The 115,343-nt window shown below is 67.6% G+C and carries 84 protein-coding genes, 1 tRNA gene, 2 pseudogenes and 2 riboswitches (2 of these 89 cut by a window edge); of the genes and pseudogenes, 50 read left to right on the top strand and 37 right to left on the bottom strand.

Going from position 1 to position 115,343, the window contains the following annotated elements; all coding sequences use genetic code 11:
* The 10 genes from N2652_05775 to pstB all read left to right on the top strand — a co-directional run.
* A protein-coding gene (locus N2652_05775; protein ID MCX7818702.1) for a DNA translocase FtsK crosses the window boundary here: on the top strand, positions 1 to 823 show its 3' end. It extends 1,616 nt beyond the left edge of the window; the window shows 823 of its 2,439 coding nt (coding positions 1,617-2,439); its start codon lies beyond the left edge, outside the window; its stop codon occupies positions 821 to 823.
* A complete protein-coding gene (locus N2652_05770; GenBank protein MCX7818701.1) occupies positions 820 to 1,464 on the top strand; it encodes a helix-turn-helix domain-containing protein in 645 nt (214 codons plus the stop codon). Before N2652_05775 ends, N2652_05770 begins: the two co-directional genes overlap by 4 nt.
* A complete protein-coding gene (gene pgsA / locus N2652_05765) occupies positions 1,461 to 2,063 on the top strand; it encodes a CDP-diacylglycerol--glycerol-3-phosphate 3-phosphatidyltransferase (GenBank protein MCX7818700.1) in 603 nt (200 codons plus the stop codon). Before N2652_05770 ends, pgsA begins: the two co-directional genes overlap by 4 nt.
* 178 nt (positions 2,064 to 2,241) lie before the next feature.
* The gene (locus N2652_05760; GenBank protein ID MCX7818699.1) at positions 2,242 to 3,246 is read left to right on the top strand and encodes a hypothetical protein; all 1,005 of its coding nucleotides are present in this window, start codon (positions 2,242 to 2,244) and stop codon (positions 3,244 to 3,246) included.
* 14 nt (positions 3,247 to 3,260) lie between these two features.
* Entirely contained in the window at positions 3,261 to 9,953 is a 6,693-nt protein-coding gene (locus tag N2652_05755) for a hypothetical protein (protein MCX7818698.1), read from the top strand.
* A gap of 61 nt (positions 9,954 to 10,014) precedes the next feature.
* A complete protein-coding gene (locus N2652_05750) occupies positions 10,015 to 10,872 on the top strand; it encodes a hypothetical protein (GenBank protein ID MCX7818697.1) in 858 nt (285 codons plus the stop codon).
* 207 nt (positions 10,873 to 11,079) lie between these two features.
* The gene (locus tag N2652_05745) at positions 11,080 to 12,066 is read left to right on the top strand and encodes a PstS family phosphate ABC transporter substrate-binding protein (GenBank protein MCX7818696.1); all 987 of its coding nucleotides are present in this window, start codon (positions 11,080 to 11,082) and stop codon (positions 12,064 to 12,066) included.
* Between the two features lie 74 nt (positions 12,067 to 12,140).
* On the top strand, positions 12,141 to 14,714 hold the full coding sequence (locus N2652_05740) for an ABC transporter permease subunit (protein MCX7818695.1): 2,574 nt from the start codon (positions 12,141 to 12,143) through the stop codon (positions 14,712 to 14,714).
* An 80-nt stretch (positions 14,715 to 14,794) separates the two neighbouring features.
* Positions 14,795 to 16,384: a phosphate ABC transporter permease PstA gene (gene pstA / locus N2652_05735; protein MCX7818694.1), complete on the top strand. Its 1,590-nt coding sequence runs from the start codon at positions 14,795 to 14,797 to the stop codon at positions 16,382 to 16,384.
* A 12-nt stretch (positions 16,385 to 16,396) separates the two neighbouring features.
* On the top strand, positions 16,397 to 17,281 hold the full coding sequence (pstB, locus tag N2652_05730) for a phosphate ABC transporter ATP-binding protein PstB (GenBank protein MCX7818693.1): 885 nt from the start codon (positions 16,397 to 16,399) through the stop codon (positions 17,279 to 17,281).
* Between the two features lie 8 nt (positions 17,282 to 17,289).
* Here the strand turns inward: pstB and N2652_05725 are convergent, their stop codons facing one another.
* The 4 genes from N2652_05725 to N2652_05710 all read right to left on the bottom strand — a co-directional run bounded on the left by N2652_05725 (position 17,290) and on the right by N2652_05710 (position 21,787).
* A complete protein-coding gene (locus N2652_05725; GenBank protein MCX7818692.1) occupies positions 17,290 to 18,021 on the bottom strand; it encodes a hypothetical protein in 732 nt (243 codons plus the stop codon).
* Positions 18,018 to 18,866, bottom strand: coding sequence for a TatD family hydrolase (locus N2652_05720; GenBank protein ID MCX7818691.1), 849 nt, complete (start codon positions 18,864 to 18,866; stop codon positions 18,018 to 18,020). The genes N2652_05725 and N2652_05720 overlap by 4 nt, the downstream gene beginning before the upstream one ends.
* A gap of 62 nt (positions 18,867 to 18,928) precedes the next feature.
* Positions 18,929 to 21,433 (bottom strand): DNA mismatch repair protein MutS, encoded by a 2,505-nt coding sequence (gene mutS / locus N2652_05715; protein MCX7818690.1) that lies wholly within the window; start codon positions 21,431 to 21,433, stop codon positions 18,929 to 18,931.
* A 45-nt stretch (positions 21,434 to 21,478) separates the two neighbouring features.
* On the bottom strand, positions 21,479 to 21,787 hold the full coding sequence (locus N2652_05710; GenBank protein MCX7818689.1) for a hypothetical protein: 309 nt from the start codon (positions 21,785 to 21,787) through the stop codon (positions 21,479 to 21,481).
* A gap of 972 nt (positions 21,788 to 22,759) precedes the next feature.
* Between N2652_05710 and N2652_05705 the strand changes: the two genes are divergently transcribed.
* The 3 genes from N2652_05705 to N2652_05695 are packed head-to-tail and all read left to right on the top strand — an operon-like array spanning position 22,760 to position 24,993.
* Positions 22,760 to 23,344 carry a hypothetical protein gene (locus tag N2652_05705; GenBank protein ID MCX7818688.1) on the top strand — a complete coding sequence of 195 codons (585 nt, stop codon included), beginning with the start codon at positions 22,760 to 22,762 and terminating at the stop codon, positions 23,342 to 23,344.
* Complete coding sequence (locus N2652_05700; protein ID MCX7818687.1) at positions 23,307 to 24,665, top strand: tetratricopeptide repeat protein; 1,359 nt, start codon at positions 23,307 to 23,309, stop codon at positions 24,663 to 24,665. Before N2652_05705 ends, N2652_05700 begins: the two co-directional genes overlap by 38 nt.
* Positions 24,655 to 24,993: a hypothetical protein gene (locus N2652_05695; protein ID MCX7818686.1), complete on the top strand. Its 339-nt coding sequence runs from the start codon at positions 24,655 to 24,657 to the stop codon at positions 24,991 to 24,993. Before N2652_05700 ends, N2652_05695 begins: the two co-directional genes overlap by 11 nt.
* A gap of 349 nt (positions 24,994 to 25,342) precedes the next feature.
* Here N2652_05695 and N2652_05690 read toward each other — a convergent pair whose 3' ends face one another.
* The 3 genes from N2652_05690 to N2652_05680 all read right to left on the bottom strand — a co-directional run bounded on the left by N2652_05690 (position 25,343) and on the right by N2652_05680 (position 28,022).
* A complete protein-coding gene (locus tag N2652_05690) occupies positions 25,343 to 26,548 on the bottom strand; it encodes a right-handed parallel beta-helix repeat-containing protein (protein ID MCX7818685.1) in 1,206 nt (401 codons plus the stop codon).
* Positions 26,549 to 26,733: 185 nt separating this feature from the next.
* Complete coding sequence (locus tag N2652_05685; GenBank protein MCX7818684.1) at positions 26,734 to 26,919, bottom strand: hypothetical protein; 186 nt, start codon at positions 26,917 to 26,919, stop codon at positions 26,734 to 26,736.
* 80 nt (positions 26,920 to 26,999) lie between these two features.
* Complete coding sequence (locus N2652_05680) at positions 27,000 to 28,022, bottom strand: AraC family transcriptional regulator (GenBank protein MCX7818683.1); 1,023 nt, start codon at positions 28,020 to 28,022, stop codon at positions 27,000 to 27,002.
* A gap of 123 nt (positions 28,023 to 28,145) precedes the next feature.
* Between N2652_05680 and N2652_05675 the strand changes: the two genes are divergently transcribed.
* The 7 genes from N2652_05675 (at position 28,146) to N2652_05645 (ending at position 37,146) form a co-directional block, all read left to right on the top strand.
* Positions 28,146 to 28,976 (top strand): sugar phosphate isomerase/epimerase, encoded by an 831-nt coding sequence (locus tag N2652_05675; GenBank protein ID MCX7818682.1) that lies wholly within the window; start codon positions 28,146 to 28,148, stop codon positions 28,974 to 28,976.
* Complete coding sequence (locus N2652_05670; GenBank protein MCX7818681.1) at positions 28,973 to 29,890, top strand: PmoA family protein; 918 nt, start codon at positions 28,973 to 28,975, stop codon at positions 29,888 to 29,890. Before N2652_05675 ends, N2652_05670 begins: the two co-directional genes overlap by 4 nt.
* Entirely contained in the window at positions 29,887 to 31,242 is a 1,356-nt protein-coding gene (locus tag N2652_05665; protein MCX7818680.1) for a Gfo/Idh/MocA family oxidoreductase, read from the top strand. Before N2652_05670 ends, N2652_05665 begins: the two co-directional genes overlap by 4 nt.
* A gap of 43 nt (positions 31,243 to 31,285) precedes the next feature.
* Positions 31,286 to 32,578, top strand: coding sequence for a Gfo/Idh/MocA family oxidoreductase (locus tag N2652_05660; GenBank protein ID MCX7818679.1), 1,293 nt, complete (start codon positions 31,286 to 31,288; stop codon positions 32,576 to 32,578).
* Between the two features lie 116 nt (positions 32,579 to 32,694).
* Positions 32,695 to 34,260: a sulfatase gene (locus N2652_05655; GenBank protein MCX7818678.1), complete on the top strand. Its 1,566-nt coding sequence runs from the start codon at positions 32,695 to 32,697 to the stop codon at positions 34,258 to 34,260.
* Complete coding sequence (locus N2652_05650) at positions 34,257 to 35,771, top strand: sulfatase (GenBank protein MCX7818677.1); 1,515 nt, start codon at positions 34,257 to 34,259, stop codon at positions 35,769 to 35,771. Before N2652_05655 ends, N2652_05650 begins: the two co-directional genes overlap by 4 nt.
* A 22-nt stretch (positions 35,772 to 35,793) precedes the next feature.
* A complete protein-coding gene (locus N2652_05645) occupies positions 35,794 to 37,146 on the top strand; it encodes a sulfatase-like hydrolase/transferase (GenBank protein MCX7818676.1) in 1,353 nt (450 codons plus the stop codon).
* 57 nt (positions 37,147 to 37,203) lie between these two features.
* On the opposite strand, the gene N2652_05640 is transcribed toward N2652_05645, so the two are convergent.
* Complete coding sequence (locus tag N2652_05640) at positions 37,204 to 39,453, bottom strand: hypothetical protein (protein ID MCX7818675.1); 2,250 nt, start codon at positions 39,451 to 39,453, stop codon at positions 37,204 to 37,206.
* Complete coding sequence (locus N2652_05635) at positions 39,437 to 41,131, bottom strand: alpha-L-fucosidase (protein ID MCX7818674.1); 1,695 nt, start codon at positions 41,129 to 41,131, stop codon at positions 39,437 to 39,439. Before N2652_05635 ends, N2652_05640 begins: the two co-directional genes overlap by 17 nt.
* 167 nt (positions 41,132 to 41,298) lie before the next feature.
* On the opposite strand from N2652_05635, the gene N2652_05630 reads away from it, so the two are divergent.
* Positions 41,299 to 42,438 (top strand): PEP-CTERM sorting domain-containing protein, encoded by a 1,140-nt coding sequence (locus N2652_05630; GenBank protein MCX7818673.1) that lies wholly within the window; start codon positions 41,299 to 41,301, stop codon positions 42,436 to 42,438.
* Between the two features lie 547 nt (positions 42,439 to 42,985).
* A tRNA-Asp gene (locus N2652_05625) sits at positions 42,986 to 43,062 on the top strand.
* Between the two features lie 23 nt (positions 43,063 to 43,085).
* On the opposite strand, the gene N2652_05620 is transcribed toward N2652_05625, so the two are convergent.
* The 6 genes from N2652_05620 to N2652_05595 form a co-directional block, all read right to left on the bottom strand.
* Entirely contained in the window at positions 43,086 to 44,294 is a 1,209-nt protein-coding gene (locus tag N2652_05620) for a glycosyltransferase family 4 protein (GenBank protein ID MCX7818672.1), read from the bottom strand.
* 9 nt (positions 44,295 to 44,303) lie between these two features.
* Positions 44,304 to 44,945, bottom strand: coding sequence for a hypothetical protein (locus N2652_05615; GenBank protein ID MCX7818671.1), 642 nt, complete (start codon positions 44,943 to 44,945; stop codon positions 44,304 to 44,306).
* A gap of 85 nt (positions 44,946 to 45,030) precedes the next feature.
* Positions 45,031 to 45,327, bottom strand: coding sequence for an acylphosphatase (locus N2652_05610; GenBank protein MCX7818670.1), 297 nt, complete (start codon positions 45,325 to 45,327; stop codon positions 45,031 to 45,033).
* Complete coding sequence (locus N2652_05605; protein MCX7818669.1) at positions 45,324 to 46,625, bottom strand: MiaB/RimO family radical SAM methylthiotransferase; 1,302 nt, start codon at positions 46,623 to 46,625, stop codon at positions 45,324 to 45,326. Before N2652_05605 ends, N2652_05610 begins: the two co-directional genes overlap by 4 nt.
* The gene (locus N2652_05600; protein MCX7818668.1) at positions 46,622 to 47,203 is read right to left on the bottom strand and encodes a hypothetical protein; all 582 of its coding nucleotides are present in this window, start codon (positions 47,201 to 47,203) and stop codon (positions 46,622 to 46,624) included. Before N2652_05600 ends, N2652_05605 begins: the two co-directional genes overlap by 4 nt.
* On the bottom strand, positions 47,203 to 48,000 hold the full coding sequence (locus tag N2652_05595; GenBank protein MCX7818667.1) for a sel1 repeat family protein: 798 nt from the start codon (positions 47,998 to 48,000) through the stop codon (positions 47,203 to 47,205). The genes N2652_05600 and N2652_05595 overlap by 1 nt, the downstream gene beginning before the upstream one ends.
* A 201-nt stretch (positions 48,001 to 48,201) precedes the next feature.
* On the opposite strand from N2652_05595, the gene N2652_05590 reads away from it, so the two are divergent.
* From N2652_05590 to N2652_05560, 7 genes are all read left to right on the top strand, one after another.
* Complete coding sequence (locus N2652_05590; GenBank protein ID MCX7818666.1) at positions 48,202 to 48,837, top strand: TetR/AcrR family transcriptional regulator; 636 nt, start codon at positions 48,202 to 48,204, stop codon at positions 48,835 to 48,837.
* Positions 48,834 to 50,147, top strand: coding sequence for a Gfo/Idh/MocA family oxidoreductase (locus N2652_05585; GenBank protein MCX7818665.1), 1,314 nt, complete (start codon positions 48,834 to 48,836; stop codon positions 50,145 to 50,147). The genes N2652_05590 and N2652_05585 overlap by 4 nt, the downstream gene beginning before the upstream one ends.
* A 28-nt stretch (positions 50,148 to 50,175) precedes the next feature.
* On the top strand, positions 50,176 to 53,577 hold the full coding sequence (locus N2652_05580; protein MCX7818664.1) for a ThuA domain-containing protein: 3,402 nt from the start codon (positions 50,176 to 50,178) through the stop codon (positions 53,575 to 53,577).
* Between the two features lie 348 nt (positions 53,578 to 53,925).
* Entirely contained in the window at positions 53,926 to 54,795 is an 870-nt protein-coding gene (locus N2652_05575) for a sugar phosphate isomerase/epimerase (protein MCX7818663.1), read from the top strand.
* A gap of 22 nt (positions 54,796 to 54,817) precedes the next feature.
* Entirely contained in the window at positions 54,818 to 55,666 is an 849-nt protein-coding gene (locus N2652_05570) for a sugar phosphate isomerase/epimerase (GenBank protein ID MCX7818662.1), read from the top strand.
* Positions 55,667 to 55,983: 317 nt separating this feature from the next.
* Positions 55,984 to 56,250, top strand: coding sequence for a hypothetical protein (locus tag N2652_05565; protein ID MCX7818661.1), 267 nt, complete (start codon positions 55,984 to 55,986; stop codon positions 56,248 to 56,250).
* Between the two features lie 32 nt (positions 56,251 to 56,282).
* Positions 56,283 to 56,465, top strand: coding sequence for a hypothetical protein (locus N2652_05560; GenBank protein MCX7818660.1), 183 nt, complete (start codon positions 56,283 to 56,285; stop codon positions 56,463 to 56,465).
* A gap of 327 nt (positions 56,466 to 56,792) precedes the next feature.
* On the opposite strand, the gene N2652_05555 is transcribed toward N2652_05560, so the two are convergent.
* From N2652_05555 to N2652_05535, 5 genes are all read right to left on the bottom strand, one after another.
* Positions 56,793 to 58,202: a glycoside hydrolase gene (locus N2652_05555; protein MCX7818659.1), complete on the bottom strand. Its 1,410-nt coding sequence runs from the start codon at positions 58,200 to 58,202 to the stop codon at positions 56,793 to 56,795.
* Positions 58,199 to 59,179 carry a glycosyltransferase family 2 protein gene (locus N2652_05550; protein MCX7818658.1) on the bottom strand — a complete coding sequence of 327 codons (981 nt, stop codon included), beginning with the start codon at positions 59,177 to 59,179 and terminating at the stop codon, positions 58,199 to 58,201. Before N2652_05550 ends, N2652_05555 begins: the two co-directional genes overlap by 4 nt.
* Positions 59,172 to 60,686: a polysaccharide biosynthesis C-terminal domain-containing protein gene (locus N2652_05545; GenBank protein ID MCX7818657.1), complete on the bottom strand. Its 1,515-nt coding sequence runs from the start codon at positions 60,684 to 60,686 to the stop codon at positions 59,172 to 59,174. Before N2652_05545 ends, N2652_05550 begins: the two co-directional genes overlap by 8 nt.
* 55 nt (positions 60,687 to 60,741) lie before the next feature.
* Positions 60,742 to 61,065: a hypothetical protein gene (locus tag N2652_05540; protein ID MCX7818656.1), complete on the bottom strand. Its 324-nt coding sequence runs from the start codon at positions 61,063 to 61,065 to the stop codon at positions 60,742 to 60,744.
* 228 nt (positions 61,066 to 61,293) lie between these two features.
* The gene (locus tag N2652_05535) at positions 61,294 to 63,927 is read right to left on the bottom strand and encodes a right-handed parallel beta-helix repeat-containing protein (protein ID MCX7818655.1); all 2,634 of its coding nucleotides are present in this window, start codon (positions 63,925 to 63,927) and stop codon (positions 61,294 to 61,296) included.
* 77 nt (positions 63,928 to 64,004) lie between these two features.
* On the opposite strand from N2652_05535, the pseudogene N2652_05530 reads away from it, so the two are divergent.
* The 6 genes and pseudogenes from N2652_05530 (at position 64,005) to N2652_05505 (ending at position 69,374) form a co-directional block, all read left to right on the top strand.
* A pseudogene (locus N2652_05530) lies at positions 64,005 to 64,283 on the top strand (Lrp/AsnC ligand binding domain-containing protein).
* Positions 64,280 to 65,578, top strand: coding sequence for a dihydroorotase (locus N2652_05525; GenBank protein ID MCX7818654.1), 1,299 nt, complete (start codon positions 64,280 to 64,282; stop codon positions 65,576 to 65,578). Before N2652_05530 ends, N2652_05525 begins: the two are co-directional and overlap by 4 nt.
* Positions 65,579 to 65,628: 50 nt before the next feature.
* The gene (locus tag N2652_05520) at positions 65,629 to 67,776 is read left to right on the top strand and encodes a right-handed parallel beta-helix repeat-containing protein (GenBank protein ID MCX7818653.1); all 2,148 of its coding nucleotides are present in this window, start codon (positions 65,629 to 65,631) and stop codon (positions 67,774 to 67,776) included.
* Positions 67,777 to 67,828: 52 nt separating this feature from the next.
* Complete coding sequence (gene def / locus N2652_05515) at positions 67,829 to 68,398, top strand: peptide deformylase (GenBank protein ID MCX7818652.1); 570 nt, start codon at positions 67,829 to 67,831, stop codon at positions 68,396 to 68,398.
* Between the two features lie 64 nt (positions 68,399 to 68,462).
* On the top strand, positions 68,463 to 68,972 hold the full coding sequence (locus N2652_05510) for a zinc ribbon domain-containing protein (protein ID MCX7818651.1): 510 nt from the start codon (positions 68,463 to 68,465) through the stop codon (positions 68,970 to 68,972).
* 39 nt (positions 68,973 to 69,011) lie between these two features.
* Entirely contained in the window at positions 69,012 to 69,374 is a 363-nt protein-coding gene (locus N2652_05505; GenBank protein MCX7818650.1) for a hypothetical protein, read from the top strand.
* Here the strand turns inward: N2652_05505 and lipB are convergent.
* The 5 genes from lipB to tkt all read right to left on the bottom strand — a co-directional run bounded on the left by lipB (position 69,332) and on the right by tkt (position 73,901).
* Positions 69,332 to 70,093 (bottom strand): lipoyl(octanoyl) transferase LipB, encoded by a 762-nt coding sequence (gene lipB, locus N2652_05500; GenBank protein ID MCX7818649.1) that lies wholly within the window; start codon positions 70,091 to 70,093, stop codon positions 69,332 to 69,334. The genes N2652_05505 and lipB overlap by 43 nt on opposite strands.
* Positions 70,090 to 70,482: a glycine cleavage system protein GcvH gene (gcvH, locus tag N2652_05495; protein MCX7818648.1), complete on the bottom strand. Its 393-nt coding sequence runs from the start codon at positions 70,480 to 70,482 to the stop codon at positions 70,090 to 70,092. Before gcvH ends, lipB begins: the two co-directional genes overlap by 4 nt.
* A 113-nt stretch (positions 70,483 to 70,595) precedes the next feature.
* Positions 70,596 to 71,195 (bottom strand): CvpA family protein, encoded by a 600-nt coding sequence (locus N2652_05490; protein ID MCX7818647.1) that lies wholly within the window; start codon positions 71,193 to 71,195, stop codon positions 70,596 to 70,598.
* Complete coding sequence (locus N2652_05485; GenBank protein ID MCX7818646.1) at positions 71,192 to 71,878, bottom strand: VTT domain-containing protein; 687 nt, start codon at positions 71,876 to 71,878, stop codon at positions 71,192 to 71,194. Before N2652_05485 ends, N2652_05490 begins: the two co-directional genes overlap by 4 nt.
* 28 nt (positions 71,879 to 71,906) lie before the next feature.
* A complete protein-coding gene (tkt, locus tag N2652_05480) occupies positions 71,907 to 73,901 on the bottom strand; it encodes a transketolase (protein MCX7818645.1) in 1,995 nt (664 codons plus the stop codon).
* 206 nt (positions 73,902 to 74,107) lie between these two features.
* Between tkt and N2652_05475 the strand changes: the two genes are divergently transcribed.
* The 10 genes from N2652_05475 to N2652_05430 all read left to right on the top strand — a co-directional run bounded on the left by N2652_05475 (position 74,108) and on the right by N2652_05430 (position 85,640).
* Entirely contained in the window at positions 74,108 to 74,884 is a 777-nt protein-coding gene (locus N2652_05475) for a tetratricopeptide repeat protein (protein ID MCX7818644.1), read from the top strand.
* A 62-nt stretch (positions 74,885 to 74,946) separates the two neighbouring features.
* Positions 74,947 to 75,681 (top strand): YggS family pyridoxal phosphate-dependent enzyme, encoded by a 735-nt coding sequence (locus N2652_05470; protein ID MCX7818643.1) that lies wholly within the window; start codon positions 74,947 to 74,949, stop codon positions 75,679 to 75,681.
* A gap of 25 nt (positions 75,682 to 75,706) precedes the next feature.
* On the top strand, positions 75,707 to 76,522 hold the full coding sequence (proC, locus tag N2652_05465) for a pyrroline-5-carboxylate reductase (protein ID MCX7818642.1): 816 nt from the start codon (positions 75,707 to 75,709) through the stop codon (positions 76,520 to 76,522).
* A 4-nt stretch (positions 76,523 to 76,526) separates the two neighbouring features.
* Positions 76,527 to 77,276: a hypothetical protein gene (locus N2652_05460; protein MCX7818641.1), complete on the top strand. Its 750-nt coding sequence runs from the start codon at positions 76,527 to 76,529 to the stop codon at positions 77,274 to 77,276.
* Complete coding sequence (gene bioF / locus N2652_05455; GenBank protein ID MCX7818640.1) at positions 77,273 to 78,418, top strand: 8-amino-7-oxononanoate synthase; 1,146 nt, start codon at positions 77,273 to 77,275, stop codon at positions 78,416 to 78,418. Before N2652_05460 ends, bioF begins: the two co-directional genes overlap by 4 nt.
* Complete coding sequence (locus N2652_05450; GenBank protein ID MCX7818639.1) at positions 78,415 to 79,122, top strand: alpha/beta hydrolase; 708 nt, start codon at positions 78,415 to 78,417, stop codon at positions 79,120 to 79,122. Before bioF ends, N2652_05450 begins: the two co-directional genes overlap by 4 nt.
* Complete coding sequence (locus N2652_05445) at positions 79,119 to 79,919, top strand: methyltransferase domain-containing protein (protein MCX7818638.1); 801 nt, start codon at positions 79,119 to 79,121, stop codon at positions 79,917 to 79,919. Before N2652_05450 ends, N2652_05445 begins: the two co-directional genes overlap by 4 nt.
* Before the next feature lie 95 nt (positions 79,920 to 80,014).
* Positions 80,015 to 80,094, top strand: a riboswitch (Fluoride riboswitch).
* A gap of 136 nt (positions 80,095 to 80,230) precedes the next feature.
* Positions 80,231 to 81,472 carry a TolC family protein gene (locus tag N2652_05440; protein ID MCX7818637.1) on the top strand — a complete coding sequence of 414 codons (1,242 nt, stop codon included), beginning with the start codon at positions 80,231 to 80,233 and terminating at the stop codon, positions 81,470 to 81,472.
* The gene (locus tag N2652_05435; protein ID MCX7818636.1) at positions 81,472 to 82,524 is read left to right on the top strand and encodes an efflux RND transporter periplasmic adaptor subunit; all 1,053 of its coding nucleotides are present in this window, start codon (positions 81,472 to 81,474) and stop codon (positions 82,522 to 82,524) included. The genes N2652_05440 and N2652_05435 overlap by 1 nt, the downstream gene beginning before the upstream one ends.
* A gap of 17 nt (positions 82,525 to 82,541) precedes the next feature.
* Positions 82,542 to 85,640 carry an efflux RND transporter permease subunit gene (locus tag N2652_05430; protein MCX7818635.1) on the top strand — a complete coding sequence of 1,033 codons (3,099 nt, stop codon included), beginning with the start codon at positions 82,542 to 82,544 and terminating at the stop codon, positions 85,638 to 85,640.
* A gap of 146 nt (positions 85,641 to 85,786) precedes the next feature.
* Here the strand turns inward: N2652_05430 and N2652_05425 are convergent, their stop codons facing one another.
* Positions 85,787 to 86,380, bottom strand: coding sequence for a LamG domain-containing protein (locus tag N2652_05425; GenBank protein MCX7818634.1), 594 nt, complete (start codon positions 86,378 to 86,380; stop codon positions 85,787 to 85,789).
* Positions 86,381 to 86,603: 223 nt separating this feature from the next.
* Complete coding sequence (locus tag N2652_05420) at positions 86,604 to 87,959, bottom strand: GntP family permease (protein ID MCX7818633.1); 1,356 nt, start codon at positions 87,957 to 87,959, stop codon at positions 86,604 to 86,606.
* Between the two features lie 105 nt (positions 87,960 to 88,064).
* Between N2652_05420 and N2652_05415 the strand changes: the two genes are divergently transcribed.
* Positions 88,065 to 89,231: a hypothetical protein gene (locus tag N2652_05415; GenBank protein ID MCX7818632.1), complete on the top strand. Its 1,167-nt coding sequence runs from the start codon at positions 88,065 to 88,067 to the stop codon at positions 89,229 to 89,231.
* 633 nt (positions 89,232 to 89,864) lie between these two features.
* On the opposite strand, the gene N2652_05410 is transcribed toward N2652_05415, so the two are convergent.
* Positions 89,865 to 90,785 carry a DMT family transporter gene (locus tag N2652_05410; protein MCX7818631.1) on the bottom strand — a complete coding sequence of 307 codons (921 nt, stop codon included), beginning with the start codon at positions 90,783 to 90,785 and terminating at the stop codon, positions 89,865 to 89,867.
* 255 nt (positions 90,786 to 91,040) lie between these two features.
* Positions 91,041 to 91,151, top strand: a riboswitch (TPP riboswitch).
* A 52-nt stretch (positions 91,152 to 91,203) separates the two neighbouring features.
* Here N2652_05410 and N2652_05405 point away from each other — a divergent pair.
* Positions 91,204 to 92,013, top strand: a complete 810-nt coding sequence (locus tag N2652_05405) for a sulfide-dependent adenosine diphosphate thiazole synthase (GenBank protein MCX7818630.1) — start codon at positions 91,204 to 91,206, stop codon at positions 92,011 to 92,013.
* 1,062 nt (positions 92,014 to 93,075) lie between these two features.
* Here N2652_05405 and N2652_05400 read toward each other — a convergent pair.
* A complete protein-coding gene (locus tag N2652_05400; GenBank protein ID MCX7818629.1) occupies positions 93,076 to 94,791 on the bottom strand; it encodes an iron ABC transporter permease in 1,716 nt (571 codons plus the stop codon).
* Positions 94,792 to 94,879: 88 nt separating this feature from the next.
* Here N2652_05400 and N2652_05395 point away from each other — a divergent pair, with 88 nt between their 5' ends.
* Positions 94,880 to 96,472, top strand: coding sequence for a sulfatase-like hydrolase/transferase (locus tag N2652_05395; GenBank protein MCX7818628.1), 1,593 nt, complete (start codon positions 94,880 to 94,882; stop codon positions 96,470 to 96,472).
* Entirely contained in the window at positions 96,469 to 96,972 is a 504-nt protein-coding gene (locus N2652_05390) for a PaaI family thioesterase (protein MCX7818627.1), read from the top strand. Before N2652_05395 ends, N2652_05390 begins: the two co-directional genes overlap by 4 nt.
* A gap of 28 nt (positions 96,973 to 97,000) precedes the next feature.
* Here N2652_05390 and N2652_05385 read toward each other — a convergent pair whose 3' ends face one another.
* Positions 97,001 to 97,273: a KTSC domain-containing protein gene (locus N2652_05385; GenBank protein MCX7818626.1), complete on the bottom strand. Its 273-nt coding sequence runs from the start codon at positions 97,271 to 97,273 to the stop codon at positions 97,001 to 97,003.
* 318 nt (positions 97,274 to 97,591) lie between these two features.
* Here N2652_05385 and N2652_05380 point away from each other — a divergent pair, with 318 nt between their 5' ends.
* Positions 97,592 to 104,908: an autotransporter-associated beta strand repeat-containing protein gene (locus N2652_05380; protein ID MCX7818625.1), complete on the top strand. Its 7,317-nt coding sequence runs from the start codon at positions 97,592 to 97,594 to the stop codon at positions 104,906 to 104,908.
* Positions 104,909 to 105,504: 596 nt separating this feature from the next.
* On the opposite strand, the pseudogene N2652_05375 reads toward N2652_05380, so the two are convergent.
* From N2652_05375 to N2652_05345, 7 genes and pseudogenes are all read right to left on the bottom strand, one after another.
* Positions 105,505 to 106,980: pseudogene (locus N2652_05375) on the bottom strand (glycogen synthase).
* A 2-nt stretch (positions 106,981 to 106,982) separates the two neighbouring features.
* Positions 106,983 to 108,473 carry a DUF1957 domain-containing protein gene (locus N2652_05370; protein MCX7818624.1) on the bottom strand — a complete coding sequence of 497 codons (1,491 nt, stop codon included), beginning with the start codon at positions 108,471 to 108,473 and terminating at the stop codon, positions 106,983 to 106,985.
* Complete coding sequence (locus tag N2652_05365) at positions 108,473 to 109,186, bottom strand: hypothetical protein (protein ID MCX7818623.1); 714 nt, start codon at positions 109,184 to 109,186, stop codon at positions 108,473 to 108,475. The genes N2652_05370 and N2652_05365 overlap by 1 nt, the downstream gene beginning before the upstream one ends.
* Before the next feature lie 110 nt (positions 109,187 to 109,296).
* A complete protein-coding gene (locus tag N2652_05360; GenBank protein ID MCX7818622.1) occupies positions 109,297 to 109,503 on the bottom strand; it encodes a hypothetical protein in 207 nt (68 codons plus the stop codon).
* A gap of 248 nt (positions 109,504 to 109,751) precedes the next feature.
* Positions 109,752 to 111,833 carry an elongation factor G gene (fusA, locus tag N2652_05355; protein ID MCX7818621.1) on the bottom strand — a complete coding sequence of 694 codons (2,082 nt, stop codon included), beginning with the start codon at positions 111,831 to 111,833 and terminating at the stop codon, positions 109,752 to 109,754.
* 114 nt (positions 111,834 to 111,947) lie between these two features.
* A complete protein-coding gene (queA, locus tag N2652_05350; protein ID MCX7818620.1) occupies positions 111,948 to 113,009 on the bottom strand; it encodes a tRNA preQ1(34) S-adenosylmethionine ribosyltransferase-isomerase QueA in 1,062 nt (353 codons plus the stop codon).
* Positions 113,010 to 113,110: 101 nt separating this feature from the next.
* Positions 113,111 to 115,343, bottom strand: the 3' portion of a protein-coding gene (locus N2652_05345; GenBank protein ID MCX7818619.1) for a glycosyl hydrolase. It continues 755 nt past the right edge of the window; 2,233 of the gene's 2,988 nt are visible here — the last part of the coding sequence; the start codon falls outside the window, past its right edge — the gene reads right to left on this strand; its stop codon occupies positions 113,111 to 113,113.

Below are 115,343 nucleotides of genomic sequence, written 5' to 3'. Positions count from 1 at the left end.
GCTGTTCGCGCGCGCCGGTGTTCGCAACATCCGGGCGTTCAACTCCCGCGCAATCGCGCGGCAGCCGGATCTATTCGGCGGGGTGGAACGCGCGACGGCGGGCGACCTGCCGGAGCGACTGCCCTACATCGTGATCGTGGTGGACGAGCTGGCCGACCTGATGCTCGTCGCGCAGGCGGAAATCGAGAACCAGATCGCCCGGCTGGCGCAGCTCTCGCGCGCGGTCGGCATTCACATGATTCTTGCAACGCAGCGCCCCTCCGTGGACGTGATCACCGGCACAATCAAGGCGAACTTTCCCGCGCGGATCGCGTTCCAGGTGGCGCAGAAGAACGACAGTCGAACGATCCTCGATGCGAACGGGGCCGACAAACTGCTCGGCCGGGGCGACATGCTGTTTCTGCCGCCCGGCATGGGACGGCTCGTTCGCGCTCAGGGGTGCTTGGTCACCGATCGCGACGTGTTGGCGGTCGCCGAGCATTGGAAGCGGCAAGGGCCGCCGGCGTATGAGACGGGTGTGGTGGAAAAAATCGAGAAAAAGAATGCGGAGATTCCCGACCTCGAGGAAGATGAGGAGCTGATCGAGCAAGCGATCGAGGTGATCCGGCAGACGCGCCGCGCCTCGACCTCGTCACTGCAACGGCGCTTGCGGATCGGTTACACGCGCGCGGCGCGGCTGATGGATCTGCTCGAGGAGCGGGGGATCGTCGGCCCGGCGCAGGGGTCCGACCCGCGGGAAATCTTGATTGATCTGGATGGCGAGATTCCGACGAACCCTGCCGGCACATCCGGCGGACCGTCGAAAGACGAGACGAGCCAATGAGCACTTCTCAGGACGGCGCAGAACTTTCCCTCGGTGCCCGTTTGCGCGAGGCGCGGCTGCGGCGGCGCGTCACGCTTTCCGAGGCGGCGGAAGCGACGCGGATCAAGGCGACCCAGCTCGAGCTGATGGAGAACGACCAGTTCGACCGCGTCGGCGCGCCGGTGTATGTGAAGGGGTTTCTGCGGTTGTACGGGGAGTATCTCGGACTGGATCGGGAGGAGTTGGTGCGTGAGTACCTGCGACGGTGGGGGGCCACCCGTCCGGTGCTGACGCCGGAAGTCACCTCCCGCGTGGTGCCGCGCCGCCTGCCGCCCTCGCCCGAGCTGGCGCCACCAACCGATCTGGTCGGCGAGGGTGGGGCCTCCGGATCGGCGGCGCCGGCCTCGGGGTGGACCGACCGCGCGCGGTCGCTATACGAATCGCCGGCGCTTCGCCGATTCGTGCGGACGGTGTTGATGGCGGTGTTCTCGATTGGCGCCGGCTGGATCGCGATCCGCGGCTTTTCGCTGTGGGCTCGCCAGTGGGCGCGGGAAGCCGCGCGACCACCCGTGGTGGGCACCGATGTGATCGAACTGCCGCCCGATCCGTATCTCGACCCTGCCGGCGTACGCGCGGGCACGCCGCCGGCCACCCGACCATGAATCTGCCGAACGCGCTGACGATCGGTCGGCTGCTGCTGGCGGGCGTGCTGCTGCTGGTGATGAGTGTGGGCCGCGCCGGGGTGGCTTCGGTGGCGGTGGTGATCGTTCTGGCCGCGGCGGCGACCGACTGGCTCGACGGCCATCTCGCGCGCGCGGGGCACGGCGTCACGCTCCTGGGGCAGCTTCTCGATCCGCTGGCGGACAAGGTGCTGGTCTGCGCGGCGCTGGTGAGTCTGGTCGAGACGCGATTGCCCGGCGCTCCGCGCGGACTGGTGCCGGCGTGGGTCGTCGTAGTGATCCTCGCGCGGGAGTTTCTGGTGACGGGTCTGCGAATCCTGGCCGGTCGTTCCGGGCGGGACATTTCGGCCGAATCCTGGGGCAAGCACAAGACCATCGGTCAGATTGTTGTGATCCTTGTGATTTTCGCCGGTCTGGCGCTGTACCAGGATGTGCTTCCCGCGGTGCGACCCGCGGCGGTGGCCGACTTCGGACGGGTGCTGCAGCGAGGGGCGTATCTGCTGTCCCTTGCGGCTGCAGCGATGACCGTCGCTTCCGGACTGCTCTACCTGCGCCGCCATCGCGACCTGCTGAGGGGATAGGCTGCGCCGCCCGCACGCGCCAGGTGGCGCGGCTGCGTTGGAGCGAAGCTGGCGCGACGGGGGCGCGAACGTTGTCGCCGGCGGAGGGCGGTGCGCGGAAAAGAAGCTGACGGGATGTGGTTTTTTCATCGGTGCGGGTTGCTGTCGACCGGCGGCTGTGGTTTACTTCTTCAGAGCAATGAAGCAGCGCGCACAGGCCCGGGCTGCTGCGCTGGCAAGGGTGGCGGTGCTGGTGGCGGCGGCAGCGGTGGTGGTTGTCGTGTGGCGATGGCGCCCCGGCGCAACAAAACAGCCAGCCGATATTCTGGAACCGCGTCCGCACGACGAGGTCCGTCCGCTGGTTGCACCGGCGTCTCCGGCGGTCTCCTCCGAGCAGTCCACCGAGCGCGACATGGTGCCGACGAAAGTGGTGGACCGGCGCTTCACGCCGGAGCAGCAAGCGCGTTTGGAGGAGATCGGGCGCGAGTTCGGTGAGCTGGAGTCCCGCCGCATTGAGGCGGAGCGCCAGTGGACGCTGGCGAGGGCGGAGGCGGCGGGCACGCCAGCGGTGGCACCTCTGGTGGCGGAGCTGCGCGCCGCACGCGAGGCGCTGGAACAGCGTTTGCGCGAGTTGCCGGGGCGGATGGAAGCGGAGCAGCAGAGTCGGGCGGCTCAGACGCGCGCGGCGGAAGCCGCTGCGCGGTTGGCCGGGCTGAAACAGCATGTGGAGGAGCACTTGGCACGGGCGGATGCCGGCCCTCAGGAGGGGTGCGAGTGGTGCGCGCGCGACCGCGCACGGATGGCGGTGGCCGAGGCCCGAACAGATCTGGCGAGGGAGATGATGAAAGAGCTGGCCGAGACGGGCCGCGCCGCCCGTGAGGCGGAAATGGCCAGCCGCACCGCCCGGCAACGGCTGGCGCAGTTGATGCGTTCGGCCCGAACCAACGAGCAGTTGCGGACGTATTACGAGCGGTTGCGCGCCGCGGCGCAGGCTCTGGAGGCGGCAATGGCGGCGGTGCCGGGTGTCGCGCGATGGCGCGAAGATGCCCAGGCGGCCCTCGCTCGGCAGCGCGAGCTGATGGATGAGTGGCGCGAGATTCACCGCAGCGCGCCGCTCGTGGATCCGGCGACGGGCGAGACGGTTCAGACACGGCAGATGGCGGCCGCCGCGGACGCGCCGGAGCGTGTGCGGACGACCCCCTGAAGGAGACTCGGACCATGCAGCGCCGATGGTTGAGAATCGCAGCGATGGTGACCATGCTCGGTGGTGCGGCGCGCTGGGCGCCCGTGCGGGCGGTCGAGCCCATTCCGGACTGGGTGACGCCGGTGTTTCCGGCTCTGGTGCCGAAATCCGGCCACACAAACGGGATCCCGGCAAATCTTGCGCGCAACTTCATCGAGTATGCGTACCAGACGCGGTACGAAAATTTCTGGAAGGAAATCTCGTACTTTGACTACAACCCCTCGACCGGGGTGAAGCTGCGCGGGGCGTACGGGGACACCAAGACCTTCGGATTCGTGACGATGCCGTGGCCGCTGCGCTCCCGGCCGTCCCGCGGGCCGTTCGTGCGGGGCACCGGGCTCCCCGACGCGTTCAATTTCGAGACCGACGAGGGACGCAATCCCGACGGCGCAGTGAACCTCCCCTCCGGCGAGATTGGCTCGCCGAACCGGCGGTATTCGCAGAACGCCTTCAATTCGCTGTTCTACGCATTTTCGTACGACGCTGCCGACACAGACGAGGTCTGGACGCCCGGCGAGGCGTTCGTCGACGCGAACAACAACGGCCAGTGGGATCCGCCGCAACCGGGCGAAGATTTCTGGGACAGCGACCATCTCGTCGCGTTTGCCGGTGAGCCGACCGCCTGGAATCCCCGCAACACGGATGGGGCCTGGAGCCAGTATGGTGGCGAACTCTTCGCCGACTACAACGACAATGGCAGCTACAACCGGATCCTGACGATCTACGTTGCGGTTGGCGGTGTGCAGGTCGCGATTGGGGGGCACAACGAACTGGATCTGTCGCCCGACCCGGGCACGCCGGGCAGCAACGAGGGCGACTTCACCCACGTGATCGTCACCAACACGGCGATCCCGATGCCGTATCCGATCAATCCCTATCCAATCCCGGGCTCGCTGCCCGACGGCACAACCATTCCGCCCAACGGCTACCTGGACGCCACCAGCGACGGGGCCGGCACATTGCAGATCGTGGATACCGGCCTTTACATCGAGTATCAGGCGTACTGCTACTCCAACGCGCAGGCGGCAAGCCGTGGTTACTTCCTGTGGGCCGACGTGGTGAAGTCGCCTGGCCCCCCGCCGGCGAATGCGTATCCAACTCCGCAGACGGTGCGCGCGCGCTTGTTTGCGGCGCGTGAGCTCTATGGTACCTACAAGCTGGCCACCGCAACGCCCGCGTCGGGCATCCGGCTGTATGGCGATTTGCGCTCTCCGGTCGTGTCTCAGCGGCCGGCGTATCCGATCCGCCGCATCACCAACTCGGAGGACGGCCAGCCCACGGATCCGGTCCCCGGCGAGCGGTTTGAAGACTTCCTTTCCATTTACGATCCCGCCCGCGGCGCGCATGCGTTCGTGCAGTGTCCGCCCGCGCTGCTGCCGAACTGCTCGGAGGAGCGGGGGAACCGTCTGGCCAACGGGAGCATCAACACTCGGAACCGGCCAATCTCGTTCACGTACACCTTTTACACGAACTACTTGGCGTGGAACTATCCGGGCGCATGGACCGCGCTGGTCGCTCGGGCGTTCAATGGGCGGTATGACGGACCGGACGACTGGACCGACCAGGGAGTGTCCGGCAAGTGGGTGTGGGATGCGCGTGCGACGCCGGTGACCGCCACTGCGCCGCCAACGCCCGGCACGGTGGACGCGAGCGGGCGATTGCTATGGACTTCAGCGGCACCGGGCGGGGGATGGGATCCACGGTCCGGCTATGCGACCTGGGACGACTGGTACGAGCAGGTTTTTGGTCAGGGCGTCACGCCGGCACCGGCCTTTCCGGGCGGCATTTACCAGATTCAGCGCTATACGCCGAACAGCGGCCGGGATACGAACACGTTCTGGATCCCGGCGACGTCCTGGGGCTATGACAGCCCCGCCGAGTACTGCGACATGCCCTCCTCCATCTACCACCTGTTCGGCGATTACACGGTCGGCGACACGATCAACTGGCGGGTGACCAGCTCGGCCGACGTCTTTGAGTTCGCCGCGACCAACGCGGTCGCGATGGTGATGGGCGACGGGCGACTCGGTGAGGTGACCTCCCCCTGGAACGAGGCCATCTGGGGGCATGACATCGAAGGAACCGCCAATTTCTATGGGCCGGGAGATGGCTTCACGCCGAGTGCCGGACCGTACGCGTTCCTCACCATTGCCGGCAACGGCTATGACGGCGCCAACCAGATGACCATTGAGTTTCTGACTCATCGCCGGGACGGCGTTCCCGGTGTGGACGTTCACCCCCGCCAGTTCCGCGACACGAACTGCGACGGCTATCTCGACGGCGGCCGCGAGCTGCAGGGCGAGGCCAACTATCTTGCCGACACACCCGATCCAGGCGTGCACTCGTGGTACCGCTTCATGGAGCATTTGATCGAGCTCTGGGACCAGAGCGAAGACTTTGCGCAGCTGATGGGCCGCACTTCGCTCGGCATCCTCTATGCGTATGGCATCTACCCCGTCTCGCCGGGCCACGAAGGTTGGGCTGCGCTCGGCGGCCCCTCCGGCCAGATGATTCCATTCATCAGCCGCGACACCAACGCGGTGCTCACAATGTTCTTCCAGGTCCGGCCGCTGAACGGAGCGGGCGAGAATCCGCAGATCCGGCCGGACGGTGTGTTCGATCCCACCTGGGATCCAAACCAGGCTCCGGCGGCGCAGGACTTCGGCATGGGCCTGTTGTCGCACGAGCAGGGACATGACCTGATGGGTTGGCCGGACCTCTACGATTACGACACTTGGTCGGGTGGAAACCCTATTGTGAACTGGCCGATCGGTAGCTATGACCTGATGTCGAGCGGCGCGATGGTGCATGGGATTCCGGACCTGAAGATGATGGCGGGCATCGGCGGGCCGTGGATCAGTCCGCAAAACCTGGCGAGTTTGCTGCCGCTGGACGGCGGGCCGGTCACACTGGACTTCTTCCCGGTGGAGCGGTACGGCGATCAGTATTACTTCTTCGGCAACCCCGCGAAGCCGGCGGAAGGGTTGTGGATGTGGTACACGGACAACAACACCGCCTACCCGGTCGTCGGTGGTCGCGGCATTTACATCGAGCACTTCGACTACAGCGATTTTGAAAACGCGGTGCCGATCCAGCAAAAGGTGAACAACCACTTCACCTGGGAGATTCTGCAGGCTGACGGCCGCACCGACCTGCAGGACGGACTGAACCTTGGCGACAGCGGTGATCCCTTCCCGGGCAGCCGGAACATGCGAGTGTTCAGTGAGGACACGCAGCCGGCGTCGCGCTGGTGGGACCAGACGCCGACGGGCATCCGAATTACGAACATCGAACTGCCCCCACCGGGCAGCACGCTGCCGGCGCGCGTCACCTTCGAGTACTTCTCGCTCGGCACCACGTGGGGCACCGGGCGTGGTGGCGCCGACACTGATGGCGACGGGATCCCCGATGCCTGGGAGTTTCGCTACTTCCAGAACCTGACAGCTGTGAACGGGACCTCCGACTATGATCTCGACGGATTGCCGGATTACGGCGAGTATCTGGGCGGCACGAATCCGACCATCATGGATACCGATGGTGACGGCGTGCCGGATGGTTCGGATGATACCGACGGCGACGGAATTTCGAACCGTGATGAAGTCGTCGTGTACCGTACCGACCCTGGCAATGTGGACACGGACGATGACAGTCTGACGGACCTGTACGAGATCACGCAGGTCGTCTTCGATCCACGCGACTCGACTAGTCCCTCGTTCCAGCGTGCACTGCGTTTCTTTGGCACGGCGGGCTCGTACCTGGAGCTGCAGCGCGAAGATCCGGAACGACGGTGGCAGACGGGGAGCCTGACCGTGGGGGCATGGATCAGTCCGCTGGCTTCGATGTTGGGCGTCGGCGGAACGATCTACCAGCGAACATGGTCGCACGGCGTCGCCCAATCGCTGACGCTGGGGCTGACGCCCACCGCGCGGCCGTACGTGCTATGGAACACGGGGCTGGGAACCATCGCGGTGACCAGCGCGGTGCCGGTGCCGTTGGAGCCAGTGGCGCCCAATCCGCTGTTTGTCACCAACTGGACCCACGTGGCCGCTTCGTACGATGAGACCACGCGCCTGCTGGGACTGTGGGTGAACGGCTCGCTGGCAGGGACGGTATTCAATTCCACGGCGTCGGGCCTCACCAACGCAGCGAACCTCGTCCAGCGCGTCGGGCAGGGATTCATTGGCCTCATTGACGAGCTGGCGGTGTGGAACAGTGCACGGCCGCCGGCGCTGACGGGGCTGAGCGGCAGTGAGAGCACGCTCGCCGGCTACTACAAGTTCGACGACTTCACGTTCGCCACCCGCGGTGCGGATGCGCTGTGGGGCACCGCCGACGACACCGCGCCTCGACGCGGGCAGGTGGAAGACTTCCGGTACCGCAACGAGTGGACCAACCACTGGCGGCATGCGGCGTCGCTGATCGGCAATGTGGCGTTCTTCACGAACCGGTTCCTGCACATCCAGGTGCTCGGCGACGACAGCGAGGGGGACGGCATGCCGGATCTCTGGGAAAACCGGTATTCGGGTGTGCTAGACCCGCTGATCAGCGATTCTCATCTGGATTCAGACCAAGACGGCTGGATCAATGAGGACGAGTTCCTGGCGTCCGTTCTCACGGACGGCACCTATTCGAACGCGCCGAGCCCGGTTTCCGCCCTCTCGTGGCCGGTGCCGTTGATTCGCAGCACCGCGAAGTCCGCCACGCTAACCAACGCGGCCGGCCAGTTTGTGGTGGCGCTGTACACCACGAATTCGATGGAGGGAGTGCCGGACGGGGTGGTGGTGATCCCCGCTGGCAGCGTGCCGCTCACGAACCCGTTCACAGTGCAGTCGCAGGGCTATTCGGCTGGCCGGATGAAGGGCGGTCCGAACTGGGCGTACGCGTTCCGGGATTTCAACAACAATGAGACGTGGGATCCCGGCGAACCCTTCGGGCTGGCGGAAGGATTGCCGGTGGGCGGAACGTGGGCGTTTGATGAGTTCACGTTCGGGCTGTCTGTGGGCCGCCAGGGCTTCCACCGATTCTCCTGGCCCGCGCAGGGAACAACGAGCGACTACCGCGTGATCGTTCGGGCGGCGAACGGCGCACAGGTTCTGGATCGGTTCATCCGGGGGCGGACATTCTTCCACGAGGGGGATTTCATCGCGGCAGGTTACTCGAACGGGCTGAGCTCGGTCTCCACCTGGCAGTACTTCGTGTACCGCGCCACGGACGATCCGTTCAAAGTGCCCGCCATCACCTCCGGCGCGTTCAATGTGACATTCGGCACCGCGAACAAGCTGCCCGCGGCGCCGACGCCGGTGACCGCGAATGGCACGGTGCGCCGCGCAGCGGTGGATTGGCTCGCGTTTGTCACCGACACCAACGCGGTGCGCTACGAGCTGGTCGTCTACAGTGCGGGTGGCACGCCGGTGTTCAGCCGGCTGGATTTGACACCGGTCGCGGACAATGACGGTGTGCAGCGAGTGCGGGTGCCGATCTATGAGGATGGTGTCTATACCTGGCAGGTGCGGGGCTGGAACGCTCACGGCGCGGGCGCATGGTCGGCGGCCCGCACCCTGCACGTGAACCTGGCCGCCGGCCCGGGCGGCCCGTACGACATCGCTGGCGAGGTGTTCTATCAGGGCAAGGTGTTGAACCCGCGGATCATCGTCGAGGCGTTCGGCTCCCGTGACTTCCACGGTCTGCCGTGGGCGCGCACGGTTGTGCAGAAAGTCAGTGTGACCAACGAGGGCGTCGCCGGCCGTGTGGAGTTCCGGCTGCGTGGTCTGAACGCGGGCACCTACTACGTGCGCGCGTACATGGACCAGAACGCGAACGGTCGGCTGGACGCGTGGGAGTCGCGCGGATGGATCGCGCTCAGCACCACCCCATATCGTGCGGCGGACCTCGCACTGCCGCCGAGCCTCGGCGGCCGGGTGCTGGTGCTGCGCGATCGTGACACCGACAACGACTGGCTGCCGGACGCGTGGGAGTGGTATCTCAACGGCAGCCTCGCGACAATGGGGCGCGGTGCGCTGCGCGGCTGGACTGACACGGATGCCGACGGTCTGAACGATCTCGAGGAATATCTGGAATCGGCGGTGGACAGCAACCCGCTGCTGGCGGACACCGATGGCGACGGCATTCCGGACGGTGTCGAGGTGATGCTCCACGGCACCAATCCGCGCCTGGTCGACACCGATAGCGATGGTGTCGCCGATGGAGTGGAGCTTTCGATTGGCAGTTCGCCGCTGCTGCGTGACTCCGACGGCGACGGCGTGCCGGACGGCCTTGAGCTGGCGCGGGGGGCGAGCCCGCTGCTGGCGGACACGGATCGGGACGGATACCCCGACATCCTCGAGATTGCCGCGGGTACCAACCCGAACGACCGCACTTCGGTTCCCGGCTCAGATCAGCTGATCGAGATCTCCTCGCTGCGCCGGACAGGCGGTTCGCTTGAAGCCCGCGCCCGGCTCGCGCGCGGCATTTCGCGGTTGACGGAGCCGATTGAGATCTGGATGGAGGCGGCGCCGTCGCTCGCAGGGCCGTGGAGTCCGCTGTCGGGCAGCCCGGCGCAGAAAGCGGCGACGGTGAACCCGGCCGATCCGACGACGGTTTCCGCCGCAGGCGATGACACCGGCGCGAAGGTCCGCTATTATCGCCTGCGCTGGCGCCTGAGGAACTGACGGGGGTCGGTGGCGCTTGAGGAAGGCAGGTGTGGACGGCGGGTCCCGTGAGGAGAACGCGATGAAACTACGGTGGTGGGTTTGCGCGACGGCCGGAGCGACCGCGGTGCTGGTGGGTTGTGACTGGGAGGCCGGCAGTGGCGCGCAGACGGTGTCGAACCGTTACAACTGGGTGAACTTCAGCGGCGTGTACCGGGCGGTGAGCGGCGCGTTCCTGGTCAACGAGCCCGGCAGTGGCGGCAGCGCCACCACCAACACGGTCTCTGGCGAACGCGTGGCGACTGCGGTGGCGGGGCAGAGCACCTACGCGGGGGTGCTTTCCCGCCGGCGCGTGCTGCCCGGCACGTTCCAGATCGTGGCCGGGGTGTATGTGCTCACGGACAATGGTGCCGGAGTGCTGTCAGGCAGCGGCAAGACTGGCTCGATCGTCTATCAGACCGGCGCTTGGAGCATTGACCTGCTCGGCGCCTGGCCACCGGCCGGCACGCCGATCCTCGCGACGTATCAGTATCTGGACGATGCGGACCCAGGCAGCTCGGGTGGCGGGTTGTACACCTTCTCGATCACACAGTCCGGCAACGCGATCACCATCGTGGACAGCAGCGGCGGTACCTATTCGGGCCGGATCTCCAGCATCCGTAGCACCGGCGGGGTGTCGAGCGATGAGGCCTCTGTGACGCCGCTGCAGCCGGTGGTTGGCGACACGCTGGTGGCCTCATTCGAGGCGGAGGGGCGGTCGCGTGCGGGCGTAGCAGTAAAAATTGTGGGCACTCTCTCCGGTACCGTTGCGGGTACCGCCGGCGGGGGCGGCGGTGGTGGCGGCGGGGCGGTGCAAATCTATCTCAACAACCGGCGACTGCAGGGAACCTGGATCGAGGCAAACGGCCGTACCGGCGATATCGTCGGTGTGGCGCAGTAAGGCCGATCCGACCCGAACGCGAACGGCGCTCGTGCGAGCGCCGTTTCGCTTTTGTAGCTTCCACTGCCGTCGGATGAGGCGGAGATTTTTCTTTCACGGAAACCTAACCATTTTGCAACAATCGGGGGACAACCGCCCGCGACACTGATATCGCCGGCCGGTTTGCGTTCGTCGCGGATGAGCCGCCGGCGGCGGGGAGAGATGCGGATGAACAGCTCATTGGTTCGCGTGGCGGTGTTCGCAGGGCTGGCGGGCGCCGGGGTGCTGGCGGCTGCGCAGGTGCGGGTGGATGAGGCGCTACCGGCGTATCGACCGGTACAGGGCATTGCGGGTTCCATCAAGAGCGTGGGTTCAGACACGCTGAACAATCTCATGACCCTCTGGGCGGAGGGGTTCAAGCGCTATTATCCGAACGTTCAGATCGAAATTGAGGGCAAGGGGTCTTCTACTGCGCCTCCCGCGCTGATCGCCGGCACGGCCACCTTCGGTCCAATGAGCCGGGAAATGAAACAGGCCGAGATTGACGAGTTCGAGGCGAAATTTGGGTACAAGCCTACCGCGCTGCCCGTTGCGGTAGACATGCTGGCGGTCTACGTGCACCGCGACAACCCGATCCAGGGTCTGTCGTTGACCCAGGTCGATGCGATCTTCTCCAAGACGCGCAAACGCGGGGCGCCGGCGGACATCGTCAACTGGGGCCAGCTTGGCCTCGGCGGAGAATGGGCAACGCTGCCGATCAGCCTGTATGGGCGGAACGCCGCGTCGGGCACCTACGGTTATTTCAAGGAGCACGCGCTGGCGAAGGGTGACTACAAGGACTCTGTGAAAGAGCAGCCCGGTTCTTCTGCCGTGGTGCAGGGGGTGGCCAGTGACCGTGGGGGGATCGGCTACAGCGGCATCGGCTACAAGACCGCCGACGTGCGTGCAGTCCCCTTGAGCGAGCGCGACGGCGAGGCGTTTGTGCCGGCCGACCCCTCGCACGCGTACACCGGCGACTATCCGCTGGCGAGGATGCTCTACATCTACGTAAACGCAAGACCCGGCGAACCGCTCGATCCACTGCGGCGCGAATTCATTCGCTATGTGTTCAGCCGTGATGGGCAGGAGCAGGTGATCAAGGACGGCTACTTCCCCGTGACCGCTGAGATCGCCCGGCAGGCGCTGAAGTCGGTTGGCCTGGAACCGGGATTCTAGGCCCGGCGGGGAAGCGGCTCGCTGCGGCGCAGCGGAGCGGGATCGGCTCGGCTCCTCGACGGCGAACGCGTAGCATGCGAGCCGTGCGCACACCGCGGACTACCACTGCGCGGGTCCGGGTCGTCGACGCGATCTCCCGCTGGGTGATCACGATCGGCGGCCTGGCCACCGTTGTTTCGGTGCTGGGAGTGTTCGTGTTTCTGCTCGTGGTGGTACTGCCGCTGCTGCGCCCGGCCGACTGGGGCGCATGGGAAGCGCTACCTCCTGGCACCCTTCCGCCGGGGGCCGTCGCGATCGCAATGGACGAATCGCGTATGCTGGCCGTCGGGATGGGCGGCGATGCCGCTTGGTCCGTCGCGCCGGTACGGCAGCCCGTCACAACACCGCTTCGATTCATGCCGCTGGAGGGGCGCGCCGTAACCGCGGTGTGTTGGGATCCGATCCAGGGTACCGCGCTGGCCGGTCTGCGGGACGGCGCGATCGCGACGATTCGGATCAGCGGCCGGACCGAATGGCAGGGGATCGGCGCCGCACCGGAGGGGCTGGCGGGTTTGGCCGTTGGCGGGGAGCTGTGGGACGGCACCGGGGTATGGCGACGCGTCGAGACGGACCGCGCGGTGCGCTGGTGGTTTGCCATGGAGCTTGCCGAGCTCGCACCGCCGGCGGTCACCTCGGCGGTGCGGCAGATTGATTTCGTCTCCGGACCCGACGGGTTCGTGCAGGTCGCGCTGCACGAGGACGGCACGCTGGAGGCCGTTCGTCTCCGTCAGCGGCGCAACATGCTGACCGGCCGCGTGTCGCTCACGCGCGCGGTGGTGCCGATCGCCTGGACGCCGCCGCCGGGGCGTGGGGCGCCCACGTTTGTGGGACTGTCCGGTCTCGGCGATGCGCTGCTGATGCTGTGGCCCGATGGTTGGCTGCAACGTTACGACGTGCGGGACGCCGAACGGGCGCATCTTGCGGAAGAGCTGGACGTGCTGCCGGAGCCGGAACGGCGGGTGACGGCGGCTCGCTTTCTGTTGGGCCGCTCGACGCTACTGGTGGGCGATTCCGGCGGCCGGATCGCGTTGTGGTTCGCTGCGCCGGTCGAGGGCGATGCGACCGGCGCGCGGCGAATGGTGAGCCCCCGCCACTTCCAAATGGCCGGGCGGACGGCGGTGACCACGCTGGCGGTGTCCTCGCGGTCGCGCATGTTCGCGGCGGGCTCGGCGGATGGGCGGATCGCCATCTGGCATGCGACCAGCGGCAAACGACTCGGCGATCTGCAGGTGCCGGGGGGAGGGCCGTTGGAGGCGATTGCGTTCAGTCCCAAAGAGGACGCGCTGATCGCGGGGGGAGGGGGGCGCGCCTGCATGGTGGCGATGCGTCCCGGGCATCCGGAGGTCTCGCTCCGGGCATTGTTTGGTCGTGTGTGGTACGAGGGAGCGTCGCGTCCCGCGCACGTATGGCAATCGTCCTCCGGCACGGACGACTTCGAGCCAAAGTTTGGACTGATGCCGTTGGTGTTCGGGACCGTGAAAGCGACGGTGGTCGCGATGGTGCTGGCCGCACCGCTTGCGCTGCTCGCCGCGCTGTACAGCAGCGAGTTCATGCGGGCGCGCTGGCGGGCGGTGGTGAAGCCGACGATCGAGCTGATGGCGGCGCTACCCAGCGTGGTGCTCGGGTTTCTGGCCGCGCTGGTGATCGCGCCCTGGGTGGCTGCGAACCTTCCGGCGGTGATCGCCTCGTTCGGGACGGTACCGCTGGCGCTCGTCGCTGGTGGCCACTTGTGGGCGCTGCTGCCGCGAGGTGTGCAGCTGGCCGGGGCGCGTGTTCGGCCGCTGGCGATGGCCACCATGGCGATGCTCGGCTTTGCGGTGGCCGGTCCCGCCGGAAGAGCGTGTGAACGGTGGCTGTTCGCAGGCGACGTCATGCGTTGGCTCGACGGGCAGATCGGAGGCCCCTGGGGGGGCTGGGCGGTGATTCTGCTGCCGCTTGCACTGGCGGGCTCGGTGTTTGTGGTCGGGCCGCGTTGGGACAGCGCGGTGGCGCGGCTTCGCGTCAGCTCGGAGACCGCGGTCGCCGTACTCGAGCTGTTCAAGTTTTTGGGCATGCTGGTGATCGCGGCCGCACTGTCCGCGGGTGCCGCGGCGCTGCTGACACTGGCGGGCGCAGATCCGCGCGGCGGACTGGTGGGTACCTACGTGCAGCGAAACGCGCTAGTCGTCGGCGTGGTGATGGGCTTTGCGATTATTCCGATCATTTACACGATCGCGGACGATGCGCTGATTTCGGTGCCGGAGCACCTGCGCTCCGCGTCGCTTGCGGCGGGCGCGACGCCGTGGCAGACCGCGGTCCGGATCGTCGCACCAGCCGCGGCGGGCGGAATCTTTTCGGCGGTGATGGTGGGACTGGGCCGCGCGGTGGGGGAGACGATGATCGTGTTGATGGCCGCCGGGAACACGCCCATCATGAGCTGGAACGTGTTCAACGGTTTCCGGACGCTGTCCGCCAACATCGCGGTGGAGCTGCCGGAGGCGGTACGCAACAGCACCCACTACCGCACACTCTTTCTGGCCTCGCTGGTGCTGTTCCTGATGACGTTCGTGGTGAACACCGTGGCGGAGGCGGTCCGGCTGCGGGTGCGGCGGAGGCTGCGCGAGCTGTGACGGCCGACCGGACCACGACCGAGCGACGGCGGCCCCGGCGCTCGCCGGTCGAAGCGCTCCGTGCTCGAGGCGAACCGGCGCTGTGGCTGACCGGCGGCGCGCTGCTGCTGGCGCTGGGGATGATCCTCGGCCTGATCACGCTGCTGCTGGTCGGTGGTCTCTCCACGCTTTGGCCGAAGCCGGTCGTGCGCATCCAATGCCGCGACGGGCGCGTGCGGATGGGTGAAATCGCCCGACGCGAAACCGCGCGCGGCCCGGACGGCCGGCCGGTGCGGCGCCGGCTGATTCGCATCGGTAACTTCGAGCTGACTCACGAACACTTCATATGGATCGCCGACGAGGAAGTCGTTTCAGAGGACCGTCCGCCCGATGCGATGGTGTTCGAACGCGTCGCCTGGGGCCGTTTCTACGGTCTGCCCCGCGCGCTGGTTGCGGAGGGGCGCGTCATCGCGACGAACGCGGCGGAGATTCGATCCGCGTGGGCGACGATTCATCCGGACGTCGTCGCGCGCCGCCGCCGCCGCGAACGGCTGGAGACCGTGGACATCGGCGAGGTGAACCGGCGGCAGGAGGCCGCACGGCTGCGTGCGCGCGCCGTGGAACTGGAGGAGGGGCGCGACTCCGCTCGGTTTGCCGCTGCGCAGCGCGAGGCGGAACGGGTAGAGCGGGCCGCCGCGGAGGAGTACGCGCGGCTGCGCGCCGAAATTGACGCGCTGAACGCGCACAACGCGCGGTTTCATCTGGACGTGGTCACCGCGGACGGACGCGAGGTGCGGCTGATGCTCGCGGACATTGTGCGGATGGTGCCCGCGAATGCGCTCTCGCTCGCCGAACGATGGGCAGTGTATGCGTCGCGGTGGTGGGAGTTCGTGTCGGACGTGCCGCGCGAGGCGAACAGCGAGGGGGGGGTGTTTCCGGCGATCTTTGGCACCGTGGTGATGACGCTGCTGATGTCGCTGGCGGTCGTGCCGGTGGGGGTGATGGCCGCGCTGTACCTGCGCGAGTACGCGAAACCGGGACCCTGGGTGAGCGTGATCCGCATCTCGATCAACAATCTTGCGGGTGTGCCGAGCATCGTGTTCGGGGTGTTCGGGCTCGGTTTCTTCTGCTACCTGATCGGCGCAACGCTCGACGAGCTGCTCTTCGCGGCACGGCTGCCCAACCCGACGTTCGGCAAGGGCGGCATTCTGTGGGCCTCACTCACGCTCGCGGTGATGACGTTGCCGGTGGTGATCGTCGCCACCGAGGAGGCGCTCGCCGCGGTGCCGAACTCGATGCGGGAGGGGTCCTTCGCGTGCGGCGCCAGCAAGTGGCAAACGCTCCGCCGGATTGTGCTGCCGCGCGCGCTGCCCGGCATTCTCACCGGAATGATCCTCGCGATGGCGCGCGGCGCCGGCGAGGTCGCGCCGCTGATGCTGGTGGGCGCGGTCAAGCTGGCGCCGGAACTGCCGGTAGACCGCGTGCCGCCGTTCATCCATCCCGAACGCAGTTTCATGCATCTGGGGTTTCACATCTACGACCTCGGATTCCAGAGCCAAAACAGCGAGGCTGCCAAACCGATGGTGTTCACCACCGCGCTGCTGTTGGTCACGATCATTGTGCTCTTGAACCTGCTGGCGATCAGCATCCGTAACTATCTGCGCCGGAAACATCGTTCGGACGTGTTTTAGGAGGTCTCCGTGATGGCTGCGCTGCCGGAACTGCCCAAGCTCGACGCCGCGCTGGATATCGCCGCCCCGGCCGCCGGCCGTCTCGCCGCGATCGCGGCGGGCGAGCCGGTTCGCACCGAGCTCCACGAGGAGCTGCGAGCGGAGACGCCGCTGGTGGATGTGCGCGGTTTCAACCTCTGGTACGGACCCAAACAGGCGCTCTTCGATGTGCACATGCCCATCCCGAAAGGGCGCATCACCGCGCTGGTGGGGCCATCGGGCTGCGGCAAATCCACGCTGCTGCGCTCGGTCAACCGAATCAACGATCTCGTCGGCACGGTCCGCACCACTGGCGACATCCTGTTGAACGGGGAGTCGATCTTCGCGCCCGGTGTGGACGTCATCGAGCTGCGCAAGCGGATGGGGATGGTGTTCCAGAAGCCGAACCCGTTTCCGATGTCGGTGTACGAGAACGTGGTCTATCCCCTTCGGATTGACGGCGTTCGCGATCGGGCGGTGCTCGACGAGGCCTGCGAACGCAGTCTTCGCGGCGCCGCGCTGTGGGACGAGGTGAAGGACCGCCTGCACGAGAGCGCGATGGGACTCTCCGGCGGTCAGCAGCAGCGTCTGTGTATCGCCCGTGCGATCGCCGCGGAGCCCGAGGTATTGCTGATGGACGAGCCCTGTTCTGCCCTTGACCCGATCGCGACGAACAAAATCGAGGAGCTGATGGAAGGGCTGCGTGGCGAGTACACGATCGTGATCGTCACGCACAACATGCAACAGGCCGCCCGCACCAGCGACTACACCGCGTTCATGTATCTCGGCCGGCTGATCGAGTTCGGTCCCACCGCAACAATCTTCCAGCAGCCCCACTTGCCCGAAACGCTCGCCTACGTGACCGGCCGCTTCGGCTGAAACCTGGCTCAGCTCGGCGGCCAGCGCCGGCGCAGGCGATGCGCACACCAGGAGAGGCCGGCGAGCGCGCCGGCCGCCAGGAATGAGCCAGGCCGGTTGGCGAGCACAACCGCCGCCGCCTGCACCAGCGGCCATCCGCAGAGCAGGCGGCCGATCAACTCCGGACGGCCGGGGTGCGAAAGTTCGTTTCGCGCCGCGGTCGCAAGTCCGCCGATGAGCAGGCACCACACCACCGCCGCAAGCGCGACCCGTGTTCCCCCGGCCGCCGGTATGACCGCGAGCGCGCCCATCAGCAGACTCACCGCGCGGCAGAGACCGAGCACTGCGGGTCCCAGCCAGTGGCGCCAGCGGCCGAGGCGGTGGTAGGCGAGAATCAACACGGTCAATGCCGCCGCCGCCGAACACGCGGCGCGACCCGCCACTGCGGCGGCGCCGAGCCCTGCCGCAAACAGCGCCAGGCGCGCACCGGCGGCCGCGCCGGTGGGGAGCTCGCCAGTCGCCAGCGGTCGAGGCCGGCCGGTGCGGCGATCCTCGTCCAGGCCGGTGAGGTCATTGTCGAGAATTCCGGCCGCATACAACGCCAGCGCCGCCCCCATCGCCGCCCACGGCGGGGCCGCCGATCCGCCCGTATCGGCCGCTGCCAGCATGGCGCCGACCAGAGGATCTCCTGGCGCGGTGAGCAGGTTTGCCGGGCGCAAGAGGCGCAGCCACGCCTCGGCGCGTTGGCGGCGGTGGTTCACCGCTGGTACTGCGCGGGGTCCTGAAAGGGAAGCTGAAGATTCGGCCGAAACCGTTCGCACTGACCGTAGAAGCTCATCGGATTGTGAAACAAGAGTTGCTCGATCTGGTCGGTGCGGAAGCCGTTTTCGCGCATGTGCCGGGCGACCTTTGGCAGCGAACAGGGGTCCGAAACACCCCAGTCCGCCGAGCTGTTCACCAGCGAACGTTCGATGCCCCAGCGCCGGAGCAGATGAATCACGCGTTCCGGGTTCAGTTTTGAGTACGGATACACCGTCATCCCCGCCCACACGCCGGTCCGCCGCGTGAGGTCCATCGTGTCTTCGGTGTTGTGGTCCACGATGATGCGGTTCTCGTCGTAGTTCAGCTCGCGCAGGATTGCGAGCGTCCGCTCCACACCGTCGCGCTTGCGGACCTCCGCGGTGTCGTGCGGCGTGTGAATCAGGATCAGCATGCGGCGTGTCTTCGCCAGCTCGAGCTGGCGCTGGAAGATTTCTTCCTCGTGGCGGGTGATGCGGTTGAAGCCGATCTCGCCGATCGCCACGCAGCGCGGGTGATCGAGGTAGGGCGCAATACCATCGAGCACTTCGTGCGCCAGGCGGAGGTTGTCCGCCTCCTTCGGGTTCACTGCGACGCACGCGTAGTGGTCAATGCCGAACCGTGCCGCGCGCACGGCCTCGAATTCGAGGCTGTGCTGGAAGTAGTCCCAGAAGGTGCCGGCATAGCGGCGAGCGGATCCGAGCCAGAACGACGGCTCGACGACGCAACGGATTCCTTCTCGGTACATCGCGGTGTAGTCGTCGGTGGTGCGGGTGTACATGTGGATGTGGGGCTCGATGATCGTCATCGGTTCGTTCTCCGTCGGTGCTGTCGTCTCATCTTCCGCGCCGCGGGACCGACTGGACGTGTTCAGAGGCCACCGGCGCGAAAGAGCGGCAGCTCGGGTGCGCCGTCGGCGGCGGGCCGGCGGGATCGCCGGCGCGCGAGCCGGGGCTGGCCCGCCTCCGCGAACTCGCCCTCCTCCAGGTTCACTAGAATCTCCTGCGCGCGCTCGATCACCGCGGGCGGCAGACCGGCGAGCCGGGCGACATGGATGCCGTAGCTCTTGTCGGCGGCGCCGGGTTCGATTCGGCGCAGGAACACGATCCGGTCACCGGCCTCCCGAATGCGTACGTTGTAATTCTTCACCCCCGGCAGCGTGAGCGCGAGGTCGGTCAGCTCGTGGTAGTGGGTGGCAAAGAGCGTCTTCGCTTTCACCGTGGGCGTGTTGTGCAGGTATTCCGCGACCGCCCACGCGAGGCTGATGCCATCGAAGGTGCTGGTACCGCGGCCGATCTCGTCGAGCACGATCAGGCTGCGGGGCGTCGCGTGGTTCAGGATGTTGGCGGTTTCCTGCATCTCGACCATGAACGTGCTGCGCCCGCGCGCGAGGTCGTCGCCGGCGCCGACGCGGGTGAAGACGCGATCGGTGAGCGGGATGTCCGCCTCGTCGGCGGGCACGAACGCGCCCGCGTGGGCGAGGATGGTGATCAGCGCGACCTGCCGGATGTAGGTGGATTTGCCGGCCATGTTGGGGCCGGTGATGATCGCGATCTGGTGGTCGGCGGTGTCCAGCAGCGTGTCGTTGGGCACGAAGCGTTCCGCGTCGGGCAGCGTTTCGATCACCGGGTGCCGGCCGGCGCGGATCCACAGTCGGTCGCCCTCGTGCAGTCGCGGCCGGACGTAGCGCAGCGAGATCGCGCGGTCCGCAAACGCGGCGAGCACATCGAGCGTGGCGACCGCGGCCGCGGCGCGCAGCAGCGCGTCGCTGCGCTCGACGATCGCGGCGCGGAGCTGCTGGAAGAGTTCGTACTCCAGTTCCACTGCCCGCTGCTGCGCGCCGAGAATCCGGTTCTCGTACTCCTTCAGCTCCGGGGTGACAAACCGTTCGCCGTTCGCGAGCGTCTGCTTTCGGATGTAGTCGGGTGGCACGGAGCCGAGGTTCGCTCGCGTCACCTCGATGTAGTAGCCGAACACGCGGTTGTGCCGCACCTTGAGGGAGCGGATGCCGGTGCGCTGCTGCTCGCGCGCCTGGAACCGTGCGACCCAGTCGCGGCCCTCCGCGGCGGCTCGCCGGAGCTCGTCGAGCTCCGCGTGGAACCCGGCGCGGATCAACCCCCCTTCGCGCAGCGCTGCCGGCGGCTCGTCCACCAGCGTGCGGTCGATGCGGTCGAGCAGGTCTGGCATCGGGTCGACGTCCGCAGCCAGCTGGTCCGCCAGCGGTGTATGCAGCGAAGCCGCCGCTGCGCGCACGTCCGGCAGCCGGCGCAGCGAATCGGCCAGCGCGCGCGCGTCGCGTGCGGTGCCACCACCGCCGAGCCGCGCGACAATCCGCTCGATGTCTCGGACGCCGCTGAGCGCCTCACGCAGTCGGCGCAGCGCGTCGCGCCGCGCCACCAGCGCGGAGACCACCTCTTGCCGCGCCTCGATCGCGGCGCGGTTCGCGAGCGGTCGCAGCAGCCACTCTCTCATCCGGCGCGTGCCCATCGGTGTGCAAGTGACGTCGAGCACCCGCAGCAGGCATGGCCCCGACGGCCCGGAGCGCGAGGCGACCAGCTCCAGGTTCGCGACGGTCGCCTCGTCGAGCGCGAGGTCGTCAGTCAAACGCCGGCGCGCCATTGTGCGAATGTGTGCGGCGTTGCGGCGCAAGTCTGCGATGACGTAGTGGAGCACCGCGCCGGCGGCGGCGACCGCGGCGGGGGCGTTCTCGCAATCGAACCCGTCCAGCGAGACAACGCCGAAATGCCGCAGCAGCGTGTCCCGCGCAGTGGGGGGGTCAAACCGCCAGGCATCCAGCCGCGTCAGCACCGGCAGGCTGCCGCTCGCTGGGGCGGCCCATGGCAGTGTCTCCAGATCGTCCGGCACGACCAGCTCGGCCGGGCGGTACTTCGCCAGCAGCTCTCGGATCGGGTCGGGCGAGGGGCTTTCTTCGACCCAGAACTCGCCGGTGGACAGCTCCAGCATGGCCAGCCCCCATCCCGAGGGGCCGCGGCACAGCGCCGCCATCCAATTGTGCTGGCGTGATTCGAGCAGCTCATCTTCGATGCGCGCGCCGGGGGTCACCACCCGCGTGATGTCCCGGCGGACCAGCCCCCGGGCAGTAGCGGGGTCTTCGAGCTGGTCGCAGACCGCGACCTTCAGTCCGGCCGCGAGAAGCTTTGCAATGTAGGAATCGGCGGCGTGGTAGGGCACCCCACACATCGGCACCGCCTGCCGGCGTGTGAGCGCAATGTCGAGAATGCCGGCGGCGCGGATCGCATCGTCGCCGAACATTTCGTAGAAATCGCCCAGCCGAAAGAACAGAATCGTATCCGGCGGCAAACCGGCGCGGAGACGCCGGTACTGTGCCATCATCGGCGTCAACTGATCGCTCATCGGCGGTGCCGCCGCCGCCGATGGACAGCAGCGTGACGGTCGGCGTTACCAGCGGCGGGAGGCGTCCTCATCCTCGTCTGGCGGCATATCCTCCAGTTCCAGCTCTTCCTCCTCCGCCCTGCGGGCGACCCAGCTGTCATTGTCAAACCAAAGATCTTCACCCTCCTCGTCAAGCTCCTCGTCCAACGGCGGCTCCTCCGCTTCCGCCGCGCACTGGGGGCAGACCTCACTGCCCGGAAAACACATGGCACAGAACTCGGCCGCACACAGCGCACACACCGCCAGCCCCTGCTGACCATGAACTTCGCAGGGACCGCCCACGTCATCGTCCGGTTCGATGAATCTCCGCTTCACGGTCTCCACCTCCGGCAAAGGGCTGCGCACCGGGATCCGAAAGGGGCGGACCCCGGCTGCTGCGCACACTATCACAGTGGGCGTACGGAGTCAAAAAACCGGGTCCAGCGCTGGTTTTTGGGCGCATCAAGTCTTTGGAATAGGCGCGGGCGGCCCCCGAGGAGCGAGCGCGGTCCAGGCAGCATGGGATCATCAAAACAGCGCGAACTTTTGAGCTGCATGAAATTGCGAAGTTCGTCGCCTCCCGCTTGCAAACCCGATCTCGCAATGTAGGTTGCGTCAGAATCGGCCAAGGGCGGCAAGGCGCGGAGGTGCGCGATGAAAAAGGCGCTCGGTTGGGTCATCGTTGTTGGATACGTGCCGGTGTGTGCGGTTTGGGCTCAAAAATCCCCGGGGCCATCAGTTAGACCGGAGGCGGTAAAGCCGATCAGCAAACCCCAGAGCGAACAGCTCTCGATACCTCACGTCCAGCCCGGTCAGGCAAAACCGGGTGCAGCTCACCAGGGGTCGATCTTGCCGGGCGCCGCGCAAACGCCGGCTGTGGAGAAGCCGGTGGGCAATATGGTGCCGCGGCGGCTGCCGCCCGGTGCAGTTCCGCGCAATACTGGTGGTGGGATTGATACGTTGCGGCCGGAACGGGAGAACCTCGGTCTCGAGGGCCGTGGTGCTGACGAAACGCGCGAATCCCCGGGATTCGATCCCGCCCGATTTGGTCGGCGTGCCGGAGGCGGCGATACGGACACTGATGCTTTGTTGCATCGGCTTCGGGGCCTGACCGGTCCGAGCAACAGGGAGCGCATCCAACGAGGGGGCGGACAGGCGTCCGGCGTGCTCCTCGATCGGAACACGGACCTGCCAAAACCCAATCTTGCGGCCGACGAGCCCAATGGTGGCAGGGGCCGGCTGACGTCGCGGGAGCGCCACCCCGATGGCAGCACCTCCACGACCTACGCGCGTTCGGATGGTTCAAGCGTGACGTTTCATCGCGACCGCAACGGCGTGGAAGTGTCCTGGGAGTATCGACGGACCGACGGGGCGGGTCGCGAAGTGGTCGTCGTACGGACGTTGAACCAGGAGGTCACAGAAGTCACCGGAAACGGCCACACGGTGCGGGTGGAAACCTATTACGACTTGAACACCGACACCACGGAGGTGCGCACCATCGTGGATGGTCGCCCCGTGCACAGCGGTCGGATGGAGGGTGTGGTGTGGTCTGAGCCCGTGGCGCTCCAGCGGCACGACCAACTCTTTCGACGTGGCCGCGACGGGCGCAACGTGGATCCCGACAGTCCCTACGGCAAGGGCGGCAGTCCGGTGGATATCGACCGCAGACCCGACGACATTGTTCACGCCAGCGATGCGAAGGACGGCGTCGGCCCCGGCGCACGGCCCGACCAGGACGCAAGAGCGGGCGTTGCGCGGCGTTTGAACGTGAACGTAGATCTGGCCGGCCAGCCGAATCCCGTGGAGGGTCGCGGTGACGGAGGAGTGGGATACCACGGCCGCGGCTATCACCCCGATGACCTTGTCCGTCCGCCGCGCCCCAACGATCCGTAATGCGTCGGCCGCCGCCGCGGGATGGATCGCACTGGCGCTGTGGGCGGTGCCCGTTCTGTCGGGCGCCGCGGAGCCACTGGTTCGCTTCTCCGAGACCGAGGCGGCTCGGGCGTTCCGGGAGGGACGCTATGAGGAGGCGGTCGCCGAACTCCTGCGGCTGCTCGAAACCAATCCCGACAACGTGCTCGTGCTCCGGTATCTTGCGCTCAGCTACGACCGGCTCGGCCGGCTGAACGATGCGCTGCGGGTGTTCATCGAGGCGTTGGCGCTCGATCCGGACAATGTTGCGCTCTTGTATCACTCGGGCGAGACGCTGCACAACGCGCGCTACGTGGACGATGCGCGCCGGCACTTTTTGCGGGTGATTGAGCTGGCACCGGACAGCGAATATGCGCGGCGCGCGCGGATCTGGCTGGCCGAGCAGGCGCGGCAGGAGGCCTTTCGGCAGCCCCCCGGACCACCGCCGCCGATCGCGCTGCAATTGGCGTTCGGCTGGCGGCGCGATGAGTATCGTTTTGCGGAATCCCTCGACAGCGAACGGAGGGAAACCGTGGACCGACTCACCGAGACCCTCATGCTCGAATACTTCCCGCTGCGGACAGCCCAGTGGACGTTGGCGCTCGATGTGAGCGGCCAGGGGGCGCAGGTCATCCGCAACCGCGACGGTGGAAGCGACATCTGGCAATGGGGCGCGGGCGCTCGAGCGCAGCGCGTCGGCGAGTGGGCCGGTGTGCGGCTGACGGGGCTGGCCCGCGTGTACCATCAGCGCGTGTACCTCGACGGCGGCTCGGAGTACGGCCACACCACGGGGGCGGCGGCTCAGCTCGGCGCCGGATGGAGCCCCCATGCGCTGACGCTGGCGACCTACCATTTCGCCGCCGATGACTTTCGGGAGGAAGGTTTCGACCCGCTGTTTGCATCGCGCGATGCGCACGACCACCGGGTGAGCGCTGAACAGCACCTGTTCTTTTGGGGGAATCGTCTTCGGCTCACCTTCGGTGTGGAGTATGAGGAAAACGATGCGGAGGGGCGGAACTTCGACTTCGACGGGCCGGCGTATTTCGCCGGAGCGGGTGTCGCGTTGCCGTGGGGCGTGCGGTTGGACGCCGGTTATGAATACCGGGAGGAAAGCTACCGCAATTTCGCAGGGCCGGTCCGTCGTGAGACGGAGCGGCGGGAGTGGAGCGTGGCGCTCAGCCGCTGGTTCGCGCGCCACTGGTTGGTGGCGCTGCACTACCGCGATGCCGATGAGGAATCCAGCATTCGGGCGCTCGACTACCAACGGCGCGCCTGGGGGGCCAGTGTGATCTATGCGTACTAAGCTGCCGGGCCTGAGACGTGGGTGGCGTGCCGTGCTGGCGGCCGCCACGGCGACGATGATCGGAATCGCGCGAGCGGACGATGCTGCCCGCTCCCGCCGGGTCGAACGGGACGAAGCGCTTGATCGCGAGCTGAATGCGTTTCGGGCTCCGATTTCCAGGCTGAGCGATCTACCCGACGTGCTGAAGTGGCCGCTGTACAAGGAGGAACCGAAGATGGCCCAGCACGACTTTCGTCCCCCGCCGCCACCGCCCCCGCGCAAGAAAACGCCACGGCCCTCCCCGCCGCCGCCACAGCCCCCGCAGCAGCAGCAACTGCAACAACCCTGATGGTTCTGCTGGGTCGCGGCATGAGAGCGAGCCGGCCGGATCCGCCGGCTGCGCTCACGCGCGTCCCCTGCGAGGCGAAGTGCCAAGCCCGCCATACGCACGGCCCGACCTCGGGGTGCAACATCGCAACGGCCGTGCTCCCCACCTCGGCGGGGGTCCCAGGGTTGGAAGGTTGCGCGATGCCACCGTCCAATCCTTGGACGAATTCGACGTATCTCTGCGAGGCCGATCAAGGAACGGCGAGGGGTGAGACCGCGTCGGCAGCACCGCGGCGTTTCGGGGAATATGGCCACCCCGAAACATGAACGCCCGGCCCGCCGCAGCGCACGGCCGGACGAACGGTGAGGCATCAGCGGGCAGATTCGATGAGGTGGGGGAGGCCGCCAGGATCGGTGTTCGCCGCGGGGTGTGTATCCCCCATTTCACGTTCGCCGCCGCCGTTGTAGCCGCGGTAGCCGTGAATGCGGTTCCCGGTCAGACGCACGCGAGGGAGCAAGCCGGTTGCGACGCAGATCTGCCAGGCGACGTTGTTGCTGCAGAGATTGTACTCGATCCGGATGTCGCCGCTTTCCGGATGGCGGCTCAGCACCGAAATGCCGCCGCCCCAGCCGGTACGGCCGTTGTTCCAGAGCCGATTGTCCATGATGCGAATTCGAGCGCGGGGGGCGTCGTCGTCGTAATCGGACACCTCGATGCCGTGATACCGGTTGTCGAACGCGGTGTTCGCGAGCACCTCCACGTCGGTGAGGCGGCCGCTGCGGCGCTCGGCGGAGAGTACGACGCCGCTGGCGCAATCGTGGACCACATTGGAAGCGATACGCACGCCCGCACAGGCGCGGTCGTAGGCGTCCACATAGATGCCGAGCCGGACGAGGTGGTGAACCAGATTGTGATGCACGACGACGTTCCAGCACGCCTGCTTGCAGTCAATGCCCTCGCCGCCGTTGCCGGCCTCCTCACGGCGATCAAAGACGTGATTGAACGCGATCTCGGAGTTCGTGCAGGAGGCGAGCGTAATGCATTCCTGGGTTCCCTCGCCCGTTTGCGTGCGGCCCTGGCAGGCTCGGCGCACAGTGTTGCCGAGCATCGCGATGCGAACAGAGCGCCAGGCCTGCAGACCGGACGACCACGTGTCGAAGGTGGAGACGCCGCGGATGACGATGTCACTGCAGCAGTCCACGAAGACCCCCGCGGCGGTGGACCGAACAATTTGAAAGCCGACGATCTCGATGTGGGCGACGCCACGCATGGTCACCAGCCCCTCCCAGTTCGGCCCTGGCCGCCGCCCCTCGCCGTCAATCACCGCTTTTCCGGCGGGATCGGCGATGAGCCGGAGCCAGGCCCGGGGCGCGCCACCCCGATCGAGGCGGACCGTTTCGGTGTATCGTCCCGGCGCTACCCGGATCGTTGTGCCGGCTGCCGCACGGTGGACGGCGGCGGAGATGGTTGCGAACGGCCGGGCCGCAGAGCCGTCCCCGTGGGGCTGGCCGCGCGCGGCATCCACCCACAGGGTTTGCGCGTCCGCGGCGTCGACGCGGGACAGCGCGGCGCGCATGGTCCGAAAACCAGCGGGGTAGGCTTTGGGTGCCGGGTCGTCGGCGGTAACGAGGCTGCAGGCGAGCGACGCGACCGCAACGGCACCACGGAGCCGGCGGGAGAGCGGGGGTGTGGCGCCGCGCGGGCGCCGGCCGGGCGCCGTCGCACCGCGGGATCTCGTCCGGCGAGTCGTCTCCAGATCCCCTACCGATTGGACAGATGTTCGAGCAGCGCGCCGATGCCGAGCAGCACGGCAAGACTGCCGATTCCCCACAGCAGCCCCGTCAGGCTGATCGAGGGCTCTGGATTCAGCACTTCGTGACGCAGACACGCCCGCAGAAGCCAGATGCTGCCGAAGGAAATGGCCAGCCCTATCCAGACGTTTCGCATGATCGCCCTCCTCGGGATGCGAGCGAGTCTACCGGGCGCAGGCGGATGCGGCAACGGCATCGCAAAGGGGAGATGGCGACTCACAGCCCGCGGTGTCGGTGGCCGGGGACGGGGTGTTCGCGCTCCTGGCGGGGGGCGCGGCCGACGAATCGCCGGAACACCGTGGCAAAGTATTGGCTGCTGGAGAATCCGCACTCGAGGGCGATGTCGGTGATCGAGAGGTCTGGCCGCTCGCGGAGCAGGCGGCGGGCGCGTTCGATCCGGCGGGCGGTGAGGTGGCGCATCGGCGTCATGTTCCGCAACCGCCGGACGTAGAACGCGAAGCGGGTGCGTTTGAGCCCTGCCGCCTCGGCCATGCGCGCGAGCGTCCAGGGCTGGTCGAGCGTGTGCTCGAGCTCGTCAAGGAACAGCGCAGTGGCCCGCTCGGCGCTGGTCAGACGCGGGTCGTCCGGTACCGGTTGGGATTGCAGCATCTGCAGCACGTCCACCAGCAGCGCGTTCAGCTCCACCGCGAGCCGCGACTCGCGCAGCCCGGCGGTGTCCTCCGCTTCCAGAAGCCGGCCGATCCCCTCGAACCGTGCGGCGAGTGTGGGCGCCGGCCAGACAGGGCGCTCGCAGCGGCGCAGCAGATGAGTCAGCCGCTTGAGGTCCTCCTGCGCCAGCACGATCCACGCTGGCCACCGCCACGGCTGGTGCGGACGTCGGATGCCCACGTCGAGGATCACCCAGTACAGCCGGCCGATGCCGACGTGGGGTCGGCCAACACGGTGTGGCTGCCACGGCCGCGTGACGGTGAGGTCGCCCGGCCGCAGGTCGAATGCTCGCCCGTCCGCCTCGAACGCGAGCCGGCCGGTCGCCAGGTAGGTGAACTCGATGCCCTCGTTGCGGTGGAGGGGCAGCCCCCAGTGCTGCTCGGCGCGGGCGTCCCAGAAGCCGACGCTGCGCAGCCCGACCAGCGCGCCGGCCGGCAGCCGCTCGCCGGGATAGGCGCCGCGCGCGCGTGCGACCAGCCGCACCTCGCCGCGCCGCGCCGCCGCGACCAACGGGCGGCAGGTGTCCGCGTGGTACACGCGGTGGGCGGCAACATACGTGGCGGGGCGCATCGGACCACCCGATGTTTGTTTTTTACCACTCGCGAGGATTGGAAGACAACCGCGCGCACCTCGCGCGAACATCGCGCGCGACGGTCGGCCCCGCGTGGGGGTTGGCGTCCGAGGGACAAGACGATGGGCGCGATTTACATCGGGGTGAACCTGGAGTTCGTGCGGCACGAGGACAAGCCTTTCGAATGGGGCGTCGCGAAGGCCGCGGAGCTCGGTTACGAGTATGTCGAGCCGATGGTGCACTGGGGGCGCGAGCTGCTGAGCGAGGCCGGTTACTTTCACAGTGTTTCGATGCTCGACGATCCGTTGAGGGTGCGGCGCGCGTGCGAGGCGGCGGGCGTGAAACTCTCGGGGTTCAGCGCGCACACGCCGCTGGGCCGGCCGGAAATCAGCGTCGAGTACCTGAAGCAGGCGATCCGTTTTGCGGCCGAATGCGGCGCACCCGTGGTGAACACCGACGAGGGGCCGAAAGCGCGCTGGACCACCGTGGAGGAGGACCACGTGTTGATGCGCTACACGCTCACGGAGGCCGCGCGCGTTGCGGAGCCGCGCGGTATCCGGATCGGTCTCGAGCCGCACCAGCAGTACAGCCGAACACCGGAGGGCCTCGATCGAATTCATGCGCTGGTGCAAAGCCCCGCGATCGGGATCAACTTCGACACCGGCAACGCGTACCTCGCCGGCCAAGACCCCTACACGTGGCTGGAGCGGGTGGGGGACCGGCTGGTGCATCTGCACGCCAAAGACATCTCCCTCCAACAGTCCGACGCGGAGCGGGGAAGGGTGACGGGAACGCCGGTGGGTTGCGCCTGCGGTGACGGCGTGATGGACTGGGCTCGGGTGGTGGCGATCTGCCGGCGCGCGCCGCGCGACATTGTGCTGTCGGTCGAGTGCGGCACGGTCGAGCAGGCGGCGCGCAGCATCGCCCACCTGCGGCAGGTTCTGGCGACGTGAGGCGGGCGGAACGATCGGCATGGCGCGCGGCGGTGGTGGTGTTCGGCGCCGTCGCGGCGATAGCGCGCACCGCCCCGATTCCTCTGGCCGGCGGCGCGCTCCTGTATGAAGCCGGTCCGTCGCCGTTCAAGGCGTATGTGAAGGAATGGTCCACGCGTGCCGGCGTGCAGTTCCTGCTGGATTCGCCGGCCGATCACCCGCATCACCATGGGTTGATGTTCGCGGTGAACGTGGGGCCGGTGGAGTTCGGGGCGGAGCAGCCGGCCGGGCGGGTCGGTCGGCAGGTTGGCCGTGTGCAGCCGCGGGTGGCGGACGAAGGGCTCGAGCACCTGATCGAGTGGCGTGCGCCAGACGGGGTGGTGATGCTGGTGGAGCGACGCCACCTGCGGTTTCAACGGGCGGCGGGCGATCGGCCGGACCGGCTCTCTTGGAGCTCGGAGCTTCGCCCGCCGGAGGATGGCGCCGCTGCGATGCTGACGGGGCGGCATTACACCGGACTTGGCCTGCGGTTCGTGCGCGATCTGGACGGGGCGATCGCATATACGTTTGAGCCCGGCGCGGCGTCCGAAGTGGTTTTGGAGAAGGGCACGGGACGGCCCCCCAATGACGAGCGCCTGACCGGTGGCCGGTGGGTGGTCGCGCGAGGCAGAGTTGCGGGCCGGCTGCTGACGGTTGCGATTTTCGGTCATGGCTCTGCGCAGCGTGGGACCCGGTGGTTCACCATGAGCCGGCCGTTCGCCTTTGTCGGCGCCACGCTGGACCTGCACCGGGAGCCCTGGCCGGTCCGGGCGGATACACCGCTGCGCGTTCGGTGGCAGCTGGTCGCATGGAACGGCCAGGTGAGCGATGCCGCGGTGGTGGCAGAGCTGGAACGGTGGGCCGCGGACGAAGCGACGCAGGAGACCGCGCGATGAACGCGAACAATGGTCTGGATCGAGGGCACGTGGGCGTCACGCGCCGCGGGTTTTTGCGGCGGGCGACCACCCTCGTGATGCCGATGGTTGTGCCGCCGACCGTGCTCGGCCGAGAAGGGGTGGCGCCGAGTGGCCGCCTGGGGGTTGCGCTGATCGCCTGTGGCGGCCGTGCCGGCTATGGCGGCCGGTACGCGGAGAATCCGCACTCGCGCATCGTGGCGGTCTGCGACCCCGTTCGCGAACGTCGCGAGCAGTTCAGCCGGCGGTTTGGTGGTTGCCCGGCGGTGAACGACTTTCGCGAGGTGCTGGCGAACCCGGCGGTGGACGCGGTGCACATCGCGACGCCGGACCACTGGCACGTGCCGATCGCGCTGATGGCCGCGAAAGCCGGCAAGCACATGTACATCGAAAAACCGCTCGGCTTGTGCGCGGCGCAGACGCTCGCCGCACGAGTGATCGTGGATCGGTACGGTCGCATCGTGCAGTACGGCGCGCAGCAGCGCTCCATCCAACACGTGCGGATGGGCATCGAGCTGGTGCTGAACGGTCACATCGGCCGGGTGACGGAGCTTTACGCGTGGGCGCCCCGTGGGGAGTCCGGCGGCCGCGCCGAGCCGGTGCTGCCGGTACCGGAGGGGTTCGACTACGATCTGTGGCTCGGCCCCGCCCCCCTCGCGCCGTTTTGCGAGGACCGCTGCTTCGGGCAGGGACAGCGCAAGGGGGTCTATCACATCTACGATTACGCGATCGGATTTCTTGCCGGCTGGGGCGCGCATCCAATGGACATGCTCCAGTGGTGGGCGGACAACGCCAAACGCGCAGAGGTACCCGTGCGCTATGAGGGAACCGGAACCGTACCCACGCAGGGGCTCTTCAACACCGTCACACACTGGGATGTCACCGCGACATACGCGGACGGGCTGCGGCTGCGCTTCATGGACAACGAGACGGCGGCTCGTCTGCGCCCGCATCCGGGGATCCAGGGCGGCCACGGAACTCTGTTCGTTGGCGAGACGGGCTGGGTACGAGTCTCGCGGGACGGTTGGGCGACCTCGCCCGAATCGCTGGTGTACAAAGGCAAAGATCCCGGTGAGCGACGGCTGGCGGTCAGCCGGGACCAAATCGACAACTTCATCGAAAGCGTGCTCGCCGGTCGGCAGCCGATTGACGATCTCCACTCCGCGGTCCGCTCGGATCTCGCCTGCCACCTTGCGGAGATCGCGGTGCGGACCGGCCGGCCGGTTCAATGGGACCCGGTCCGCGAAACAATCGTCGGTGACGAGCAGGCGGTGCGACGGCTCACGCGGCCGGCCCGAGAGCCATGGAGCCTGGAGACGATTTTGAAGGGCTAACCCGGTTGCAGCCGCCGGCGCAGGCCAGGCAGGGAGACGAGCGATGAAACAGTCGGATGTCGGTCGGATGGACGGAAGCCGCCGGCGGTTCCTGCGTACCGCCGCGGGCGCGGTCGCCGCGCCGTTTGTCGCGCGAGGACCAGTGCTGGGCGCAAACGAGCGCACCGGCGTCGGTTTCATCGGGGCCGGCGGGCGCGCGCAGGCCCACATGCAGATGGTGCAAAAGTTGAAGGAGGAGGGGCTCAACGTGGAGCTGGTCGCGGTCGCCGACGTCTACCGTGGCCGGCGCGAGGCACGGCGCCGACAGTTCCCCATTGCGCGCGACTACAGGGACCATCGCGAGCTGCTGGCGGACCCGAACGTGGACGTCGTCTGCATTGCAACGCCGGACCACCACCACGCGCCCCAGGCGCTCGACGCGGTGGCCGCGGGGAAAGACATGTACATCGAGAAGCCGCTGTCGCACTGGCGGCAGTTTGAACTCACGAAGCGGCTCGCGGAGGCCGCAAAGGCCGTCGGCCGTGTAATCACGGTCGGTTGCCAGGCGATGAGCGACCCCGCCTGGCGGCAGATGAAAGACCTGGTGCGGCAGGGAGTGATCGGCCGACCGCTCTTCGGCGAAGCAGGCTTTTTCCGCGTCGGCGATTGGGGAGAGCGCGGCATGCCTGTGGACGATCCCAAGGTCAAGCCGGGTCCGGACCTCGACTGGGATGCGTTTCTCGGCGATGCGCCCCGGCGCGAGTTCAGCGTGGACCGCTTTTTCCGCTGGCGGCTTTTCGAGGACTACGCGGGCGGGCCGGTCACCGATCTTTTCCCGCACTGCCTCACACCCGTCGTGGATGTGATGGGGGCGACCTTTCCGGACACTGTCACGGGCATCGGCGCGATCCATGTCTACCCCTACGAGCTCCGAGAGGTGCCGGACACGTTCAACTTGATCGCGAGCTATCCGGACGCGATGACGATCGCGGTGCTGGGTACGCAGGGTAACGATTACACCACTACGCCCAAGCGGGGCGCGGGCCAGCGGAGCCCCGTGATCCGGGGCACCGAGGGCACGCTGACGATTGAACCGGATAACCGACAGATCCGGTTCACGCCCAGCGGCATTCCGGGGCAGACGAAAAGCGTGAAGCTGTTTCCGATCGAAGGCCACGAGGACAACCTCGAAATGTGGCGCGACCTGATTCGCTGTCACCGCGAAAAGAATCCGGCGACGATGTGTCCGATGGACCTCGCCTTCCGTGTCCAGACGGTTCTGCAAATGGCGATGCTGTCCCACAAGGCCGGACGGCACGCGAAGTTCGATCAGGCGGCCATCGCGATTCGCGTCTGAGCGGAACGGCCGCGGCTGGCTCTCGTCGTGCACCTGTTCAAACGGGAGAGGCGGGAGTAAACTGCGCGTAGTCACGCCGGCCGACTGCCGGCGAGCGCCGTCATGGAGGCGCGGCAATGGTCTCCCAACGATGGGTTGCGCTGCTGGCGGCGCTGGTGCTTCGCGCCGGCGCCGCGACGCCGGAGCAGCGACTGAACATCCTGTTCATCTTCGCGGACGATCACACGACCCAGGCGGTGAGCGCGTACGGGCATCCGTTGAAGCTGGTCGCGACGCCGAACATTGACCGGATCGCGCAAGGCGGCGTGTTATTTGAGCGGTGTCTGGTGCCGAACTCAATCTGCGGACCAAGCCGCGCCGCGCTGCTCACCGCAAAGTACAGCCACGCGAACGGATTCTATCGGAATGGAAACCGTTTTGACGGGTCGCAGACAACGTTTCCGAAACTGCTGCGCGCGGCGGGCTATCAGACGGCGGTGATCGGCAAATGGCATCTCGAAAGCGACCCGACCGGATTTGACCACTGGGAGATCCTGCCGGGACAGGGGGCATACTACAACCCGCCAATGATCCGCGACGGCGTGCGCGTCCGCCACGAGGGGTACACCACCGACATCATCACGGACCTCTCGCTGGAGTGGCTGCGGCGGCGCGACACCTCCCGGCCGTTTCTGCTGATGTGTCACCACAAGGCACCCCACCGCCCGTGGATGCCGGCGCTGCGGCATCTGGGCTGGAGCGGCGATCGCCGGTTTCCGGAACCGCCCACGTTGTTCGATGACTACCGCGGGCGGGGACGCCCGGAGCGTGAGCAGGACATGACGTTGCGCTCGACGTTCAATGATCTCGATGCGAAGTTGAAGCGTCCGGGCGAGCTGAACGAGGCGCAGGCGAAGGTGTGGGACGCGTACTACGAGCCCCGCAACCGGGCGTTTCGTGAGGCGAAGCTCGGGGGCGACGAACTCGTCCGCTGGCGATATCAGCGCTACATGCACGACTACCTCGGTTGCGTTCTCGCCGTGGACGAGGGGGTGGGGCGCCTGCTGGACTGGCTCGAGACGGAGGGACTGGCGGAGAACACCGTCGTCGTCTATTCCTCCGATCAGGGATTCTTCCTCGGCGAGCACGGATGGTTCGACAAGCGCTGGATCTATGAGGAGTCCCTGACGACGCCGCTGCTGGTGCGCGCGCCCGGTGTAGCGCGGGCAGGCAGCCGCTGCGGTGCGCTGGTCTCAGTGTTAGATCTCGCGCCGACATTGCTGGAGCTGGCCGGCGTGTCGGTGCCCGCGGATCTGCACGGCCGAAGTCTGGTGCCGCTGCTCCGCGGCGAAACGCCCGCCGACTGGCGAAAAAGTTTTTACTACCACTACTACGAATATCCGGGTCCCCATAGCGTCCGAAAGCACTACGGTGTGGTCACCGACCGGTACAAACTGTTCCACTTCTACGAGGCCGAGGTGAACGAGTGGCGGCTGATCGACCGACATAGTGACCCCGACGAGTTGCGGGACGTGTACGCGGACCCGGCCTACGCGGAGGTGCGCGAGCGGCTGCTCGTAGAGCTCCAGCGCCTTCGTACAGAGTTGCGCGTGCCGGAGGAAGATCCACCGGAGAGCCTTGCGCGCCCCGGAGCGGGGCGCGGGGGCGCGCGCCCGGCGGCGAAAGGAAGCGCCGTGGAATGAAGCGGATGAACTGCGTGATTTTCGTGCTTGGATCGCTGGCGGCGCTCGCGGCCGCGGCGCCGGGCGGCGCCCCTGAAGTGGGCGGAAGCGCGCCGCGCCGACCGAACGTGCTGATGATTGCGGCGGACGATCTGAACGACTGGATCGGACCGCTCGGTGGCCATCCGATGGTGAAAACGCCCAATCTTGACCGGCTCGCCGCCCGTGGCACAACCTTTTTGAATGCGCACATCCAGTCGCCACTGTGCAATCCCTCCCGCGCGAGCCTGATGCTGGGGCTGCGACCGTCGACGACGGGCATCTACGGACTGGAGCCGTGCTTTCGGGATGTGGAGGCCCTGCGCGAACGGGTGACGTTGCCGCAGCACTTTCGGGCGCACGGCTACCGAACCTTTACCGCCGGCAAGGTCTACCATCACGGTTTCGGAGGCCCGGCGCAGCGCGCAGCCGAGTTCGACGTGTGGGGGCCGCCAGCGGCCGTCGGCGCCAGACCCCCACAAAAGCTGGTTCCACCCACCCCGATGGGCAATCACCCGCTGATGGACTGGGGCTGTTTCCCGCACCGCGACGAGGACAAGGGCGACTATCAGCTGGCCAGCTGGGCGGTGCAACGTTTGCGCGAAATGCCAGCCGAACCGCCGTTTTTCCTCGCGGTGGGGTTTTTCCTCCCCCACGTGCCGTGCTATGCGACGGAACGATGGTTTGCGCTGTATCCCGACGATGAGTCGATCCTGCCGCCCGTGCGGCCGGAGGATCGTGCCGACTGTCCTGCCTTCTCCTGGTACCTGCACTGGCGGTTGCCCGAGCCACGGCTGCGATGGCTTCAGGAGAACCAGCAGTGGCGGAATCTCGTCCGCTCCTATCTGGCTTGCGTCAGCTTTCTCGATGCGCAGATCGGCCGTGTCGTCGATGCGCTGGACGCCTCCCCGCACGCGACCAACACGGTGATCGTGTTCTGGAGCGACAACGGGTATCACCTCGGTGAAAAGGCGATCTCTGGCAAGAACACGCTCTGGGAGCGCTCGACACGCGTGCCCCTCATTGTGGCGGGTCCCGGCGTGGCCGCCGGCGCCCGATGCCACCGGCCGGCCGAGCTCCTCGACCTGTATCCGACCCTAATCGAGCTGTGCGGGCTGACGCCGCGAAACGACCTGGAAGGGCACAGCCTGGTACCCCAGCTTCGCGATGCGAACGCGCCCCGCCTCGCACCCGCGATCACAACGCACAATCAGGGCAATCACGCGGTGCGCAGCGAGCGGTGGCGCTACATCCGCTATGCGGACGGCACCGAGGAGCTGTATGACATGCAGAGTGACCCTCACGAGTGGACGAACCTCGCCCACCATGCGCAAATGGCGGACGTGCTGGCGCAGCACCGGCGATGGCTGCCGCGCCTGGACGCGCCGCCGGCGCCCCGCAGCAGCGCTCGTGTGCTGACCTATGACCCCGCCACCGATGAGGCCGTTTGGGAGGGCGAGACGATCCATCGCGGCGACCCCGTGCCGGAGTGATCTGGGGAGCGCGTCGCCGTTGGTGCGTCGGGCGCAGACCTTCGCCGCGATCGCGCTGGTGCTGGGGGCGGCGACCGTGTCCGGCGCGGCCCAGCCGAACTTCCTGCTCATCCTCGCGGACGACCTCGGCTACGGTGACCTCTCCCTCCACGGTGCGCCGGATGTGCGCACCCCCAATCTCGACCGGCTCGCCACGGAAGGCATCCGTTTCTCCGCGATGCGGGCGAACGCGACCGTTTGCTCGCCCACCCGCGCCGCGATTCTGACCGGCCTATATCCGGACCGTGTCGGCGTACCGGGCGTGATCCGCTCGCAGCCGGCGGACTCCTGGGGGTGGTTCTCCCCCGGCGTGCCCACGCTGGCCGATCGCCTCCGCGAGCTCGGCTATCACACCGCGCTCGTCGGCAAGTGGCATCTGGGGCTTGAGTCGCCCAACCTGCCCAATGAGCGGGGGTTTGATCTGTTTCGTGGGTTTCTCGGTGACATGATGGACAGTTACACCCACCACCGTCGCCACGGGCTCAACTACATGCGTCACAACCGCGAGGTGGTGGATCCGCCCGGCCATGCGACCGACATCTTCACCGACTGGGCAGTCGCCTATCTTCGCGGCGATGGGCGCCCTGCCGACCGGCCGTTTTTTCTCTATCTGGCCTACAACGCACCGCACTTTCCGATCGAGCCACCACCCGAATGGCTGGAGCGCGTTCGCCGTCGCTGCATGGATCTGGACGTGAAGCGCGCGAAGAACGTTGCGTTGGTCGAGCACCTCGACGACGCCATCGGGCGGGTGCTGGCGGCGCTGCACGCGGTCGGGGCCGAGTCGAACACGCTGGTCGTCGCAACGTCCGATAATGGCGGCTCACTGCCACACGCGCAGTCGAACCGTCCCTGGCGGGGGGGAAAACAGGACCACTACGATGGCGGTCTCCGCGTGCCATTCCTGGCGCGGTGGCCTGCCGTGATCGCACCGGGAAGAGTGTCCGACTACGAGGGCCTAACGTTCGACGTCACACCGACATTTCTGGAGGCAGCCGGCGGGCGAGCGCCCGCCGAGCTAGACGCGGTGAGTTTGCTGCCGATTCTTCGCGGCGGCGCACCGCCCCGGGAACGGCGGGAGCTCTACTTTGTGCGGCGGGAAGGAGGGCCGCGGTATGGCGGCAAGAGCTATGAGGCACTCATTGCGGACGGCTGGAAGCTGATGCAGAACGATCCGTTTTCGCCGTGGGAGCTGTACAATCTGCGCGACGATCCGCAGGAGCAGACCGATCTTGCGGCCGCATGCCCCGAGGTGGTGCGGCGACTGTCGGAGGCGCTCCGTAACCACATCCGTCGCGGTGGCGCCGCGCCCTGGCAGCCCTCCGCCGTCCGTTGAACCAGGAGCGGCAGCGCCCGTCTGCCTCGCGCGCAGACGTTCCAGCGCCGACACCGCTCAAGGCCGCCAGCGGTACATCACGAGTTTCGCCTTCAGGTCATCCTCGATCAGTACGAGGTATTCGCCGTTGTGCCGGCGATGCGCCCGGAGACACTCACGGATGTCCTGCAAGCCGATCTGGCCGATCTCTGCCGGTGGCTCAAGGTGTCCGACGGATCGGCCGTCGTCCGCTCGAAGGACCTCCACGCGCCCCCAGCCAACGCGTTCGGATCTCGAGGCGCCCGTGTAGGCGACAAAGACATATTCACCTGCGACGTCGAAACTCATCGGCTCGCAGCTTTCGTGCCCACGACTGCCGGCCTGGTAGGGCAGCACGATCTGCCAGGTGGGCGCGGAGGTGGCACCACCGACCGACCATCGGTCATATCGAGCGAGAATCGGCCCCATCGGCTTCCAGTGCTGGTTCCGGTGCCCACCTCCGGTCCCGCCCAGAAACATCACGTCAGGCTCCGGCAGGTATCGCAGACGTTTGACCTCGTCGAACGCGCCAGGGTGGGGGTACGTTTCTGCGATCCGGTAACTCCAGCATGGATTGCCTGATTCATCGAATCCACGTAAGCGAAAGCGCCGAATTCCACTGCGCAGGGTGGCCAGCCACACGTCGCCCTGCATGTCTACCCACCAGCCGTCTGCGGGGGGCGCGGCGCGCTCGCCGGCCTCGTACTCGTCCGGGTCGAACCGCCCGTTCCCGTTTGCGTCGCGCCAGATCCATTCGCGGTCTCGTGGCTGGTGAGGCGGCCAACGGCCGTCGTGGACCGCTCGTTTCGCGAACAAACCCGAGGGAATCGCGGTCTCGGCCTCACCGAAGCGATAGACCTGCAGATGGTCTGCGGTCATGTCGTTCACAAAAAGCAGTCGGCGTCCTGCGAGACGGCGAACCCATGCGCCGGCCGACCAGATGTGCAGGCGCGGGTCGTCGGGAAACCGAAACCGGTCTACGGTGTAGGCGCAGTAGGTCCAGTCCCGGCCGGCAGTCCGGGTGTGGTCCAGCTCGAAACGTTCCTCCTTGGTGTACAGCTGCCGGTCGTCCTGCGGGTCGACGTCTGCCATGTCTACGAAACAGAGCCCAAACAAGCGCCATAAGGGCGAGCTGTCGGGTCCGTACGCTTCCAGCACCGTGCTGCCACCGCCGGTGCTGCCCTGATGCGCAACGTAGAGCACGCCCGCCGTATCGCAGGCGATTGCGCGGGGCCGGTTGAACTTGAGCGGTTCAATCCGGCCCGCCGGCTCCGCGTGGATACCTCCCAGCCGGCCAATCGCGCCCACCTGCCGGGGCGGGCGGCTGCACACATCCCAGACCAGGATCTGCTGGCGGGGGCCATCGTCGGCGACCAGCAGACGGCCGTTCGGGGCAAAGGCAATATCGGCAGGATCGGCGTCAGCCTCGAAGCACACCTTCGGTTCCCCCGCCCGGCCCTCTGCGGTCAGCGGCAGGACGGCGGGCGGCGCAGCACCCTCGCGTTCCTGCAGAACCCAGAGGGTCCCGTCCGGCGCCAGCGCGAGCGGCCCGGGCCGGTCAAAGGGCCACTCCGCGAGCCGGGCCATCGTCTCCGCGTCATATACCCGGATCGCCTTTGCATATGGGCAGCTGACGAAAAGATGCCGATCGGTCGCGGCGAGTCCGGCGATGTTCTGCGAACGCACCGCATTCGCCTTGGGGACCGACTGAACTTCATCGACGACAAGAAAAGCCGACTTCAGTGTTCCGCCGGCACCGCCCTTCGCGCCGGGAAACGGGGCTGCGGCGCGGATGTTCGACAGCGGCCGCCGGGACACCCCGATCCAGGAGAACCCCTTGGGCGGCCATGTCTGCGGCTCGCACAGATGACCGCCCTCGTTGCCCATGCGGCCGGCGATGAACAAGTATCGGGAGTTCGCCGCTACCGCATGGCCGCCCTCGTGGCCCCAACCATGCGTGTGGCCGGCGTGCCCCACCACCTCTCCATTGTGAAATTCCGTGCAGTTGCCCCCGCCTTCCTCCCACGGCACGTTCGAGAAGAGACGTCCGCCGGGCGCCAGCGCAAGATCGGCGATGTCCTGAGGCACCCATCGTTCCGCGCCGGCGTAGGTGTTGCCGATCCAGCCGGTCACTACCGGCAGCTTCGGAGAGCCGAAGGGCGGCGGGGCGGGCGCACGCGCGAGCGCGGCCGCGGCAGCGAGCACCGGCGCCAGTCGCCATCGGCCGGCGCTGGTCGCGATGCGGAAAGAAAAAAAGGCACCCGTACGCCGTTCAGCGGCCCGGCGCATGGAGTTCAAACTCGCGGATTGTCGGACCGTTCCGCCCGCGGGTGATCCGCAGCCGCACGACCTGTCCGGTGACCGCGGGGAAGGCCACTTCGAGTCGCGGGCCCACAGCGCCGCCGCGATGCACCACGCGCCAGTTCTCATTTTCACGAACCTGGATTTCAAACGCTTCGATCCGCGCCCCGTAGTCCACGCATTCGCGGATGACGGCACGATCGAAGACCTGTGGGCTCCCCAGATCCACCTCGAGCCAGCATTCCCCGACCGATGCGTCTGTGGCCCAGCGGGTGTGATCATCGCCATCCACCGCCTTGCTGGCGTGATAGTCGGGACTGTCGCGATAGACATTCGAGGCGCGGGCGGGGCGGCCTTCGGCGAGCGAGCCGCCGACGTTCGGCACCACGATCGGCTCGATCTCCATCGCGGGACGGTCCAATTCCAGCGCCACCGTCGTCGCAATCGGGTCTCGCTGCGGTGGCTCCGCGCTCAGCTGCACCCCCTCGGCGGTGGCCAGAACCTTCACCCCTCCGGCGCCGACTGTGCGGCTGGAGAGTACGCGCGCGGGCAATGGCGGCAGCCGCAGCGTGTCTTCGGGCCAGTCCAGCACGTGCAGATAGACGGTGCGGTCCCGTCGGGTGGAAACCACATGCCGGGCAGGTTTCCACGGGCCTCCGCGGGTGTGGTAGATCGCCTCTGCGCGCGGTTCGATCCATCGCCCCACTTCGCGCAATAGTTCCACCTGCCTCGGTTCGATCTCTCCGGTCGGCATCGGTCCAACGTTCATCAGTAGGTTGCCGTCCCCGCCGATCGTCCTCAGAAGAATTCGCACACACTCGGCAGCGGTTTTGAGCTGGTCGTTCGGTTTCCACGCCCACTGCCGCCCGACCGTCATGCAGGTTTCCCATGGGCGGTGCGTTTGAAAGGCGCCGATGCGCTGCTCCGGCGTGTCGTAGTCGCCCGCGCCGCCGCCGGCGCGATTATTTACGAGGATGTCCGGCTGCAGCGCGCGACAAAAACGGACGTTTCGCTCTCCCTCGGCCCGATCGAACTCCTGCGGCATGTCGAACCACATCGTCAGCAGCGGACCATAGCCTTCGATCAGCTCGCGAACCTGCGCCCTCAGATACTCGCGGTAGGCGGCAATGTCCGAGACGTCACGGCGGACCTTGCCGCCCGGGCTGGTGCGGGGAAAGGCCGGGTGATACCAATCGCAGACCGAGTAGTAGGTTCCAAAGGCAAGCCCACCGCGCCGGCAGGCATCTGCCAGTTCGCGGACCACATCCCGCCCGAACGGGGTTCGCATGATGTTGTAGTCGGTCTGACGCGTGGCCCACATGCAAAACCCATCATGGTGTTTGGTGGTGAAAACGACATAGCGCATGCCAGCGGCGCGGGCGGCGGCGACCCACGCGTCGGCGTTGAAGTTCGTGGGATTAAAGCGTTGATAGAGCTGATCGTATTCCTCCACTGGGACCTGAGCCCCGCGGGACCAGCCGATCTCCTGTCCCGTCAGGCTCACCGGGCCCCAATGGATGAACATGCCAAAACGCATCGCACGCCAGCGTTCCACCGCTGACGGATCGGGTTCCAAAGGAGCAGCGTCGGGCGCGAGCGCGGCAATGCTTGCACAAGTCCACCAAACGCTTCCGACCATCCATCGCAGGCTCTTCAGTGATTTCATCGCTGGTTCTCCCTGTGCTGGGCCTGTATAAACTGGCCACTCTGGCCACTGCAAGCCGCGCCCTCAGAATTATCATTTTCTAACAATTCGAACACTTGCGGTGCTGCGTTGTACAGGTTGACTATCGGCGGCGGTCGGGTGTAAGCATGTTTTGGGGGCAGACAACGATGAAGACGACGATCCGGGTGCTGTGGGCTGGGCTGATGGCGGGAGCAATCGTGGCGACTGCGGCGCCGATCACGCCGGGAAACCTGTTGGTGTACAGGGTGGATGGGAACGGCGCGCCGCTGGGCAGCGACGCGGCAATCGTGCGGATTGATGAGTATGACCTGGCGGGCAATCTGATTCAGACGTTTACGATGCCATCGGGCGGCAGCGGCACGCGTCTGACGGGCAGCGGCACGGCGACCTCGGAAGGTAAAATCACGGTCTCCCCCAACGGTCAGTATGTGGGCATTGTCGGCTACGATGCGGCGGAAAACGCGCCGTCGGTGATTACGACAATCAACCGGACCGTTGCGCGGATCAAGACTACGGACGGCAGTGTGGACCTCTCCACCACGGGGCCGCTCGGGGGGAACGACAACGCACGGGCGGCTGCGTTTGACGACACGGGAACACAGATCTGGGCAGCGCTGAACGGTGGAACCGGGACGGGACCGACGGCCCGCGGCATCCGATACCTGACGTTGGGCCAGACGACGACGGGGACGCTGCTGACCAACATCAACTCGCGCGGGGTCCGCATCTTTTCGGGTCAGCTGTATGAGTGGGGGGACGCGGCGGGCAACATGGGCGTGTATGCGGTCGGGACGGGCCTGCCGACCGCACCGCCAGCGCCGCCCGTCGCGCTGCCGGGAATCGGCGATGTGGACCTGGACACCTACGGATTCTACATGGCCGATCTGGACACCAGCGTGCCGGGCTATGACACGTTGTGGATGGCCCGCGACGCCACGGGCGTTTCAAAGTACTCCCTGGTGGGCGGCACGTGGACGCTGAACAATACCATTGATCCCGGCACGGTGTTCCACATTGACGGGATCCCGCGGGCGGGCGGAGTGATTCTCGCGATTGTGAACGGGAGCGCGGCCGGCAACACGGTGGAATATTTGTTCGACAACTCCGGCTACAACCAGCCGATGAGCGGCTCGTTCACAGTGCTGGCCACCGCCCCGTCGTTCAATGCATTCCGGGGCGTGGCATTTGTTGTGCCGGAGCCGGGAACGGTGGGGTTGTTGGCACTGGCGAGTACGGCGGTCGCCGTCGTGCGGCGGCGTCGTGTGGCGGCTGAGCCGGCCGAATAACAAAGGATTCCGGGGCGCCGGCGCGCCGGCCGGCGGAACCGAGTAGACTACCGGCGCGTTGATGGCCGCGCGGGCCAACGGCTCGCGCGGTCCTCGTTTTGCAGGACTCTCTGCAGGCGGGCGTCGGATCCGCAAACCGGCGCTGCAGATGTTAAGCGTCGCCGTGGACCACTGCCGAAGCGGAGGCAACTGGTCTTGTTGGGCCCGGCACATGGGGGAACAGCTGTGCGGGGAATCGACGGCCTTCTGGGCTGCGGCACCGTTATGTCCGCGGGGGTGAGCGAGGGATTCCGCAAATCGGGCGTGCATTTGGAGGACCGGCTCGCATGCTGCGCGCCAATGGCCCTTCGGCGGTCGCCCGCGCGATACGCTTCTCTGCGCACCTGCGCGCCGAGGTTGGCGCGGTAGATAGTGCGGTTGCTCCGGTGGCCGCACCGTCCCCAAGCTGTGGCTTAGCCCGGCCGCGTCTTCAAAATTCGCGTTGAAAAATTCAGTCCCCGGGATATGATAGAGATCCCTTCGCGCGATTGGCGAAGCCGCAGCGCGCGGGGACGTAGCTCAACTGGTTAGAGTACCAGATTGTCGATCTGGGTGTTGCGGGTTCAAGTCCCGTCGTCCCCGCCAGTTCACGGTGCAAAAAGACCGCCTCAGCAGGTGACCGACGCCATTGAGCTGGGGGGAGACGCGCGCCAGTGCCCAAGCTGCTCAATCGCTCTAAGTAGCCGTTCACGAAACCTCGCGGGGCTGAATTCGCGCTCGAACCGCTCGCGTGCCGCCGCCACAATGCGGGCAGACCGGTCGGCGTCGGCCAGGGCCGCGTCGAGCGCGGTGGCGAGCGCCGCGGGATCAGGATCGGCGAGCAGCGAGATTTCGTCGTCGAGCACCTGCGTGTGGGTCGGCACTCGCGTGGCGACGATTGGCCGGCCCGCTTGCAGGTACGTGTAGATTTTCATTGGAGGATTGCGGCCCCGGCAGCGGGGGCTGACCAGCACGTCGGCGAGCGAAAGGAACGCGGTCATTTCTGCAGGCGGCTGAGTGCCTGCGAACACGCAGACATCTCCGGCGCCCGACGCTTTCGCCAGAGCTTCCATTTCGCGGATCTGGTCGGGTCGGCCTCCGACCAGCACTACGCGAACGCCGTTCTGCGCGGAGGTCATGCGGCCGGCCGCACGCACCAGCAGGTCCACGCCCTGATAGGGCTCGAAATTGCCCGTGTAGACGACGCAGCGTGCCTCGCCAAGTCCCAGCCGCTTGCGCCAGCGGGCCGCGCCGGCCTCGTCCGGCACAAAGTGATCTGCCGCGGGCGCATCCGGCAGCACCAGAACCTGCGCGTGGGGGGCGATGCGGCGGACCTCCGCGGCGTGATCGGGACCGACGGTGATCACGAGCGCCGCGCTGCGCATCGCGGCCCGTTCCAGCCAGCGTGCCAGCGCCAGCGCAGGACCGCGCGTGGCGAACCCGCTGAACACCAGCTGCTCGGAGATCCAGGAATCCATCTGATAAACGAACGGCCGGTGCCGCAGCCGCGCTGGCACCCAGGCAAAGAGCCCCGCCTCCTCGACCGCCTGAATCGCATCGACGTTGCTGCGCAGGCACATCCGCAGTGCCCGCAGCGCGAACGGTACGTCGAGCAGAATCTTTGCCGCGGAGGGACCGATGCCGACATCGCTGATCCCCGGTACGCGCGCGGAGCGCCGCAGCTGCAGCCCGCTCATGGTGACATCCTCGCCGAACGGGTAGCAGAGCATTTCCACCTGGTGCCCCGCACCGGTGAGCGCGGCGAGGATGTTACGCGCTCGCAGCGGCGTGCCCCGTTCTCGCAGGAAGGGCTGCGGAGCGAGAAACAGAAGCCTCATCGCTGCGCATCAGCCGGCGGCCGGCGCCGGCGGAGGCGGCGCAACGGTGGGCTCCGAGGCCGGAGGCCCGCCGACCACCCGCCGGTAGGCCACCGCCAGACCGCAGGTCTGGAGTGGCATCGTCAGCACGACGCCAACGCCGCACAAGATAGCGCCCACCCCTGACACCGCCGAGAGCAACAGGATCCACGCCAGCAATGGCCAGAACACCGGCTTCACGAGCTCAAAGCTCCGCTGGACTGCCGGCCAGAAATCCAGGTTACGTTCGCCGATCAAAAAAACTGCAAACATGGTCGCGGTCACGATGCCGAGCACCGCCAGCGGGGCAAGCGGAGCCAGGATGCAGGTGAGCTGCAACAACAGTGAAACGAGCACGCTGGACAGGCCCACGGTGAGCACGAGCAGAAACGAGGGGAGAAATTTTGAGAAGCCGTTGAACACGTCGCCCACCGGTGGCGGGGTTTTGCCATCCACGAGCGCTAACACGATCATGCTCGCGCCCAGCCACAGTGGCCCCCAAAGAATACCCAGCGTCAAGCCGCCCAGCACGGCCAAAATCAGGTGTATGGCGACCAGCAGACCGAAATGCTTCTTGTAGAGTTCCCATGTCGTCCTTAGCCACCCCCCGATGTCCACGTTCGTTGCATTCATGCAGGTGCACCTCCGCGCCGCCGCCCGGAACTATACGCCGGCACTCCGCCCGCAGCAACGGTGTGGGCTCCAGCGGAGCTCGGACTCAACTGAAACGGATGCGGAAATCTGCGTAGCGACCGGTCGGCGGTGCGCGACCCAATTCTTCGCCGGTCACGTTCCGGTAGACGGGCATGCGGCGCACCGCATCCAGAAACGCGGTGAGCTCCGCCGGCTCACCTTCCGCGACAATCTCAACCGAGCCATCGGGAAGGTTCATCACATAGCCGGTGACGCGGAACCGACGCGCCACCTCAATCGTGGAATAGCGGAAGCCAACACCTTGGACGCGGCCCTGAACCCGCAGCCGCAGCGCACCCGTTGGGCTGGAAGAATCCTTCACTGTTGCTCCTCCCGCGGTTGGAGGGGATCTTCCGGTTGACCGATCAGCGAATGCGGTCCGGTCCAGGTGATTCTCACCAAGGCCAGGTCACCCAGCCGATGACGGGGGTCCTCAAAGAACACGATCCGGTCTTGCGGGGTCCGGCCCCGCCAGCGGCCGCGTCGTTCGTCGCGTCCGTCCACCAGCACCTCGACCACTTGGCCCAGCGCAGCGGCGTTCTGCTCGCGCTGAATGCGGGTCTGCAGCTCGTCGAGCCGACGCCGCCGTTCCTCTTTCACTGGCTCCGGTACGTCGTCTGGCCAGCGGCGCGCGGCGAGGGTGTCGGGGCGGGGCGAATAGCGTGCGACGTGGATCTTGTCGAATCGCATCTCCTCCACCAGGCGCACGGTGGCTTCAAACTGCGCGTCGCTCTCGCCGGGGAAGCCGACGATGAAGTCCGAGTGCACCGCTGCGCCGGGCAATCGCCGGCGGATACGCTCCACCGTGCGTCGGTACTCGTCGGCGGTGTAGCCGCGCCGCATCCGAGCGAGAATCTCATCATCACCCGACTGCGCAGGGATCTCAAAGTGCGGGCAAACCTTTGCGGTTTCGGCGACCGCCTCCAAGAGGCGATCGGTGAGAAACGACGGATGATTGGTGAGGAATCGCACACGGAGCACGTCCGTCCGCGCAACGTCGCGCAGAAGGTCGGCCAGGTCCCCTTCACCGGGGCGGTCAACACCGTACCGGTCCACAATCTGGCCCAGCAGCACCACCTCCCGCACCCCGCGCTCGACGAGCCGAACCACCTCGGCCAGCACCTCGTTGCGCGGCCGGCTGCGCTCGCGGCCGCGGCGGTACGGAATCACGCAGTAGGTACATGCGCGCGAGCAGCCGAGCACGACCGGCACGTTGGCCCGCACTGGCCCGGCCGCCGGCGCGGCACCCTCCGCGCATCCCTCGGCGGCCACTCCCACTGCCGCCAGCAGCGCGGACGGATCGGAGGGTGGCAGCAGAAAATCGACGCCGGGCAGCTCGCCGGCGAGCCGTCGGGCATCGCGCTCGCGGTGGCCGACCAGACAGCCCATCAGCGCGACCTGGCGCCCCGCGCGACGCCGTTTCCAGGCCAGCGCCTCGCGCAGTCGTGCGCGCACCCGATCTTCGGCCGACTGTCGCACCACGCAGGAGTTCAGGATCACCAGGTCCGCGTCGCGAGGGTCGTCACACGGTTGATGCCCGGCCGCGCGTAGCCGCTCGTCCAGCTGGCGCGCATCGGCCTCATTCATCTGGCAGCCGATGGTCCAGATGTGGAACTTCATGCCGACATTCCGTCGCGGCGGCGGGCCACCACGGGCGCGGGCAAGGCGCCGGCGGCACACACCGCGGTCTCCGGAAGATCTGCTTCAACAGTGCGGCCGAGCAGCCGAAACATCACGCGCACACGTTCCCGGCCCGGCAGCACGTCGGTGACCAACACCTGCAGGTTGGCCAGCGGTCCGTCCACGACCACTGCGGCGTCACCCGGCCGCAGCACGCGTTCCAGCGAGCGCGGCTGATTGTCGGAAAACAAGTCGCGAAGCTGTCGAATCGTCTCGTCCGGAACCTCCGCATAGGTGCTGCCAAATCTGACCACGCGGCGCACTTTCGGCATCGCGGCGACCGCCCGCAACGACGCGCCGCGCTCGAAACGCGCAAACAGGTAGCCCGGAAACAGCGCTTCGCACATCCACACCGGCCCACGTTTCGTCGGCCGGCGATAGCGGATGCGAGGGCAATAGGTTTCGAGGCCGAGCCGCCGCGAAAGATGTGCGGCCGCGATGTGTTCTGCGTGGACCTCCGCCTGCAGGCAGTGCCAGCGCGCACCGCCGCCGGACGCACTCGAACGGTCCATCCGCATCAGGGCAGTCCCCAGGCGCGAGCGCGGGCTGCCGCCTCGCGCGAAGCGTGGAACCGCTCCAGTGCCGACAACGCCCCGGCGAGCACTTCGCAGTTGCGACGGCCGACCTCATCGCCCGCGCGCGCCGCCAGCAAGCACCACACATAGGCCTCCCGCCGATCGGGCGGACCCCCCCGGCCCTCCGCGTGGAACCGCGCCAGTGCATTCATCGCGGCGGCCACGCCGTGCTGTGCCGCGCGCTCGTACCACATGCGCGCGTCCGCCGGCGCTGCGGGCAGGCCGATCCCCTCGTCCAACCAGCGGCCCCATTCGTATTGCGCTGCCGGGTCACCCGCCTCCGCAGCCCGCTTCCACCAGATCCGTGCCTCCGCAAGGTTCGTCGCGACGCCCTGTCCCCGTTCGTACGCCCGCGCCAGGCGCGCCATCGCGCCCGCGTGACCCGCCTCGGCCGCCCGCCGCCAAAGCGCCACCGCTTTGGCCGGATCTGCCTCGACACCCTCCCCCTCCATCAAACTGTCCGCCACGCGCACCATCGCACCCGCGTGTCCCGTCAGCGCTGCGCGCGCCCACCACTCCAGCGCCGCGCGGATGTCCCGTGCTGTCCCCCGGGCCGTCGCTAGCCGGTCGGCATACTCGACCTGTGCGCCGACGTCGCCCCGCTCGGCCGCGTCGCGCAGAATCGTCAGCTCAATCTCGTCGGCACCGCTCCGCGACGCGATGGCCGCCAGAACCGCGGCGCCCGCGCACACCCCCCGCGCCCCCGCGAATCCAACCTGCAGCCAACTGTACGATTTCATGGACGACGCCCCGCGCGTCCGGCATGCCCGCGACGCGCCCTCCAGTTTAGCAGCCTCCGCGCTGGCCAGCACGTCATATCGGACCCCAGCGCCCCCGTCAGACAGTTTTTCATACCAATCAGTATTTGAATTACATTCGTTTTCACGAATGCTCAACGACACGTTTTGACCAACACAGTACTCATAGGTATGATGACAGCCATGAGAGCGGCGCTCAGCCCGCGCGCACCGTCCCGCCGGTCGGCGGGCCGGCCGCAGCGCTTGGCGGAGGCCGCCTTCCTCCTCTTCGCAGAACGCGGATTCGACGGCGCGACTCTCGACGAGGTTGCCGCCGCGGCGGGCGTCACGAAGGGCAGCCTCTACTGTCACTTCGAAAACAAGCTCGATCTGATGCTCGCCGCCTGCCGGCACTATTACCGGTGCTGGGAGGCCGGCATTCACACGGCGATTGCGACCGCCCGCACGCCCGCGGAGCGACTCCGCCGCGCGCTGGTGTTCAGCGTCGCCTCCTGTGTCGCCGACCATCGCAACCGCCGCTTCACCACCGGCATCTTCATGCGCATGCAGCACGACGCGGCCATCCGGTCGAGCTGGGCGCAGTTTTACGCGTCGGTCCGCGAATTCTACATCGGGCTGGTCCGCGCCGCGCAGGCGGCCGGGGAACTGCCCCCCGGCGATGCGCGCCGGCAGGTGGACCTGATGCTGGAAGCAATGGAAGGGCTCAAAGTGCGCGCGGGATTCGAACCGGCCGTCGCGGAACCCTCCGAGCAGGCCGCCACCGTGGACGCGCTCTACGGCATCTTTGCGCGCCCTACTGAGGAGAGACCCCCGACATGACCTCGCCCGTTTGGTCCCGCCGCGCTGCGTTGCGAGCGCTCGGTGCGCTCGCCGCGCCCTCGATCGTGCCCTGTCGCGTGCTGGGCCGCGGCGGCGCGGTCGCTCCGAGCGAACGCATCGGCATCGCGGTGATCGGTGCCGGCGAACGTGGCCGCGGCCACGTGCAGGAGTTCGGTGGCTTCCCGGAGACGCGCATCGCGGCGATCTGCGACGTGGATATCCAGAAAGCCCGCTCGCTCCGGGACTGGGCCACCGTCCAGCGCCGCGTGGAGGCGGACTGCGCGGTGACCCAGGACTTCCGCGAGCTCATCGGCCACCCGGACGTGGATGCCGTCGCGATCGCGGCACCGGAACACTGGCATGCGTTCATCGCGATCGCCGCAATGCGGGCGGGCCGCGATGTCTACTGCGAAAAGGCGCTCGCGCGCACGGTCGCCGAGGGCCGCGCGATCTGTACCACCGTGCGCGAAACCGGCCGCGTGCTGCAGTCCGGCATGCAGCAGCGCTCCGATCCCCGGTTTCGGTTTGCGTGCGAGCTGGCGTTGAACGGACACCTCGGGCGACTGCACACCGTCACCGTCGCAGTGCCAGGCGGCCACCTGCGCCTCCGGGAGGGTGTCCGCGCGCTGCATCTGCCCGTTGCGCCACCGCCCCCCACGCTGGACTACGACCTCTGGCTCGGGCCGGCCCCCATGAAGCCTCACCGTCAAGGGATCTGCAGCTACTACTGGTACTTCTTCTCCGATTACTGCGCCGGCTGGATGCAAAGCTGGGGCGTGCACCATCTCGACATCGCTCTCTGGGGCGCGCCCTCCCTCGGCCGCGACCGCATCGCGGTCGAGGGCACCGCGGTGTTCCTCGAAGAGGGCGATCCCGACGTGCCATTCGGTTGGGACATCACCGTCACTGCCGCTGACGGCCTTCGACTGCGCTTCTATGATGACAGCCGTTCCCCCTACGGCCACGGTGTGCGGTTTGAGGGCGACCGCGGCTGGGTGCACGTCGTGCGCGGCGCAATCCGCGCAGAGCCCGCCGCGCTGCTCGAAACGGTGATCCGGCCGGACCAGACCCGGCTGCGTGTCTCGACCCACCACATCGGCGACTTTCTCCAGTGCATCCGTACGCGGCGCGAACCGGTTGCGCCGGCGGAGGCCTGCCAGGCGGCGACCACCCTCTCGCTGGTCTGCGACATCGCCGCACGCTGCGGTCGGCGGCTGACATGGGACTGGAACACCGAACGATTTGTCGGCGATCCCTCCGCCGATCGTCACCTCGCCCGCGCACCGCGTGCGCCGTGGACGCTGGGCTAGAACCGGGGCATCTCCGATGAAACTTTCCATGGCCTCCCTTGCCGTGGCCCTCGCCGCGGCGCTGGTCGGTGCCGAACGGGTCGCGTCGGAGGTGCCGCCCCAACCGACCCTCGCGGATCTGTCCGCGGCCATCGAGGCGGTGCGCCAGAGTACGAACTTTGCTCCCCGCGCCTCGTTTGCGCTGCTGGAACGCTGGATTCCCCGCTGGCCGGCGGAGTCGGACCGCGGCCGCGAGCTGGCCGGGTTGCTGCTCAATGCGCTCCGCGCGCCGGACACGACGCCGCTGGGGCGCACCACGCTCGCACAGCATCTCGCCTGCGTGGCCGGAGTGCCGGAACGGTCTGCTCTGACCACGATGCTCAGGGACCCTTCGTTCGCGGAGGTGGCGCAAATCGCGCTCGGCGGCCGGTGGCCCGTTGCACCGCCGACGGCGCCGGAGGCGCTCGAAGCGGCTCGCGCCTCCGGCTCCCCCGCGCAGCGGCTCGCGGCGCTCTCGCAGCTGGTCCACGACCACCCCGCCACTGCGCTTCGCGCCTGCGAATCCTCGCTCGACGACCCCGATGAGCAGGTCGCGGCGGCGGCGATTCAATGGCTCGCCCGGCTGGACGGCGCGCGGCTGGTCGCACGGATCGACTCGCTGGCGGCATCGCGGCAGGTGCTGGCGTTGGAGGCGGTTGCGGAACACCGCGTGGTGGAAGCGCGTAACGCGGCACTCGCCCGGCTGGAAGCGGCGGAGCCCCGGCTCCGGGACGCCGCGATCGCCGCGCTCGGGGCCATCGGCACTGCCGACGACGTCCCGGCGCTCGCCCGCCTCGGCGCGGTGCAAGCGCTCGCGGCGATACCTGATCCGGCGGCCGACGCCGCGCTTGTTCGCGCGTTGTCCTCCAACGACCGCACCACGCGCGTCACGTGCGTGCAGGCGCTCGCCGCACGTGGCGCCGCCGAGCTGACGCCGACGCTGCTGAAACTGGCCGACGACCCGGATGCCGCTGTGCGCCAGGCCGCTCTCAAGACCGTGGCCCGCCATGGAAACGCCGACGCGTACGACGGGCTGGCCCAGCACCTGCGCGACCGACCTTCACCTGAACTTGAAGACGCGCTGAAACAGCTCGCGCAGCGGCTCGCCGATCCGATTCGAACGCTCGCGCCGCTCGCCGAACTGCTTCGTGACGCGGATGCGCCGACTAGTGCCCGCGCCGCCGCACTGCGGATTCTGCCCGCAATCGGCGGCGCCTCCGCGCTCGAGCTCCTTCGTCGCTACCTCGAGCCACCTGACTCGCGGCTCGCCGACGTGGCCGCGCGGGCGCTCGCTCAGTGGCGCGAGCCCGACGCGGTGCCGCTGCTGCTGCGCCTTCGCGCCGCAGCCGACCCCGCCCAACGACAGCTTGCTATAGATGCGCTGAACCGTCTGGCCCCCCGCCTCACACTCCTGGGCGACCCGATCGCCTACCTCGATTGCGGTCTGTTCCCCACCGCTTCTGGCGTGGACGGCGTGTCCATCGCTGTGCGTCGCGGCGCACCCTGGCGATGGACGGACGCTCCGCCGGCCACCGTTGTGTTCGATTCGCAGCAGGTCGAGATCGAAATCAGCGGTCTCTCCCTGACCGGCCGCTACGATGTTGGTCTTTCGTGGTGGGACTATGACGCGGGGGGGCGGGAACAGTCGGTGTGGTTCGACGGCGAGCCGGCAGTATCTCGCACCCGGCTGCCCCAATGGCAAAGAGCCGAACAGCCGGCCGCAATCCTGCGGCTGCCGGTGCCGCCTGCGCGGATCGGGCCGGGTGGCAGGATCACGCTCCGCGTGCGGCGCGAGGCGGGCCCAAACGCCGTCGTGGGCGAGGTCTGGGTTGTTCCGTCCGTGGTCGTTTCCACCGCGGCCGCACCGGCGTCATTCCGGATCGACATCCGCGCGAACACCGGCGCAACCTGCCGCGTGCTGATCGTCACCGGCGAGGACATCGCCGCGCACCGGTGGCCGGACACCACGCCGCGACTGGTCGCCGCGCTCGCCGCGGACCCGCGGCTGGAGATCAGCGTCGCGGAAGATCCCGCAGTGCTCGCCACCCCCGCCATCGAGCCGTTCCAGGTCATCGTGTTGCACTTTCAGAACGCTCGCTCCGCCCCCTCCGCCGACGCGCTGGAGCGGCTCCGCCGGGCCGTATCGAACGGCTGCGGTCTTGTCGTTGCGCACTTCGCGAGCGGCGCGTTTTTCGACCGCAGCTCGAATTCGGTCCTTCCGCGGTACACCGAGTTGGCCGGACGCAGTTGGAACCCCCGGCGTCGCGGGCACGATCCCCGCGGTCCGTTCACCGTGCGGATCGCCGACCCCGCCCATCCGGTCACGCTGGGACTGGCGGACTTTGAAACCGACGACGAGCTCTACACCTGCCTCGACGGCGATGCGTCCATTCGCGTGCTCGCCGACGCAGTGTCCCAAGTGGATGGCCGGCCCTATCCGTTGGTCTTTGTCCGCCCGTTCGGTCGCGGGCGGGTGTTCCACTGTGCGCTCGGGCACGACCTGCGCGCGCTCGAGCCGGCCGGGGTCGCAGCGCTCTACCGCCGAGGAACTGTGTGGGCGGCCGGCTTGCCGCCGGGCGAGTTCCGCGCGGACGGCGCCGGGTTCGCGTTCCACACAGGCGAGCTCCGAGGCCGGCTTTGCGACCGCGGCCGCCCGATCGGCCTGGCCCCCCTGTCACGCGCGGGCGACGGCCGCTCGATCGCGCAGCCTCAGGGCGTGCTCTCCCTCTATCGCCTGCTGGATGCGGAACATCGCTACACTGATGGGTGGAGCCGCACCGACGCTGTCGCGCGCGCGCTCGCGGATGGGACCGCCGAGGTCGAGTGGCCCGCCACCTCCACCGACCCCTTCGAACTGCGCGCGCGCTGGCGGTGGGCATCGGCGAACACAGTGGACCTCGAGGTCAGCGTGAAACCGCTCCGCCCGCTTCGCGCGTTTGAGGTGTTTTGCGCGTCGTACTTCGTTGGGTTCGCGGATGCGAAAGCCTGGGCGCGACCACACGCCGGTGCCGCGTGGCTGCGAGCGGAACAGCACGATGGCATCTGGCAAGCATTCCCGCGAGACGAACACGCCATTTCACTGTTGCGGGACGGTCGGTGGCAGCGGCCACCCCATCCGGTGGAGTGGACAGTCCGCCCGCCGTATGCCGCACCACTCGCAATGCGGCACGACGAGGAGAGCGGACTGACCGCCGTTCTGGCTGCGCGGGCATCGGACTGCTTCGCGGTGCTGATGCCGCACGGCGCCGAGCCGCACCGCTCACTGTACCTCTCGCTCTTCGGCAACGACCTTCCAGCCGGTTCCACGGCCACCGCGCGCGCGCGACTGGTGGTCGGCGCGGGTTTGGACGGCCGGGCCGCCGAGGCGATCGCCGCGACACTCCGGACGCCGGTCGGCGCGGAGCCACGATGAGCGAGGAAGCGCGAAATGTTGTACCCGCAGAGGCGTCGCGGTGTTGCGGCGGACGCGCTCTCCAAATGTTCTCGGCCACCTGTTGCCGACAGGGGGTTGAGGCAAGGGACGGAGATGAGAAAAAGATGAGAAGAGATTGCGGCGGCGATGGACCGGGGACTCCCGCCGCCGTGACACCCGTTGCGCTCGAGGTTCCCGCTCGGTCGGCGATGCCTGGCGGGCCGGATTTCAGTCGGGTCGCGACCACAGCTCCTTGGAAGTTGCCGATTCGCAGGCGAAACGGAACGAGGACATCACCGCACAGCAACCCGCCGCCCGCTGTGGGGCGTGCCCCGGAGGAACAGAACCATGAAGGTTGGATTCCACACCGATGCGTTCAACTCGAGCTACAAAAGCTTTGAGGCGTGTCTTGGCTGGGCACGCGACCACGACGTACACTGGATCGAGTGCGGGCTGATCGACGGCGTCAGCTGGATCCACGGCCTCGGCTACCAGCCCCACGTCGCGCTGTACGAGGACCCGCTGCTGCTGCGCCGCACGATGGACCGCTATGGCGTGCGCTTTTCGCAGGTCGACGCCGCGTTCCCGCTTTCCGGACGCGACGGTCCGCTGCGCGGCGTGCCGTACGTGATGAAGGCGATCGCCTGGGCACACCAGATCGGCTGCCCCTGCGTGGACACCACCGATGGCCTCCACGCCCCGGCGGGTCTGGACGACGAGGCGGCGCTCGCGCTAATGCGCGGCGAATACGAGCAGATTCTCGAGGTCGCGGAGGCGCACGGCATCACGGTGAACATCGAGCCTCACGGCTACTTCACCACGAAGCCGCACTACATGGAGCGGATGCTCGCGTTCTCGTCCAGCCCCTGTCTGCGCATGAACATGGACACCGGCAACACGTTCATCGCCGGCCAAGATCCGGTGGAGTTTCTCCGCCGGTTCATCGGCCGCGTCCGCCATGTGCACGTGAAAGATGTCTCCGAATCGCTCGCCGCCGCGACACGGGGGCAGCAGACCGGCATTGCGGTCAGCCACTGCGCGCTCGGCGAGGGCGTGAACGCCGGTAACATCCGACGGTGTCTCGAACTGCTGCGCGATCACGGCTACACCGGCGTGCTGAGCATCGAGTGCGAGGGTCAGGGCGGGCCGCTGCTGGAACGTTCGCTGGAGTGGCTGCGCCGAACACTCGTCGACCTTCACATCCCTGAGGAAACATAACCGCGGTGCTGCGGAGAACCCGATGAAATTGGGTGTGAATCTGCTCGCATGGACGGCGCGGCCCGGCCCGGCGCACCGCAAGCTGCTGCGCGCGGCGCGGCGGGCCGGCGCCGACGGCGTCGAGGTGCCGGTGATGGGCGGCCGAGCGGGCGACTGGGCTGCGTTCGGCCGGCTGCTGAAGGAGGAGGGGCTGGAATGCACCACCTCGACAGCGTTCACCTCGCCCGATGCCAATCCCGCCGATGCGGACGTTCGCCGGCGCCGCGCCGCGCTTGACGCGCTGCGCAGTTGGATCGAGTGCGCCCACGCGCTCGGCGCCAGCGTGCTCTGCGGTCCCATGTACCAGACGCTCGGCTGTTTCAGCGGCCGCGCGCCTACGGCTGCGGAACTCCGTCGCGCGTCGGACGTGCTGCGATGCGCGGCCGAGGATGCACATGCCGCAGGGGTGGTGCTGGCGGTCGAACCGCTCAACCGGTTTGAGTGTCACCTGCTCAATACGCTCGCCGGTGCGGCCGCCTTTGTGCGGCTGGTGGGGCATCCGGCCGTCGGCATTCACTTCGACACGTTCCACGCGAACATCGAGGAGAAGAACCCCGCCGGCGCGGTGCGTCGCTACGGCCGCGCGATTGTGCATGTTCACTGCAGCGCGAACGACCGCGGAGTGCCGGGCGACGATCACGTGGATTGGATCGGAGTGTTCCGTGCACTCAAGAGCGCGGGCTACGACGGTTGGTTGGTGATCGAAGCGTTCAGTCGCGCACTGCCCCAGCTGGCCGCCGCAACGCGGGTTTGGCGGGATCTCTTCGGGGAACCTGGCGAAATCCTCCGTCGTGGCCTCCCGTTCGTTCGGCGCGCGTGGTCCCGTGCCTGACCCGTCGTTCGCGCACCGCGTTTGAGCAACGTCGGCGGGGATCCGGCGATCGCACGACATTGCAAATCATGCGACGATGACCACCCACCGATCGAGCAGCAGAACCGGCAACCGGCTCTGATCGGGGGGTATCCGAGAACGGCGCTGCCTCGAGTGCCTCCAGCATCGGGTGGCCATTGAGTCGACCGATCTCCTCGCGAACCGGATTGATCGGATTGTCAGCGGTTCGAGAAACGTTTCGCGGTTGGTCGTGAACAGCAGCGATCTGCGCGACTTCGGAGGCGTCGTGGGCAGCCCCGAGCCTCGAACGAAGGAACTTGGGCGCCGGAGTGGTCGTGCTGGGCGGCACCACCACCGATGTGGGGCCGACCACCATTTCGAACGGCATGCTCCGGATCCAGGGTGCGCACACCTGCACGGGCCTGATCACGGTGGCGGGCGGGCGCCTCGAGGACAACGGGTCAGTCACCGGCACGATCAACGTGCTCTCGGGCGGGACGCGGGCGCCGGGTGCCAGCGCCGGTCAGGTGACTGCGAACGCGAGCGTGACGCTGCAGAGCGGCGCGATCTTCGAGGTGAGCTGAACGGGACGCCGCCGGGGACGCTGTACGGCCCGTTGCTGATCGGAACCGGCTCAACGCTGACGCTGTCGAATCCGACGCTGTCAGTCATCCTTGGCTTCACGCTGAGCCTGGGCGACACGTTCCAGATTGCGAGCGGGCTCTCGACGCTGTCCGGTACCTTCAGCGGACTGCTGAGCTCGGTCAGCACGTTCAATGTCGGCTCGGCCCAGTTCTAGATTTACTGCAACAGCAACGACGTCATCCCGACGCTCATGCCGGAGCCTTCAGCGCTGACCATCGCGAGGCTTGCGCTGACGGCGCTCTTGATGCGGCGAGGAGCCCGCGGCTGAGCGCGACCCGCGCGACCAGCGTGCAGCGGTCGGCACGGAAGTCGAGCCTCGCGGGCGACATTCACCTCTTGTCTTGCGCAATGCCGGTGGGGGCCGACCAACGGCGTCCATGCCCAAAAACGAGCGGGCGGGCTTCCAATTCTTGGACGCGTTCCGCTCCCGGGCTTCCAAGGGTTGCATGCGCGCAGCCCACCGCCCCCTCCCTTCCGGGCGTTATTGGCAGTGGCGGCGGACAGCCGGCTGGCGATTCGCCGATGCGCAGACAGCGGCAGGAACGCGAGCGTGCCCGCCGTCCGGAGCGGCGCACGCCCAGCGCGCGATGCCCGAGGCGGCGGAATCCGGGCCGGCGTCTGAGGGCATGGAGGACAATGCAGCGACGGCGCGGCGCTCGCTATCCGGGACTCGGGCGGAAGTTCGACGAGCGAGCGCATCGAGTTCGTCGAGACGGAACCGCATGGACCGGATGTAGGGCGGCTGGCCGCTGTCCCAGGTGCCGTAGGTGGTGACGACCACCGTGCCGTCCGGCAGCACCTCGACACCGGGATAAGTGGTGTCCCATCCCCTCCGATTGTCGAGCAGCCGCACGTAGTACTGACCGGGCGCGCCGCGGACCAGGTCCTCCCACGTCCCCACCCACGCCACACAGTCGCCCTCGAACGGACTGCCCTGGCCGGCCTTGTCCACGTCCTCGTTGACGCCGAAGGGCCGGCCGCGCATACCCTCCGGGGTCGCCGCGCGGAACACGCACACGATCCGGCCGTCCGGTGCGTATCGGAGCGTGTGGCGGTCGCCCGTGCGTGAGCGCGGCATCTCGACTGGCTCACTCCAGCGCACACCTTCATCATCCGAAAACATGATGTGGCTGCCACGCACGCGGCGGTTTTCCCGCAAGAGTACCGCGAGCCGCCCACCGTCGGGCGAGCGGATCGCGCCCGGCTCGCACAAATGCACCTCCGCACCACTCCAGATCGAGGTCGGCACCGACCAGCTCAGCCCCCCGTTCGTGGAGATGGTCTGGTACAACGTAAACGTTTGGGTTGCGCGGCCGCCTGCGGTGAAATACGCGCCGGCGTCATGAAACATCGCCAGGTAGTGGCCAGCATCCCGCAGCGCAACGACCGAACCCATCACCACCGTTCCACCCCAGTCGCCGACCGGCTCCAGTTCGGACCAAGTGACGCCATCGTCGTCACTGCGTGCGAGCCGTGCTGGATAACGGCCGGACCACAGAATAAGCCGCCGGCGGCCGGCGGCGTCCACGACGCGGTGGATCGTCGGCGTTTCGAGACTGGTCGCCCAGGAGGCGGGCACCGGCAGCCGCTCGCTCCAGCTGCGGCCGCCGTCGGTGCTGCGTTTCAGCACGATCGCCCCTTTTCCATGGCCTTTCGGGTAGACCGCGAAGATCGTTCGGCCGTCCTCCAGCAGCACGGTCGAAACGTGCCCCAGGTACTGGCCTGCCTCGCGATCCACCACCGTCTGACGCGTGTCGTCAGCGGAGAGGTCGAGAACCTTCAGCCCCAGATCGAGTGGCGCCCCGATCGCGGCGGTGCCGATCCCCAGCAGCGCCAATCCGGTTCGCAGCCCCCACTGTCGGTTTGAGCTCCCTCGAGGTTGTGTCGTCATGCTGGATCTGCTGGTTCGCCGTTCCGGTTTCCTGTTCGAAGAACTTCGGGGACGTCCTCTGGGGGGTCACCGGGGCGAGGAGGGGGATTCAGCGGCGCGCGCAGGCCTTCGCGGTAGCCCTGCAGAAAGGGCCGAAGCCCCCAGGGCTTGCGCTCCGCCAGAATGCGCAGCGTGACGTAGGCGCGATGCACCGGCCCGGTCAGCCACGGCCAGTCCGGGTGCTTCCGTGCGAAGAGCGCCTCGCTGCGGCCGTACAGTCGCCAAGATTCGGGGTTGCGCGAGCCGGTGCGGGTGGAGAGCGAGACCTTGTGCCAGACGTGCGCGGCGGGCTCGTAGCGGACGGACCACCCCGCCGCTCGGGCGCGGAGGCAGAGGTCGTAGTCCTCCTGGAACACATGAAAGTCCGTGTCGAGCAGGCCCACCTCCTCGAAGAGCTCCCGGCGGAACAGGGCGACGCAAAAGGTGGCGAACTCGAGATCCCGGACGTCGTCCAGCGCGCCGTCGTCGTCCCCGCGTGTGCGCCGCAATACGATCGTGGGTGGCCACCGTCGATACCACGAACCGGCTGACCAGACGCGACGCGGCGCAGCGTGATAGAAAATTTTCGGCACGACGATGCCGGCGCGCGCCGCCGCCTCCGCCGCGGCAACGAGCCGTGCGACCATATCCGGCGCGGCGACCACATCGTTGTTGACGAGCAGCACGTATCGTGCGCCGCGCGCGAGCGCGTCCCGCAGTCCCGCGTTGAAGCCGCGCCCGACGCCCGCATTCGGGCTCAGCCGCAGCACCCGCGCCGTTTGCGCAGCCTCCATCACGCGCCGACAGGCGGCCAGCTCGCTGCCGTTGTCCACATAGAGCAGGGCGGGTCGGAGCGGCCGGGACGCGTCCAGGCTCGCGAGGCATTCGATGGTGTCGTCGGGGTGATTGTAGCCGAGCACGACGGCGACGACGTCAGCGCGGACCGCGGCGTCATTCATGGCCGCGATTCTCGGGGGCGCCGGCCAGGAGGGCAAGATCGGCGCGGCGCAGCGCGCCGGTGGCCAGGGGTGCGCCCGCGGCGATGGTGGCGGCGACCAGGAGCTGGACCGCCGGTCCGGTGGCGATGCGGGCCAGCTGCCAGGTGGCGAGCGCAACCGCCGACACGAGTGCCGCGGCGCCGACCCGGCCCGGCCGCAGCGCGACGGGATCAAGCCAGCCATGAGCGCAGAGCGGACCGCCGAGCACGGCCGCGAGCACCACGAGCGCCAGCGTGGTTGCTGCGGCGGCGCCTGCACCGCCCCACCGCGGCGTCAACGCGAGGTTCAGCCCGAATGCGAGCGCGGCCGCGGCGAGCGTCCACACGCCCACCCACCGTGACCGGCCCAGTGCGGCCTGGAGCCGGGCCGCAATCAACACCAGCATGAACGCAAGCGGCATCAGTGCGGTCCATTGCAGCAACGCCGCCGCATCGTCGTAAGCGGCGGAGCTGAGCACTCGAACCAGAGCGTCGCCCGCGCCCAGCAACACCGCGGCGGTCGCGATGCCGATCACCAGCGCGGTGCGCACCATGGCGGCGACGACCTCGCGCAGCTCTGCGGACGGCGGAGCGGCGGGATCGGGCGCTATGTTCCGGCGCCGGTGAAACTCCGCGATCAGCAGATCCAGCGCTGCGGTGCCCGCGAAGTAGCCCACCATCGCGATGTTCACCGCCAGCGCGTACGCGGCCAGCGTGTGCGCGTCGCGGACCGCGAGCAGCACGTACTGGTCCACGAGTCGAAAAAGCCAATCACCCAGCACCATCGGCATCAGCGGCAGACCGAACGCCAACCACTCGCGAAGACGCTCGGCCGACACCCTCGCGCCTGTACGCAGGACCAGCGGTGCGCAGAGCACCAACGCGGCGCCGGTGGCCGCCCATACCCACAGCACCCACGCCCACATCACCTCGCGCGGGCCCGCGCGACCCGCCGCCGCCAGCAGCGCGACGGGCAGGAACCACAGATCCGAAGCCAAAATCTGCAGCCAGCGCGCCGCGCCGTAGCGGCGGGTGGCCAACAGCGCGAACACACAACCGAGCAGCAGCAGCAACGCGGCCACCAGCAACGGCGGGGCCAGCGCGCTGGCGGCGATCTCGGGCGAGAGCTTTCGCGGTGGCCAGCGCATCAGTGCCCATGTGCCAACCGGCACGACGACCGCACCTATCGCGGCCAGACCCGACAGCACCGACACCAGCAGCTCCCCCTGTTCCGCGCGCGGCCGCCCCGGCAGCCGGCGCAGCACAAACTCAAAGGCGCCGAACGAGAGCGCCAGCGCCCCGAACGCGACGGTGGTGCTGATCAGCATGAGGCTGCCGTACACCTGCCTCGCCAGCAGATTGGTCAACAGCTTGATTCGGACCGGCGTCAGCAGAAACCGCAGCGCGACAAAACCGAACGATCCCCAGAGCACCGCGAGCGAATGCGACCAACCGGCAGAAGTCGACCAAGCTGGAGCAGAGCGGCCCATCGAAGGACGGCGCAGTATAGCCCCTCGCGCCGGCCGCCCCAACCACTGCGGGAGCTCAGTGGGGGACGAACAGGCCCTCGACGAGCGGGTGGAACTTTTTCCAACCGCGCTCAATCCGCTCGCTCGTCGCCAGCGGATCGGCAGCCGCCTGGATCAGCACCTGCGAGGTGCGTGTCTCCTTGCGGCGCCGCTCCTCCTGCGCGTCGATCAACTCGTGCTGATAGTGTTCGCCGACGAGTACCCATCGCATCCCGATCGCCGTGAGTTTGCGCAACAGCCGCAGGTCATCGGAGCCGCAAACCACAAACGTCTCCACCTCGTCGCGGCCATGAACGGCCAGATCGAACGCTTCCAGCGAGAGCGATACGTCGGCGCCCATCTCTCCGGGCTGGTCTCGGACACCGGGCACCGGCAAAGAGTGTTGGACAAGGCCGGCGAGCATCAGCACGTCATCGAAGGCGGCCTGCTTCCTGTCATTGATTTGCCCAGGCCATCTGGTCCGCGGAGAACCGCCCGCGAAACTAATGCGCCTCGACAATGTGACCGACGTGGCTACGGAGCTGCTCGCGTTCCGCATCGCGATGGGGTCCTGCGGCGCTGGAGACGGTTAGCGCTCGCCGGGTGGCTCAATGCAGAGCGTGACGTTGTCGACAAAGAACCGGCATTCATTCGTGCCGTGCGCGATGATGCCGAACCAGTGGACTGCCTGGAATGAGTCGGCGATCGGGAGCGCATCATACACCTGCGGCGCGCCGGCGCCGCTGCGGCGGACTTCGAGGCGATAGGTGCCGGTGCGTCGCGACCCGACCGGCACGAACACGTCGTACCGCACCCATTCGCCGGCGGCGACGGTGAACAGATTCGAGCCGCCCGATTCGACGGTGCCGTCGCGGTGGATCAGCACATAGGGGCCTTCGCGATAGCGCGGCAACGCGTCGCGCAGCTCGAACATCGGCATCGCGCCGTTGTCCCATCGCAGGTCCATGCCGGCCTGCACGACGCCGTTCGAGTAGCCCTGCACCATCAGGTGAAGGTGCGGATCATACTCGCGGCCCGGCGCTGTGGAGGGGCCGTCGCGGAACTCGAGGCTGCGGCGGCCGGCGGCGGCGGTTTCCTCGGTGATGAGTGCGGACTCTCGGGGGGAGGCGGAGCTGGCAATCATGCCGAACCACGGCTGGCCCACCGTCAAGCGCTCAAAACCTTCCCGGAGCGACAGTGGCGGCGGCGGCGAGACGTGGGCGGGCGGAAATGCGCGCGGCACCGGCGGCAGTGCGGGCCGCGGGCGTGGCTGGAGCAGTCCCGCCCGGCGCCAGGGCGGTTCAGGCCCGATCCGCGCGGCGGCCGGTGAGTTGGGCGCAAACGAGTAGTCGTCGGCCACCGGGTTGCAGAAGCCGGGATCGTTGACCTCCGCGTCCGGCTCACGGGCGCGCCAGCGCGCCAGATCCAGACCCCCGGGAAACTCCACCGCGCCGGCCGCGCACCAGTAGAGATTGCGTTCGAAAAGAACATCATCCTTCGGCTCATGGTCCCGCTCGACCAGCCGCGGGACCAGCGCAAGCCAGACGTTCCGACGCAGTTCAAAGGGGCCCAGCCGCGGCTTGTTGGAAAACTGCATCGCCGCGTTGGTGCCGAGCGCGAAGACGTTCGCGATCAGCCGGTTCTCCCGCGCCGCGTGCGTGTGGAACGGCGCGTCCTGCGTGCGATAGGCGAGGTTACTCTCGACCAGCATCTGCGAGCTGCCTTCGTCCAGGTAGATGCCCCAACCGCCGTACCGGTCTCGCGACACGTCATGGATCCGGTTGCCGACCAGCACCGTTCCCGGCTGGCGGCCGAGCGTGTAGATGCCGCCCATGTCGCTCAGCACACCCTGCCCGATCTGGAAGATGTGGTTCATCGCGATGCGGTTGTGATGTGCCGGATTTGCGTTGGTGCTCCAGGTCCACCCGAGCGAAATGCCGGTGTAGTAGAAGTCCGAAATTTCGTTGTGCTCAACAATGTTGCTGGCCGAGTGGCCGATGAAGACACCGACCGCGGCCGGATGCACGCGGCCGCCCCCCTCGATTCGGCAGTTGCGGACCACGCAACGGTTGGCCGGCCGCTCCGGTCGGATCGTGCCAAGTTTGACGCCACCAGCGCCCAGGTCGGTCATGTCGCAGTCGCGAATAACCACATCGGCGCAGCCGTCGCCCGCCTCGATCGCGTAGCCCCCAAGGTGACGAAAATCGCAGCGTTCGATCACGACTTCCCGCGCATCGCTGAGCTGCAGTGCCGCGTCACAGATCGCCTCGGCCTGGCAGAAGGAGTAACCGTCCGCGGGCAGCGTCCACGATGAGTGTGCAAAGGTGAGCCCCCGGATCACCACGTGTTCCACCGGCCGGCCAGCGGGGTCGCCCCGGAGTTTCAGCAGGACTGGGAGCTGCGGCACGACCGCGACGGTGGTTGCCGGCGATTCGCCAACCAGCGGCACGTACGTGAGCGCGCTGGTCTGAGGGTCGTAGAACCAGTCGCCGGGCTCGCCGAGCGCGGCCTGCACGTTGTCGAGCCGATACCGACTGCCCGGCGCTGCGGAGGTCCACATCCGGCCGGTCGTGGTGAGCCAGTGTCCCTCCGCCTCCACGCCGACCACTGGTAGCCGGGAGGCGCTCCAATTGAACGGCACATGGAACAGCAACACCTCGACGCCGGGACCGATCCATTCCGGCCGCACCTGATCTTGACGAAAAGGAATGGCTGTGGAGAGCTGCCCTTCAGGCGCTTGCGCGGCGAGGTGAAAATACCCGCCGCGCGGCAGCGCGGGGCGGAACCGGCGTTGTCCGTTGACGTACAGCTGTGCGAATGGCCGCAGCGGCCGAACGTCGAGCTGCCACCAACCGTTGGAGAGCACGTTCCAGCTGACCAGTCGCCGGCCGCCGCTCAGCACTGGCCGGCCACCGGGCGCAGCCTCAATCACCAGCGGCGCGGCGGCGGTACCTGAGTCGGCCGGGCTCAGCTCCAACGGCGCGGGCAGCTCGTAGAGGCCCTCCGCGATGGCGATCACGAGCGGCGTGGCGCGATCGGGCTCCGCGGCGCGCAGCGCGCGCGCCAGTTCGAGGGCGCGCGCCGGCGTCGCAACCGCCTCGGCGGGTGAACGGCCGGAGCGGTCATCGCGCCCGTCGGGGGCCACATAGAGGGTGGGGTCCGCCGCCGACGAGAGCGCGGCCAACATCAAGAATATCAGGCAAGAAAGACGAGCACTGGGCATGTTCGCTCGCTCCCGCGCGCATGCTAGACTTCAGGGGCTGGCACGTCAATGTTCGGACCGGCTCGAGAGGAGACAACATGGTCACCGCCATCGTCCTGATCAATGCAGAGCGTTCGCAGATCCGATCGTGCGCGGAGACGCTTGCCGCGCTGCCGGGCGTTGCGGAAGTGTAGTCGGTGGCGGGCGCGTTCGATCTGGTTGCGATGTTGAGGGTGCGGCGCAACGAGGAGCTTGCGGACCTGGTCGCCGACCCGATCGGCCGGGTGTCCGGCATCGTGCGCACGCAGACGCTGATCGCGTTTCGCGCCTGGTCCCGCCATGATCTGGAGCGCATCTTCTCGATCGGTGAGGCGTGAACCTGCCGCGCAAACCGACCGGCGCCGCATGGCGTCTTGTGGGCGGCCGGCTGCTGGATCCCGCCAGCGGCACGGACCGCATCGATGAGCTAGCGATTGCGGACCGGCACTTCGTGCCTGCGGGGGACAGGGCGGCCCGGTCTGCGAACGTGCTGGACGTGAGCGGGAGGATCATAGCGCCCGCCTTTATTGATCTGCATGTGCATTTGCGCGAGCCGGGCATGGAGGAGGCTGAAACGATCCGGTCGGGCCTGTGGGCGGCCGCGGCGGGAGGCTTCGGTGCGGTGGTCTCGATGCCGAACACCTCGCCGCCGGTGGACTCCCCCGCGCTGGTCCGGCGGCTGATCGAGACCGCGGAACGGGTGGGTGGCCCGCAGTTGTGGCCGGCTGCGTGTCTGACGCGCAGCCGAGCCGGTGGCGAGGTCGCCGAGATCGAGGCGCTCGTGGAGGCCGGCGCGGTCGCGTTCACCGATGATGGCTCGACAGTCAGTCGAGACGATGTGATGGAGGCCGCAATGCGCCGCGTCGCCGCGATCGGATCGGTTGTGCTCGACCACGCGCAGGACCACGCCCGGGAGAGGCTCGGGGTTGCGGGGGAGGGTGCCGCGCGGCGGCTCGGCGTGCCAGCGATCCCGGCGGAAGCGGAGATCAGCGTTGTCGAGCGCGACATCCGGCTGGTTCGGGCAACGGGCTGTCGGCTGCACGTGCAGCATCTTTCCACCGCCGGCGGTGTGGAGGCGTTGCGGCGAGCCCGGGCGGAAGGTTTGCCCGTCACTGCGGAAGTAACGCCCCACCATTTGGCGCTGTGCGAGGACGATATTCCCGGCGACGACGCGAACTACAAAATGAACCCTCCGCTGCGCTCCGAGCGCGACCGCGCGGCGCTGCGTTCGGCGGTGCTGGAGGGCGTCGTCACCTGCCTGGCGACCGATCACGCGCCCCATCCGGCGGCTGCGAAGGCGAAAGGGTTTCTGACCGCGCCGTTCGGCGTGATCGGGCTTGAGACCGCGATCGGCGTGACCTGGGAAGTGCTGGTGCTCGGCCTGGGGATGAGCCCGCTGGAGTGGGTGCGGCGATGGACGTGCGGCCCGGCGGCGGTGCTTCGCCGAGCGCCGCCGTCGCTGGCGCCCGGCGCGCCGGCGCACGCGGTGGTGATTTCGTTGAATACGGAGTGGACGGTGGTGCCAGCGCGGTTCCGATCGCGGAGCCGCAACACGCCGTTTGCGGGATGGCGGCTGCACGCGAAACCTGAGATGATCATCCTTGACGGGAAGGTCTTTGACCTTTCACCGTGAGGGGTGGCTTGCGCGGTGGTCCGCGGGTGCGGTGGAGAGGCAGGTATAAGATGCGTACCGGCTGGTCTGCTCGAGGATGGTGGATCGCGGCGGTGCTGCTGGTGGCCGCCGTGCGGAATGGCGAGGGCGGTACGGCATGGGATTTCGTCGTTGCGCCGGACGGCGATGACCGCGGGCCGGGAACTGCGCAGCGGCCATTTGCGACAATCGGGCGGGCGCAGGCGGCGGTGCGCGAGCTTTGGGCGAGCTCGACGAACCGCGCGGAGGTCCGCGTGGGACTGCGCGGCGGCGTGTGGACACTGGAGGAGCCGATCGTGTTTCGGCCGGAGGATTCTCCGCCGCCGCACGGCCGCACCATCTACGCGGCGTGGCCGGGCGAGACGCCGGTGCTCGCGGGCGGTGTGCGGCTGAAAGGGTTTCAGCCGACGCCCACGGGCGCCTGGCAACTGAGGGTGCCGGCGAGTGTGGGCGCGTCGGTTGAGCATTTGTACGTGAACGGCCGTCGAGCGGTGCGCGCGCGCCATCCCAATGCGGGCAACGCCTTTCTGCTGGCGGACGCGGAGGAGACACCGCCCGCCACGAACCGCTCGCGCAGCGGCCACTCCACGGTGCGGCTGCGGTTCGCGCCCGCCGAACTCGCGCCGCTGGTGCAACTATCCAGCGCAGCGCTGGCTCGCGTGCATGTGGTCGTGCACCACAAGTGGGATCACACGCGTCGCTGGGTTCAGGGACTGGACGCGGCCGCCGGCGCGGTGATCACCACCGGCCGGCCAACGAAGGTATGGAACCCGATCACGAAAGGATGCCTCGCGTACTTTGAAAACGTGCCCACCGCTTGCGATGCTCCGGGGGAATGGTCGGTAGAGGCAAACGGAACGCTCTGCTACCGACCACGAGCCGGCGAAACTCCTGAGAACGCCGAGGTGTGGGCGGCGCGCACCGGTACGCTGCTGCGGTTTGAGGGAGACCCGGCCGCAGGGCGCTGGGTCGAACGGATCCGCATCGAGGGGCTGCACCTTCTCTACGCGGATTACCGGACACCCGATTCCGGTTTTGAGCCGCACCAGGCGGCGGCCAACATCGAAGCGGCGGTGATGGCCGATGGGGCACGCGAGGTGGAGCTGATCGGCCTGACGTTGCGACACACCGGAGCTCACGGGGTCTGGTTCCGCCGCGGATGCCAGCGTTGCCGAATCGAGCGCTGCGAGCTGTCCGACCTCGGCGGCGGCGGCGTCAAGGTCGGCGACCACATCAGTCCCCGCTCGCCGGCCGAGGAGACGTGGGGCAATGTCATCCACAACAACATCATCCACCACGGGGGTCGGCATTTCCCGTGTGCCTGTGGGATCTGGATCGGCCACAGTGGCACCAACACGGTGACGCACAATGACGTGGGGGACTTTTTTTACACCGGCATATCGGTGGGCTGGGTCTGGGGCTACGGCCGCAGCTTCGCCCGGGCGAACGACATCGGCTACAACCACGTTCACCACATCGGCCAGGGTTGGCTCAGCGATATGGGCGGCATTTACACGTTGGGCCGTTCCGAGGGCACGCGCGTGCACCACAACCACTTTCACCACATCTGGGCGCACACCTACGGCGGCTGGGGGCTCTATACCGACGAGGGCAGCACTGGCATTCTCTTCGAGAAGAATCTCGTCCACGACACGAAGGACGGGTCATTTCACCAGCACTACGGCCGTGGCAACGTGGTGCGCAACAACATTCTCGCCTTCAGCCGCTACGCTCAAATTCGGGTGACCCGAATCGATGACAGGAACCCGCCCCCCGCCGGTGTGAACGTGCCGGACACGCGCCTGACTTTAGAGCGGAACATCATCCTGTGGGACACCGGCGCGCCGCTGGACCCGCCGGAGCGTTGGGGCCGGCTCGCATGGACCTCCGCCAGCAACCTGTGGTGGTGTGTCGCCGGACCGGTCACCAACCTGGCCGGCCGGACTCTCGCCCAGTGGATGGCAGTTGGGCGGGAGGTCGGCTCGATCGTGGCCGACCCGAAATTTCGCAATGCGGCGGCACGCGACTTTGCACTTGCACCCGACTCGCCCGCATTCGCCCTGGGCTTCGAGCCGTTCGACCCCTCCCGCGCAGGAGTGTGTGGCGACGCCGCCTGGATCGAACGCGCACGGCGGGCACCGATGCCGGACCCGCGCAACCTGCCGGCCTGGTCAAAGTAACCGAGGCGGCGCATCTGGCACGGACGCCGACCGCGGCGTATAGTCTGGGTGCATGAGGTTGCCGCTCCGTTACTACGGCGATCCAGTGTTGAAGCGCCGTGCGCTTCCGGTCCGCGAGGTGGACGAGCGCCTCCGTCGGCTGGCGGAGGACATGATCGACACCATGCGGGCGGAACAGGGGATCGGTCTGGCCGCGCAGCAGGTCGGCGAGACGGTCGCGCTGTGCGTGATCGAGGTTCCGCCGGAGTCGGATGCCGACGCGGAGGGCCGCCCATTGAACCCGGGCCTGTCGATGCCGATCGTGATGTTCAATCCCCGGATCGTGCGCGCCTCCTCGCAGACGGAGGCGCGAGAGGAAGGGTGCCTGAGCTTTCCCGACATCCGTGCCACGATTGTCCGACCGGTCGAAGTCACGGTGCAATGGCTCGGGCTCGATGGACGGCCCACCGAAGCGACCCTGCGGGGACTGACCGCGCGCTGCGTACAGCACGAAATGGATCACCTGGACGGCATTCTCATCAGTGACCGTATGTCGCCGGTGGCCCGGATCGCGCTGGCCGGCCGCCTGAAGCGACTGCGTCGCGAAACCGAGGCGTCGGCCGGCACGGTGCGGGCCGGTTGACCGGTTGGGCCTCGCGATTACGATCGTTCGAAAGCAGGGGCTGCGGAGGCCCCCAAGAACCGCTATGCCGATCTACGAATATCGCTGTGCTCGTTGCGGCCGTGTCTCGCAGTTTCTGGTTCGCAACATCGCCTCGCACACGACGCCGGCGTGTCCGCGTTGCGGCGCGGCGGAGATGCGGCGCGTGATTTCCCGCGTCACGGTGATCGGCGGCCGGAAAGGGGCGCGCGCGGACGCGCCGGCGCCTCCGGACGACGACTCGTCGGCCGCCGCCGCGGCACCGGAGACGGAAGCGGATGCCGGCGAAGCCGCAGAGGAGGGCGGCTTTGAGCCGTCGGAGGCGGACGTCGCCCGGATGGAAGCGCTGCTGAACAACATGGACGAGAACGATCCACGTTCGATCGGCCGCGCGATGCGCGAAATGGCGGCGATCGCGCGGGAACCGCTCGAAGGGGAGATGGAAGAGGTCGTGCGTCGGCTCGAGTCGGGGGAGGATCCGGACAAAATCGAGGAGAAAATGGGCGATGCGCTGGGGGATGCGGACGGCGGCGGCGACGAGCTCTATGACGGCTGAGGCCTCCAGCAGCGTTCCGGACCGCCGGGAGACATGGGCATGAGCGCGGGCGGGCGATGTCCTGCGTGCGGGCACGAAACGCTCTGGATCCGGACCCCTCGCTACGAAGGATTTCGACGCGTGGGCGAGGAATTCAAGTGTGCCAGGTGTGGGGCGCGGGTCGCAGCGGAGGCGGCGGCGTCCCCGGCACCCCGTCAGCCGGCGATCTTCAGCGAGGAGGATCGACCCGTGGCGCCGCGGGTTTTTGCCGGCGAGCCGCCACCGCGGTTCTGTCGGCGCTGCCGGCACTATGTGGTGAACCCCTTTCGCCAGTGGTGCGGGCTGCACCGGCGCGACGTCGCCGCAACGGACAGTTGCGATCAGTTCGAGGCGCGCGAGTCCGCGGAGCTGCCGGACGGCTGAGCGGCCAGCGTGGCGGCCAACTCCGGCGGCAGTGCCTCGCCCTCTCGCCAGACGGTCAGTCGCCGGCCGAACACCTGCTCGAAGTTGGCGAGCATCCGCTCGGCGACCGCGTCCATCGACGGCGCATGCCCGCCAAGACAGGTCCGCAGCGAGGCTACCGGTTCGCCGCGCAGGCCACAGGGCACGATCCACTCGAAGCCGTTCGGGCACGGATCCACGTTGAAGCTGGTGCCGTGCAGCGTGACCCAGCGGCGCAGATGGAAGCCGATCGCGGCGATTTTGCCCGAGGCGGTCCAGGCACCCGCCATGCCGGGGCGGCGCCAGGCCGCGACGCCGAAGTCCGCGCAGGTGCGGATGGAGAGCTCCTCCAGGTTCCAGAGGTGGCCGTGCGCATCCGCGCCGACTCTCCCCAGGCGCAGAATGGGGTAGACGACCCACTGGCCGGGTCCGTGATACGTCGCGTCGCCTCCGCGCGAAGCGACGTGCAGTTCGACGCCGCAGGCGGCCAGCTCCTCGGGGGTACGCAGCAATGCTTCCCGCCGGCCCCGACGTCCAAGCGTGATCACTGGCTCGTGCACCAACCAGAGCACCACGTCCGGAACCCGGCCAGCCAGCCGGGCGGCATGCAACGACAGCTGCCAGCGCAGCGCTTCCGCGTAGCCGACGGGCCGGGGGCGGACGAACGCCCAGGCCTCACCGCTCGAGGGCGGCCGGCTCACTCCTCCTCGTCCGGCGGCAGCTGCTCCTCGTAGGCGTCGGCGTCAAGGAGGCTGGCCACCTCCTTGGGGTTCTTCATCCGGATCTTGAAGAGCCAGCCGTCGCCATACGGGTCGCGGTTGATGCGGTCCGGCTCTTCGGCGACCGCGGAGTTCACCTCGACGATCGTGCCGCTCACCGGCGCATAGACGTCCGAGGCGGCTTTCACGGATTCGACAAACGCGACCTCGTCCGAGACGTTCACCTCGTCGTTGAGGTCCGGCAGTTCGACGTAGGTGATGTCCGAGAGCTGCTGCTGCGCGTAGTCGGTGATGCCGACCGTTGCGACGCCGCCCTTCACCCGCACCCACTCGTGGGTGCTCGTGTACCGAAGCTCACGCGGTATGTTCATGGACCAGGGTCTCTCCTGAATCTTTGGGTCCGCCCCGCCGGCCCGAACGCCCGGGGTGCTGGACCGCCTCGCCTTCTACATGGCGCGATGCGAAATGCAAGCCAGTCGGGCGCTCATCGCTCGACGGGGGCGGGCGCGTTGGTCGGCGCGGCGGTCGCGGTGGTGCCTGCCGGCGGCAGCGGCGCGGCCTCATCGCTGAGCTGTTGAGCCCATTCGGGCAGTGGGTATTTCTCCGCCAGTTCGCGGTACAGCCGAGGGAAGAGGCCAGTCACCTGACGGCCGGCCCACGACTCTTCCGCGACAACGCGGTGCAAGCCCTCGTGCGGGATCATCGTCAAGAGCACCAGCGCGGCAATCGCGCCCAGCGCGGTGGTGAGCAGCCCGAGCGCCGCACCACCGATCCGCTCCAGTAATGGCGAGAAGCTGAACCGGAAGAGGAGCCGCGCGACGAGGCGGATCAGCAGCGCGCCCGCGCACACGCCCGCGAACAACAGCACGTATGCGAGTGCGCGGGCGAGCGCGTCGGGTGGGGCCTCCGAGCCGGCGATGCGTTGTGCGAGCGCGGGCTGGAAGCGCGCGGCGGCCCACACCGCGGCGCCCAGCATCACGAACGAGAAGATTTGGCGCGAGAGACCGATCAGCGCTCCTCGCACCGCGCCCAGCACCAGCAGCGCGGCGATCACCCAGTCCAGCACGCTCAGGTCCGCGCTCATGCTCCGCTCGCTCCTGGCGGGCCGCGCCGCCGCATGAGCCAGCTGCCCACCAGCAGCACGCCCAGCAACCCCAGGGCCAGCGCCACCGATGCCGGCGAGGGCCGGCGAATTGCGCGCCCCCAGGCTGCATACATCACCGACGAGGGAATCATACCCAGAAAGCTCGCCGCCAGGTAGGTGCTCGCCGGTACCCGCAGCGTGCCGGCCAGAATGTTTGTCGCGACGAAGTTCGAGAGCGGAAAGGCGCGCAGCAGTACCAGCGCCGCAAATGCCCGGCCGGGCGGGATGTTGAGCCAGCGGCTGCGGCGCCGCTCCAGCAGCGATCGGCACCATGGAGCGAGCATCGAACGGGCCAGCGCGTAGTGCATCAGCGCCCCCAAAGTCGAAGCGGTGTTCGCGAGCGCCGCTCCGGGTCCAATGCCGTACAGCAGGCCACTGACCACCGCGATCGGCCAGCGCGGCAGCATCAGCAGCGGGGCGACGAGCCCGACCACCACGATCGCGACCGGCCCCCAGGGGCCGAGCCGGCGCCCGAGCTCCACCAGCCGCTCGACCTGCCACCACTCGCGCAGCGGCAGCAGCACGCTGGCGGCCAGCAGCAGCACGGAGACCACCCCGAACGCGACCGCCCGCCCGACCGGCCCCCGATCCGACGCGATGCGGTCCTCCGTCTCTCTCGTCACCCGCCCCTCCCGTGTGCGGACCCGGCGGCTAGAACATCTCGCGCGCGGCCGCCAGGATGTGCGCGGTGGTCATGCCGAAAAACTCGCCCACCGCCTTCGCCGGTCCGGAGGCGCCGAACCGACGGATGCCCAGCACGCGGCCGGACAGCCCGACGTACCGCTCCCACCCGAGCGGCCAGCCCGCTTCCACCGCGAGCCGTCGCCGGCAACCCGGCGGAATGACGCGGTTGCGGTACGTGCGCGGCTGCCGCTCGAACAGCTCCCAGGAGGCGAGGTTCACGACGCGCACCGCCCGGCCATCCTGCTGCGCAAGCTGCCGGGCCGCTTCCAAGGACGGCGCCACCTCGGATCCTGTCGCGATGATCACCAGTTCCGGCTTTGAGCCCGGCCGACTTTCCCACAGCACGTAGCCGCCTCGCGCGATTTCCGAGGCGGGCGGCAGCGAGGCGCGGTCCAGCACCGGTACCGCCTGACGCGTCAGCAGCAGCGCGACCGGCCCCTCGCGATGGCGCAGTGCCACCGCCCAGGCGGCGGCAGTTTCCGCGGCGTCGGCCGGCCGGATCACCACGAGGTTCGGAATCGCCCGCAGCGCAGCCATGTGCTCGATCGGCTGGTGCGTGGGGCCGTCCTCACCCACGAAGATGCTGTCGTGCGTGAACACATAGATCACTGGCAGCCTCATCATCGCGGCGAGCCGGATCGCAGGCCGGGCGTAGTCGCTGAACACCAGGAACGTCGCGCCGTAGATGCGGAACCCCCCGTGCAGCGCGATGCCGTTCATGATCGCCGCCATGCCGTGCTCGCGCACACCGAAGTGGAAGTTGCGACCTCCGAAGGCGCCGGCCGCGATGTCGCCCAAACCGGTCAGGTACGTGTTGTTGCTCGGCGCCAGGTCCGCGGAGCCGCCGACCAGCCATGGGATTCGGGGGGCGAGCGCTTGCAGCGTCTTACCCGAGGCCGCCCGCGTTGCCACCGGCTTGGCGGGGTCGAAGGTGGGGAGCGCCGACTCGATGTCCGACGGTATCTCGCCCTTCATTGCGGCGGACCACTGTGCGGCGAGCTCGGGGTGCGCGGCCTTCCAACGGCGGAAGGTCCTCCGCCATCGTTCGTGCAGCGCGGCCATCTGTTCGCGCCGCGCCGCAAACATGGCGCGCACCTCGTCCGGCACATAGAACTCGCGGTCGGTGGGTAGCCCCAGGTTCAGTTTCGCTGCACGCACCTCTTCCGGTCCCAGCGGCGCGCCGTGGGCCTCGTGCGAGTCGCGCAGGTGCGGCGCACCTTGCGCGATGTGCGTGTGCGTGAGGATGAGGTGCGGCCGATCTTCCGAGGCCAACGCCCGTTCGATCGCCGCCTCGATCTGCGCGAAGTCGTGACCGTCAATCTCCTGCACCGCCCAGCCGTACGCCTCGAACCGGCGCCGCGCGTCGTCGCTGCAGGCCAGCTCAGTGGAACCTTCAATCGTGATGCGGTTCGAGTCGTAGAACACGATCAGCCGTCCCAGCCGCAGGTGCCCCGCCAGCGAAAACACCTCGTGTGAAATACCCTCCATCAGGCAGCCGTCGCCCGCGATCACCCAGGTGCGGTGGTCCACCACCGGCGGTTCGCCCGCGACGTTGAACCGCGCCGCGAGCATCCGCTCAGCGATCGCCATCCCCACCGCGTTGCCGCTGCCCTGCCCGAGCGGACCGGTCGTGGTCTCGACGCCCGGCGTGTCGCCGTGCTCCGGATGCCCGGGCGTGCGGCTGCCGAGCTGGCGGAACCGCTGAAGCTCCTCGATCGGAAGATCGTAGCCGGCCAGGTGCAATAGGCTGTAGAGCAGCATTGAGCCGTGCCCCGCCGACAACACGAAGCGGTCGCGGTCTGGCCAGTCCGGATCGGCCGGATCGTGTTTCAAGTACTTCAGCCACAACACCGCCGCGACGTCCGCCATACCCATCGGCATCCCCGGATGGCCGGACTTCGCCCGCTCCACCGCGTCCATCGCCAGCCCGCGGATCGTGTTCGCCACCAGTTGCAGGTTCATGCTGACCCTTTCGCCGCCCACCGCCCTCCAACGCGACTCTCCACACTATCGGATGGATGGCCGGCCTTCAACCAGGCGCCCTGCAACGGCATCCCGACGTTGGACCGCTCGCCCCGGAACGCCTCCCATCCATGGAGGCCGCCGTCCGCTTGCATTTGGGCTCGCCACACGGCACGATGCGGCGCCTGTGCACCGAGGGCACCCCGATGACGGATGAGCATCGTCCGCCGGCGAAGTCCGGTCCGCCCGGCGCGGCCGCTCCCGCAGAGAGCGCCCCGCTGGACTGGCAAAGCCTGCTGCGCGACTACGGCCGCCCGCTGCTGCTGGGCGCCGCGATCGCGATCGTGATCGTGGTTGCGGTGGGGTTCGTCCGCCAACGCCGGCGCGCCGCGGAGGAGGAAGCGGCTCGGCTGCTCACCAGCGGACGGGTCGAGCAGATTGAGAAGTTGGTGGAAAAATATCGCCGCACCTCCAGTGCGCCGATCGGGGGGCTCGCACTGGCCCGGCTCGACTTCCACAACGGCCGTTACGAGGAAGCAGAGAAGCGCTACGCACAGTTTCTCAAGGACTATCCCCAGCACCCGCTGGCGCCCGTTGCGGAGGTGAACCGCGCCACCTGCCTGGAAGCGATCGGCCGGCTGGAGGAGGCGCTGAAGATCTATGAGGCGGTGCGGTCCCGCGAGAGCACCTCGCTGCAGGGTTCGCTCGCGTTGCTCGGCCGCGCGCGCACCTTTGAGCAGATGGGACGATACACGGAGGCGCGGCAGGCCTACGAGGAATATCTGGCGCTACACCCGGAGGGGCCGTTTGCCGGCGTCGCAGAAGCGGGTCTGAAGGTGCTCGAGCAGAAACGCCGCGCGGCGCAGAAACTCGTCGAAACCGGTCTGCCCCCACCGCTGGCCACGTCGACGAACCCGCCCGCACCCGCCGCCGTTGTGCCGACCGGCGCCGCGCCCGCGGACGCGAACACACCCCGACGGTGACCGCGCGCGGATTGACTTCACGGCGGAGCGTCCGATGATGCCCGCGCACAACGTTGCCGAGGATGACCGACCTCGCTTCGATTGCCGATCGCGTTGCCCGCGTCCGTGAGCGGATCGAGCGGGCCTGCGCCGCCGCGGGCCGCCGGTCGGAGGAAATCACGCTGGTGGCGGTCGCCAAAACGCATCCGCCAGAAGCGGTCGCCGCCGCGGCCGCCGCCGGCGTGCGGGTGATCGGCGAGAACCGCGTGCAGGAGGCCGCGGCGAAGCTCCCGCTGTGCCCGGCACACCTGGAATGGCACCTCGTCGGGCATCTGCAGTCGAACAAGGTCCGCCCCGCGCTGCGGCTGTTTTCGATGTTGCACTCGGTCGATTCGATCCCGTTGCTGCGACGGGTGGATCAGATCGCCGCGGAGGAGGGCCGCCGCATCCGCGTGTTGCTGGAGGTGAACGTTGCCGGTGAGCGCTCGAAGTTCGGGTTCCCGCCCGACGCGGTCGCGGAGGCGGTGCGGGAGGCGAACCGGCTGCCGCGCATCGAGCTGGCGGGCCTCATGACGGTGCCGCCGATCTGCCGGGATCCGGAAGACGTGCGGCCGTTCTTCCGCGCGCTCCGCGAACTGCGCGACCGCTGCACGCAGCAGTGCGGGACGCCGCTGCCGGAACTTTCCATGGGCATGTCCGCCGATTTCGAGGTTGCGATCGCGGAGGGCGCGACGATGATCCGCGTCGGCACCGACATTTTCGGACCGCGGGCGTCGCCGTGGCGCCGCCCCGCCGACGAGGCGGTCGCCGCCGACTGATCCTTTCGCCAACAGGACCACCACGATGCACGAACCGACCACCATCGCCTGGATCGGCGCCGGCAACATGGCCGAGGCGCTGATCCGCGCGGCGCTCCGCGCGGGGCGGGCGCCGGACTCGATGCGCGTTAGCGACGTTCGGCCGGAACGACTGGAGTGGTGCCGGCGCCATCTCGGCGTGGCCACCGCGCCCGACAACGCCGCCGCCGCGCGCGGCGCGGAACTGGTGGTGCTGGCGGTGAAACCACAGCAGCTGCGCGCTGCGCTCGACTCGTTGCGCGGCGCGATCGACACGGCGGCGACGGTGCTCAGCATCGCGGCCGGCGTGCCGACCGCGCGCATCGAGACGTTGCTGGGCGGGCGGCCGCGCGTGGTGCGGGCGATGCCGAACACACCCGCGCTGGTCGGTGCCGGCGCCGCGGCGGTGTGCGCGGGCCGCTATGCGGACGAGCTGGACCTCGCCCGCGCGGAGTCGGCACTTCGCCCGGCCGGGATCGTCGAGCGGGTGCCCGAGGAGCTGATGGATGCCGTCACCGCGATCAGCGGCAGCGGCCCCGCCTACGTGTTTCTGTTGATCGAACTGATGCTGAACGCTGGGGTGCGTTTCGGGCTGCCGACCGAGGTGGCGCGGCGGTTGGTCCTGGCGACCGTCGCGGGCGCGGCGCGACTGCTGGAGTCAACCGGTCTGGACGCGCGAGAGGCCCGGCGGAGGGTGACGTCGGAGAAAGGCACCACCGACGCCGCGATTCGGGAGCTTGAGCGCCGTGACGTGCCGGCGGCGTGGGCCGCCGCGTTGGACGCGGCCCGTCGGCGGGCCGCGGAGCTGGCGGCGGAGGCCTGAGGCGGTGCCCAGACAGATCCGCTACGAGGACGATCTGCCGTCGAGTGCGCGGAGCCTTCGGCATGCGCTGGCGGGTGTCCGCAGTTTTCTGTTCTTCGGATCGATTGTCTTCGGGATTTTGTATCTCAGCTTGCTGATCCTCGCGCGGACAGAGGGCATTCGCGCGCATGTCGCGGATGCGCTGTCCGCGCGGCTGGGTGCGAGGGTGGCGGTGGGCGCGGCCGCGCTGTGGCCGCCGGCGACGCTCGTGCTGCGGAATGTCGCAACGACTGGCGACACGAGCCGTGCCGGCGTCCAGGTACACGCGGACCGTGTCGCGATCCGATGGGGATGGCCGCGGCGCGGTGAACCTGCGGTGCGACGGATCGACATCGCGGGCGGATCGGTCCTGTGGCGCGCGGACGTGACCGGTGCGGTCGCGACCGGCGACTGGGCACGGCTGGAACAGACACTTGCGCTGGCCTTCGGCGCCCGTCCGCCGGCGCCGGATGCGCTGCTGCCGGTGGTGCTGCACTGGCAGGCGAAACGGTTCGAAGCGGTCGGTACGGAGCCGGGCAGCGCGTTCACCGCCGACACCGCGGAAGTTCGCTGGACTCCGCTCGAGGTGAATGGCCGCCGCATTGTCCATCTGCGCGCGTCCGCCCGGATGCTGCACGGCGCCGGCGCTGCCTCGCCCGGCCCCTGGGATATTGAGGCGATCCTTGCCGGCGAGCGGCGGCTGGATCTGCGGCCGGCGGCCGCGCCCGCCCGATGAGCGGCCCGCTCGACTGGATCGGCGCGGAGCTCGGCCGGCTGACCGAGCGTGGTCGGCGGCGGCGGCTTCCGGACGGGACCGAGGTGGAAGGGTTGAACCTCTCGTCGAACGACTACCTCGGGCTTGCACGTCATCCGGCGGTGATCGAGGCGGCGGTGGCGGCGGCGCGCACATGGGGGGTGGGCGCCACCGCCTCGCCGCACCTGTGTGGCCGCCGCCCGGTGCACGTGGAGCTGGAGCAGCGGCTGGCGAGGCTGAAGCGCACGGAGGCCGCGCTCGTCTTTTCCTCCGGCTACGCGGCCAATGTCGGGGTGATTTCGGCGCTGGTGGGCCGTGGCGACGTCGTGTTCGCGGACCGGCTGGTGCACGCGAGCCTGCTCGACGGCGCGCGGCTCTCCGGCGCGGTGCTGCGACGGTTCCAGCACAACGACCCCGCCCATCTCGAGCAGCTGCTGCGGGCGGCCCCCCCGAGCGGTCGGCGGATGATCGTCACCGAGTCGGTGTTCTCGATGGACGGGGATCGCGCGCCGCTCCCCGAACTGGCGCGTCTGGCAGAGGAGCATGGCGCGCTGCTGTATGTGGACGAGGCGCACGCGCTGGGCGTGTATGGCCCCGGCGGCGCCGGCGCACTAGTGGAGTGCGGGCTTTCGGGACCGGGAGTGGTGGCGATGGGCACGCTGAGCAAGGCGCTCGGTTCCCAGGGGGGATTTGTCGCCGGCAGCGCGCAGCTGCGCGAGTGGCTCGTGCAGGCGGCCCGCTCGCTGATGTACTCGACCGGCCTCTCGCCGGTGGCGGCCGCGGCGGCTCTGGCGGCAGTCGAGGTGCTCGAGCGCGAGCCGGAGCGGCCCGCGGAGCTGCGCCGGCGCGCCGCCCGGTTCCGCGAGCGGCTGCACGGGGCCGGTCTGCCGGTGGCCGCAGGCGATTGCCCGATCGTGCCGGTGATTCTGGGCGAGGACCGGTGGGCGATGGAGGCGGCCGGGCGTTTGCGCGCGAGCGGCGTGCACGCGGTGGCGATCCGCCCGCCCACTGTCCCGGAGGGTGCGGCACGGATCCGGTTCTCTGTCACATTGAATCTCACGCCGGCGGAAACGGACGCCGCCGCCGAGATTATCGGCCGGGTGCTGGGGGTACCGCCCTCGTGAGCGAAGTGTGGCTGGTCGGCGGCTGGGCGATCGGCCGTGGCTGGTGGCGACCGACCGTCGCGGTGCTGGAGGCCGCCGGCATCGCGTCCGTCACCATCGAACTGAACGATCTGGGCGTGGATCCCGCCGCCTGGTCGTCTGAGCTGGCCGCTCGTCTTCGGCAGTGCCCTGCGCCGCCAGCGGTGGTGGGCTGGTCCATGGGCGCGATGGTTGCGCTCGATGCGCTCACGCGGCCCGGCGCTCCGGCGGTGGCCGCGCTGCTGGTTTTGGCCGGCACGCTCCGCTTTTGCGCGGCACCGGACTGGCCCCTCGGCCGGCCGATCTCGGCGGTGCGCGCGCTGCGGCGCGCGGTGCTGCGCGACGCCACGCGCGCACTCGCGGCGTTCTACCGTGACGTTGCTGCCGGTGGCGGTCCGCCGCAGCCGCCTCCCCCGCCCGCCGGCTCCACTGCCGACCGGCTCGCTGCGGCGCTCGACGTGCTGGCGACGCTGGACCTGCGCGACCGTGAGGCACCGAGCTGCCCGCTGGGCTGGTTGCATGGCGAGCTCGATGCGGTGATCCCCGCCTCGGCCGGCATCGAAAGCGCGCGCCGGCTGGGCGCTGTCGCCCGCGTGATTGCGGGCGCGGGCCATGCTCTGCCCTGGACATGTGGCGAGAATGTTCGGGATGTGTTAGTGTGTAAACTTAGCGATTCGCAAATGTGAGCGACGCGCTTCGACACCTTCGTAGCACCCATGCGCGGTTCAACCGTGGCGCCGCGCGCTACGATTTGCAGGCCGATGTGCAGCGGGAAACCGCCGCACGGCTGGTGGAACACCTCGCGGACATCGAGGAGCCGTTGCGGATCCTCGATGCGGGCTGCGGGAGCGGCATCCTCACCCGCCTGTTGCTGGAGCGGTTCCCGCGGTCCCGCGTGGACGCGTTCGACATCTCGGAGGCGATGCTCGATACCGCCCGCGCGCACATTTCCGCTCCCTGCGTGCGCTGGTTGCAGAGCGAGTTTGCGCTGTTTCGGCCCGCGCTACCGTATCCGCTGGTGGTGAGCAACGCCTCGCTCCACTGGGCGCCGTCGCTCTGCGATGCGATGGAGAATCTGGCGAACTGCCTGGCGCCAGGCGGTCTGCTGGCCGTGTCGCTGATGGTCGAAGGAACGCTGCGGGAGCTGAGGGAGTCGCTCGCGCGGGTCGTGCCGGCGAAAAGCGAGGTGGGTCCGATGCCGACGCTGGCGGAGCTGCGCCTGATTGCGGACCAGCTGGGGCTGCGGCGGGTGGGGGAGGGCGAGTACGCGATCCGTCGGGTCTATCCCTCCGCAAGCGAGCTGCTGCGCGGGCTGCACGATCAGGGTCTCACCGGCGGTGTCCGCTATCGGCCGGTTGCGCCGCTGGTGCGTGGCGAACTGGCCGCATTGGTGACCGACTACGACCGCGCGCACGCGGTGCCGGAGGGCGGCGTGATTGCCACCTACGCCGTGGCGTGGCTCCTCGCCCGCCGGCTGCACTGACACGTCGCTGCATGCCGCCCGCAGCCGGGCTTGCCCTTTCGCGGGCGCATCATATTTGAGCGCTCCGCTCGTTATGTGATCAGTACGTCCTTGTGGCGGACCGCGGCAATGGGGTTTGCCGCCCCCTCGCGGGACAACCGCGCGATGTTCTCGCGCTGATAACTCCTGACGACCACCCAACGGAAGGAAAGATCGGCGTGAGAATGCGGGCGTCGGCCTCGGCGATCCCTGTGGCAGTGGCGGTGCTCGGCTGCGCGCATGTCACCCCGGCTCCGCCCCAACCTGTCCGCGCGCGGATCGCTCGGGCTGAGATGAACGAGGTAGAACGCGTGCCGCGGCGCTGGACTCTCGAAGAACTGACGGCGCTCGCGCTGCGCCGCAATCCGGAGCATGAGCTCGCCTGCCGCGAAGCGGAGACGGCGCGCGCCGCGATCCTCGCGGCGGCGGAACGACCGAATCCGACTCTTTCGCTGTCGCCCGGCTACAATGCCTCCGTCACCGAGCCGAGTCCCTGGATCGTCTCGGTTGCGCTCAGCGTGCCCATCGAAGCGGTCGGCCGGAGGTCGCCGCGGATTGAGGCGGCTCGCCGGCGGGCGGACGCCGCGGCGAAGCGGGCCGAGGGATCAGCGTGGCGAATCCGACGGGCCGTGCGTGAAGCGGTGCTCCTGCTCGGCGAAGCGCGGGAAATCCGTCAGCTCACCGAGGAATGGGCGGCGGTGCTCGCGCGCCGCGCGGAGCTGGTTGCGAAACAGCACCGGCTCGGGGAGATGTCCGCGACGGACGCAGCCGCTGCCATCGCGCTGGCGCGGCAGTCTCATCTGGAGGCGGTCAAGGCCGCGGGTGCGGAGTCGATGGCCGGCCAGCAGTTGGCGGCGGTTGTGGGTGTGCCGGCGACCACGTTTGCGGGCGCGGAGCTGGCGGTGGAGGCTCTCGATGTGCGTCGGTTTCCCGAAAGCGTGGCGGACGCTCAGCACGCTGCGGTGACGCATCGAAGCGATCTGCTGGCGGCGCTGGAGGAGTACGCGGCGGCGCGGGCGGCCGTGCTGCTGGCGTCGGCCGCGCAACTTCCAAGCATCACGATCGGTCCGGCCTACGAGTATGACCAGCGGGAGAACAAATGGTCCCTGATCGCCAGCGTCGATCTCCCCCTCCTGAGCCGGGGGCGTGGCGCGCTCGCGGAGGCCGCGGCGCGCTGCGAAGAGGCCGCCAGCAGAGTGCGCGAAATGCAAGTTCGAATTCGCACCGAGGTGGACGCGGCGTTTGTGGCCTGTGAGGACGCCGATCGGCAGTGGAAGGCGGCGCTGGAATTGGAGCAGAGTTCGGCCCGTCAGCTGGCTGTTGCTGAGGCGAGGCGATCGGTCGGAGAACTCCCGCTCGCCGAGGTGCTCGTGGCCCGGTCCGAACTGCTCCGCGCGCGACTCGAGGTGGCCCGTGCCCGGTGGCGGCGACGGGCGGCGGTCGGCGAACTGGACGATCTGCTCCAACGTTCCGAGGCGCCGGGCACGTGCGTGCCGGGCACGTCGGACGGTCGCCACCAGGAGGATTCCCCTTGATGACGACTGCGATTCACCGTCCGGTTGCGCGGGGCGTTCTCGCGCTGATGCTGTGCTGGGCCACTGGCGCCGTTGCAGCGTCGCCGGATGAGGCGGAGGTCACCGTGCAGACGGCGTCCATCGTTGCGACCACGCTGTGCGCGCGGTTGACGGTGTACGGAACGCTCGAGCCGGCCCCTGCCGAGGATGCTGAGCCGGCCGCGATTGCGGTGCTGGCGGCGGCCGAAAACGCGTGGATTGAGTCGGTAGAGGTTTGTGAGGGGGAGTGGATCGGATGTGGACGCCGTCTCGTGCGGCTGGACGCTCGTGTCGCGGAGGCGGCGGTGGCTCGAGCGCGGGCGGAACTGGCGGCGGCGTCGGCCGCACTGGAGCGGCAACGACGGTTGCTGGAGCACGATGCAACGTCACAACGAGATCTCCTTGAAGCGGAAGAACGGCATGCGATTGCGGTGCAGACCGTCGCCGGAGCGGAGGCGAGCCGGTCGCGGTGCGATCTCGTATCGCCGATTGCGGGCGTTGCGGAACGGGTGTGGGCGCGGGCGGGAGAACTCGCGATCGCGGGCCAGCCGCTGGTCCGGATTCTCTCCCCGGAGCGGTTGGTGTTTGCGGCGGCCGCGCCCGCCGCGGTCGCGAACCGGCTGCGGGCGGGCCAGATCGCCCTTGTGGAGGCGAGCGGCATCGCGGTGACCGGGGTTGTTCAGTCTGTCGCGCACGAGGCCTCGCCGGGCACGGACATGGTCGGTGTTCGGATTCGTTTGCCTCGGGGGACGAGTCTGCGAGCCGGCCAGTTTGCCCGGGCGCGCGTGGTGGTCGAAGAACACGTCGGATGCCTCGCGGTTCCGCTCGCCAGCGTCTACACCGATCATGGAGGCGTCAGCGAGATTCGGCTGGTGGACGGCAACCGTGCGCGTCGGATTCAGGTCCGGCGGGGTCTGCAAGACACCGGACTGGTCGAGGTGGCCGCGGAGGGATTGAAGCCGGGTGCGACGGTGGTCACTGTGGGCGCGTATGCGTTGCCCGACGGCGCCCGGGTTCGCGTCGTTTCCCGCTGAGCCGTGGCCTCGAGACCATGAGTACGGGCACGACGCTGAGTCCGGATGGCAGTCGGATCGGACGGTTTGCGAACCGGCACCGGCTGGCGATTATTTTTGTGACGCTCGCACTGTGCGTCGGCGGGATCTATGGGTCCTTGCGAACGCCCTCCTCGGTGTTCCCCGAGACGGATTTCCCCCGCTGTGTGGTGTTGATCGACAACGGCGCGATGCCGGCCGACGAAATGATGGCCACCATCACGCGACCGGTCGAGGAGGCGATGAAAGACATCCCGGGCGTTACGCAGGTGCGCTCGGCCACCGGGCGAGGCTCGGCGGAGGTCAACGTGTTTTTCAACTGGCGTGCGGACATGCCGCGGTCGGAGCTCTATGTGCTCAACCGTGTCGCGCAACTGAAGAACGAGCTGCCAGCCACTGCAAAGGCGACCGTCTGGCGACTGACCTTCAATGCGTTTCCGATCATCGGCATCAGCGTGACGAGCCCGGGCCGGGACATCATGGAGCTGTGGGAGCTGGCGAGGTACGAGCTGAAGCCGAGGTTCATGCGCCTTGAGGGTGTTGCGCGGGTGGATCTGGTGGGCGGCCGAATGCCCGAGTACCACGTGGTGGTGGATCCCCTGCGGCTCGCCGCACTGGGACTGGGCATGCATGACGTGGTCGAGGGCCTTCGTGCAAACAATCGGATCGAGCCGGCCGGGTTTCACTCGGAGAACTACACGATCTACCTCGCGATGACCGAGGGGCGGGCCCGCTCAGCGGAGGAGCTGGCGGCGCTCCCGCTGGCGGTGCGCGACGGGTCGCCGGTGCGCATCGGCGACGTCGCCCGCGTGGAACGGGGCCCGGAGCCGGTGTTCAACTTCGTCAATGCCCAGGGCCGTCCCGCGGTTCTGATGAACATCCGTGCGCAACCTCGGGGCAGCAGCATCCTGGCGATCGCACGCAATCTGCAGCGGGAGCTGCGGGAGCTGCGCCACGTGCTGCCGCCGGACGTCGAACTGTCCTTTTATTACGACCAGTCGCTCTTCGTGCGCGAGTCCGTCCGAAGCGTCTGGGAATCCATCGGGGTGGGTCTGATCTTCGCGGTTCTGATCCTCTATGGTTTTTTGAACAGCTGGGGGAGCGTGCTGACCGCAGTCGTGGTGATTCCCGTTTCGGTGTTCGCCACCGTGGTTGCGATCCTCGCGGCGGGGATGACGTTCAATCTGATGACGCTTGGCGGTATCGCGGCCGCGATCGGCGTGATCATCGACGACGCGATCGTGGTCGTGGAGAGCATCGTGCGGGAGACGGCGGGCGGTGGTTCTCCCGAGGATGCGATCGGGCGGGCCCTGGGTGCGATCCTGCGTCCGCTCATCGGTTCGACGCTGATGCCCGTGGTGGTGTTTGCACCCTTGGCGTTTCTCGACGGTTTGCCCGGCGTGTTTTTTCGGGCACTGGCGGTGACGATGGTGGTCGCACTGCTGGCGTCACTGGTGCTGGCCGTCACGCTGACTCCCGCGCTCGCGTCCTGGTGTTTGCGACCGGCCAAGCACGGCCGAACCGGCCCGGCACAGGAGGGGCCGTGGATGCAGTTGCTGCTGGCGGGCTTCGGGGCCGCGCTGCGAGGCACGCTGCGGTGGCGGTGGGCGTTGCTGCTGGTGGTGCTCGCCGTGGCGACCGCGGGCGCGGCGCTGTACCGGCGGCTCGAGACGGCCTTCTTGCCCGCGATGGACGAAGGCGGCTTTGTCATTGACTACTTGACGCCGTGGGGGACCAGCCTCGAAGAAACTGATCGAATGCTGCAACAAGCGGAAACCATTCTGCGCGAAACGCCGGAGCTGGAAGGGTACTCGCGCCGCACCGGCGCCCGTCTGGCGCTGGCGATCGCTGAGCCGAACAAGGGCGATATCCTGGTCAAGCTGCGGCCGGACCGCCGCCGCACCACCGAGGAAATCAAATCGGAGCTCCGGCAAAAGTTGAATCGGGCGCTTCCGGGCATCGAATGGGAGTTCCCCGGCATCCTCGCTGATCTTGTCGGTGACCTCACATGGGCGCCGGACCCGATCGAGGTGAAGCTGTTTTCCACCGACACCGCCTGGTTGATGCGCACCGCGCCGAAGGTTCGCCGGCTCATCGAGGAGGTGCCGGGAGTCGTCGACACCAGTGACGGGCTGAGGATGACGGGGCCTACGCTGGCCCTGCGAGTCCGTCACGACGAGGTGGCGCGGCACGGACTGACCGTCGAAGCTGTCGCCGAGGCAATGAACATTGCAGTGCTCGGACAGGTCGCTTCGACGGTCAGCGAGGCGGATCGCGTGGTCCCGATCCGCGTGGTCGGCGACCCCGCCTGCTCGGCGACAGCAGAGTCGCTGCGCGATCTGCCGATACGTGCGCGCTCCGGCCGCCTTGTCACACTCGGCCAGATCGCCGATGTGGCGGAAACGCCGGGCCAACTGGAGCTGCGAAGGGAAAATTTGCGCCAGATGGTCGCCGTGACCGCGTCCCTTGAAGGAAGGGGCCTGGGCGCGGCCATCGCGGACATTCGGGCGCGACTCGCGCGCCAGCCCGATATTCCACCGGGCGTTGTGGAGTATGGCGGATTGTACGAGCAGCAGGTCGAATCCTTTCGGAATCTCGCGATTGTGCTCGCGCTGGCGATTGTGCTGGTCTTCACGTTGTTGTTGATCGAATTTCGCTCGTTCCGGGAGCCGGCCGCGATTGTCGCGGGCTCCGTCTTGGCGCTGGTAGGGTCGGTGGGGGGGGTGTGGATCACCGGTACTTCGTTGAACATCGTCTCCTTTCTCGGCGCCATCATCGGCGTCGGCATCGTCGCCAAAAATGGAATTCTGATGCTGGATTGTGTCGGTCAATTCCGGGCGGCCGGTCATTCGCTGGATGAATCGCTGGTACTGGCCGGCCGCCGGCGACTGCGCCCGATTCTGATGACGTCACTCTCCACGATGCTCGCGATGCTGCCATTGGCCTGGGGCATCGGCCACGGGGCCGACATGCTCCGGCCGCTGGCGATCGGCGTGATCGGAGCGCTGACGGTTTCGCTGCTGCTGTCGCTCTTCGCGACCCCGGCGTTGTATCGTCTGATCGCGCCGCCGCGGGATTCTTCCGCTTCGATCAGCTGAGATGTCGGCAGGCGGGGCAACCGGGGGATTCCATCGCGGCCAAGACCTCGAAGCGAATTGCGGATACACGCCATCCCCGCGGGAGCGCTCGGAACTTAGATCCTGTACGCGAGGGTCTCTCGAACGCGACCGCGGGCACCGGCGGTTCAGCGCTCGCGCCAGCGATGGCGCCGTGCGATCAGCAGAACCGAGCTCAGGCTGAGCAGACCAATCGTACCCGGCTCGGGGATTCCCTCGACCCGGATCGCCTCGATGTTGGTGTCCGAAATCGCCTCGTCGTAGATCCGGACATCGTCAATACACCCTTTGAACGCCCGGCCGAGGTTCTCGCGGTTACCAACCGTCAGCTTCCTCGTTCCGTCACCTAGGTTTGCGGGGACGGGGCCGCCGGTTGAGCTCAGCAGGGAGGCGGTGGTGTTCGTGTCGCCAATGAAGAAGTTCACCGAGGAGCTTCCGACGAACCGAACCGCGAAGAAAATCCATTTGTTCGTCTGCCAATAGTCTCCTGTGGTGTTGAAGAAGGTGGTGCCTCCAAGGTTCAGCTGCAGCCGGCCCGGCGTCGGATCAAAATACAGTGACCACTCACCCGCACCAACAGTCGGCGCAGCACGGTCGACTAGTCGCGCAAGGCCCGCAAACGCGCCGTCGGATTTGTACCAACCCGTAATGGTCATCGCGGTCAGGTTGTCCAGCGCGTCAAAACTGACCGCGGTCTGCGCGCCGCCACCCGAACCGCCCATCGTCGAACCGGTGCGGTTGTCCAGGGAGTAGCCCGTGGCCGCCGGCGAAAACGCTGCGGAGCCCTGAAAACTCAGATTGCCCGCGCTTCCGGCCGTGCCCGAGTTGGCGGAACCCGTGCCGCTGCCCTCGTCAAACTTGTACCACGCGATATGCCGTCAATCTTCTTTCGGGTTTTCTGTTCCGAGCAGACGCGGGTCTCGAGGACCGCGCGTTTCGCTCACATCACACGATCAGGCTGGCGAGGAGCACCATGGCCAGCCCCGCGACCGCGATGATCGTTTCCATCACGGTCCACGACTGCAGGGTCTGTCGTTCGGTGAGACCGCAGTACCGACCCACCAGCCAGAACCCGCTGTCGTTCACATGGGAGAGGATCGTCGCCCCGGCCGCGATGGCCAGCACCGTCAGTGCGCGATGCGGGGGGGACATCGCCGACTGCTCGACCATCGGTGCGAGGATACCCGCGGCGGTGATCATGGCGACGGTGGAGGAGCCCTGCGCGATGCGCACCGCGGCGGCCAGCAGCCAGCCCAGCACGATCGGCGGCAGCGCGAGCCGTCCGAACAGCCGGGCCAGCTCCGACCCAACGCCGCTGTCCACCAGCACCTGTTTCAGCATGCCGCCGGCGCCCGTGATGAGAATGATGACGCCCGCTGGCGCGAGCGAACGCACACAGAGCTCCATCATCTCCGCGCCGGTGCGCCCGCGGCGAACACCCAGCACATACACTGCCGTCAGCGTCGCCACCAGCAGCGCGACGAACGGGTGGCCGACGAAGCTCACCGTCGCCGGCAACCATCCCGGCGACCACACGCCGCGCTTCACGAGCAGCTGGCCCGCGGTGTTGGCAACAATCAGCACCAACGGCATCGCAAGGATTCCCGCGACCGTCGTCCACGGTGGTTCGCCGTCGCGCGCTCCCTCCAGTGCCGTGGGGTTGACCGCAGTGGGCGGCGGCGCGACGACCACCCGTTTCGCGATCCATCCCCCGAACAGCGGGCCGGCCACCAGCGCCGTGGGCAACCCCGTCACGATTCCCAGCGCAATGACCCAGCCGAGGTCGGCCTTCAAAATCTCCGCGACTGCCACGGGTCCAGGCGTGGGCGGCACGAAGCTGTGGGTCACCGCGAGGCCGGCGAGCAGCGGAATGGCGTACTGCAGAATCGAACGGCCGGTTGCGCCGGCGAGCGCGGTGAGCACCGGCACGAGGATGATGAAGCCGACGTCAAAGAACACCGGAATCGCGATGCAGAAGCCGGCGAGCATCAGCGCGAGCGGCGCGCGCGCCGTTCCCCACCGCCGCACCAGCGCCATCGCGAGCGCGTGGGCACCGCCGGACGATTCGAGCACCTGTCCGAGCATCGCGCCGAGTCCGACCACAGTGGCGACAAAACCGAGGGTGTTGCCCATACCGTTCTGCATGCTGGTCAGCAGCGCGGCGGGCGGCATGCCGGCAACGAAGCCCACTGCGACGCTGGCAATGATGAGCGCCAAAAAAGCTTGCACCCGCCAGCGCAGGATCAGCACCAGCAGCAACGCGACGCCGATCGCCGGCGCCAGCCATAACCGCCACACCATCGCGATCGCTCCCGGCGGCGCGATGTACCGGTTTCCGCTGGCCGTGTCGAGCGCGGTGCTCGCGGTTCGTGGACATCGCGGCGGCCGGGCGGTATCGTTCGGGCGATGAGCTGGCCGCTCTGTGCGCTCGCGCTGGCAGCCGGGGCGGGGGCGAGCACGTCCACAGCCCTGACCGCGGCCGCAACCGGGTCGGTCGCGTCCGCGTCCGTATCTGCTCCGGCACCGGTGTCCTCCGGGGACGTGGAGCGCAGCCGCACCGAGTTCGACCGCCGACTGCAGGAGCTGGACGCGCGAGCTTCGCAGATTGCGATGGTTTGGGGCGCGGCGTACCTCTCGATGCTTCGCGATTTGCGCTGGGTCCTCCAGTCCGCCGGTCGGCTGCGAGACATGGTGGCCGTCCACGATGAAATCTTGCGGTTCGAGCGAGAGCGGACCCTGCCGGCTCCCGAGGCGGCCCGCTCCCCCGGCGAGTGGGCGGCGCTGGTCGCGCAGGTCTCCGCCCAGATGAAAAACGAGCTCTACGCGGTGGAGGTCGAAATCGTGGAAACGGCCGCGCGGCACTTGCAGGTGATCGCCCAAGCGCGCGCAGGCGCGGAGTCGGAGGTGCTCTCCGCGTACGATACGGAACGGGACCGGGTCGTGTCCCATCCTCGCGTGCGCGCGGCGCTGGCGGCCAGCGCAACGCCGCCCCCGCCCCTTCCGGCTGATGCGAATCCTCTGCCCGCCACCGTCGGAACTGCTGACAAACGCCGGTTGCGACTGGCGGGACCGGCCGACGAGGACGCCGATCGCGCGATGGGCTACGCGCTGGACATCACCGTCACGGAAGACCGCAGCCGGATGCATCAGAGCCGAACTCAGGGCGCGCCAAAACTTGGGCAGTCCCATACCGTTGCCGGCCCGGTGCTCTACCGTTTTCAGGTGACGCTGACGACCCGCAACGCGGAGTTGCCCGCCGATTGCCGGCTGGTGGTGGAGTACTTCAAGCGGGGTTTGGTGGATGGGGTGCGAAGCTTCCACGCGAGTGAGGAAATCAAACTGCCCGCAATGCGACGGCAGGAAAGCCGCACCTTCGACCTCAAGGGCATCGAACTGGTGATGTCCGAAACGCGGACAGTGACACAGATCGGCAGTACCAGAAACTTTTCGGGCCATGACTTCCACGGTCTGATTGCGAGCATCGTGGACCCCTCGGGGCGGGTCATCTTCCAGCGGTATTCCCCACAATCGCTGGGCCGGGAGACCGTGCCGGTGCCGGGCCGGCGACCCTAAGGCTCGAACGGCTTCGCTCTCGACGCTGACGCAATCGCTCCGGCCGGGACGATCGGAACCTCTTCGCAAAGCTCAGCCCGGCGTGGTGACGGACTCGTGAGGAAGCCGCCGCCGGCGATGCGCAGCATTTCGGCGACGCAATGACTCAAAGGGCGCCGCGCGCCAGTGACGGCGTTGGTCCGACGGGTCACAAACTCCGGCAACATCCTTTGCGCCGGCGCGGTGCCGGGAGGTCGGCCGCCTTGTCTCCGGACAACCGCCGCGCAAGCCAGAATCACTCGGCCGGCCGCGGACCGGCGGTGCGGTCGACAGAGGATTTCGCGAGGTCCAGCCGACCTCTCTCGGGTAAACCCGTGGCGCTTGAGAAACGGCGGGTTGCCCGGGGGGCGCGGAGAACCGGCCGCCGGGGCGGCGGCTTCGGAATTGGCGGGGGCGTGGGCGGTCGCTTGCGGCGAGCGGTACACACCATGCCACTTGCGGCCTCGGTGCGGATCTGGGAGCCAGCGCCCGACACCTCCACCAGCGCGTCTGCCGCCGACGCCACGCCGAGGGCGCCAGTGGCACTCCAGAATGTCAGTTGCTTTCTGATTTGAATCGCCTCTTGGCGACAGCCTGCCCCTGCCCGTCGCGGGGTCAAGAGGACGAACCATGATTTGGGGTGTTGCGGAGGGATCTGGCTGGGATCGGTGTCGTTGCTACCGCAGCGGACCTGATCGCCACCACGGCGCCGGCCACCAGCAACACGGCGGCCGGATAGAACCGCGGCCGCGGCAATTCGCCGGTCAGCGCCCACGCGAGCAGACCGGCGAAAATGAACTGGGTAAGATTTGCGAGTGTGACCGTTTGGGAGCGAAGGAAGCGCACGGCGTAGAGCAGCGCGCTGTGTCCGATCACGGTCGGTCCGAGACCGAGTGCGAGCGCGATCAACATTTCTCGGCGGAGGTCCAGGTCGGGCGGAGAGCTGCGGAGCATCGCGACGGGAAGGCACGTGAGCGTGGCGATCGCATAGAGAGGTACGACGTAGGACCAGAGCCCCGCCCCTTGCCGTCGCGCGCGGCCAAGCACCAGGTAGGCCGCGAAGAACACCATGGAGCCCAGACATGTGAGGTCGCCGAAAAACGTCCGGCGGTCCATGTGAAAATCGCCCGCGACGAGCACCGCGACGCCGATCAAGCCGAGCGCAGTGCCGGCGATCTCGCCGTGTCGGATGCGCTCGCGGAGAATCGCGTGGGCGAAAAAGGGCACGATCGCCGGCGCGAGGTTCACCAGCAAGGTAGCGTTGGCGACCGACGTCATTCGTACGCCGGCCAAAAAGGTCATGAAGTGCACGCCGAGCAACACGCCAGGCCACAGCGCCGCGCGCAGCTCGGTGCGCAGCGTTGATCCCTCACATCCTCGTCGTTCGCGCCACCACAGCGGCAACAGCGCCGCGGCCGCGATGGCGACCCGGGCGGCGGCCAGATGGACGGGGTCCATGCGGCCGGCCTGAATCAGATTGGCGGCGGTCGCGCAGACGAGAATTCCGAGCCACATGGCGATGTAGGGCCGTTGCATGGGGCGTTGAGCCTAGCGGGCTGTGGGTGGCCCGCCAACTCGCGTTTGGGCTGCCGCGCACAGCACACGGTTGTGAGGGCGCGCGAGGCCGAAAGGGACCACGCCAGTGGCAAACCCCATGAACCGGGCCCCTAACATGCCGCGGGCGGCCGCACGACCACCAGACGAGGCGAGAGGCGATCCGCGCACCGCTGGCGGCCGCTCAAAAAAATCGGGACGCGGATTTGAAAAACGCCTCGATCGCGCCTAGGTTGTCACAGACAGCAGGGGAGGCCGTGTGACGGCCTGAGAGTTCCGCTGAGAGCGGGAGACCCTTTGAACCTGATCCGGGTAATGCCGGCGTAGGGAGAATGGAAAGGTGACCCCATGCCCGCCGGCATGGGGTTTTTGTTTGGCGCACAGCGAGAAAGGAATGAACATGAAATTCGCACCCGTGGACGAAGCCTCCATCACGCGCGCGATCGCGCGCGAGTTTCACCGATTGCTCGACGAGTATCTGGTTTGCGACGCCATCGTGTTGGGTGGCGGGCCCAGCGGTCTCGTGGCCGCGCGGGACCTGGCGAAAGGGGGGTTCAAAACGCTCGTCGTCGAGAACAACAACTACCTGGGCGGAGGCTTTTGGATCGGCGGTTACCTGATGAATCCGGTAACCTTCCGAGCTCCTGCACAGCAACTGCTCGAGGAGCTGGGCATCCCTTATCAGTGGGCGGAACCGGGCCTGGCGGTGTCGGACGGACCCACTGCATGCTCCACGCTGATCTCGGCCGCGGCCCGCGCAGGTGTCCGGTTTCTCAACATGACGCGATTCGAAGACCTGGTCGTCCGGAATGGGCGGGCGGAGGGAGTGGTGGTCAACTGGTCCCCCGTTGCGGCCCTGCCGCGGCAAATCACCTGTGTCGACCCTGTCGCGTTGGAGGCCCGGGTGGTTGTGGATGCAACCGGCCATGATGCGGTTGTCGCGCGCAGCCTCGAGCGGCGAGGGCTGCTGAAGATGGCCAGTGAATGCGGTCCCATGGATGTGGCCGCATCTGAAGGGGTGCTGGTGGAGAAGACGGGCGAGATATTCCCGGGACTGATCGTCGCGGGTATGGCCGTTTGCACCGTGTTTGGAATCCCCCGCATGGGGCCGACATTCGGGGGCATGCTATTCTCGGGCCGCCGAGCCGCCGAGGTGGCACGGGCGCTGCTCGAGCGCCACTCGCTTCATCCGTCCCCGCGCCCGTCGTGATCTGAGCAGCGCGACGGGTAGGTGGGCCCTTCGAGTGCCGAGAGGGACCCGCACGCTTGGCACACTCGCGCCTGTTCTCGGCGGCGAAAGGCGCCGATCTGGCGCAACGATACGGCGGACGTCCGGCCGTCTCGAGCCCGCAGCGGCCCTGCGCGGGGAAGGGCGGCGTGGAGACGGGAGCCCGCGTCGGGTAGACGCCAAGTCGGGCGATGGTCCGGGTGGGCTTTCGGCGGGCCGATTGGAACGCGATTTGGGCCCTGATCTGGTCGGCGACCTGGCGCCGGTGGTCCTTGGTAGGCGTCAGAGATGACGGCGACTGCGGTGACGGCTCCAATCATTGCGATCTGGGAGGCGGGCCACATTCGGCGTTGATGGGCACAAGCATCCGGCGGCGGTCGCGGAGCTGCCCATCTTGTCTTCACGTCCGCACAGCTTGTCGCGTGACGCGCAGCCATTCAGTCCGGCTGCCCATCGCGCTTCCGCCGCTGCTTGCGGCGGTAGCTTTCTGGGGACGGCCGACAGGGCGCACGGCGGCGGTGGTCCTCGCCGGCCCGCCAGGGTACGACGATCGGATGACCGGCAGGCGCATCACCGGAATTCCGCGCTCACGGATTTCTGCATCGCACTGCAGACGAAGCTGAGGTCTGCGTCGTACTGCCTGCACGGCGGGCCCTGTCTGGCCGGTACGGTCGTGGCGTTTGCGGCCGCCTGATCCTTCCGCAACAAACGATCGCTCGCAAAACGTGTCATCCAGGAGCCGCACGCTTGCGGAGCGGGCGCTCGTCAGTGGCGCGAGCGCGCCGGCCAGTCCATCTGTTCCGTTTTTACCGGCGCGTTTCCTTGCGCGGTCAAGACCGCCCTCCCGGGGGGCGGACTGTGAATATTGCGGCCACAATAGGCATCCGCAGGGGACGGAGACGAACACGCGCTGACACTCGGGGAGCGCCGCTCTCTGGGCGTGTCGTGATGAGCGGTGTCCGCGTCAGGTCCGACACTTTCGGAGGCCCTCTCTCGGAACCGGCTTCCCCGCAAGGAGCGGCGTATTTGCGGGCACGAGCGACTTCAAACCCGGAACAGCGCGCCAAATCGGCGACCGATGATTCGACTGGCGCCAAACAGCGTCAACCCGAGAAACAGCATCGCCCACACGCCCAGCGCGGCCGCCAGATGCGGTCCGACCCCGATGAACGAAAAGAGCTCATACATCGCCTTGGTGATGGGATAGAAGTCCATCCGCTGGGCCAGCAGCAGACTGTCGGAAACTTCCAGGACGCTGAACGCGAAGGTCAGCAGCGCACCGGCCAGCAGATGGCTGCCAATCAGCGGCATCGAAATGCGGCGCAGGATGTACAGCGGCCGGGCGCCCAGCGTCGCTGCCGCTTCATCCAGCTCCTGCGGGGTTTGCTGCAGGCCGGCCACCGCGGCGCGCGCCATGAAGGGCAGCCGACGAATCGCGTAGGCGAGGGTGAGGAACAGTGCCGGCTGGGTGCGGATGTCGAAGAGATGCGCCGCCCAGCTGGATTCGCGCACCCAGGCCGCATGGCTCAGCCGCGCACTGAGCGCGAGAAAACCAAACGCCATCACCAGCCCCGGCACCGCCAACGGGAGTGTCGCCAGCAGGTCCAGCACGCCACGCCACCGGAGATCGGACCGCGTCACGACCCTCGCGATTGCCAGCGCGAGCACCAGGTCGAGCGCGACTGCCCCGCCGGCGTAGAGCAGGCTGTTGCGGATGCTGACCAGCGTCAGCTCGTGCGACCATGCTTCGCGCAAATGCGAAAGCGTCCATGCCGCCGGGCGCACGCTGCGATACCACGCGCCAGGCTGCGAGAGGCTTGTCAGCACGACCCCGAGGTGGGGAAGCGCGGCGACCAGCGACACCAGTCCGAACAGACCGAGGGCGACCGCCATGCGCGCGCCCGTCCAGCGCGGAAGCGCGCTCGAACTCACGCCCTTTGAGGGCATCCCCCGCAGGTACCGTCGTACGAACCAGCGCGCGATCGTGTAGAGTGCAATGCAGAGGGCGAGCATCACCAGCACCAGTGCGTAGGGCTCCGGGTTGTCGCCGATGTCCTTCAGCGAGTCATAGACCTGCACGGGAGCGCAGCGGGAAAGCCCCAGCATCAGCGGGGTGCCCAGCTCCGTGAAGCTCCAGATGAACACGATCGCGGCGCCCGCGAACAGTCCCGGGAACATCAGGGGCAGCGTTACCCGGATGAACCGGCGTACACCGTGTGCGCCCAGCGTCGCGGCGGCCTCCTCCAGTGCCGGATCCACATTGGCAAGCGCCGCCGACGCGTTGAGGAACAGAATCGGATAGAGCGAGAGCGTCTGCAGCGCGATCACGCCGGCCAGCCGGTACCGTTCAAGCCAGTCCACCTGCGTGCCGAGCAGCGCGTTGAGCGCGCCGTAGCGCCCCAGCATGTGCTCCAGCCCGATCGCACCGACAAACGGCGGCATCAGCATCGGCAGCAGCACGAGCGCGCTGACGGTCTCCCGTCCGCGAAACTCTCGCCGTGAAGCGATCCATGCCAGCGGCAGGCCGATGATCACCGTACCGATCGTCGTCCCCGCCGCGATCAGCAGGCTGGTGCGCAGTCCTTCCGCATAAACCGGGTTTGAGAGAACGCGCAGCACGAGCCGCGGTGAGAACCGGCCGCCATCGAGCACTCCACCGCGTACCACCATCGCCAGCGGCAGCAGGAAAAGCGCCGCCAGCAGCACCATCGCTGCGAGGCCGACCGCCGCTGCTCGCCGCCGCTGCATTGATGCGCTCACCGCCGGTTCTCACCCGGATCGTAGCGGCGCCGCCGGCATCTCGTACAGCCCGATTGCCACACTCCGGCCTCCTGTCTAGGATCGCACCGTGTCGTTGTTTCGCCAGCTGCTCGTGATGGTGGCGTTCGCCGGCGCTCTAACCGCGCCAGCCCGTCCGCCGGATCTGATCTTCATCATTCTTGATGACATGACCCGGGACAAGATGTGTTGGACCGCCGAGGGCCGCGGTCGCTACCTTTCCCCGAACCTCGACCGGCTGGCGAGCGAAGGTGTGGTGATGGCGAACCAGCACGTCAGCTCACCGGTGTGCACACCGAGTCGCTACGCGTGCCTTACCGGCCGCTATGCGAGCCGCAGCCGTGCGCCCCAGTTCCGGCGCCTCGCGGAGCGGGCCGGCCAGACGATTGTGCTGTGGAACACGCACATCGTGCCGGGCGACGTGACGTTGCCGAAGCTGCTTCGGGATGCCGGCTACCGAACCGGCTTCGCCGGCAAGAACCACGTGATCGCCGCGCCGCCGCGTCCGCCTATTCCCGCCGATGCCGACCCTCGCGCTCCACAGATCGCGGACGCGCTGCGCCAACATGACGAGCAGCTCCGAGCGGCGATCCGGGCCGCCGGCTTTGACTTTGCCGGCGGCGTGTATCCCGGCAACCCGGACGATTTGATGCCGCGCGCGCTGCGCGTGCACAACATGGACTGGGTGACGGCCGCGGCGCTGGAGTTTCTGGACACCGCGCCGGCAGACCGGCCGGTGTTCCTCTACTTTGCGCCGACGCTGTGCCATTCCCCGTACGAGCCCCACCGCTCATGGCGTGCGGACCCTCACGCGACGCCCGCTGGCTGGCTCCCAACCCCACCGGCGGTGCTCCCCACCCGCGAGACACTCCCGCGCCGGCTGGCCGCCGCCGGCCGTCAGCGGCCCCACGGCGAAATGGTCTTGTGGCTCGACGACGCCATTGGTGCGATCCTCTCCCGGCTCGAACAGCTCCGCCGGCTCGATCACTCGATCATATTCGTGTTCAATGACAACGGACAAGAGGGAAAAGGCTCGATCTATCAGACTGGTACCCTCAGCCCCTCCTTGGTCTGGCGGCACGGCGGGTTCCCCTGTGGCGGGGTGTGTTCGGCAATGGTTTCAAACATCGACTTCGCGCCGACGCTGCTGGATTTTGCGGGCGCACGAGTTCCGAGCGGCGCGTTCGACGGCGTGAGCTTCCGCGCCGCGCTGGAGTCTCCGGGAAGATGGCTCCGCGATGCGTTGTATTTTGAGCTCGGCTTCACGCGCGGCGTTCGCATGGGCAACTGGAAGTACATCGCCCTCCGTTACCCGCCAGCGCCGGAGGAACTGGTGGACATGCGGAAGGCCGCCGAGTACGCTCCCATCCATCCAATCATCCAGAAGAAAGCGCCGCCACCACTCCCGCCCTATGGCCACATCGCGGGTAACAACAACGAGTTCAAAACGCTGAAACGCCAGCCGGCCTACTTCGAGCGGGATCAGCTCTATGATCTCTCCTGCGACCCGGAGGAACAAACCAACCTTGCTGCGCGCGCGGAGTTCGCGAAGCGCGTGGCGTTGATGAAAGAACGTCTTTCGGCTTTTCTCCGCGAGCTCCCCGACGGATTTGCCGAGCTGTCGCCGCCGTCCGCACCAGGCAGCGCCGGGGGGACTCCGTGAGTGGGAACTCGTTACCCCTGCAGGTTTGGCTGCCACGAACCCGTGGCTGCTATGTCTGTGGCATTGAAAACTCCGCCGGATTTCGCCTCCGACTGCGGCGGGAGGGCGACGTAGTCGTCGCCGAGTACGACGCGCCGGCGGTGGCCAACGGCTACCGCGGCATGGTGCATGGGGGCATCGCGATGACGCTGCTGGACGAGGCGATGACCTGGGCAGCGATTCTCGCAACCCGCTCGGTCTGCGTCGCGGCGGAAATGAGCACCCGTTTCCGCCATCCCATGCCCGTCGACGCCCGCTACCGCATCGAGGGGCGCGTGCTCCAGGCCGATCGCCGGCTGGTTCTCACCCAGGGCCACGTGCTCGATGCCGGCGGGCGCCAGCTGGTGACTGCCAGCGGGAAATACGTGCCCCGGCGTGACGCCGCGGGGACCGAGAAGGAAATCGAGTTTGCCGACCCGGTGCCGCCAGAGCTCGGCCTCGGGCCGGCGAGGCACCGCTGAGCGAGGCGGGCCTGCGTAAGTGTGCCCGTCACTCCGTCCGGAACTCGTAGCGGCCCTTGATGTAAAGGAGGAAAAACGCACCCTTCGATTTCGCCGCCTGGAAATCGCGATAGACTTTCTCCGGCACGCGAAGGTACCGGTATGCGCGGCCGTCCTTCGCCATCACGATTGTCAACGTTTGAGTTTTTGCGTCGTAGGAAAACGAGCGGATCAACGATCCGGCTTCCGGAACGGGCTCGCTCGCATGCGCGCCCGCGGTAGCGCCAAGCCAGAGCCACAACAACATCCGACGCGTCCACATGTCACGCTCACCATACCCTGGGCCGCGGGGGCCGACAACCCCCACGAGCGCCACCCTCCACCGCTCGCCGGCCCGATTGCGGCTGGCGCCATGCCGGCCACATCACTCTCGGTCGCACATCGCACTCGCCGAGAACGATGCCATGGTGTCCCGGCTGAGGGAGGCCCGCAACAATATGGGACTAGGCGGGGTCGCATGGAAGCCCGCACCTCGGCGACCAAGTTTCACTTCGGTAAAAAAATTTACGCCGTGTTGACAGATCAGAGACTCTCGTCGTAGAGTACGGCAGTTGGGAATTTTGTTGCCAGGAGCATGTCCATGAAAATACAAGTGGGGCGGGTTATGATGATGGTGGTGGGGTGTCTTGCGCTCGCGAGCCCGGTGCGCGCGCAGTACTCCAACGGCACGTGGAATGCGGACCTAACAGACTTCTGGGGGACCGCGACCCGCTGGACCGGCGTAGTGCCCAGCGGTCAGGGCAGCACCGCGAACGTCGGAACCGTCGACATCACTGCCCACCGCTCCATCACACTGGAGGTGTCACGGACGATCGGCCATTTGATTTTTGCGGACGCGACGACCGCGAGCCACGATTGGTTTTTGGCACCCGCCAGCGCTTCGACAGTCCTGACGTTGGAGCATTTTACCAGCGGCACCATCATTCGGCCGACGATCAACGTCACCAACCGGTCGGTCTTCATCACCACACCCTTGGCCGGTACGAACGGCTTTGTGAAGCTCGGCGGTGGCATTCTGGTGCTGTCGAATGAGACCTCGACGGCAAGCACCCTGACCGGACAGGTGCAGGTCGTCGGTGGCATTCTGCAGGTTGCGAATGAGGCTTCGCTGGGCACCCCGATCGGTGCTTACTGGTCGGCGGCCATTCTCATTAGCAACAATGCGACGCTGATGAACGCGCGTTCGCCGCTGCTGATTTCCGCGAACCGCGGCATCACGCTCGGCGCCGGTGGCGGCACCCTTCGCACCGGGTGGGGCATGAACTGGACGAACCTCAGCGTGATCACCGGTAGCGGGGCGCTCTCAATCGGGTCGGACCCGAACCCGGGCGCTGTGGTGCTGGCGGCCGCGAACACATACACCGGTGATACGATCATTCAGCACGCTTCGGGTAACAACACCGCGATTCTTCGGCTTGGCGCAAATGAAGTGATTCCGGACGGTGCGGGTCGGGGAAACCTCACGGTGCACGGTTCGCTCAACCTGGCGGGCTTCAACGAAACGGTGAACGGCCTGTGGGGCGCCGGGTGGATCACCAACAGCGAGGCGACAGCCTCGACGCTCACCGTGGGCGGAAACAACCAGAGCAGCATGTTTGCCGGTGGAATCCGCGGCCCGATCAGCGTGGTGAAAACGGGTGCGGGTGACGTACGGCTGGTCGGCACGAACCTGTTCACCGGCAGCGTGACGGTGAACGCGGGTGTGCTGGGGCTTCTGGGCACGATCGGCACTGCGTCGGTCGCGTCAGCGGGGACGCTCGCGATCGGTCCGCAGAACCGGGCCACCAACCTCGCAGCGCAGACGACGACGGTTGACGGGGCGTTGCAGTTCAAACTTCGGGACCCCTCCCAGGTGGGCAATGGTGTCAACGACTTCTTTGAGACGTTGTTCGGTAATGCGCTGACGTTTAACAGCGGCAGCCGTTTGGATCTGGTGCCGATGGCTGGCTTCCAGACCGGCACGTACACGGTGGCGACTTCCGGCGGCGCGCTGAGCGGCGTTGCGAACCTCACGCCGGTGACCGCGTCGCGCTACACCTTCTCGATCGCGCAGAACGGCTTCAACGTTGAGGTCACGGCATCCGGCAGTGCATCGAACCTTGTCTGGCGGGGGATCAATCCCGGCGTGGGCACCGGCGTGGCTTCGGCGGACTGGGACCTGACCAATGTCGTCAACTTCGCACAGAACCAGAAGTTCTTCACCGGCGATACCGTGCTGTTCGATGACAGCGCGGTGAAGACGATCGTGAACCTGATCGGCGACCTGATGCCGGCCGCGGTGGTGGTCAACTCGACGAGCAACTACACCTTTACCGGCAGCGGCCGTCTCACCGGCGCGACGGGCCTGACGAAGGACGGCAGCGGCACGCTGTTCTTGAACACGACGAACGACTACATGGGGGCGACCATCGTCCAGGGAGGTGTACTGCGGCCCGGCAATACGGGCGCGGTGGGCCACCTCAGTGTGCCGATCGTCGTCACGAACGGGGGCACGTTTGACGTGGGTGGCCTCGCGTTCTCGAACCGGGTGCTCTACATCAGCGGTGCCGGCGTTGGCGGCACTGGCGCGGTGGTGAACACCGGCGGTGGCCAGAACGATGCGACGCGCACCGTGGTAATGATGGGGGATACAACGGTTGGTGGCACCGGCCGGTGGGATATTCGATCTCGGGCGACGGGGGCGCCCGCGACGCTCAGCACGCTCGGTCAGCCATGGACGCTGACCAAAGTGGGGCCGAACATGATCGCGTTGATCAGTGTGACGGTGGACACGGCGCTGGGTGAGATTCAGCTCAAAGAAGGCGATCTCCGGCTTGAGTCGGGGACCTCGGCGTCGCTCGGCAACCAGAATCTGCCGATAACGATCTGGTCCAATGCACGGTTGAGCGTTTACAACCTCAGCACCGCCCTGTGGAAGCAGATCGTGATGCGCGACGGCGCGATCTTCGAGCAGGCTGGCCCGTCGGGCGGTGTCGCGTTCACCAATCGCGGCAGCATCGTTCTGAGCAACGGTTTGGCGAGGTTCACAAGTTCGGCCGGGACCTTGGAAACCCACATTTACGGTCCAATGACCGGCGCCGGCGGGTTTGTGAAGGACAGCGTCAACATCATGCGGCTCTTTGCGACCAACACCTACCAGGGGCCGACGATCGTCTCCGGTGGTGTACTGGTGGTGGCGGCGAATGCGAGCATTCGCGACAGTTCCGAAATCCATTTGCTGCCCGGCACGCGGCTGCTTTTGGACAACACCGTTGTCAACGCGTCGAACCGTCTTGGCGATGCGACGGTGGTCCGGATGATGGGCGGAACGTTTGAGCAGCGCTATCGCACTAACGAAATCGTTGTGGAAAGCGTGGGGACGTTGTCGCTGGAGGGTGGCGTCAATGCGTTGATTTTGCACAACCAGGCGTCGGGTAGCGGCGGGGGTGTTTCGGTCACTTTTGCGAACCTTCAGAGGTCGTCCGGTATACTGAGCGTCACGAATCTGGGCATTGGCGCTCTGGGCGGCGGCGTCAGTAACTCCGCGAATCCTCTGCTTTGGTTTGGGAACGTCGCTGACGGCGTGCTGTTGCCGTACGTCGTTCAGCACCTGACGAATTTCACCCGGTACTCCACAGCGAGCGGTGTGGTGCCCCTGGCGTTCGGGACGCTCACGGAGTTTGATGGCTCGGCGAGCCAGACGGGCCTCGACACGCGCTTCTCGACCACACGCACCGGCGTTTCGGATGCGCTCACCGCGGATCGTTCCGTGGCGTCGCTCACCATTGCGCCGACGAACAGTGGTCTCGCCGCGATCGACCTGGCGGGGAATAATTTGACGATCAGCGGCGGCGGTGTTCTGCTCACTCTGCCGGTTATTTTCTCGATCAACAACAGCGGCGGCAGCGGTTCGATCACCGGGACCGATCCGATCTTCATTGTATCCAGCGCGAACGCGACGATGTGGGTGAACGCGGTGGTGAGTGCCGGCACGCTTTCGAAGGAAGGGGTCGGAACGATGGTGTTGACCGGCCCGAACACGTACAGCGGCGGCACCATCATTGGCGCGGGTGTGCTGCAGGTGGGCAGCAACAGTACCTCGGGCACGTTGGGCACGGGCGCCGTGATCAACAACGGCACGCTGCGCTTCTTCCGTTCCGACGACATTGCCTTTGCGGAGAATATTTCCGGCAACGGCCGGCTGCAGAAATATGGCGCCGGCACGCTGACGCTGTCCGGTCAGAACAGCTACACGAACGCGACGGAAGTGTTTGCGGGAACGCTCTCGGTCAGCGCGATCACCGATGACAATACCGGCCAGCTCGGCCCGTCGGTGCCCACCGATCCGGGCAAAAACTTTCTGGAGCTATACGGCGGCACGCGGCTGCGGGTCACCGGTACGGGCACCTCGCGCACGGAGCGAACGGTGTGGCTCGACAACACGGGCATCGCGACGATCGAGGTCGCGCAGGCGACGGGCGTCGTCATTTTTGAGGGGCGGCTGCGCGGCGCGGCGGCGCAGAACAACTGGCTGACCGGACCCGGCACGGTGGTGTTCGCGGGAACGGGTGACAACGACTCGTTCAACATCACCATCAGCGGCGGCACCGCGGTGCTGGCGAAGGCGGTCAGCGGCAGCACGATCCGGGCGCTGTCGCAGAACAACACGAACCTGAACGCGGTGATTCTGCTCGACGGTACGGGCGATGATCAGCTGGTCAGCACGGCGAACCTGCACATGAGTGGCGGTGTGTTCGATCTGAACGGTCGCGCGGAGGGGTGGAACAACCTGACCGGTACCGGCTGGATCACCAACCGCAGCACGGCGCCGGCGGAGTTCACGCTGGGCCAGAACGGCGGTACGGCGACCAACTTCGTAAACATTGTGGATGGGCCGGGGACAGTGGCGTTCCGCAAAGCGGGAAGCGGCGCCGTCACGCTCGCCGGCACGAACGCGTTCAGTGGCGGGACGATCGTGACCGGGGGCACGCTGGTGGTGGGCTCGCCCTGGGCGCTGGGTGGGACGAATCCGCTCCAGACGTGGGCAACGGTGGACCTGAACGGCTTCACGCAAGCGGTTTCTTCGATCGCTGGCTCGCGTGCCGCGCGGGTCCTCAACGCGGGCGTTGCGCCGTCGCTGCTGGTCGTTGGGGGTGGGAATGCGAACAGCCTGAACTGGGCCGGGAATCTCATCGGCTCGAGTGGGCTCCTCTCGCTGCAGAAAATCGGCACCGGCGTTGCTTCGCTTCCCGCCGTAGGGACGAATCAGCTCTATTCGGTGGAAGTGTTGGGCGGTCGTCTGGCGCTGGACTCTGCGCCCACTGCGCTGATTTCGGTGGCGGCCGGTGCCGAAATTGCGCTGGTTGGGCGCTATCACAGTGTGACGGCGGCTCCCGGCACGAAGGTGTTCCTTGGCGCGGCGCCAACCAATGCCGGCGTGGTGACACTGGCGGGTGGGGATGTGATTTTGACCGGCGCTGGGCTCTTTGAGGGGCGGACAAACGTCCACAGTGTGTCGTTGTTGTCGAGCGCCGCGAACCCGAAGCAGGCGGTGCGGCTGGGACCGAGCTACGGCCAGACGACGATCACCGGCAGCGGAGGTTTCCCAGACACCTCGACCTACATGTACACGGGCTTTCTCTACATTCCCGGCCCGACGAACGTCACCTGGACATTTGCGGAGAACTTCGACGACAGCGTGCGGCTCGTCATCGACGGGATCATCCGAATCACCAATGGTATCGCTCACAACGTTGCCACCTGGGCGACGGTGGAGCTGACCCCCGGATACCACTCCTTCGAAGTCGCATTCGGCCAGGGTTCCGGCGGTGTCGGCCCGTCGGCGAATTGGCCGTTTGGGTTCGGCTACGATCCGCAGGGCCGAGGGGAGTCGAACGAGTTCAACTATTCGATGATGGTGGATCCGGGCGATGGTTCGATGTTCATCGTCTCGACCAGTTCGTATGCGATCGCAAGCCCCTTCAATGTGCAGGCCGGCTCCGTCATCCAACTGAAGGGGCCACCGGACGTGACGCTGAGTGGCCCGTTCACGAACGCCGGTGTCTATCTGACCCTGTCCGGAACGAACGGTCAGACGCTGACGATGAGCGGCCCGCACCTGATTCAGGGACCCACGGTGTACCACATTGCCGGCGTCGGATTTACGAGCGTGGTCAGCAGCACGCTGACGATGACGAGCCCGGTGCCGCTGGTGAAGACGGGGCCGGGCGCGCTGGTGCTTCCGAACCCGGGGCTGACGGCCACGTTTGTGATGATCAGCAACGGCCTGCTGCAAATCGGCACGGGCGGGGCGCCGTCTAGCCCGATGGTCTCGGGGCCGGTGACGAACATGGGCCTGCTCGCGTTCAACCATTCGAACGCGCAGACGGTGGACCAGCCAATCTATGGCAGCGGCGGGCTGATCAAGGCGGGCACCGGCTTCCTCAACCTGATCAACACGAACGCGTTCACGGGTGGGATTCTCGTCTCCGGCGGCACGCTTCGGTTGGGCCACAGCAACATTGTGGAAGGTGTGCGAGTCCCGACGACGCAACCGATTACGAACCTCGGCGCGATCGTGGAGTTTGCGATGCCGGGCTTTCTGATCTCCTCGAACGTGTTTGTCGGCACCGGCACGATCCGCCAGCAGGGTTCGGACGGCCTGCTGCAGCTCACGCAGGACAGCCCCGACTTCTTCGGGAACTGGGAGGTGCGAACCGGGGCGCTGTGGATTACGAAGAGTTACGCGCTCGGTGCGCACGGCACCGGCACGGTGTTCGTGAACTACCAGAGTGGCGGCTTGGGCAGCCGGGCGCTGTGGATGTCGGGTAACATTGGTGTCACGGGGAAGGTGATCCAGACCAGCGGGACGGGCTTCAGCAACACGCTCGGCGTGATCCGCAGTGTGGCGGGCACGAACGCGTGGGTCAGCACCATCAACATGACGGCGGGTGCGGGCAGCTCCCGCTTCGCAGCGGATGCGGGCGCTGGCTTGATCTTGCACGGCGTGATTTTCCCGAGCGCGACCGGCCGCATTCTGCAGCTTGACGGCGCGGGAATGGGCATCCTGCGCGGGGTGATCTCGAATGGCATCATGACCGATCTGCCGATTCTGAAAGAGGGGCCGGGCATCTGGACCATTGCGGCCCAGAACCAGGCCGGCGGTTGGACATTCGTCAGCAACGGCGTGCTGCGCATCGGAGAGGGCGGGACGGTCGGCAATCTTGGTTCCGGCGTGGTCACGAACCGCACGCAGTTGTGGTTTGACCGCAGCGACGTCCATGTTGTGACCAACGAGATTCGAGGGGCGGGCACGCTGGCGCAGATCGGTTCGGGTACGACGGTGTTGACGTTCAACAACCCGTACACGGGTCCGACGATTGTCTCGAACGGTGCGTTGCGGATCCAAGGTGCGCACACCGGCGGAGGTTTGATCACGGTGGTGGGCGGGCGCCTCGAGGGCAACGGGTCAGTCGCCGGCGCGATCAACGTGCTCTCGGGCGGCACGCTGGCGCCCGGCTCGAGTGCCGGCATCTTCACCGCGAACGCGAACGTGACGCTGCAGAGCGGCGCGTTCTTCGAGGTGGAGCTGAACGGGACCACGCCGGGGACGCTGTACGACCAGTTGCTGATGGGGACCGGCACAACGCTGACGCTGTCGAATCCGACGCTGTCGGTGATCCTGGGCTTCACGCCGAGCCTGGGCGACACGTTCCAGATTGTGAGCGGGTTCTCGACGCTGTCCGGCACCTTCAGCGGGCTGCCGAGCTCGGGCAGCACGTTCAATGTCGGTTCGACGCAGTTCCAGATTGACTACAACGCGAGCGACATCACGCTCACCGTCATTCCGGAGCCGTCTACGCTGGGGCTGGTGGGCATGATCGCCGCGGGGATTCTGCTGCGCCGTCGGCTTCGCTGATTCGAGTCGCGGGTCCAACACTCCGTGGGCTGCCCGGGGCCCTCGCGAGGAGGCCGCGATGGAGGAGGGCTGGCGGTCGGACCTGAGCGGGCGCAGATGTTTTGAATGCGCCGGCTGGGCCTTGAGACGCGAACGCCCAGCGGGGGGAAGAGCGGTGCTTGCTCAGACTCTTCCGCTGTCGAGGCGACGGGCGTCAGGGCGGAACGGCTCGGGCAACTGGTCGCAGATCCACTGCGGCCCGCAGACGTAGTGCCACTGGTGAGTCCGCCCGTTCACCGCCCCCTCTCCGGGCCGGGCGGTGTCGGGACCGCGGTGGGGCTCCTCGTGGGTGCCGTGCGGCATGGTGAGCCGCGGACTTTTTGAGGGGATGGTGAGTTCTTGGCTCGACGGCGCGGCGAGCCGTGGGGAGTGGTGCTGTAGGTCGGCCGCGGTTGCGGAGCGCGAAGTGAGCTCGCGTGTTATTGTGCTTGCCGGTGACAACGGCAAATCTTCCGCGAATCTGGCGCGCATTGTCTCTGGCGCTGCCTCAACGCAGGTCGTTTTGTGGACCGTATGCGAAGCCCCAAGGCTGCAGCACCGATCCAGCGGAGCGCCTGTTACTTGTCGCGAATGTAGTCGTAGATGTTGAGGTAATGACGGCCCGGCTCGTTCCAGGAGTAGTCGCAGGCCATCGCTTGGAGCATCACCTGGCGGAACTTGTCGGGGTAGTGATTCCACAGTCCGACCGCGCGCACGAGCGCCGACTCAATGCCGCCGTTGTCAAAGGTCTTGAACGTGTACCCGTTGCGTTGTTCGGGGGGCCGGTCCGAGTGGTCCACATCGAACACTGTGTCGGCGAGGCCGCCGACCTCGCGGACGATCGGAAGGGTTCCGTACTTCATCGCGATCATCTGAGTCAGCCCGCAGGGCTCGAAGAGGCTGGGCACAATCATCAGGTCCGCACCGGCGTACACTAGGTGGGCGAGCTCTTCGTTGTGCGCGAGTTCGAGGTGGGAGTCCGGATTGTCATTGATGCGGCGCTTCAGTTCTTGAAACTCGTGCTGGATCGCTGGGTCGGGGCTTGAGCCGAGCAGCACGAACTGCGCGCCGTTCGCTAGGCACCAGAACAGCGCGTGGCGGATCAGCGGTACGCCCTTCTGGTGGTCGAGCCGACCGATGAACGCGACGATCGGGCAAAAGCGGTCGCGAAGCCAGAGCCGCCGCCGCAGCGCGCCCTTGTTCACGTATTTTTGGTTGATCGTCGCCGGGCCGTATCGCGCCGGTATATGCGGGTCAATCTCCGGGTTCCAGACATCGTAGTCCACGCCGTTCAATACACCGCCGAACTTCTGGTGGTGTTTCCAGAGGGTGTGACCGAGCCCGCACCCCTGCTCGGTGAAGCGGATCTCGTGCGCGTAGCGGGGGGAAACGGTCGTGACGAAGTTCGAGTAGACAATTCCTCCCTTCATCAGGTTCAGCGCGCCGGGGTGGTGATCGTCCTGGAGCCGGTCCGGATGCAGAAAATACTCCGGCCGGCCCAAGCCCACCGACCAGAGCAGGTGGGGGCCCGTGACGCCCTGATGGCGGACGTTGTGCAGAGTGAAGCAGACACGGGGATGCCGCATGCCGATCTTTTCGTAAATCTCGTACAGCAGCACCGGCACCAGCGCGGTCTGCCAATCATGGACGTGGATGATCTCCGGGTGTTTGTTCGCCTTCAGCATGAACTCGAGGGCGGCGCGACAGAAGAATGCAAAGCGCCGGTCGTCGTCGCCCTGTCCGTAGAAGACCCGTCGGTTGAAAAAGTTGTGATGGGAATGCGGGTCAACAAAAAAGCATTTCCGCCCCTCGACGAACCCAAACCAGATGGAGGTGTGGACCGCGCCGCCCTCCCACGGGATCCAGAGGTCCTTCCAGACCTCCTGCAGGCCCCAGATGCGGTCATAGCGCAGGCAGTCGTACTTCGGCAGAATGATTTCGACCGCATTGCCGCGGATCTCCAGCTCGCGGGAGAGACCGTAGACGACATCGGCGAGGCCGCCGACCTTCGCGACCGGCGCGCACTCCGAGGCGATTTGGATGATGAACATGGCCGTCACTCCCTGCCCGGACGAGGGGCGTCGTTCATCGCGGACTCGAACCGTTCCACCGCCTGCCGCCAGCGGCGTCGCGCATAGTCGGGCGCGGTTTGGTGGCAGAGCATAAACATCCAATCCGATGCTTGGGCAAGGAGCAGATGGTCGCGCGCCTCTGTGAGGCGGCCATTCTGCGTATGGGATGAACTGTGGCGTTCGGCGCAATCCAGCCGCAACGCGGCCTGATGGAGCCACGTCCACATCGGCGCGGTGGTTTCGTTCCACCAGCTGGCGTGGCCGCCGCCGTCACCCCAGCTTGACTCGGCCGGCGTCGCACACTGGAGCCAGGGGTAGCGTGCGAGGTAGTCGGACGGCGTGACGAGGGACAGGGCCGGCGTTGCGCTTGCGAGGCGCAACACCTGCTCGAGCCAGAGGGGGCCTTCATGCCACCAGTGTCCGAAGAGCTCCGCATCGAACGCGGCCACCAACAGCGGGGAGCGGTCCATCGCGACCGCGGCGCGGCCCGCGCGGTCCAACGTCCGACGCAGGAAGTCCGCGGCATGTTCGCGGGCTAGTGCGATCGCGCGGTCCGGCTCGTACGGTTGCTTGTCGGCGGTCCGAGCGGTGACGCGGTGGTATTTGATGCCGACCGGCCAGCGGGTGCCGGGCGGCGGGGCGAGTGGTCCGAGCTCTTCGGCGGGACGTTCCCATCCGATGTCGCGATGGTATTCAAGGTACCACGGCGCACCGGGGTAACCGTCGTGCGCGCTCCAGACTGCGCGCGTGAGTTCCGCGTCGCGCGGAAAGACAATCAATCCGCCCGGCGTGACGAGCGGGGCAAAAGTGCCGGCATAGGGACGGCGATCCGCCCAGACGACCGCGTGGGCGTCCACCAGCGTCCAGTTCGCGCCGCCCGCCCGCAGTTCGTCTTCGAGCGAGGGCGTCCATCCCATTTCGGGGAGCCAGAAGCCATCGGCGGGGCGACCCGCCCAGCGCCGGTGCGCGGTCAGGCCCAGGCGAATTTGACGGCTGGCGGCGGAGGGGACGGCGGCCAGCAGCGGCAAATAGCCATGGGTGGCCGCGGTGGTGAACAGCTCGATGCGACCGCGATCGGCGAGGCGGGCCAGCGCCGGTAACAGCCGGCCGTCCCGCTGCTCCAGATCCCGTCGGCGGTGCTCATAGAATGTCTGCCAGCGTCGGGCGAGCCGTTCGAACCGCACATCCCAGCGGTGGCGGCGGGTCTCCTCCGCGGCGAGCTCCGCGAGGGACTGAAGATGTGCGGCGCATCGCCCGATCATGACGGAGTCTTGGAGCATCGCGGCGAGAGTTGGTGAGACGGACAGCGCGACACGGAACGGCACGTTCTCGCGGTCCAGCCGTTCGAACACCTCGAGCAGTGGCAGATAGCTTTGTGCGACGGCTTCAAAGAACCAGCGCTGTTCGAGTCCGCCCCCATCGCGCAGGTCGGGAAGGTGCGCGTGCAGCACGAGCATGAGATGGGCCGGCGGCATCAGATCACTCCCAGCGTGTTGGCGGCGGTAGCGGTCGGCCAACCGACCTCCGGCGGCGGTTGATGCCCGCCCGATGCGCGCCATGCTTGCCCGGCTGTCGCAGCCGGCGCTGGTTCATCGCCATTCGTCGTCCAGTCCGCAGCCGGGCCGGCCTCTCCAACCACCGGAGGTGTCGCGGGGATTGGCGGGAACGACGAGCCCGCTGGCACGGGGTTGGTCGGCAGCGCTGGGCAAACCCGTGCAAACGCTTGCGGCCTTCGGATCCACGTGACGCTGGCCGCCCTTTCCACTTTGCCCATGCGTTGAAGGGCGGCACCGACGGACGCGCCGGAAGGTGCCATCAAGGCTAGCGAGATGTCGACGGCGGGCGCGGCGGGCAGCGGTCGGGCCGGTCCGAGCTGCGCGAGCCGGGTGAACTCCCCCGCCGGGTCGAGCCAGCCGAATTCTCCGTCATAGGTTCCTGGAGCCGCTTCGAGCCGACGAAAACCGGCGGGTGCGGCGCCCAGCAGCGTCAGCGCGCCGCCGGTGGTGGTGGATGGCCCCTCCTGTCGTCGCAGTATTAGTGCGAGGGTGCCGGAGGGACTCGCCGCCCGCAGCTCGGTCCATAGCGTTTCGCCGAGATGCCACTGCAAGGCGAGAGACCCCGGCGCAAACCCCGCCAGCCAGACCATGCCGTTTACTGCAAATGAACCGGAAAATTCGCCGGCGGACATGGCCGTCTCCGGTTGGGAGGCGAGCGGTGATCGCAATGAATCACGCACCGATGATATTCGCGGGCGGCTTCCCGAATCAAGAGAGCGGTCCGCCGGCAGATGCCGGCGTTTCAGGGCGTGTCGAACCACGTGCGATGCTTGTGTAGATCGCGTTTCACCTGCGGGATTCGAATGCGGTGGAGGTGGAAGACCGACGCGCAGCGGATCGAGACGCATCGGGCGTCCGCGTCGAGGACCCCTGCAGTGGAGGCGGCGTCGCGCACGCGGCCGCCCACCCTGAAGAAGATCGTGATGACGTTCGCGACGCGGTGGTCCACCTCCGGCCGCGTCGGACGGTGTTCGACCGTCGCGGCGATGTCCAGTTCGTCGGCGCCGTCCGCGCGGTCGGCGTGCGCGCTCGTCGGGATCGCCCGAATCGTAGAGGCTCATGAATGGGCCCTCTTCACGGCAGATCTGTTCTTGCTGTTGAGACAGGGCATGATGCAGACAGGGCGGTCGGGCGGTGCGGTCATCTCGGCGGGAGCCCATCTGCCGGGCCGTTGGAAAACGCGCCGCGCGCAGCGCCTCAGCGGCGGCGCCGTTCGCGGGCTTCGCGAATGATGTCCTCGGCCAATGCGGCCGGCACCGCCTCGTAGTGCTCGAAATGCATCGTGAAGGTCGCGCGTCCCTGCGTGAGCGTGCGGAGCGCGCCCGCGTAGCCGAACATTTCCGCCAGCGGAACGAGCCCTCGGATGATGCGGGTGTCGCCGCGGGCTTCCATGCCCTCGATGCGGCCGCGTCGTGAACAGATGGAGCCGGTCACGGCGCCCATGTACTCTTCCGGCGTTTCGATTTCGACCGACATCACCGGCTCCAGCAGCTCCGGGCTTGCGCGGCCGTAGAGCTCGACAAACCCCGCCCGGCCCGCCTCCTGAAACGCCTGATCGCTAGAGTCCACCTCGTGGTAGCTGCCGTCGAGCAACGTCACGCGCACATCGACCACCGGATATCCCGCGGCCGGTCCGCTCGCCATCGCCGCGAGCACTCCCTTTTCCACGGCGGGGATATACGCGGCGGGGATCCGCCCGCCCGTCACGCGGTTGACGAACTCGAATCCCTCCCCCGGTGCGGTCGGCTCGATCCGCATCACCACGTGCGCGTACTGACCGCGCCCGCCCGTCTGTTTCACGTGCTTGTAGGAACCCTCCGCGGGCTCGGTGATCGTCTCACGGTAGGCGACCTCCGGCGGGCCAACCTTGGCGGCGACGTTGAACTCGCGTTTCAGTCGATCCACGATGATCTCGAGGTGCAGCTCGCCCATGCCCGAGACGACCGTCTCGTGAGTCTCCGCGTTGTAGCCGACGACGAAGGTCGGGTCTTCGTCCGCGAGGCGGTGCAGCGCCTCGCCGAGGCGGTCCGCATCCGCGCGGCTTTCGGGTGCGATGCTGATCGACATCACCGGCGACGGAAACTCGATCGCTTCCAGGTGAATGGGGTGGTCCACGTGGCAGAGCGTGTCGCCGGTGCGCGTGTCGGCGAGGCCGACCGCCGCGACGATGTCGCCGCAGTGCGCGGACTCGATGGATTCTTGCCGGTTCGCGTGCATGCGGAAAAGCCGGACGATTCGTTGTAGGCGGTCCCGCGAGCTGTTCAGCACCGTTTCGCCGGCGCGGATGCTGCCGGAGTACACGCGCAGATAGGTGAGCTTGCCCATGTGCCGATCCGCGACCACCTTGAACGCGAGGGCGGAGAAGGGGTCGTCGTCGCTGGGGTTGCGCGTGTTCACCTCCGGCTCCCGGGCGCAGATGATGGGCGGAATTTCGTTGGGTGCGGGCAGGCAGCGGATCACTCCGTCGAGCAGCCGCTGGATGCCCTTGTTGCGGAATGCGGAGCCGCAGTAGACAGGCACGACGCGGCGCGCGATCGTCGCCCTTCGGAGAATCGTCTGAATCTCTTGCTCGTTGAGGTCGCCGCGCTCGAGGAAACGGGCGAGCATGGTGTCGTCCTGCTCCGCGCACTTTTCGACGAGATTTGCCCGCCAGCGGCGCGCCTCGTCCAAGTGCTGCGGCGGAATCTCGGTTTCGTAATAGTCGCGCCCGAGAGTTTCTTCCGGGTAGTAGATCGCCTTCATGGTGACCAGATCAATGATGCCGGCGAACCGTTCTTCTGCGCCGATCGGGATCACCACTGGCACCGCGTTCGCGCCCAGTTCTTCCTGGATTTCGTCGAGCACGCGGAAGTAGTCGGCACCGGCCCGGTCCATCTTGTTGATGAAGGCGATCTTCGGCACATTGTACTTTTCGCTCTGGCGCCACACCCGTTCGGACTGCGGTTGCACGCCGCCGACCGCGCAGAACAGCGCGATTGCGCCATCGAGCACTCGCAGCGAGCGTTCGACCTCCATCGTGAAGTCCACATGGCCGGGCGTGTCGATCAATGTGATGCGGTGCCCGCGCCATTCGAACGTGGTGGCGGCCGCGGTGATCGTGATGCCGCGTTCCTGCTCCTGCGGCATCCAGTCGAGCACTGCGGTGCCCTCGTGGACCTCGCCGACCTTGTGGGTCTTGCCGGCATAGTAGAGGATGCGCTCGCTGCAGGTGGTTTTGCCCGCATCGATGTGCGCCATGATGCCGATGTTCCGCACCTTCGACAGTTCGATGGTTCTCATGCGCGTGTTCTGGGTCTCGGGTTCGAGACGAAAAAGGCGAAAGAGTATGCCGGTTCCGCTTGCGGACTGCAACTGGCGGCCGTGTGGGTGGACTGGCGCTTCCGCGCCACGTGTTCATTCAATGCGGCGGGCGGGACGGGCCAGCAGCATGCAGTCGCCGTAGCTGTAGAAGCGATAGCGATGTTCGATGGCGGTATGGTACGCGGCGAGAACGCGGTCGGTGCCTGCGAACGCACACACCAGCATCAGCAGCGTTGAGCGCGGCAGGTGAAAGTTGGTGAGCAGCAGATCCACCACACGAAATTCGTAGGGGGGTCGGATGAACAATGCGGTGCGGCCGGCACCAGGCCGAACGCGCCCGTGCTCGTCGGCGACACTTTCGAGCGCGCGGACCACCGTGGTGCCGATCGCGAGCACGCGGCGGCCTTCGCTCCGCGCCCGGCTTATGGCCTCCGCGGTGGCCTCGGGGATTTCAAAGCGTTCGACGTGCATCGAATGACGAGCGGGGTCCTCCTCGCGCACCGGCCGGAACGTGCCCGGCCCGACGTGCAGCGTGAGCTCGACGATCTGCACCCCACGCTCCCGCAGCGTGCAGAGCAACTCCTCGGTGAAGTGCAGGCCGGCGGTCGGGGCCGCGACCGAACCGGGGCGACGGGCGTACACGGTCTGGTAGCGCTCGCGATCGGCCGGCTCGTCCCGTCCGCGCCGGATGTAGGGTGGCAGCGGTGTATGCCCTTCGTGCTCGAGCAGTTCGAGCACGTCGGCGTCTCCCTCGAGGCGCACCGCGATGGTGCCGTCCGCGAAGCGCCCGTCTTCCACAACCACCACCTGCGTTCCGATCCGTAGCCGGTCGCCCGGCCTCACTGGCCGCCGTGAGCGGACGAGTGCGGTCCACGAGCCGTCATCCCGCGGCTCGATCCAAAGCAGTTCCACACGCCCTCCGGTGGTTTCGCGCCGCGCCCAGGTGCGAGCTGGAATCACACGGGAGTTGTTGACGACCATCACGTCGCCCGGCAGCAGATGGGCCGGTAGCTCGCGGACCAGCCGGTGCGACAGCGCGCCGTCGGCCCCCAGCACGAGCATCCGCGCTGCGTCGCGCGGTTCCACCGGCTGCTGCGCGATCAGCTCGGCCGGCAATGCGTAGTCAAAGTCGGAGGTGCGCGAGGGCGGATTCACATTGCGCAGATCGAACCATTTGGGACCGAGAAAAACAAGATGACGCGGCAACGCGCACGGGACTTCGGGGCACCGCGTACCGCCAAAGGCCGCGCGCCGAATCACAGCCGGACGGAGACATCCCGGCCGAACCGCAAGCGAACTGGCCCCTGGAGTCCGGAGGGCACGAGCGGATCGTTCGCGCCAAATCCCTGATAGATCCGGACGGTGCGCTCACCGGGCTGCAGAGCGACGTTGGTCCGGGTAGTCCGTTTTTCCGGCGGCAGCGAGGCGTCACCGATCAGCCGGTTGACCCACACGTTGGCGACCTCGATTTCGATGTCGTTGGGGCCCGCGCGTAGAAGTCCCGTGAGCTCAACCTCCCAGGGGAAGGTCCAGAGGATGCCCGCGTTCCGGCCGTTCACGGTGACACGGGCGATCACACCCACGCGATGGAGTTCGAGGCGGGCCGGAGAGGAGGCCCGATCTGCATCGAGCTCGATGGTGTGACGGTACGTCGCACGGCCGGAGAAAAACCGCACATTCGGATCGGGATGTTCGGTCCAGTCGGTCAGCCGCTCCATCACCAGCTGCGGCGGCGCGCCCCGGCCCGATTCGAACACAACGGTCCATGGGCCGGTCAGCTCCAGTGGGGGGGGCGTGTTGGGGTTGAGGTGCACGGTATGGCCGTGGCGGAGCGTCCACTCAACGGGCTGAGCGGTCCACACCCGGACTTCGACATGGCCGTTGGTGAGGCTGAGGATCTCGACGTCGGGCGGGGGTGGCTCGTAGGGGGGCAAGCCTCGGGCGGGTTCGCGGAAGACCACAAATGTGCTGCCGTTGGTGGGCAGGCGGAGATGAACGCGTGTTCTGCCGTCGGCCGTGGGGGACCAGCCGTGCGGCGGGCGAATTGTGCCGGTGACGGGGTCCCAGAGTTCGGGGCGGCGACCGGTCACCCGAAAAATCGCGTCGCCGGGGCGGTGACCGGTGAGGAAGTACACGTCCGTCTCCGCATCGGTGCGGTGTGCGAACTCGAAGGGGCCCTCCACATTGGGGGTAACGCCGAGGCGGGCAAACGCGTCGGCGACGGAACTGCGGCGGAACACACGACCTGCACCGAGCCGCACGGGCTCCTCCGGCGACGCTGCGTTCACGGCACCCCACAGCACATCGGCTAGACGGCGCACCTCGGTATCAGCGTCGGGCCAGCCGGCGAGGCTGCTGGAGGCGGTGGGGCGGCGTTGCCCGAGGATGACGGTTGCGCCGCGTTCGGTGAGTTCGAGAATCCGCCGGAGCGGCTCGGGTCGGAGGGTCTCCTGCTCGAGGTCCACGACCAGTGCACGATAGCCGAGCCCCTCCGGCAACCGGAGTCCGCCGTCGACCACGTCGAGGCGCGAGCAGAGCACCTCGATGTTGACGAGGTCATAGGTGTGGCCGGCGGGCGGATGGAGTGTCGCACGTTCGCTCCACTGTGAGCCGCGGCCCCAGTGTTGGTAGGGGTGTTCGCCGATGAACACGGCGAGGTCGGCGACCGGACGGCCGTGGCGCAGCATTGTCTGACAGCGTGCGAGGTACTCGATGAACGGGCGGGCGAACGGCCACCAGGTGACGTTGGGGTTCAGATGGCTGCCGGCGAAATATTCGACGCCCGGCAGACCGAACTCCGGCGGCGAGGCGGTAAAGGTGTGCCAGATCAGGTGGTTGATGCCGTCGCAGAAGGCGATGTCGGCGAGAGGTTTCAGTGCGGCGGGATGCTCTGACCAGTGCTGCACCATGTGGGTGAAGGCTTCTGCGGCGGCCAGCGGTCGGCCGTAGATGTGCGCGGCCATTGCGGCGGGGCGGTTGAACTCGGGCGGTCGACCGATGGCGCGCCCGCCGGTGAACCAGAATTCGCCCTGCGGCATGTCGGTGCGCCCGAGAAAGGCGAGCTGATCGGCGCGCGCAAAGGTGGGGAGACGCCGGTTCCACGGGCCGCCGGATTCGGCATGCCATTTGAGACCCACGGCGTGGCAGCGATGCTGCAGTTCGCCGTAGAAGTTGTTCATCATCAGTTCGGCGAGCGTTGCGTGATAATCGTTCACAAAGCGGCGCGCGGCCTCGGATCCGCCGACCTCGAACCCGGCGAGCACCGGTAGCCACGGACGAAGAGCGTAACCGCGAGCATTTCGAAACTGTTCTTCGAAACGGGCGGTCCAGGTCGGCGCGGCACCTTCCCAGCTCACGCTGTAGAAATGAGTGAGGGTGCGACCCGCCAGCGGCCCGGCGTCTTTCAACAGCTCACCGCCGAGGCGCTCGAAGTGCCGCCGCACCGCGTCGGCGTCGAGCACGTCCACGTCGAACGGAGTGACGAGTTGA

This window comes from Kiritimatiellia bacterium (assembly GCA_026417735.1).
In the GTDB taxonomy this organism is placed as follows: domain Bacteria; phylum Verrucomicrobiota; class Kiritimatiellia; order PWTM01; family PWTM01; genus CAACVY01.
Note: the sequence above shows the minus strand (reverse complement) of the source record. Positions and strands in the feature narration are given on the sequence as shown.

Coding starts and splice junctions, on each gene's coding strand:
- N2652_05745 (MCX7818696.1), top strand. CDS start 11,080: ATGAACAGCTCATTGGTTCGCGTGGCGGTGTTCGCAGGGCTGGCGGGC.
- N2652_05650 (MCX7818677.1), top strand. CDS start 34,257: ATGAAGCGGATGAACTGCGTGATTTTCGTGCTTGGATCGCTGGCGGCG.
- N2652_05405 (MCX7818630.1), top strand. CDS start 91,204: ATGAAATTCGCACCCGTGGACGAAGCCTCCATCACGCGCGCGATCGCG.
- N2652_05470 (MCX7818643.1), top strand. CDS start 74,947: ATGACCGACCTCGCTTCGATTGCCGATCGCGTTGCCCGCGTCCGTGAG.
- N2652_05420 (MCX7818633.1), bottom strand. CDS start 87,959: ATGGTGTGGCGGTTATGGCTGGCGCCGGCGATCGGCGTCGCGTTGCTG.
- N2652_05770 (MCX7818701.1), top strand. CDS start 820: ATGAGCACTTCTCAGGACGGCGCAGAACTTTCCCTCGGTGCCCGTTTG.
- N2652_05555 (MCX7818659.1), bottom strand. CDS start 58,202: ATGACGACACAACCTCGAGGGAGCTCAAACCGACAGTGGGGGCTGCGA.
- N2652_05720 (MCX7818691.1), bottom strand. CDS start 18,866: ATGACGATCATCGAGCCCCACATCCACATGTACACCCGCACCACCGAC.
- N2652_05385 (MCX7818626.1), bottom strand. CDS start 97,273: ATGTGGACGCGTCGGATGTTGTTGTGGCTCTGGCTTGGCGCTACCGCG.
- def (MCX7818652.1), top strand. CDS start 67,829: ATGAGGTTGCCGCTCCGTTACTACGGCGATCCAGTGTTGAAGCGCCGT.
- N2652_05630 (MCX7818673.1), top strand. CDS start 41,299: ATGAAGACGACGATCCGGGTGCTGTGGGCTGGGCTGATGGCGGGAGCA.
- N2652_05615 (MCX7818671.1), bottom strand. CDS start 44,945: ATGAATGCAACGAACGTGGACATCGGGGGGTGGCTAAGGACGACATGG.
- N2652_05595 (MCX7818667.1), bottom strand. CDS start 48,000: ATGAAATCGTACAGTTGGCTGCAGGTTGGATTCGCGGGGGCGCGGGGG.
- N2652_05435 (MCX7818636.1), top strand. CDS start 81,472: ATGACGACTGCGATTCACCGTCCGGTTGCGCGGGGCGTTCTCGCGCTG.
- N2652_05545 (MCX7818657.1), bottom strand. CDS start 60,686: ATGGGCCGCTCTGCTCCAGCTTGGTCGACTTCTGCCGGTTGGTCGCAT.
- N2652_05660 (MCX7818679.1), top strand. CDS start 31,286: ATGAAACAGTCGGATGTCGGTCGGATGGACGGAAGCCGCCGGCGGTTC.
- N2652_05410 (MCX7818631.1), bottom strand. CDS start 90,785: ATGCAACGGCCCTACATCGCCATGTGGCTCGGAATTCTCGTCTGCGCG.
- N2652_05580 (MCX7818664.1), top strand. CDS start 50,176: ATGGCCTCCCTTGCCGTGGCCCTCGCCGCGGCGCTGGTCGGTGCCGAA.
- N2652_05550 (MCX7818658.1), bottom strand. CDS start 59,179: ATGAATGACGCCGCGGTCCGCGCTGACGTCGTCGCCGTCGTGCTCGGC.
- N2652_05685 (MCX7818684.1), bottom strand. CDS start 26,919: ATGCGAAACGTCTGGATAGGGCTGGCCATTTCCTTCGGCAGCATCTGG.
- tkt (MCX7818645.1), bottom strand. CDS start 73,901: ATGAACCTGCAACTGGTGGCGAACACGATCCGCGGGCTGGCGATGGAC.
- N2652_05590 (MCX7818666.1), top strand. CDS start 48,202: ATGAGAGCGGCGCTCAGCCCGCGCGCACCGTCCCGCCGGTCGGCGGGC.
- bioF (MCX7818640.1), top strand. CDS start 77,273: ATGAGCGGCCCGCTCGACTGGATCGGCGCGGAGCTCGGCCGGCTGACC.
- N2652_05690 (MCX7818685.1), bottom strand. CDS start 26,548: ATGCGCGCCGCGCTGTCCCGCGTCGACGCCGCGGACGCGCAAACCCTG.
- N2652_05605 (MCX7818669.1), bottom strand. CDS start 46,625: ATGAAGTTCCACATCTGGACCATCGGCTGCCAGATGAATGAGGCCGAT.
- N2652_05505 (MCX7818650.1), top strand. CDS start 69,012: ATGAGCGCGGGCGGGCGATGTCCTGCGTGCGGGCACGAAACGCTCTGG.
- N2652_05585 (MCX7818665.1), top strand. CDS start 48,834: ATGACCTCGCCCGTTTGGTCCCGCCGCGCTGCGTTGCGAGCGCTCGGT.
- N2652_05475 (MCX7818644.1), top strand. CDS start 74,108: ATGACGGATGAGCATCGTCCGCCGGCGAAGTCCGGTCCGCCCGGCGCG.
- N2652_05510 (MCX7818651.1), top strand. CDS start 68,463: ATGCCGATCTACGAATATCGCTGTGCTCGTTGCGGCCGTGTCTCGCAG.
- N2652_05540 (MCX7818656.1), bottom strand. CDS start 61,065: ATGGGCGCCGACGTATCGCTCTCGCTGGAAGCGTTCGATCTGGCCGTT.
- N2652_05695 (MCX7818686.1), top strand. CDS start 24,655: ATGCGTACTAAGCTGCCGGGCCTGAGACGTGGGTGGCGTGCCGTGCTG.
- N2652_05425 (MCX7818634.1), bottom strand. CDS start 86,380: ATGGGCGGTTCGGGTGGCGGCGCGCAGACCGCGGTCAGTTTTGACGCG.
- N2652_05635 (MCX7818674.1), bottom strand. CDS start 41,131: ATGAAATCACTGAAGAGCCTGCGATGGATGGTCGGAAGCGTTTGGTGG.
- N2652_05570 (MCX7818662.1), top strand. CDS start 54,818: ATGAAATTGGGTGTGAATCTGCTCGCATGGACGGCGCGGCCCGGCCCG.
- N2652_05655 (MCX7818678.1), top strand. CDS start 32,695: ATGGTCTCCCAACGATGGGTTGCGCTGCTGGCGGCGCTGGTGCTTCGC.
- N2652_05520 (MCX7818653.1), top strand. CDS start 65,629: ATGCGTACCGGCTGGTCTGCTCGAGGATGGTGGATCGCGGCGGTGCTG.
- N2652_05620 (MCX7818672.1), bottom strand. CDS start 44,294: ATGAGGCTTCTGTTTCTCGCTCCGCAGCCCTTCCTGCGAGAACGGGGC.
- N2652_05760 (MCX7818699.1), top strand. CDS start 2,242: ATGAAGCAGCGCGCACAGGCCCGGGCTGCTGCGCTGGCAAGGGTGGCG.
- N2652_05600 (MCX7818668.1), bottom strand. CDS start 47,203: ATGCGGATGGACCGTTCGAGTGCGTCCGGCGGCGGTGCGCGCTGGCAC.
- gcvH (MCX7818648.1), bottom strand. CDS start 70,482: ATGAACATACCGCGTGAGCTTCGGTACACGAGCACCCACGAGTGGGTG.
- mutS (MCX7818690.1), bottom strand. CDS start 21,433: ATGAGCGATCAGTTGACGCCGATGATGGCACAGTACCGGCGTCTCCGC.
- N2652_05700 (MCX7818687.1), top strand. CDS start 23,307: ATGACCTTGTCCGTCCGCCGCGCCCCAACGATCCGTAATGCGTCGGCC.
- N2652_05430 (MCX7818635.1), top strand. CDS start 82,542: ATGAGTACGGGCACGACGCTGAGTCCGGATGGCAGTCGGATCGGACGG.
- N2652_05370 (MCX7818624.1), bottom strand. CDS start 108,473: ATGCCGCCGGCCCATCTCATGCTCGTGCTGCACGCGCACCTTCCCGAC.
- pstB (MCX7818693.1), top strand. CDS start 16,397: ATGGCTGCGCTGCCGGAACTGCCCAAGCTCGACGCCGCGCTGGATATC.
- N2652_05675 (MCX7818682.1), top strand. CDS start 28,146: ATGGGCGCGATTTACATCGGGGTGAACCTGGAGTTCGTGCGGCACGAG.
- N2652_05640 (MCX7818675.1), bottom strand. CDS start 39,453: ATGCGCCGGGCCGCTGAACGGCGTACGGGTGCCTTTTTTTCTTTCCGC.
- N2652_05380 (MCX7818625.1), top strand. CDS start 97,592: ATGAAAATACAAGTGGGGCGGGTTATGATGATGGTGGTGGGGTGTCTT.
- pgsA (MCX7818700.1), top strand. CDS start 1,461: ATGAATCTGCCGAACGCGCTGACGATCGGTCGGCTGCTGCTGGCGGGC.
- N2652_05490 (MCX7818647.1), bottom strand. CDS start 71,195: ATGAGCGCGGACCTGAGCGTGCTGGACTGGGTGATCGCCGCGCTGCTG.
- N2652_05680 (MCX7818683.1), bottom strand. CDS start 28,022: ATGCGCCCCGCCACGTATGTTGCCGCCCACCGCGTGTACCACGCGGAC.
- N2652_05750 (MCX7818697.1), top strand. CDS start 10,015: ATGAAACTACGGTGGTGGGTTTGCGCGACGGCCGGAGCGACCGCGGTG.
- fusA (MCX7818621.1), bottom strand. CDS start 111,833: ATGAGAACCATCGAACTGTCGAAGGTGCGGAACATCGGCATCATGGCG.
- N2652_05575 (MCX7818663.1), top strand. CDS start 53,926: ATGAAGGTTGGATTCCACACCGATGCGTTCAACTCGAGCTACAAAAGC.
- N2652_05415 (MCX7818632.1), top strand. CDS start 88,065: ATGAGCTGGCCGCTCTGTGCGCTCGCGCTGGCAGCCGGGGCGGGGGCG.
- N2652_05365 (MCX7818623.1), bottom strand. CDS start 109,186: ATGTCCGCCGGCGAATTTTCCGGTTCATTTGCAGTAAACGGCATGGTC.
- N2652_05665 (MCX7818680.1), top strand. CDS start 29,887: ATGAACGCGAACAATGGTCTGGATCGAGGGCACGTGGGCGTCACGCGC.
- N2652_05440 (MCX7818637.1), top strand. CDS start 80,231: ATGAACGAGGTAGAACGCGTGCCGCGGCGCTGGACTCTCGAAGAACTG.
- N2652_05740 (MCX7818695.1), top strand. CDS start 12,141: ATGCGAGCCGTGCGCACACCGCGGACTACCACTGCGCGGGTCCGGGTC.
- proC (MCX7818642.1), top strand. CDS start 75,707: ATGCACGAACCGACCACCATCGCCTGGATCGGCGCCGGCAACATGGCC.
- N2652_05535 (MCX7818655.1), bottom strand. CDS start 63,927: ATGCCCAGTGCTCGTCTTTCTTGCCTGATATTCTTGATGTTGGCCGCG.
- N2652_05755 (MCX7818698.1), top strand. CDS start 3,261: ATGCAGCGCCGATGGTTGAGAATCGCAGCGATGGTGACCATGCTCGGT.